Source organism: Hymenobacter piscis, from assembly GCF_018760735.1.
Classification (GTDB): domain Bacteria; phylum Bacteroidota; class Bacteroidia; order Cytophagales; family Hymenobacteraceae; genus Hymenobacter; species Hymenobacter piscis.
The window spans coordinates 1-88,614 of record NZ_JAHHZN010000018.1 but is presented as its reverse complement, the minus strand read 5'-3'; the positions used below and the strand labels follow the sequence as shown (position 1 = coordinate 88,614).

Below are 88,614 nucleotides of genomic sequence, written 5' to 3'. Positions count from 1 at the left end.
CTGGGCCCGCCTCAAGCACCTGGCCTACCAGGCCAACACCACCGTCTACCAACTCAAGCAAGGACTGCTCGACGACTACCTGCGCCGCGAGCTGGCTCAGCCCACACTCCGGTTTGCGTAAGTCCTAGTAATATGAATCTTTAACAACACCGCTGACACATATCCCATCATTCAATAAATCAGCTCTTTGCCTACTTGTATAGATAGACAGAACTAAGAATCCTACTACCATCAAGATTCCCAATGCAGCTTGAATTATGGTGCGCATACCGCTTCACATACTGAAATCACCTGCTGTCAACTTGTAAGAAAGCACAACTTCCCACCTACCGCCACCCCCGCGCCGCCAGCTGCCGGGCGGCGGCGGGGCCATCCAGCCATTTCGATTCCAGGCCAGGGCCGCTGAGATAAAGGCAGCCACCCTCCCCCACTGTGCGGATAATGGCGCGGTACTGATCCGGGGGCAAAGCGGGGCAGCCGCGGCTGTTGCCGGCCTGGCCGTGGCGCTGCAGGTGCTGCCGGCTTACGTAGTCGGCGGCGTGCAGGACCACGTAGCGGCGCAGGGCGTTGTCGTTCTGGCCCGCGTCGAGGCCGCGCAGGCGGCGCGAGAGGCCGTGCTTGCCGCCGTAGGTGTCCTGAGTGCGGTAGAAGCCCAAGGCGGTGCAGGCCGATTTCATGACGTTGGAGAAGCGCCGGGCGCGCAGGTGACCCGAACCGCGGCCGTGCGCTACGTGGCTGCGGTGCAGCACCTCAGCCTTGCGTAAATCCAGCACCCATAGCCGCTGCTCGGAGGAAGGCAAGTCCATATCGGCCACGGCCAGAATGCCCGGCTGGCTGATTTTGCCGGCCTGGCGCAGCGTCAGGTAGCCCACGCAGGCCCGCTCCAGCACTTCCGGGCGCAGCATTTCCGCCTCGGGGCCCAGGCTGGCGCGCAGCTGCCGCACGGCCTGGCGCAATGAATCGGGCACGGCGGCCAGGGGCTCCAGGGGCGTCAGGCGCAGGGAATCGGGCAGAGCGGGCACGACGGGCGCGGCCACAGAATCGGGAGCCGGAACGGCGGCGACGGCAGCCCGGACGGCCGCCGGTTCGCCGGCCGAGGATTGGCAGCCGGCCAGCGCTACCGCCGCCAGCAGCAGGGCGGCTGACTGCCAACGGCCAAAACGGGAGCAGAACGTAGCGGTAGAAAGCATGGCATCGGGGTAAATACTGCCCGAAAATCCGCATTCGGTAAGCTGCATCCAAGCCAGCAGGCCTGGCACGACGGTCGGCGCACTACTTAACTAAGCGAAAAGCCTCTTTCCTGCTACGGAAAGAGGCTTTTGCGTTACCAACGCTTGCCGGAATAATACGGCGCGGAACGGGCGTGACTCCGGCAGCGCGCCGCGGCCTGCTGCTCCGCCAGCCGCCGCCGGGTGGGCAGCGGCACTGGCGGCGGCCCAACAGGTACCGATGAAGTTGGCAGGTTCAGCGACGCGGAAATCAGACCAGCGGGCAGAGCAGAATTTGAGAAAACTGACATGGGGAAGAAGCGTAGGGATGGAGAAAAAATGAGCGACTAGGTCCGGCCCGGCGGCTGCAAGCCGTCGGGCCGGTTGTTGCCAGGATTACCCGAACGACGCCGTACCAACGTCAGGGTACGACGACCGGCCCGACGGCTTGCAGCCGCCGGAAAGGGGCCGCTAAAACAGCACGCTGGCGTTGAGCTTGGCGAAAAACGGCGTGCCGGGCGTGAAGTGCAGCTCCTGCACCGGCGCGGCCTCGTTGCGCAGGCGGGTAGTAGTATCAAACTGAGCCTGGTTCCAGTCCACGTTCAGCAGGTTTTCCACGCTGGCTCCTACCTGGAAATGACGCCGGGTGTAGGTGGCCACGGCATCCAGCAGGAAGTAGCCCCGGGCCCGCACCGAGTTGTCCTCGTTGGCGGGGCGGGAGTTGATGTGGCGGTAGCGCAGGCTGGCGCTCAGGCCGCCGGGGCGGCGCAGCGTGAGGCCGCCCACGCTGGTAAACGTGGGGGCCAGCGGAATCCGGTTGGCCGCGCGGGGCTCACCCACCAGGCGGCCCTGGTTGAAATTCAGGTCCACATCAGCAAACAGGCTGCGGGTGAATTGGTAGCGGGCGGCCACATCGAGGCCATAGCGGCGGGTGCGGCCGGCGCTTTCCACCACGCCTTCGTCGCCCACGTACACCAGCTCATCCTGCAGGTGCAGGGCCCACAACGCCGTATTCACCACCAGCGTGGGCACGGGCTTGAACGTGCTGCCGGCCTCGTAGCCAATGGCGCGGGGCAGCACGTTGCCGGCCGGATTGGTTACCACGGCCCGGGCATCGTTGGAGTGAAACCCGAACCCCGAGCGCACAAACAGCTGCACGGCCGGCGTCACGTCGTAATACAGGTTCAGCTTGGGGCTTACCCGCGCCTTCCCGGCCCGGCCCGACAGCGAATCGACCCGGTCCTCGCGGAACCGGAAGCGGAAATAATCGGCCCGCAGGGCGGCGTTGAGCGTGAGCCGGTCGGTGAGGCTGAGCGTGGCGTCGAGGTAGCCGTTCAGGTTCTGTTCGTACACCCGGCCGGTTACGATGGTGTCAGTTACCACGCGCCGGACCGAGTTGCGCAGGGCCAGATCAATGTCGTCGAGGCGGGTACCCAGGCCGGCGGTGGTGCGCAGGCTGCGGCTGCCGAGCTGGAAATCCCGCTCGTAGGTGCCGGTGTAGCCCCAAATGTTGCGGCCGTCGGTCTGCCGGATCTGGTCCCCGTCTACCGGGTTGTTCAGGAAGAAGGTGAAGTTGGAGTACAGGTTGAAATCGTAGCGGGAATAGTACACCTGCTGGCGCAGCACGGCCGCGTGGGGCAGCTCGGTGGTAAGTACCGCCGAGGCGTTGGTGCGGCCGGTGGAGCCGCCCTCGGTGGGGTCGATGCTGCCGAAGCGCGAAATCAGCCCCTCCCGGATGGCTCGTTCCGGCACCTGGCCCGAGGCATCCCAGCGGGAGCTGAACCGGGAAGCCAGCAGCATCAGCGAGGTGCGGTCGGAGAGCTGACCGGTGTACTTGGCCAGCCCGTTGAACCGGTTGAAATGCTGCTTGGCGTCGAAGTAGGAGTTGGTGAAGTTGTACTCGGCGGCCACGTAGGCATTTTCGGGACCCTTGCCCAGCAGGTGGCCGTTCAGGGGCAGCAGGTTCACCAGAGCCACGGCCCGGCGGGTATCAAACTGGCCCAGCTCCACTTTCACCTGGCTTTGGTCGAGGCGGGTTTTGGTGGTGAACTCGCCGGCTCCGGCCGTGGCAAAATCCCCGAACCGGGCCGTATAGGGCCCTTTGTACACCCGCAACTGGTCCACGGTTTCGGGAATCACGAAGTGAAAATCAGCGTAGCCCTGGCCGTGGGCGTGGCTGACCATGTTCACCGGCAGCCCATCAATGCTCACGCTGAAGTCGGTGCCGTGGTCCACATCGAAGCCCCGGATGAAAATCTGCTCGGCCTTGCCCCCGCCCGCGTGCTGGGCAATAACGAGGCCCGGCACCAGCGGCAGCAGGTCCTGGGCCGAATTGACGGGCCGCAGCAGCTTATCGATGTTGGAAATGGCGGCCAGACTCTGGTTTGGGTCGCGGGGCTGGGCCACCGTTACTTCGGCCAGCGTGAGGGAAGTGGTCGGCAGCCGCAGCGTCATGGTGCCGGTTGCGCCGGCCGCCAGCGTCAGGGTGTGGGTGCGGGGCGCGAAGCCCAGGCCACTGGCCTGCACGGTGTAGGTGCCCGCCGGTAGCCCGCCCAGCCGAAACGTCCCAAATTCATCGGCCGTGGTGCCCCCGGGGCGGCCCAGCACCTGCACACTCACCCCGTGCAGCGGCCGGCCGGAAGCCGAATCGGCCACGGTGCCGCGCAGGGTAGCGGTATTCTGCGCCTGGACATTCTGCGCGCACAACGAAGCCGCCAGCCCCAGGCCGACGGATAAAATTCCATAAAAGTAGAGGCGCATACAGCCAGCATACGGCGCGCCCCCCGTCGGCCTATGGCCGGCCGGGGCGAAACGCCAAGTCAAAAGGATAAGAGGAAGCCGGGGCGCAGGGCACCAGGCTGGCGGGCCGCCCGTTTTCCGGGTGGCCCGGTCACTTATCCCTGCCGGGGTGGCTGGTCGATTCCGGCCGCAATGCCAGTCAGCAGCCCAGGCTCAGCCGGGCGCTGGTAGGCGCAAATAGTGGTAATCCGCACGCGGCCAATGCACGGCGTTTCCAGCAGGCAATGCAGGTCGATGCCCTTGCCGGCCGCCAGCAACTGAGCCGATTTTTCGGCCTTATGCTGCGCCTGCACCGCCTGCTGGTCGCCGTTGCAGGTATCAAAGCAGTCGAGGCGCAGGTAGTTCTGGTGCTGACACTCGGCGCTGTGCATGTAGGGGTGCGCAGCCGTTGGCCCCACCGGCTCCGGCCGCCCCACCAGGCCCGCGCCCAACCCCAGCAGGTAGGGCAGCAACAGCAGCAGGATGAGGCAGTGGCGGAGCATGGGGTTATTGGTTGTTAGTTGTCAGTTGTTAGTTGTCGGTTGCTGGTTGTCAGTTTTCGGTTGCCGGGTATGAGTTTCTGGAAAGAGTTGATAGAGCCTACAACAGAACACATAGAAGCTGAATACTGAAGGTCTGGCAACTGACAACCGATAACTGACAACTAAAAACTAACTCAGTCGCTCAATCGTCCAGTAGGCGGCCATGAGGCCGATGGCGACGGAGGCGGGCACCAGCACCCGGCGCTTGTACCAGGGTTTGTTGGCGGTCCAGCGGCCAATCAGCAGCCAGGCCAGCAGAATAACCGATATCTGCCCCAGCTCCACGCCCACGTTGAAAGCCACCAACGACTCCACAAACATAGCCTGCGGCAGCCCCAGGCCGGTTAGCGCCCCCGCAAACCCTAAGCCGTGCAGCAGCCCGAACCCGAACACCACCACAATGCGCCACGGATTCAGTTGCTCCACCACAATATTCTCGATGGCCACGAACAGAATAGACAGCGCAATGAGCGGCTCTACCAGACTGGCCGGCGGCGACACCATTCCGTACATGGCCAGCCCCAGCGTGATGGAATGCGCCACCGTGAAAGCCGTAGCCTGCCACAATACCGGTTTCAGGCGCGGCTCCAGCAGGTACAAACTCAGCACGAACAACACGTGGTCGATGCCCAGGGGCAGGATGTGGGTGTAGCCGAGCCGGAGGTAGGTGAAGAAGACGTCGGTGCGGGAAAGCTTGCTCAGGTCGGCATCCAGCACGTGCGCCGCGGCCAGCCCCGGCAGTAGCAGCAGGGCGGCGGGCAGTAGGTACCGAATGAGGCGCACGGAAGGCATCAGAAAGGGGGGTTGAACTCAACCTGCTATTATCCTAAGCGTGCGAAGGACCTCATCACACTGGAATAATAATCGTTCTGCGGTGACTCAGGTGTGATAAGGTCCTTCGCAAGCTCAGGATGACAGATAACAACTATTACCGCGCGGCCAGCAGCTGGCGGCCCTCGTCGGCGAGGTCGAGGGTGAGGTAGGGGTTGGTAGTCAGGGCCTGCTTGATCAGGGCCTGGCCTTCGGTGGTGCGGCCGTTTTTGGAGGCAATCAGGCCGGCCCGGCACAGCAGCGTGGGGGTACGGGAGTTGGTGCGGCGGGCGGCCTGCATATAAGTAGCGGCGGCGGCATATTCACCGCGTTTGTAATGAACCCAGGCCATGGTTTCATTCACGTCGATGTTGTCCGGGCGCCGGTCGTATTCAATTTTAGCGTGGCGCAGGGCTTTGTCCGGCTCCCCGGTTTTCAGGTAAGCGTAGGCCAGCTCCCGGTCGGCGTAGTGGCCCATGGCCTCGTTTTCGTCAGCTTCATTCGCGGCATCAGCCAGCATGGCAATGGCTTCGCGGGCCATGGCGCGGGCTTCGGCAGGCTGCCGGTTCCGGGCATAGAGGTCGGTCAGCTCGTCGGCGAAGGCGTAGTCCTTCACCGTGCTGCGCGCCTGTTTCAGGTACTCGATGGCCGCCGGATAATTCTGGCGGGCCTGTTCCACGCGGCCCAGCCCGGCCAGGGCATAAGCGTAGTGCGGACGGGCAGCCAGGGCCATGCGGTAGGCTTTCTCCGCTTGGGGCAGGTCGCCGGTGGTTTCGTAGAGGTGGCCCAGTGTCACGCGGGCCCACTCGGTTTGTTCCAGTCCGGCGTAGCCGGCCTGCACGGCCATCTGCATGGCCTCAATGGCCCCGGGCAAATCCCCGTGGATTTCGCGCAGGTAGGATACGCGCGAGTAGGAGCGCAGATCGGGGCGCACCTGATTCATCTTGTCGGCCATGCGTACGGCTTCGGGGTAGCGGCCCAGTTCCACGTTGGCGTCGCAGAGCAACCCGTACACGAAGGCATTATGCGGGTTCAGAACCACGGCTTTTTCGGCCACGGCCAGTCCTTCCGAGAAATGGTGCTGGGTCAGGCTCAGGGAAGCCTTGCAGCACAGGGCCTCGAAGTTTTCGGGCTCCTGGCGCAGGGCCTCATCCAGTAGCTGCATGGCGGCCGTATCGTAGTACGGATGGTCGCCCGTAACGCGGGCCTCCTGCATATAGGCTTCAGCCAGCAGCACTTTGGCTTTCACATCGTCGGGCCGGGCGCGCAGCCTGGCCAGCAGCCCCTGAATGGCGGCTTTGGTGTTGAGCCATTCCCCGCCCGCCGCCAGGTCGCCGTGGCGGTCCTTGAGGGTAGGTACGGGCTCGGGCTTCTGGGTCAGGAAAATAACAGCGCCGGCGGCTACAAACAGCGCAATCAGCAGCGGGTAGAGGTATTTTCTCACGTAGTCAGCTTAGGAAAGGGCAGGGAGCAGGGAAGGGAACCGGCACGCGGCCGGCTCCCTTCGTCGCCATTGACAAGATAGCCGAACTCACCCAGGGTCCGGCTATCCACCCGTCGTCAGCCGGCCAACTCATCATGGGTGAATGAGGCGGCCGGTTTCTGACGGAGTTTTAGCGGGTGTGCACCAGTTTCATGGATTGCAGCACGGTGCGGCCCGTGGCAATAGTGAGCACGTAGGTTCCGGCGGCTACTTCTGCCCCGGGCTTCCAGGCCAGATCGTACTTGCCGGGCTTGTGCAGCTTGCCGCTCACGAGCGTGGCTACGCGGCGGCCCGTCAGGTCGCTCACAAAAATGGTCAGCGCCGTGCGTTCCGCCACTTCGTAGTGCAGATTGGTTAGCTCCGCGAAGGGGTTGGGGTAGTTCTGGGCCGCGGCCACTACCGAGGGCTTCAGCCCCAGACCGGCGGCGCCCCGCTGAGACGTAATGGTGGTCTGGGCTTTGGTCCCGCTCCAGGGCGTCTGCTCGTAGGGGAAGGCGGCCCGGAAGGTGGTATCGTTGCTTTCGACGCCCGTGGTGAAGGCCAGGGCGCCGGCCAGGCCGGGCGAGCCGGCTTCGTAGGGCAGGCCAATGGCGGCCAGCACGATACCGCCCACGGCTTGCAGCTCAATGCGCGTCACGTCGTCCTCCAGGCGGCGGCCGTTGGGGAAGCCGTCCATGTTCGGGATGAACTCCAGGTTGGTGTTCATGTTATAGCGCGCGTCAGTGAGGCCCAGCACGGCGGCCTGCAGCAGCCCTTCGGAACTGAAATCGGGCGAGTTGCGGGGCGTAGTGGGCACGGCCATGTTCAGGCGGAGCATGTCGCCGCCCACGCCGGCGGGGGCGCCTACGTTGTCGATGAGGGGCAGAAAGTTGTTGATAAAGGGCTTACCTGGTGCCAGCGGCTGGCCGACCGGCTTGCCCGTAGCCAGCTGGTAGGGCCGCACGTTGGGCACGCCGGTATGGAAAATGGGCAGAATATCCACCGACCGGGGCTTGCCGGCCCGCAGCAGGTATTCACCGTATCCGTCGTTGGCTACTTTGGCGAAGGCGGTACCAGCTACATCGGCCGCCGGGACGTTCAGCAGACCGGATACGCCATCTTTACCGTTGGCGAAGTCGAAGTTGCCCAGGGAATTGCGCTGGATGCGCAGCTGCGAAAGACCGGGTACGGCCGTGCCAAAATACCCGGCCCCTTCGGCCATGTACAGGCCCAGCTCGGGGTTGGAGAGGTAATCTTCGGTTTCGGCGGCTTCCGTGTAGGGCGTAGCGGCGTTCCAGGCGTCTTTGGAGCCGATGGGCTGAATCACCTCGTTGGTCAGCGGCATGCCCAGGCGCGAAACCTGAATCCAGTTGCCGGAATGGGCCTGGGTGCCATCGGTGTTGAGGGTACGTACTGCCTGACGGCTGGCCGAGGCCCACACGCCGATGATGTAGTCCCCGTCGAGGATGTTAGCGGCCTGGGCCCCGGTTTTGCCGGTTTTCTGGAGCTTGGCAATCGGGATTTGCAGGGCGATGGTGTGGGTGTTCTTGCGGGCCACGCCGTCGCGGGCCGCCGCCGCGCGGATGCCACCCAAATCAAAAATACCGCCCAGATCCACGAAGAACGGATCATCTACCGGGCCGCAGAATACCTTGATGTCGGAGTCGACGGTGGTGATGGCGCCGGTCATCAGGCTTTCGTAGCTCGAAGCTCCCAGGCCGGCGGCCCCGGTAATGGAGCGCGGCCCCACGTTGGGCGGCGGCACCACCCCATCGGTTTTGAGGGAAGTAAACGCGCCGCCGTTCACGCTGCGCTCCAGCGTGTAGGTAGCCTTCAGGTTCTGCTTACCCAGCCGGATGTTGAAAAACGTGTCCGGGTCCTCGTTCACGCGCGTAAACGTGAAGCGGTAGGTGATGTCGTCGGCATTGGGTTTGCTGCCGTCGTTTTTAATGTGAATCTCGTAGCGTACGTTTTCGCCGAATGTGTTGTAGTTGGGCCCGCCCTGGGGCAGCTCCAGCGGAATGTAGTTGGCGATGATGTTGATCATTTCCGCGTTGTTGGGGTCGCGGAAGGCATACAGATCGGTGTTGTCGGCCAACGGGTCGTCGGCAATCAGGGGAGCTTCGCGGTGGCTGGAAGCTTCCAGGGGGGCGTGTTGCCCACTCCAGGCCAGCAGGGCGGCTACCGTAGTAGCGGCCAGCGCGATAGGCAGAATGGGACGCGTAAGTGTTTTCTTCATGATAAGGATAAGTGGGAAAGGGTGAAACAAACCGGCCCATCAGGGACAGCAAAACCACGAAGCAGCCCGTAGGCGCTGGAATTGCAAGAAGAAAACGGTGCGTAACGGCCGGGCCCGCAAGAGGCGCAGCTGCCTAGTAGAATAAGTCGCGCTATAACGGAGTCGCGAAGAGCAGCTATGATGTAATCTACAACACCCTACGCCACAGGAGTTAGGGCCGGATTCAAATAGCCCTAATCCTGTACGCCTTTTTTTCAGCTGCGGGAACTATTCGGTTTCAGCCCGCCTATAGCCCTATCCCTGCCGGCTCCCCGGGTCGGGTTGCCGCGCTTTTGTTGCGTAATTTTGGGTCTTTCGGGCGGGTAGCCGGTTATAGCCACTACGTCCCTCACTTCGCACGTTCCCTGAGGCGGGTTTCGGCCCGCTTTCCCCGCATATGGCCAAAGTTGCAATCAACCTTTCTACCGGCAGCATTCAGCAGGAAGAAATCATCGTCGGCATCGACCTGGGCACCACCAACTCCCTGGTGGCCTACATCCACCCCGAAAACCGCCAGCCTCTGGCCATCAACGACCAGGGCCGGGGTACCATCGTGCCCTCGGTGGTGCACTTCCCGGGCGGGGGCGACTCGCCGCTGGTGGGCACTGAAGCCAAGGAATACCTGCTCACCGACCCCCAAAACACGATTTACTCCGTCAAGCGCCTGCTGGGCAAGAGCTACCACGACGTGAACCAGCACGCCGGCGGCCTGGGCTACAAGGTGATTGACGACAACTCGGAGGGCATGGTCAAGATCCGGGTGGGCGAGCAGTTCTACTCCCCCATCGAGCTGTCGGCCGAAATCCTGAAGGAGCTGCGCGAGCGGGCCGAGCACGCCCTGAAAACGCCCGTCAACAAGGCCGTGATTACGGTGCCGGCCTATTTCAACGACTCCCAGCGCCAGGCCACCCGCGACGCCGGCCGCCTGGCGGGCCTGGAGGTGCTGCGCATTGTGAACGAGCCCACCGCCGCGGCCCTGGCCTACGGTATCGGCCTGAACCCCGACGAAGAGAAAACCGTGGCCGTGTACGACCTGGGCGGCGGCACCTTCGACGTGAGCATTCTGCGCCTGCACCAGGGCATTTTCGAGGTTCTGAGCACCAACGGCGACACCTACCTGGGCGGCGACGACCTCGACCGAATGGTGGCCGAGCACTGGACCGGCCAGCACAACCTCGCGGGCCAGCTCGCCGACAACGGCCCGCTGCGCCAGGAGCTGCGCCTGCTGGCCGAATCGGCCAAGCGCTACCTGAGCCAGCACGACGACTTCGCCGGCAACCTCGGCGACGACGTGGTGGTGCGCCTGACCCGAGCCGAGTTCGAGGACCTGATTCGCCCGCTGGTGGCGCGCACCATCGATTCCTGCCGCCGGGCCCTCACCGATGCCAACCTCACGGCCGGGCAGCTCGACGCGGTGCTGCTGGTGGGCGGCTCGACGCGGGTGCCGCTGGTGTACAACTCGGTATCCGAATTTTTTGGGCAGCCAGCCAACAACTCCCTCAATCCCGACGAAGTAGTGGCCCTGGGCGCGGCCATTCAGGCCGATATTCTGGCCGGCAACCGCCGCGACGTGCTCCTGCTCGACGTGACCCCGCTTACGCTGGGCATCGAAACGCTGGGCGGCCTGATGGACCCCATCATCCCGCGCAACTCCAAAATCCCGACTAAGGCCGGCCGCCAGTACACCACCAGCGTGGACGGGCAGGTGAACCTGAAGATTTCGGTGTACCAGGGCGAGCGGGACGTGGTGAAGGAAAACCGCAAGCTGGCTGAATTCGACCTGCGGGGCATTCCGGCCATGCCCGCCGGCCTGCCCAAGGTCGATGTCAACTTCCTGCTCAACGCCGACGGTATTCTCAAAGTAGAGGCCATTGAGCTGCGCTCGAATACCCGCCAGGAAGTCGAAATCAAGCCCCAGTACGGCCTCACCGATGAGCAGGTGGAGCAGATGCTGATGGACTCGCTCACCCACGCCCGCGAAGACGTGGCCGCCCGCATGGTGATTGAGGCCCGCACCGTGGCCGAGCAGATGCTCTACCAGGTGGAGCGCTTCGTAGCCAAGAACGGCCAGCACCTCACCCCCGAGGAAACCGCCCAGACCCAGGCCGGCGTGGTGAAGCTGCGCGCCGCCCTCGAAACCCAGGAAAAGGACGTCATCCTCAAAGCCGTCGACGAGCTGGAAGAACTCACCCGCCCCTTTGCCGAGCGCGTGATGAACATCAGCATCAGCCAGGCCATGGCCGGGAAGAAGATTGAGTAGGTTTTTTTAATGCGGGGAAAAGGGAATGTGAATAATGTGAGAAAATGTGCCAAATGTGAGCCCCGCACATTCTCCACATTTCCCCACATTATTCACATTCCTTTTCCCACATTATTCACATTCACTTCCCCATTCTCCACATTAAAAACATGCGTCGCCTCGCCCAGCTTGCCCAACAGCCCAGCCGCCGGATTATCGGATTGATGTCGGGGACTTCGCTCGATGGGCTGGATGTGGCTTTGTGCCGCCTGCACGGGTACGGGCCGGCTACGCGGCTGGAGCTGGAGCACTTTGCCACGGTGCCCTACTCCGACGACGTGCGGCACCGCATCCGGCAGGTGTTTGCCCGGGAGCAGGTGAGTCTGGAATACCTGACCCTGCTCAATCCCTGGCTGGGCCGCCTGCACGCCGGGATGGTGCTGGACTGCCTGCGTGAGTGGCAGGTGCCCCCCGCCGCAGTGGACCTGCTAGCCAGCCACGGCCAGACCGTTTTCCACGCCCCCGCTCACCAGCACCAGCACCCCGATTTCGAGGGCCTGAACGCCACCCTCCAACTCGGCGACGCCGACCATTTGGCCGTGGCCACCGGTATCATCACGCTCAGCGACTTTCGGCAGAAGCACGTGGCGGCCGGCGGCGAAGGCGCGCCCCTGGCCGTGTACGGCGACTATCTGCTGCTGAGCAGTGCTGCCGAGGAACGCCTGCTGCTCAACCTGGGCGGTATTGCCAACTTCACCTACCTGCCCCGGGCCGGCGCAGCCGCCTCCACGGCCTTCAGCACCGATACCGGCCCCGGCAACACCATGCTCGACGCCACCGTGCGCGCCCACTGGCCCCACCTGAACTACGACGAAGACGGCCGCCTCGCCGCCGCCGGCCAGGCCCACCCCGCCCTACTGGTCGCTTTGCTGGACCACCCGTTCTTCGGGGCGGAACTGCCCAAAACCACCGGCCCGGAGCTGTTCGGCCCCGCCTACCTGCACGCGGCCCAGACCCAGACCAACACCCTCGCCCTGCCCCTGCCCGACCTGCTGGCCACCCTGGTGGAGCTGAGCGCCGCGGGCGTGGCCCGGGCGGCTCATCAGGCGTTCGGGCCGCAGCCGGCCCTGGCCGTGTACGTGAGTGGCGGCGGGGCTCACAATCCCACCCTGCTCACGGCCCTGCAACGCCACCTGCCCGCCTGCTGCTTCGCCTCTACCGCCACCCTGGGCGTGCTGCCCGATGCCAAAGAAGCCATTCTGTTCGCCCTGCTGGCCAACGAAACCGTGGCCGGCCAGCCCCTGAGCCTCGGTGCCGGCCGCCAGCGCATCCCCGCCGTGCGGCTGGGCAAAATCTCCCTGCCGGATTGAAATGCGTGAGGTGAGGAAGCAGAGAGGTAATGAATGGGGAAAGCTCATTCACTACTTCTCTACTTCACCAACTCGATGATGCGGAATTCCTGAATCTGACGGGCGGTGGAATCGGGGAAGGATATGTCGAGCTGGAGGTGGGGACCCGGGCGGAGCGTATCGGCGCGGTAGGTGAAGGCCACGAAGGGCTGTACTACTTCGTCGTCGCGCAGGCGGAAACCCAGCTTGTAGAGGTCGATGGCGGGGCCGTACTGACGGGTGTGCGCCAGCAAGGGCAGGGTGGCGGTCCGGAAGGCCGCGGCCGGCAAGGCGGCCTGGGCGGCCGGACTCAGCCAGGCGTAGGCGGAATCCCAGTTGCCGGCCAGCACCGCCAGCAGAAACTGCCGGGCCACCTGCACCTGGGAGGGCGGCTCCGCCGACGGAGCCGCCAGCGTCTGCGCCGCGGCCGGACTACCCAACAGCCCCAGGGTTACCAGGCTGCCGGTCAGGAAATGCTTGAGACGGAAACGGAATGCCTTCATGGCAGGAAGATACGCAACCGGCAGCTCCGGCAGCCGGGGCAGCCGAAGGCCGGCCCCGGCCGCGCGGTTACAGCCCCGGCTCTATTCCACCTGCACGCGGCGGGTGGCGTTGAGGCCCTTACCCGTCAGGCGCAGCAGGTAAATACCCCGGGCCAGGTTTCGGGTATCGAACACTTCTTCCCGGCGCGGACCGGTCAGGTGCAGGGCGCGGCGGTCCACTTCCCGGCCCAGTGCGTCCAGCAGGTGCAGCTCGGCCTTCTGGCCCTTGGCGGGCCCTTCCAGCAGCACCCGGAACGACTGCCCGGCCACCGTTGGGTTGGGCGCAACGTTGAGCGTGAGGCCGGCCAGCTGCTCGTCGCGCGCGTTCTGGATAACGGTTACCGTCAGGGGCAGGGCGGCTACGTTGTTGCTCTCGTTGTTTTCCCCGATGTCCTGCACGTAATCTGACACGAACAACACGTGGTAGAAGCCGGCCGTGAGCGTGTTGGCGAGTACAAACCGGGCCGTCACCGGCAGCTGGGTACCCGGGTCGAGCTCCGAGGCCTGAAAATTACCCAGCAGCACGTCGTTGCTGCTGAACACGGTATCAGCAGAGAGGTAGAAGCCCACCACGCTCGGCGGAGCAGACTCGGTGCCCCCGTTGCTCAGCTCACAGGTGGCCGTGAGCACCGTGCCCGCCGTGCGGCTGCTGTGCGAGAGCACCGGCCGCTGGATGCGCAAATCGGGCAGCGGTGGCACCGTGATTTCCAGCGTAGTGGCCAGCACGTTGTTGTTTTCGTTGCTCTCGGCTACCGTATTGCGGGGGTCGGCCACGTGCAGCAGGTAGTACACGCCGCCCGCCGTGGTACCGGGAATCATCACCTGCCCGCCGCGGATATCGTTCTGGTTGGCCGGCAGCGTCCAGCCCGGCAGTTCGCCCAGCAGCACATCGGCCGCATCCAGGATGTTGTCGGTGGAGAGGTAGTAGCCCAGGTTGCTGCTGCCGGCCTCCGAAGCGCCCTGGTTGCGGATGCCCGTCTGCACATACAGCTGACTGCCCGCCAGAGCAGTGCCCGAGGTAGTATAGGGCAGGAAGGGCGCCAGGTCCGGCTGCGTGCTCGAGCCCGATACGCAGGATACGACCACCTCGAAGCCCGCGTAGGTGCTGTAATTACTGGAAGTAAAAACCAGCGTGAGGCTGCCGCTGCTGTTGGTAGCCGTGATAACTCCCGGCGAGGAATAGTACACCCCAATCAGCGGGGCGCTGGTAGTGGCCCCGTCGTACACCGTGAGCTGGTCGCAACACCCGTCGAGCTGGAGGAAGTTGAAGCCCAGCTGCACTTTGCTGCCCGCCGTGCCGGGGTTGATGACGAGGGTGCCGTTGGCGTTGTTGCCGTAGTTGTTCGGGCCGCCGTGGTCGTACACGATGGTGTTGCAGGTGGTGATGGTGGCCGTGCCGGAATACGGCACCACCGTGCCCGTAAAGGGCGGGGCCACCAACAGGGCGGCGCTGGCCACGTTGTTGGCTTCGTCGGTTTCCACTACCTGGTTCTGGTAGTCGGCCACGAACAGTACGTAGTAATTACCGGGCGTAGTGGTGGCAGGAATGGTGAGCGTGGTATTGAAGCTGTTGTAGCCGCCGGCGTATAGCGTACCACCGGGGGCAGTGCCCAGCAGCACGTCGGTGGCGCTGAGCGTGGCGTCGGTGGAAAGATAGTAGCCCATGCTGCTGCTGCCGGCACTGGAGTTCCCCCTGTTCAGCAGATAGCTGTCGGCCGTGATGGCCAGGCCCGCCGGGGTTGAGTTCTGTCCCAGCCGGACCTGCTCCACGGTCAGGTCGATGGTGGGTGGCAGCACGGCCAATGCCGCGCTGCTCACGTTGTTGGTTTCGTTGGTTTCCGCCTCCTTGTTCTGGCCGTCGGCCACGAACAGCACGTAGTACGCGCCGGGTACCGTGCCCGCGGGCACCGTGAACGATCCGCCGCGGTAATCCCGGTAGCCGCCGTACAGGGAGCCCCCGGCAGCAGTGCCCAGCAGCACGTCGGCGGCGCTGAGCGTGGCATCGGTGGAGAGGTAGAAGCTCACGTCGGAAGTGGCGGCCGTGGTTAGGCCCTGGTTCTGAACGGAGCAGTTCGTATACACGTAGCCGCCCGCCAGGGTGGCGTTCGGGCTCAGGTAAGGCTGCGCCACAATCAGATCTACCGAGGGCAGGGCCACGGTCAGGGCCACGCTGGTCACGTTGTTGGTTTCGTTGGTTTCGCTTACCTGGTTCTGGTCATCGGCCACGAACAGCACGTAGTAGCTGCCCGGCGTAGCCCCCGCAGGGACTCTGAACTGCAGGTAGAGGTAATAATAGCTGCCCCCGTCTATCGGTCCCACGCTTTCCGTCGTCAGCTGCACATCATTGGCGCTGAGCGTGGCATCGGTGGAAAAGTACACGCCCAGGCGGCTGGTGGCGGCCGTGGTGTTGCCCTGGTTGGCCACGTAGGGCGAACTCGTTACCGCGCTGCCCGCCGTAACGGTCGTCTGGTTGAGTTGCACTTGGTTCACGGTCAGGTCGACGCTGGGCGTGACGACCATCAGGGCCTGGGCGCTGACGTTGTTGGCCTTATTGGTTTCCGGCACCTGGTTCTGGTAGTCGGCCACGAACAGCACGTAGTAGCTGCCCGGCGTGGTGGTGGCCGGCACGGTGGCGTAGGTGCTGGTGTAGTTGCCGTAGTAGCCGCCCGTCAGCGGGCCACCGTAGGAGGAGCCCAGCAGCACGTCGTTGGCGCTGAGCGTGGCGTCGGCCGACAGGTAGTAGCCCACGTTGCTGCTGCTGGCCGTGGCGTTGCCATCGTTAGTTACGTAGCACGAAAGCCCTACCGAGCTGCCCGGCGTGGTGGAAGACGTGCTCAGGTAAGCCTGCTGAATCGCCAGATCGACGTAGGGCGCAAGCACGGTCAGGCTTACGCTGCTGGTGTTGTTGGCCTCGTTGCTTTCCGCTACCTGATTCTGATAATCGGCTACGAACAGCACGTAGTAGCTGCCCGCCGTCACCGCGGCCGGCACCGGCAGGTAGGCCGACTGATAGCTGATCTGGTTGCCGCCGACACTGTATCCGTAGGAAGTACCCAGGAGCAGGTCGTTGGCGCTAAGCGTGGCATCGGTGGAGAGGTAGTAGCCTAGGTTGCTGCTGGCAGCGGTGGCACCCGAAAGGTTCTGCAGCGAACAACTGAGCGACAACGAGTTGCCGGCCGTGATGGCCTGGGGCTGGGCCGTCGGCGCCTGAATCGTCAGATCGGGCAGGGGCACGGACGTGACGCAGGAAACAGTGGCCGCAAATCCGCTGTACTGGGCCGAGTAGTCGCTGGAGAAGCGCACCGTGAGCTTGCCCGTGCTGTTGGTAGCGTACACCGTGAACGGACTGAGGTAGCCCGTATACGTCCCGATGAGGGGGGCATTCGCGTTGCTGCCATCGTACACGCTGATGTAGTCGTAGCCGCTCTCCAGGGCCACGGCGGTGAAATCAAGCCGGATTTTCCGGCCCGCAGTGGCCGGGGTCAGCGTCACGGTGCCGTTGGCTCCGGCCGAGTAGGAGCCGTTGGGGCCGCCGTCGTCGTAGAGCGTGCCGCTGCAGGTAGTGTAGGCAACCGTGCCCGAGGCAGGCACGCGGTAGGTCTGGGCCGCCGCCGGGGCCGCCAGGCCGGCCAGCAACAGCAAGGCCAGCAACCGGGGCCAGCGGCAAATCAGAAGGTAGAGGTGGGTCATATGCCCGCAGCTAAAGGATGAGAACTAAACGACAAAACCAGCCACCCCGGCTCCGGTCGGGAGCGGGCAGGCTGGTTATACAAGGCAGGCAGCGAGGAGCCGCGGGCGGGGGAGCTTACTCCTCCCCTTCGGACTGGGGTACCAGAATAAATACGTCTTCACCGGGGCGTTTCATAATGTATTTCTCACGGGCGAATTTCTCCAGCAGCTCCGGGCTGCTCAGCAGCTCGGCCCGCTCTTTCTTCACCGTTTCAATATTGCTCAGATAATAATCCCGCTCATCTTCCAGCTCGCGGAGCTTGGCGTACATATCGTACTGGCGGACAAAGTCGTTGGAGTCGAACACGAACATCCAGACCAGAAAGCCCAGCCCTACATAAAAGTAGAAACTCCGCAGAAAGCCCGGAATGCGCAGGAAGAACTCTTTGGCCGACATACCCAAAGATACAGGCTATTTCCCCGGATAAAAAAGCCGCCCCGGCGGCCCGGCCCGCCACCCCCAAACCAAACGGTACCGCCGCCCCAGGGCAACGGTACCGCGTGCTTGGCCGACCAAAGAAATCGGCGAAACGAGGGGGAAGCAGCGCCGATCCGCGCTTTACATTTTGCGACCGGGGAAGTAGGCCACTTCGCCCAGCTCCTCCTCAATGCGCAGCAGCTGGTTGTACTTGGCCATGCGGTCGGAGCGCGAGGCCGAGCCGGTCTTGATCTGGCCGGTGTTCAGGGCCACGGCCAGGTCCGAGATGGTGTTGTCCTCCGTTTCGCCCGAGCGGTGGCTCATGATGCTCTTGTAGCCGTGGCGGCGGCCCAGGTTGATGGCGTCAATCGTTTCCGAGAGCGTACCAATCTGGTTCACTTTGATGAGGATGGCGTTGGCAATCTGCTCATCGATGCCGCGCTGCAGGCGGTTCACGTTGGTCACGAACAGGTCGTCGCCCACCAGCTGGGTGGTGCTGCCGATGCTCTCGGTCAAGGCCTTCCAGCCGCTCCAGTCGTCCTCGTCCATGCCATCCTCGATGCTGATGATGGGGTATTTCTTGGTCCAGTCGGTCCAGTAGCTCACCATTTCCGAGGAGGTCAGCTTGTCGCCGGTGCTCTTCTTGAAGTGGTAATGGCCGTCCTGGTAGAACTCCGAGGCCGCGGCGTCCATGGCAATCATCACGTCGTCGCCGGGCTTGTAGCCGGCCTTCTCGATGGCCTGGAGCACAATCTTGATGGCGTCCTCGTTGCTCTTGATGTTCGGCGCAAAGCCACCCTCGTCGCCCACGTTGGTGCTGAAGCCCTGCTTTTTGAGCACTTCCTTCAGGTGGTGGAAGATTTCGGTACCCCAACGCAACGCCTCCGAGAAGCTCGGCGCGCCCACGGGCATGATCATGAACTCCTGGAAGTCGATGCTGTTGTCGGCGTGCGAGCCCCCGTTGAGGATGTTCATCATCGGCACGGGCAGCGTGGTGGCATTCACCCCGCCTACGTATCGGTAGAGCGGCATGCCGGCCTCGGCGGCAGCGGCGCGGGCAATGGCCAGCGAAGCCCCCAGAATGGCGTTGGCGCCCAGGTTGGCCTTGTTGGGCGTCCCATCGAGCTCCAGCATGATTTTATCGAGCAGGCCCTGCTCGAACACCGAGAAGCCCACCAGCTCCTCGGCAATTTTGGTGTTCACGTTCTCCACCGCCTGCAGCACGCCCTTGCCCATGTACTTGGCCTTGTCGTTGTCGCGCAGTTCCACGGCTTCGTGCTTGCCGGTGCTGGCCCCGCTCGGTACGGCGGCGCGGCCCACAGTGCCGCTGTCGGTGGTCACGTCCACTTCAACCGTCGGATTGCCGCGCGAGTCAAAAATCTGGCGAGCGTGGATTTCGGTGATGATGCTCATACGAAAATGGGTTTAGGAAACGGATTGCAATGTTGCGTAATGGCTCCCACGCCATCAGGCCGCAAGGTAAATAGTATCCCCGACCTTTCAGCCTCAGAATTTGGGGCACCTCCCCCACCCGGCTTCCTTCTCCCAGGCCGGTGCGCGGCCCGCGCTGGTTCCGGCGAGGCCTCCGTTACAGCCATCGTGGCTCCAGCACGGGCCAATTAGGGTATAAGGTCGGCCCTATCACTCCGACCAGGCGCCAACCCGGCCCGATCAAGTTCCTCCGAGCAGCAACACCGGGCCTCCGAACACCGGCATCGACCCTCCGAACACCGACCTTGGGCCTCTGAACACTGGCGTTGGGCCTCCGAGCATCAACACCGGACCGCTGAACACCGGCATTGAGCTTCTGAACACCGACGTTGGGCCTTTGTACACCAGTAGTAGTCCTCGGAGCAGCCACGTCGGGCTTCTGCGGATCAACATCGTCCTCATCTTCCCTTCCAGACCAGCATGACAGCAGCATGGGGCGGCCCATTGGTCTGCCTGGCCTCCCCTGCTGCCGCTGGCGGGGCGGCCTGCTACCGGACCGATGCGGCGTCGCCCGGCCCCAGAGCTATAAAAAAAAGACCCGCCGGGTGGCGGGCCTTTTTTACGGACTGGCAGGAAGCAAGAGCTTCCGAAACCGGACTACTCGGCGGCTTTCTCCTCGCGGGTTTCGCCTTCCTTCAGGGTTTCGGTAGCCGTATCCTCGGGAGCCGAAACTTCCGTGGCAGCTGCCTTGGCCTTCTTGGCGGGCTTGGCTTCGGCCACTACCTCAGCCGACGAATCGCCTTCGCCAGCGGTAGCTTCCGTGGTAGCTTTCTTGCCACCGCTGCGGCGCGAGCGACGCGTCGTAGCCTTGGCTTCGCCGGCGTTCTTGGCCTCCAGCATGGTTTCGTTGAAGTCCACCAGCTCAATGATGCACATGTCGGCGTTGTCGCCCAGACGGGACTGGCTCAGCTTGATGATGCGGGTGTAACCACCGGGACGGCCGGCAATTTTAGCCGAAACGTTGTCGAACAGCTCCTTCAGCACTTCCTTGTTGCCCAGGGTCGAGAAAACGAGGCGACGCGAGTGCGTCGTGTCGTTCTTCGACTTGGTGAGCAGGGGCTCCACGTACTGGCGCAGGGCCTTGGCCTTGGCTACCGTGGTAGTGATGCGCTTGTGCAGGATGAGGGAGGAGGCCATGTTCGAGAGCATGGCGTTGCGGTGCGAGGACGTACGACCGAGGTGGTTGAAGGATTTACCGTGACGCATAAAAAAGAAAGAAACGTACGCTTGCGGGCAACGACCACGGCGGAAAGAGCCCGAAGGCTACTCTCTCATTAGAACCGCTGCCCCTGGGGCGCACTAATTGGAAATGTGAAAAAGTCTGCAAATGTACGGAATAGTAGGTCACAAAAAATGTGCTGCCGTGGAATATGCCGAAGCATCGGGTCCACTAGCAGCACATTTTCCGGGAGTGCCTATTCTTCGTCGAGCTTGTACTTGCCCAGGTCCATTCCGAAGGTCAGCCCTTTTTCCTCCACGAGGTTCTCCAGCTCCGTCAGCGACTTCTTGCCGAAGTTGCGGAACTTCATCATGTCGGCCATGTCGAGCTGCACCAGGTCGCCGAGGGTTTTGATGTCGGCAGCCTTGAGGCAGTTGTAGGCGCGCACGCTCAGGTCCATATCCGCCAGCGGCGTCTTCAGCACCTTGCGCATGTGCAGCGTCTCCTCGTCCACGGTCTCCTCTTCCTCGGCTTTCACCGTCTCGAAGGTCATGGTGCTGTCGGAGAACAGCATGAAGTGCTGAATCAGGATGTTGGCCGCGCCCTTCAGCGCGTCCTCCGGGTGAATGGAACCGTCGGTGTGAATCTCAATCACGAGCTTCTCGTAGTCGGTCTTCTGCTCCACGCGGGTATTCTCGATGCTGTACTTCACGTTCTTGATCGGCGTGAAGATGGCATCGATGGCAATCTGCCCGAAAACCTGGTCGGCGGGCTTGTTTTCTTCAGCCGGAACGTAGCCGCGGCCTTTCTGAATCGTGAACTCAAACTCCAGCTCGGTGCTGGGGTCCACGTTGCAGATCACCAGCTCCGGGTTGAGCACCTGGAAGCCGTTGGTGAATTTGTTGATTTCGCCGGCCGAGAACGTGTTCTGCCCTTTGATGCGCACCGTGATTTTGTCCTCGATGGCATCGCTCACTTTCTTGAAACGAACCTGCTTCAGGTTCAGGATGATTTCGGACATATCCTCAATCACGCCTTCAATAGTCATGAACTCGTGCAGTACGCTGCTGGTGCGCACCGACGTAATGGCATAGCCCTCCAGCGACGACAGCAGGATGCGGCGCAGAGCGTTGCCGATCGTGACGCCGTAGCCTTTCTCCAGCGGTTTGAATTCAAACGTTCCGTAGAAGTCGTCGGATTTCTCCATCACTACCTTCTCCGGCATTTGAAAAGCTAAGATTGACATAAGTGGGGCGGTTTGTTAGATATGAGTAAAAGGTATCAGGTAAGAAGACGTCTGTTGAGGTCCTGATACCTAATACCCAATACCTGAATTCATTAAAAAGCGACGAAGCAAGGAAACGGCCCGGGCGTCCGGGCCGTTCCACAATTACTTCGAGTACAGCTCGACGATGAGCTGCTCCGTGATTTTCTCCGGAATCAGTTCACGCGAGGGGGCGCTGATGAATTTGCCCACCATGTCTTTGCCTTCCCACTCCAGCCACGAGAAAGCACGCGCGTTGCGGGCACTCAGGCTGGTGGTAATGGCTTCCAGCGACTTCGACTTCTCGCGAACGGCCACAATGTCGCCAGCGCGGAGTTTGTACGAAGCGATGTTCACAATCTCACCGTTCACCGTGATGTGCTTGTGCAACACCAGCTGACGGGCAGCACGGCGCGTCGGGGCGATGCCCAGACGGTACACCGTGTTGTCGAGACGCGACTCGAGCAGGGCCAGCAGGTTGTCGCCGGTGATGCCGGGCATCGTGGCCGCCTTGTGGAACAGGTTCTCGAATTGCTTTTCCAGGACGCCGTACATGTACTTCACTTTCTGCTTCTCCATCAGCTGGACAGCGTACTCGCTCTGCTTCTTCCGACGACCACGGCCGTGCTGGCCGGGGGGGTATGCTTTTTTGGTGAGTGCCTTGCTCGGGCCGAAAATCGGCTCATTGAAGCGACGGGCAATCTTGGTTTTAGGACCAGTATAACGTGCCATTTCGGGGATGTTGAGTGTTGAAGGGGTTGAACCAGGAGGCCGTGGTGCCGCGCTTCGCAGGGGTGAGAAGCAGCTGGCAACGCAGCCCGGATAGGCTCAATAAATCAAACGCGACGACGTTTGGGAGGACGGCAGCCATTGTGGGGCAGCGGCGTCACGTCCTTAATGGTCGTTACCTCAATACCCACGTTACCCAGCGTCCGGATAGCCGACTCGCGGCCAGCGCCCGGACCCTTCACGAATACTTCGGCTTTGCGCATGCCCAGGTCATGGGCTACTTTGCCGGCATCCGTCATAGCCATTTGAGCGGCGTAGGGGGTGTTCTTTTTGGAACCCCGGAAGCCCATCTTACCAGCCGAAGCCCAGGAAATAACCTGGCCATTGTTGTTGGTGATGGAGATGATGATGTTGTTGAAGGAGGCTTTGATGTGGACCTGACCTACTGGTTCAACAACGACAATGCGCTTCTTGGCTTTGTCTTTTCTTTTTTGTGCCATTTGGTTATCGCAAAAAACTGCGGAAGGTGTTGAAGCCCGCTCCAGCCGGAAGGCAGAGTCGGGCTTCGATTCCCGCTACAGATTATTTAGTAGCTTTTTTCTTACCGGCAACGGTCTTACGCTTGCCCTTACGGGTACGCGAGTTGTTCTTGGTGCGCTGACCACGAACCGGCAGACCTTTGCGGTGACGCAGACCCCGGTAGCAGCCGATGTCCATGAGACGCTTGATGTTGAGCTGAACCTCGGAGCGCAGGGCGCCTTCGGTTTTGTACTCATTGGTGATGACGCTACGGATTTCGCCGGCTTCTTCTTCCGTCCAGTCCTTCACCTTCTTGTTCAGGTCTACGCCTGCTTTCGTCAGGATCTGCTGGGCCGAAGTACGACCGATGCCAAAGATGTAGGTCAGCGCGATTTCACCGCGTTTGTTGTCTGGGATGTCTACCCCTGCAATACGAGCCATGTGTTGAGTTTGGGTTTTTAGGGAGTTAGGGTCTTGGGGACCAGGTTTCGGTTAGGACAGTTTTCCTTCAAAAACCTAGCCCTCAGGACCCGATAGTCCCCAACTTCCAATGGATTAGCCCTGACGCTGCTTATAGCGGGGGTTCTTCTTGTTGATAACGTAGAGCTTGCCTTTGCGGCGGATGATTTTGCAATCAACGCTACGCTTCTTTACGGACGCTTTGACTTTCATGTCGTCGGGTTATTTGTAACGGTACACAATTCGACCCTTCGACAAGTCGTAGGGCGACATTTCGAGTTTTACCTTATCTCCCGGCAGGATCTTGATGTAGTGCATCCGCATCTTACCCGAAATATGGGCAATCAGCTGGTGACCGTTTTCCAGCTCCACGCGGAACATGGCGTTGGATAAGGCTTCCAGGATAACACCGTCCTGCTCAATGGAAGTTTGTTTGGCCATAAGGCTACTGTAAGGCTTTTTCTATGTATTCGAAGGAGGTAAGAATTTCCGCCTTCTCTTTGCGAACAACAACAGTGTGCTCAAAGTGCGCCGAAGGTTTCAGATCCTTGGTCCGGATAGTCCAGCCATCCTTTTCCTGAATCACGTTCTTCGTACCCAGATTCACCATGGGCTCGATAGCCAGGGTGAGTCCGGTCTGGAGCTTGAGCCCGGCTCCCCGCTTGCCGTAGTTAGGAACCTCTGGCCGCTCGTGCAGCTTCCTGCCGATGCCGTGGCCCACCAACTCCCGAACTACGCCATACCCCAGTTTCTCAACGTGGTTCTGAATCGCGTAGCTGACGTCGCCCATCCGGTTACCCGCCACCGCCTGCTCGATTCCGAGATACAGCGACTTCTTGGTTTCCTCCAGCAGCTTGGTCACCTCGGGGGCCACCTCCCCTACCGGGTAAGTGTAGGCACTATCGGCGTGGTAACCATTGAGTAAAACCCCGCAGTCAATCGAAACGACATCCCCGCTTTTCAGCGTATAGTCGCCCGGGAAACCGTGCACCACGACCGAGTTGGGCGAAATGCAGAGGCTATACTCAAAACCGTTATATCCCTTGAACGAAGGCTCGCCGCCATGGTCCCGGATGAATTCCTCCGCGCGCTGATCCAGCGCCCGAGTAGTAACTCCCTCCCGAATCATTTTGGCTACTTCGCCGTGGGCCTGAGCCAGCACTTTCGCACTGGCTTTAATCAGGTCAATTTCTTCCTCGGTTTTGTAAAAAATCATTTTCTACGAAGCGAGGGCGATGTTCTGCGAACGACCCCGGGTTTTGCCGGTCTTCATCATACCGTCGTAATGACGCATGAGTAAGTAGCTTTTCACCTGGTTCATGGTATCCAGTACCACGCCCACCATGATGATGAGGGAAGTACCGCCGTAGAACTGAGCGAAAGGTCCGGTTACTCCGGCTACGGTAGCCAGAGCAGGCATTATGGCGATTACGGCCAAGGCCACGGCGCCGGGCAGAGTTATCCGCGTCAGTACCTCATCGATAAACTCCGACGTATCCCGACCTGGCTTTACACCGGGAATGAATCCACCGCTGCGCTTCAGGTCATCCGCAATCTGGTTAGGATTGACGCTGATCGCCGTGTAGAAATACGTGAAAATGATGATGAGCAGGCCGAATACCACGTTGTAGACCCAGTGATTAGGCTGGAACCATGTCCCGATCATCATGGCTGCGTCGCTGTTTTTGTTCCAGGCCGAGGCCGCAATAGCGGGCACAAACATCAGCGACTGAGCGAAGATAATCGGCATTACACCGGCTGCATTCACTTTCATCGGGATGTACTGGCGCTGGGAGCTGAGCGAAGCGGCTCCTCCGATCTGCTTGGCGTACTGTACCGGAATCTGCCGCACGGCTTGCGTGAGGATGATAACGGCCATCACAACAAGAAACAGCACGGCCATTTCAATCAGGAAAATCAGCGAGCCACGCATAGTGCGGGCCGTAGCTTCCCCAATCAGGGCACCGGGCAGACGAGATACAATACCGATCATGATCAGCATCGAAATACCATTGCCAATGCCCTTATCCGTAATCTTCTCACCCAACCACATGCAGAACAGCGTACCCGCCGTTACAATAATAGCCGTGGAGATTGTGAAGAATACGCCTGGATTTATGATAGCCTCCGCGTTGATAGTCGCAATAAAGCCGACTGATTGCAGGGCCACAATAGGAATCGTCAGGATGCGGGTGTACTGGTTGATCTTCTTCCGGCCGGACTCCCCTTCTTTCTGCAGCTTCTGGAAGTACGGCACTGCGATGGTCAGCAGCTGCAATACGATAGAGGCCGAGATATAGGGCATAATGCCCAACGCGAAGATGGAAGCATGGCTGAAAGCACCACCCAGCAGTGTATCCAAGATACCCAGAACGCCGGAAGCGCCCTGCTTGAGCCGCGTAGGATCAACGCCCGGCAGCACTACATAGGAGCCCAGCCGGTAAATGGCAATGAAAAAAAGCGTATTGAAGATCCGCGTACGCAGATCTTCAATCGCAAAAATATTCTTTATCTGTTCGATAAGTTTTTTCATTGCTTCGTAGGTGCTACAGCGTCACGGCTTTGCCACCGGCCTTCTCAATGGCTTCTACAGCCGACTTGGAGAAAGCGTGAGCGTGTACTTCCAGTGCCTTGGTGATTTCGCCACGGCCCAGAACCTTGATCTTGGCGCTTTTGGAAGCCAGACCAGCCGTTACAAAGAAAGCAGCATCCAGCGTAGTGGTGCCGTTATCAGTCAGAGCAGCCAGCACATCAATGTTGATGGCTTTGTACTCTACACGGTTGATGTTCTTGAAGCCAAACTTAGGCACCCGGCGCTGCAGAGGCATCTGACCGCCTTCGAAGCCCGACTTCTTGGAGTAACCCGAACGGGACTTGGCACCTTTGTGACCGCGCGTCGACGTGCCGCCGCGGCCGGAACCCGTACCCCGACCGATACGCTTGATGTTGCGAGTCGAGCCGGCGGCGGGTTGGAGATTGCTGAGATTCATTTTCGGGAGATTCCTAGAGTTCGGTTACTTCCAACAGGTGCTGAACGGCTTTGATCATGCCGACAACTGCGGGCGTACCCTCAACAGTTTTCGAGCTGTTCATCTTGCCGAGGCCCAGGGCCTGCACAGTGCGCTTCTGACGCTCGGGGCGGTCGATAACGCTTTTTACGAGTTTGATTTGGATCTGCGCCATCGTCTCTTAACCGTTAAAAACTTGAGCGAGGGTAATGCCGCGGGCCTGAGCAATCTGCATCGGGTCGCGCATTTTCAGCAGGGCATCGAAGGTCGCCTTTACCACGTTGTGGGGGTTCGACGAGCCTTTCGACTTGGCCAGTACGTCCTTGATACCGGCGCTTTCGAATACGGCGCGCATAGCACCGCCCGCAATTACACCCGTACCAGCGGCAGCCGGCTGAACCAGCACGAAACCACCCGAGTACTTACCTTCCATTACGTGGGGAACAGTGTGCTTATACAGCGGCACCTTCACCAGGTTCTTCTTCGCATCGTCAATGCCTTTGGCAATGGCGTCGGTTACCTCGTTGGCTTTGCCGAGGCCGTAGCCTACGGTGCCGTTACCGTCACCTACCACCACGATAGCCGAGAAGCTGAAGCGACGACCACCCTTCACCACTTTGGCAACGCGGTTGATAGCTACTACTTTCTCTTTCAGATCGGAGTCGCCGGTGCGCGAGTCGTTTTCTTTATTACGGTCGTTGCCGCCGCGACGGTCATTGCCACCACCACGACGGTCGTTGCCGCCGCGGTCGTTACCGCCACCACGAGGGCCGTTGTTGAATTCTGCCATGATGATGAATTAGAAATTGAGGCCGCCTTCGCGGGCTCCTTCTGCCAATGATTTTACGCGGCCGTGGTAGAGGTAACCGGAACGGTCAAATACCACTTTCGAAATTCCTTTTCCAGTAGCACGGGCGGCAAGCTCTTTGCCGACTGCGGCAGCGAGGGCGACTCCGTTGCCCCCTTCCACCGAAACGTGCTTCGAGGAAGCAGACGCCAGCGTGTGGCCGGTAGTGTCGTCAATAATCTGAGCATAAATGCCCGTATTGCTGCGGAACACCGACAAACGCGGACGCTCGGACGTGCCAGCCACCTTAGTGCGGATGATGCGCTGGATCCGTTTTCTTCTAGTTGCTTTATCGAAAGCCATGATGCGTTATTATTTCGAAGCCGTTTTACCAGCCTTACGACGAATCTGCTCACCCACGAAGCGCACACCTTTGCCTTTGTAAGGCTCCACTTTGCGCAACGAGCGAATCTTTGCAGCTACCTGGCCCAGCAACTGCTTATCGATGCTGGTGAGGGTAACGATGGGGTTTTTACCTTTCTCCGTCAGGGCGGTAGCCGTAACCTCAGCTGGCAGAGCCAAGAAGATGTTGTGCGAGTAGCCCAGGGAAAGCTCCAGCGTAGTACCAGCTATGGAGGCTTTGTAACCTACACCAACCAGCTCCAGCTTCTCCTCCAGTCCGTTGCTCACGCCGCTAACGGCGTTGTTGAGCAGGGAACGGTACAGGCCGTGCATGGCTTTGTGGCGCTTTTGCTCCGTGGGGCGGGTTACCACCAACTGGCCGTCTTCGGTGGCCACGGTGATGTCGCGGTCAACGGGAACCACCAGCGTGCCTTTCGGACCCTTTACGGTTACCTTGTTTTCGTTGCTCACTTCAATCTGCACGTTGTCGGGCAGGCTGATGGGCAGTTTACCAATGCGTGACATAGTTTCGTTTTCCTTTCAGATTAGTAAACGTAGCACAGCACTTCGCCGCCCACATTCTCGGCTTTCGCCTCCTTCTCCGTCATCACGCCCTTCGACGTGGAGAGAATGGCAATACCCAGGCCGCTGAGTACGCGGGGCATGTTGCCCACGTGTGCGTACTGACGCAGACCAGGCGTGCTCACGCGCTGCAGTTTCGTGATGGCCGGCACCTTCGTGGTGGGGTTGTACTTGAGGGCGATTTTAATCGTGCCCTGTACGGCGGCATCATCAAACCGGTAGCTCTGAATGTAGCCCTTCTTATAGAGCACCTTCGTAATCTCCTTTTTGATGTTGCTGGCCGGAATTTCCACCACCCGGTGGTTTGCCTTGATGGCATTGCGTACCCGGGTCAGGTAGTCGGCAATTGGATCTGTGTTCATTCGATTGTGAAAAGGCAGCGCCCATTTTTAGGGAGCCGCAAAGATATGAAAATTTCGCCGGCCCGGAAAGGGTCAGCGAAATTTTCGGTTAAGACTACTCGGCTCGACTTGTTAAGGCTCGGCCAATGGTTTCTTTCGGCAACCTGCCAAATTTTGCTCTAGTAGCGAGTAGTTTGTATTGAGTAGGAAGGCTAAGTGCAAGAAATCCTAAACGGACTACCGAACTTCAGCTAATTACTCAATACTAACTACTCTGTACTAGATCAACTTACCAGCTCGACTTGGTTACGCCGGGGATTTTGCCGGCGAGAGCCATTTCGCGGAAACGCACCCGGCTGATGCCGAACTTGCGCATATAACCACGAGGACGGCCATCGATTTTGTCGCGGTTGTGCAGACGTACGGGCGACGCATTGCGGGGCAGCTTGTCCAGACCTTCGTAGTCGCCGGCCTCTTTCAGGGCCTTGCGCTTCTCGGCGTAACGGGCAACGGTAGCGATACGCTTCCGTTCCCGTGCTTTCATGCTTTCCTTAGCCATTGTTTTGTTTCTTGGCGTTAGCGAACGGCATACCGAAGGCCTTGAGCAGCTCGTAGCTTTGCTCATCGTTTTCGGCGGTCGTCACGAAAGTGATGTCCATACCGGCAATAGCCTTGATCTTGTCGATCGAGATTTCCGGGAAAATGATTTGCTCTTTTACGCCCAGGGTATAGTTACCGCGGCCGTCGAAGCCCTTATCGTTGATGCCTTTGAAGTCACGTACGCGGGGCAGTGCTACCGTCAGCAGACGATCCAGGAATTCGTACATCTGAGCGCCACGCAGGGTTACGCGGGCTCCGATGGGCATACCTTCACGCAGTTTGAAGTTCGACACCGAACGCTTGGCGATGGTCGGAACGGCCTTCTGACCGGTAATGGTCGTCAGTTCGTCCACGCCATTGTCCACCAGCTTCTTATCGGCTACTGCCGATCCGATGCCGCGGTTGATGCAGATCTTGGTGATGCGCGGTACCTGCATGATGCTCTTGAACTGGAATTTCTCCTGGAGCGCGGGTACTACTTCTTTCTGATATTTTTCTTTGAGTCGAGCCATGGTCGGGAGCGGTTAGGCGTTGGCCGAGTCCACACGCTTCACGTTGCTCACGTGAATCGGGGCCTCGATCTTGGTGATGCCGCCCTGGGGGTTCTTCGCACTGGGTTTGTTGTGCTTGGTTGCCAGGTTCAGGCCTTCCACGATAACACGCTGCGTCGAACGGTTCACCGACTTAATGGTGCCGGTTTTACCCTTCTCGTCGCCGGCAATCACCAGAACGGTGTCACCGGTTTTCACGTGCAGTTTCGCGGGCGTTGCTTTGGTTTTCGTTGCCATTGCTTAGAGAACTTCAGGAGCCAGCGAAACGATCTTCATGAACTGGCGCTCGCGCAGCTCGCGGGCTACGGGGCCGAAGATGCGGGTACCGCGGGGCTCGTCGTTATTGTTGAGCAGTACGGCCGCGTTGTCATCGAACCGGATGTAAGAGCCGTCCTTACGACGAACTTCTTTCTTGGTGCGAACGACAACTGCTTTCGATACAGTGCCTTTTTTAGCGTTGCCGGAAGGAATAGCCGATTTGATGGCTACTACAATCTTGTCGCCTACGCTGGCGTATTTCTTGCCCGTGCCACCGAGGACACGAATGCAGAGAACTTCTTTGGCGCCGCTGTTATCAGCGACGGTCAGACGGGATTCTTGCTGTATCATCTTACTTGGCGCGTTCTACGATTTCTACCAATCTCCAGCGTTTGTTCTTGCTCAGCGGACGGGTGCTCATGATGCGAACCGTATCGCCTTCGCCGCACTCGTTGTTCTCGTCGTGGGCCATGAACTTGGTCGACTTGGAAACGAACTTGCCGTAGATAGGGTGCTTCATCTTGCTTTCCACAACTACCGTGATGGACTTGTCCATTTTGGAGGAGGAAACGCGGCCGATGATTTCTTTGCGCAGGTTCCGCTCAGTGGCGGCAGCAGCCTGCTGTTCTTCGTTGCTTGCCATCGTTAGTTAGCAGTGTTAGTAGCCTGCTCGTTCTCGCGACGCTTCAACTCGGTCAGCAGACGGGCGACATTTTTGCGGGCTTGCTTGAGACGGAGCGGGTTTTCCAGCGGCGAGATGGCGTGCGCGAAGCGCATGGTCTGGCCCGAGGTCTGCTCGGTCTTCAATTGATTTTTGAGGTCCTCCAGGGAGAGGTTACGGATTTCGGCGTTCTTCATCTTACTTGTTATCTACGTAGTCACGACGAACAACAAACGACGTCCGTACCGGCAGTTTCTGAGCGGCCAGACGCAGTGACTCCTGAGCCACTTCCAGCGTTACCCCATCCGATTCAAACATGATCGTGCCGGGCTTCACGCAGGCTACCCAGTACTCGGGCGAACCTTTACCCTTACCCATCCGCACTTCAGCAGGCTTCTTGGTAATGGGCTTGTCGGGGAAGATGCGGATCCAAACTTGACCTTCGCGTTTCATGGCGCGGGTCATGGCAATACGAGCTGCCTCAATCTGGCGAGCCGTAATCCAAGCCTGTTCCAGCGACTTGATAGCGAACGAACCGAAGTCGATGGAGCTGCCGCGATGGGCTAAGCCATGTATGCGACCCTTTTGCATCTTGCGATACTTGGTCCTTTTCGGTTGTAACATGAGTTATACTGTCTTAAAATTCGAGAGAAAGGGAGAGAACTAGCGGCGCGGTGCGCCACCGCCTCGGTTCTGACCACCTTGGCCACCGGCTCCACCGGGACCCCGGCGCTGACCACCACGGCTGTCGCCGCCCCGGTCACCACCACGGCTGTCACCGCCCCGGTCGTTCCGGTCGCGGCGCGGGCCACGCTCACTGCGTGGGCCACGGTCGTTGCGGCTGTCGCCACCCTGCGTGCCAGCGGGCTGCTGGTTAGGCGAGAGGTCCGGCTTGCCGAACACTTCGCCACGCATTACCCACACCTTGATGCCGATTTTGCCATACACCGTCTGGGCTTCCGAGAGGGCATAGTCAATGTCAGCCCGCAGCGTGTGCAGGGGAGTGCGGCCTTCTTTGTACTGCTCGGAACGAGCAATCTCAGCCCCACCCAAACGACCACCGCACTGGATCTTGATGCCTTCGGCACCAACACGCATAGCGGCCTGAATCGACATCTTCATGGCCCGACGGAAGGAGATACGAGCCTGGAGCTGCTGCGCAATGCTTTCGCCAACCAGTTTCGCGTCCAGCTCGGGGCGCTTAATCTCGAAGATATTGATCTGAACGTCCTTGCCGGTAATCTGCTTCAGTTCGTCCTTGATCTTGTCCACTTCGGCGCCGCCTTTGCCAATCACTACGCCCGGACGGGCCGTGTTGATGGTGATGGTCACGCGCTTGAGCGTGCGCTCAATCACGATGCGGCTGATGCCACCCTTCGGGATACGAGCGTTGATGTATTTGCGGATTTTCTCGTCCTCCACCAGTTTGTCGGCAAAGTCCTTGCCGCCGTACCAGTTCGAGTCCCATCCTTTAATGACGCCCAGACGGAAGCCAACCGGATTTACTTTCTGTCCCATAGTGCTTATGCGGTGGCTTCTGCCTTGGTTTCAGTTGATTTCTTCGAGCTCCGACGCGCGGCCTTGGGCTTGGCTTCGGCCGTAGCCTCGGTGCCTTTGGTCTCAGCAGCCTGCTTGGCGGCAGCTTTGCTGCCCAGCGGTTCTACTTTCGAGTCGATGATCAGCGTCACGTGGTTGCTCCGCTTGCGGATGCGGTGGCCACGACCCTGGGGGGCGGGGCGCAGACGCTTCAGCATGCGGCCTTCATCGACGAAAATCTCTTTGATGTAGAGGTTAGCATCCTCGATGCGCTCGTCCTCGTTCTTCTGCTGCCAGTTGGCCAGAGCCGACAGGAGCAGTTTCTCGATTTTAGGAGCACCCGAATTGGCCTCAAATTTCAGCAGGCCCAATGCCCGGGTCACTTTCTGACCGCGGACCAGGTTGGCCACCAAGCGCATTTTGCGCGGCGAGGTGGGCACGTTCCGGAGTTTAGCTACTGCTTCCATATTAGCGCTTGCCTTTATCTTTCTTGGCGATATGGCCGCGGAAGTTCCGGGTGGGGGCAAACTCACCGAGTTTGTGTCCTACCATGTTCTCCGTTACATACACCGGGATGAACTTATTGCCGTTGTGCACGGCGAAGGTGTGGCCAACGAAATCGGGCGAAATCATCGAGCGGCGAGACCAGGTCTTCACCACCGACTTTTTGCCGGACTCATCCATTGCCGTTACTTTCTTCTCGAGCCGGAAGTCAATGTACGGCCCTTTTTTTAGTGAACGTGCCATTGCTTACTTCTTGCCTTTACGGTTAACGATGAGCTGCTCGGAATACTTGTTCTTGTTCCGGGTCTTCTGACCTTTCGAGAAGATACCGTTACGGCTGCGTGGGTGACCACCCGACGACTTGCCTTCGCCACCACCCATTGGGTGATCCACTGGGTTCATAGCAACACCACGAACGCGCGGACGACGACCCAACCAACGGTTGCGGCCAGCCTTACCCAGGCGAACATTCATGTGGTCGCCATTGGAAACGGTGCCTACCGTGGCCATGCAGGTAACGAGTACCATGCGCATTTCACCGGAGGGCAGTTTCAGGGTGGCGTACTTGTCTTCGCGGGCTACCAGCTGCGCGTAGGTTCCGGCCGAGCGGGCCATTGCGGCACCATTACCGGGCATCAGCTCGATATTGTGCACAATGGTACCCAGGGGAATCTCGCGCAGGGGCAGGGCATTGCCAACTTCCGGCGCAACGCCCGAACCCGACACCACTTCGTTGCCTACCACCAGACCGGCGGGAGCAATGATGTAGCGCTTCTCACCATCGGCGTACTGCAGCAAAGCAATGCGCGCGGTGCGGTTCGGATCGTACTCAATCGTCTTCACCGTGGCAGGCACCGAAGCCTTGTCACGCTTGAAGTCGATGATCCGGTACTTGGCTTTATGTCCGCCGCCGATGTAGCGGTTAGACATTTTACCCGAATTGTTACGGCCACCGGAGTTTTTCATGGGTGCCAACAGCGACTTCTCCGGCGTCGACGACGTGATTTCGTCGAAGGCCGGGGCGATGCGGAAGCGCTGACCCGGTGATGTTGGTCTTAGTTTTTTGAGTGCCATTACTCTTGCTTAGGAAAAAATTCTTGGCGGGAAAGCAGGCTTACAAGCCGTTGTAGAAGTCGATGATATCGCCTTCCTTGACGGTCACGATGGCTTTTTTGCCATGCGGACGACGACCCGAAATGGAGCCGCCCTTCGTGAATTTGGATTTCACTTTGCCGATGGTGCGGATGGTGCTGATGCCCAGAACCGTCACGCCGTACAGCTGCTCAATCTCTTTCTTGATCTGAACCTTGTTGGCGTCGATAGCCACTTCAAAGGCGTACTGGCCTTTGTCGTTGAGGCCCGTAGCCTTTTCAGTTACGATGGGTTTCTTGAGAATGCTCATTACTCAGCAGTGGTATAGAGTTGTTCCAATGCACTCAACCCATCCTCCGACAGCAGCAGCGTGTCAGTGTTCAGCAGATCGTGCGTATTGAGGGCTACGGGGGTAGCCACGCTCACGCGCTGAATGTTGCGGGCCGAGAGAACCACGTTCTTGTCAACCGCGCCAGTTACGAGCAGGGTTTTCTTGCCGTTGTTCAGCTTCAGGCCAGCCAGAATGGCGGCGAATTCCTTGGTCTTTACGGCGGTCATGGCAATGTTTTCCACTACCGATACCTTGCCGTCTTTAGCCAGCGACGACAGAGCCGACAGGCGGGCCAGACGCTTGGTTTTCTTGTTGAGCTTGAAGCCGTAGTCGCGGGGCTGAGGACCGAAAATCCGGCCGCCACCTACGAACACACCCGACTTCATGGAGCCGGCGCGGGCGCCGCCCGTACCCTTCTGCTTCTTGAGCTTCTTGGTGGTGCCGTGCACTTCGTTGCGCTGCTTCGACTTGTGCGTGCCCTGGCGCTGGTTGGCCAGGTACTGCTTTACGTCGAGGTACATCACGTGCTCGTTCGGCTCGAGGCCGAAGATGGCGTCGGACAGGGTAACCTTACGGCCGGTGTCTTCGCCTTTGATGTTGATTACTGACAGTTCCATCTTACTAGGTTATTTTTCCAGGACCACGAAAGAGTTCTTGGCACCGGGAATTGAGCCGCTCACCACAATGAGGTTTTTGTCGGCTACAATGCGCATAACCTTCAGGTTCTGCACTTTCACCCGGTCGTTGCCCATGCGGCCACCCATGCGCATTCCTTTGAATACGCGCGAAGGCCACGAGCAGGCACCGATAGAACCGGGGTGACGACCACGGTTGTGCTGGCCGTGGGTCTGGCCACCAACACCGGCGAAGTTGTAACGCTTTACAACGCCCTGGAAACCTTTGCCTTTGGAAGTGCCCACTACGTCAACGAACTCACCTTCCTCGAAGAGGGACGTGTTGATTTCGCTGCCGGCGGTGAACTCACTTACTTCGTCCAGACGGAACTCAACGAGTTTGCGCTTGGGGGTGGTGCCGGCCTTTGCGAAGTGACCAGCCAGTGCTTTGGTGGTGTTCTTCGCTTTTTTCTCGCCGTAACCGAGTTGGATGGCCGAGTAGCCGTCCGTTTCGATGGTCTTAACCTGCGTCACTACGCACGGACCCGCTTCGATGAGCGTGCAGGGAATGTTCTTCCCGTCCGGAGTGAAGAGGCTTGTCATACCGATTTTTTTACCGATGATGCCAGGCATTCGATTGGGGTTTTAGAAAAAGACACACTTGAAAACGCCCGAGTGGCATTTTCGGAAATGGAGTGCAAAGCTAGGAAAATGTTCCGGTAATATCTAAGCCCCCTCTGAAATATTTTCAGAACCACGTAGTTAGCTATCAGAATTATAGGTCCATCTTCCCCCCTTTCCTGTCCTTCCACACCCGGCAAACCGCCGCCCGACATCAGAGCCTGCGGGACTTACGGCAATGCAAAACGCCCCACCAACTCCGGAGAGTTGGTGGGGCGTCAGGCTAATCAGCTAACGGAAACCGGTCCTCAGACTTTGATTTCTACGTCAACACCGCTCGGCAGCTCCAGCTTCATGAGGGCATCTACCGTCTTCGACGAAGTCGAATAGATATCCACCAAACGCTTGTAGGTGCACAGCTGGAATTGCTCCCGGCTCTTCTTGTTCACGTGGGGGGAACGGAGCACGGTGAATTTTTCCTTCTCAGTGGGCAGGGGAATAGGGCCGCTTACGATAGCGCCGGTAGCCTTCACCGCCTTCACAATCTTCTCCGACGATTTGTCCACCAAGTTGTGGTCGTAGGATTTGAGTTTGATGCGAATTTTCTGGTTCATGTCTAGTAATGAGAAAGCGGATTAGCGAATGGCGTTACCCTTTTGCTTGGCAATGATGGCTTCAGCCAGGTTGTTCGGCACCTGATCGTAGTGCGAGAACGTGAGGGAAGCCGAAGCCCGGCCCGACGAGATAGTACGCAGCGACGTAACGTAGCCGAAGAGCTCCGACAGCGGAACGTCAGCCTTGATTACGTTGGCACCACCTTTCGTGTCCATCCCTTTCATGATACCCCGACGACGGTTCAGGTCACCCGTTACCGAGCCGGTATACTCGTCCGGAGAAACTACCTCAACCGCCATGATAGGCTCGAGCAGTTTCGGACCAGCTTGCTTACCAGCTTCGCGGAAACCACCACGGGCGGCGAGTTCGAACGACAGGGCGTCCGAGTCAACGTCGTGGAAGGAACCGTAGAACAGGCGTACGCGCATCCCCTCGATGGGGAAGCCCGCCAGCGGACCATTCTTCATGGCTTCTTCGAAACCTTTCTGAACCGGCGCAATGAATTCGCGAGGAATAACACCACCCGTGATGTCATTCACGAACTCCAGACCGGGTTTCTCCGGATCGGTCAGTTTCGGACCGAGTTCGAATACGATGTCACCGAATTTACCACGGCCACCCGTCTGCTTCTTGTACGTCTCGCGGTGCTCAACAGTCTTGGTGAGAATCTCCTTGTAGGCCACCATCGGGGCACCCTGGTTGATTTCCACTTTGAACTCCCGGCGCATCCGGTCGATGATGATTTCGAGGTGAAGCTCACCCATACCTTTCAGTACAGTCTGGCCCGTCTCGGGGTCCGTCTGCACCACCAGGGTGGGGTCTTCTTCCACGAGTTTGGCAATAGCCATACCCATCTTGTCCACGTCAGCCTGGGTCTTCGGCTCGATAGCGTAACCGATTACGGGCTCAGGGAACGACATAGATTCCAGAACGAGGCGGGACTTCTCATCGGTGAGGGTATCACCGGTTTTGATGTCCTTGAAACCTACACCAGCAGCAATGTCGCCGGCCTGGATACGCTCGATGGGGTTTTGCTTGTTGGAGTGCATCTGCATGAGGCGCGAGATACGCTCCTTCTTGTTCGTGCGGTTGTTGTGCACGTACGAACCAGCGTCGAGCTGACCGCTGTAGCAGCGGAAGAAGCATAGACGGCCCACGAAGGGGTCAGTAGCAATTTTAAACGCCAGAGCGGTGAAGGGCTCGTCGTTATCGGGATGACGCTCTACTTCCTCCTCCGTGTCGGGGTTGGTACCGATGATGGCGGGCATGTCCAGGGGCGAAGGCAGGTAGGCCATTACGCCGTCCAGCATCGACTGTACACCTTTGTTCTTGAAGGCCGAGCCGCACATTACGGGCGAGAACTTCATGTCGATAACCGCCTGGCGGATCACAACCATCATTTCCTCGCGGGTAATGGAGTCTGGGTCATCGAAGAATTTCTCCAGCAGGGCATCGTCATACTCGGCAACGCTTTCCACCAGCTTCTGGCGCCACTCGGCTACAGTCTCCACCAGATCCTCGGGAACCGGGATTTCGTGGTAGGCTTTGCCTTGGGTAGCGTCGTCCCACACGATGGCTTTGCCAGTCAGCAGGTCAACTACGCCTTTGAAGGTATCTTCAGCGCCAATCGGAATCTGGAGCGGCACGGGGTTAGCACCCAGCTTGTCCTTGATTTCGTTAACGGCTTTGAAGAAGTCAGCACCGGCGCGGTCCATCTTGTTGACGAAGCAGATGCGGGGCACTTTGTACTTGTCAGCCTGACGCCATACGGTTTCCGACTGGGGCTCCACGCCGGATACGGCGCAGAACAGGGCCACGGCACCGTCGAGCACGCGCAACGAGCGCTCCACCTCTACGGTGAAGTCTACGTGGCCGGGCGTGTCAATCAGGTTGATTTTGTACTGCTTGGTTTCGTCCGTCGGGTCGCCGTTGGCGTCCGTGGGGTAGTTCCAGAAGGTCGTAGTAGCGGCCGAGGTAATGGTGATACCGCGCTCCTGCTCCTGCTCCATCCAGTCCATCGTGGCGGCACCTTCGTGCACTTCCCCGATTTTGTGGGTCTTACCGGTATAGTAGAGAATGCGCTCCGACGTGGTGGTTTTACCAGCGTCGATGTGCGCCATAATCCCAATGTTCCGGAGGTATTGCAGATTCTTATTTACAGCCATTGGTTCAATGAGTGAATGAGTGAATTGGTGAATGAGTGAGACGGACGAATAATTCCCGAAGAGGAACTTTCGCTCATTCACTCATCCGCTCATTCACTGCTTAGAAACGGAAGTGCGAGAAGGCCTTGTTGGCTTCGGCCATCCGGTGCGTGTCGTCCTTTTTCTTCACGGCGGCACCTTCCCCTTTAGCGGCGGCAATGATTTCGCCGGCCAGCTTGTCCTTCATGGTTTTCTCACCACGACGACGAGCGTACTGAATCAGCCACTTCGAGCCAACGGCGATACGACGGTCGGGACGAACTTCGATCGGCACCTGGAAGGTAGCACCACCTACGCGGCGGCTCTTTACTTCTACGGTCGGCATCACGTTGTTCAGGGCTTTGCGCCACATCTCCACGCCGCTCTCCTTGGTGCGCTGCTCAACTAGTTCGCAGGCATCGTAGAAAATGGTGTAGGCCAGGTTTTTCTTCCCGTCATACATCATGTAGTTGACGAACCGGGTTACCAGCGTCTCCTTGTACTTGGGGTCGGGCAGGAGGATGCGCTTCTTTGGTTTTGACTTTCTCATGGAGGTAGAATTGAGTTGAGGTAGCGGGCCAGTGGGATAAGAACCATGTGCTATCCAGCACTTCGCACTACCTCACTCGGCTTCAATTACTTTTTCTTCTTAGCGGGAGCACCTTTGCCGGCAGCGGCTGCCTGGCCGGGCTTCGGACGCTTGGCACCGTACTTCGAACGACGCTGGGTACGGCCGTTTACACCGGCAGTATCGAGGGCACCGCGGATGATGTGGTAACGCACGCCGGGCAAGTCTTTCACCCGACCACCACGAATCAGCACGATGCTGTGCTCCTGCAGGTTGTGGCCTTCACCGGGAATGTAGGCGTTTACTTCTTTGCCGTTGGTGAGGCGCACGCGGGCTACCTTACGCATAGCCGAGTTCGGCTTCTTAGGCGTGGTGGTGTACACACGGGTGCAAACGCCACGGCGCTGCGGGCACGAATCCAGGGCCGGCGACTTCGACTTGGTCGTCAGCTTCTCGCGGCCTTTTCGTACTAACTGGTTGATAGTAGGCATTTACGGAATGTTTTGTCAAGGAGGGTTCTCTCCCAAAAATTAGGCTTGCAAAGGTAGAAAAGATGTGGGCAAATAGCAAACCGGTTGAGATAGTTTGTTTTAGACCTCGCCCGAGGTAACTCCCAGCCCTTTCAGACAGCAACAGCGGCACTCTCCCACCGGGAAAATGCCGCTGCCATTACATCATGATGCTGGGGTAAGCCTACGCCTCTCCCATCGTACCGCCGAAGCCCATCGGATAAGCCGGGGTATCCTGCTGGGGCTTGATGTTGCCGTGGGCCTGCTCGAACCGCTCGATGTTCTCGGCCAGCGCCGCCTGCAGACGCTTGGCGTGTTCGGGCGTGAGGATGATACGGGACTTCACCTTGGCTTTGGGCAGACCTGGCATCAGCCGGATAAAGTCAATCACGAACTCGCTGCTGCTATGGGCAATCATGGCCAGGTTGGCGTACTCGCCCTCGGCAATTTCTTCCGACAGCTCAATGTTGATGGCGTTCGGGTCTTGCGGCTGGGCCGCGTCGGTGTTCTGGGGTTCGGTGGGTTGGTTCATAGGAGAGAAGACGTAAAAGGGGGACTCACCGTTGTTTGCGGCAGGAATCAAAGCTACCAAAAAAGAAAAAGCCGACTGGATTGCTCCGGTCGGCTTTTCCATTTAATCACTTTCGCAGATTACTCTGCCGAAACTTCACGCTTGGCACGCGAAGCGCGCTTGACGGGAGTAGCGGCTTCCTCGGCCTTAGCCGCCTGAGCGGCTTCCATCTCCTCTTTCGAACCTACCACCTGACGCGTGTATTCGCGCAGGCCGGTACCGGCCGGAATGAGGTGACCAACGATTACGTTCTCCTTGAGGCCCAGCAGTTCGTCGGCCTTGCCACGGATGGCGGCTTCCGACAGCACCTTGGTCGTCTCCTGGAAGGAAGCGGCCGAGATGAACGACTGGGTGCCCAACGAAGCTTGGGTGATACCCTGGAGGGTCGGACGCGAAACCGAAGGCTGGGCGTCGCGCACTTCCACCAGCTGCAGGTCGCGGCGGCGCAGGCTGCTGTTCTCGTCGCGCAGGCGACGAGCCGTTACAATCTGGCCGGGCTTCAGGTTGCTGGAATCCCCGGCGTTGGTGACCACCTTCATGTCGATGATGGTATCGTTCTCTTCCATGAAGATAATCTTGTCGATTACCTGATGTTCGAGGAACGACGTGTCACCAGCGTCGAGAATCACCACCTTCTGCATCATCTGGCGAACAACCACCTCGATGTGCTTATCGTTGATTTTCACACCCTGCAAGCGGTACACTTCCTGAATCTCGTTCACGAGGTACTCCTGCACGGCACCGGGGCCCTGAATGCTCAGGATATCGGAAGGCGTGATGGCCCCATCCGACAGCGGCGAGCCGGCGCGGATGAAGTCGTTGTCCTGCACCAGAATGTGCTTGGACAGCGGCACCATGTACTTCTTCTTGACGCCGTCTTTCGACTCCACGAAGATTTCCCGGTTACCACGCTTCACGGTACCGTAGGTTACCACGCCGTCGATTTCGGCCACTACGGCCGGGTTCGAGGGGTTCCGGGCTTCAAAGAGCTCCGTCACGCGGGGCAGACCACCGGTAATGTCGCGGGTTTTGCCCACGGCACGCGGAATCTTGGCCAGAATCTGACCAGCCTTGATTTTTTCGCCGTTCTCCACGTTCAGGTGGGAGCCCACGGGGATGCTGTAGTTCTTCGCACCTTCCATGTCGCCCTTCTTGCCGGGACGCACGATGATGGCCGGGTTCTGGTCCTTGGCCTTCGATTCGATAATCACTTTCTCGCGGTGACCGGTCTGTTCGTCCGACTCCTCGCGGTAGGTGATGCCTTCGGTGATGGCGTCGTACTGAATGGTACCATCAAACTCGGCCAGAATAACGGCGTTGTAGGGGTCCCAGTTGTTCAGTTCGTCGCCCTTCTCTACTTCCTGACCCTCTTTCACGAGCAGGAAGGAGCCGTACGGCACGTGGTTCGAAATGTATACCTTGCCGGTGCCTTTCTCCACGATACGTACCTCGCCCGAGCGACCCATTACCACGTTCACCGGCTCGCCATCGGCGTTGGCGGTTTCCACGGTCCGGATGTCTTCGAACTCGATAACGCCCGCGAATTTGGCGCGGATGCTGGCTTCTACGGCAATGTTGGAGGCCGTACCACCTACGTGGAAGGTACGCAGCGTGAGCTGGGTACCCGGCTCGCCGATGGACTGAGCAGCAATTACGCCAACAGCTTCCCCTTTCTGGACCATGCGGCCCGACGACAGGTTCCGGCCGTAGCACTTGGCGCAGATACCACGCTTGCTTTCGCAGGTCAGTACCGAGCGGATTTCCACCGACTCGATGCTCGTGTTATCAATGCGGCGGGTTACTTCCTCCGTGATTTCGTCACCGGCCGTCAGGATAACTTCCTCCGTAAGCGGATCGATGATATCGTGAACGGCTACGCGACCCAGGATCCGCTCGGCCAGGGGCTCCACGATGTCCTCGTTGTCTTTCAGAGCGAAGGTTTCGATACCGCGCAGCGTGCCGCAGTCGGGCTCGTTCACGATAACGTCCTGCGATACGTCTACCAGACGACGGGTCAGGTAGCCGGCGTCAGCCGTTTTCAGGGCGGTATCGGCCAGACCTTTCCGGGCACCGTGGGTCGAGATGAAGTACTCGATAACGTCCAGGCCTTCTTTGAAGTTGGACAGAATCGGGTTTTCGATAATCTCGCCAACCGAACCCTGGAGCGACTTCTGCGGTTTGGCCATCAGACCCCGCATACCACCGAGCTGACGGATCTGCTCGCGCGAACCGCGGGCTCCGGAGTGCATCATCATGTAAATCGAGTTGAAGCCCTGGTTCTCCTTTTCGAGGCGACCCATGAGGGTTTCAGTGATTTGGTTGTTGATGCGGGTCCAGATGTCGATAACCTGGTTGTAACGCTCGTTGTCGGTAATCAGACCCATCTGGTAGTTCTGGGTTACCGCCTTCACGTCGTTCTGCGCCTGCAGTACCAGCTCATCCTTCTCCTTCGGAATCTGGATGTCGCCCAGACCCATCGACAGACCACCTTTGTAAGCCGACTGGAAGCCCAGCGTCTTGATGTCGTCGAGGAACTGCGCGGTGCGGGCCATGCCGGTGCGCTTGAAGACCATCGAAATGATCTGCTGGAGCTTCTTCTTGGTGAGCAGCTCATCCACGAAGCCTACCTCGGCGGGTACGAGCTGGTTGAACAGCACGCGGCCAGCCACAGTCTCCACAATCTTCGTCACGAGGTTATCGTCCTCGTCGCGAATCTGGGTGCGCACCTTGATGTAGGCGTGCTTGGAGAGGCGGTTTTCGTTGATGGCAATCACTACTTCCTCATCGGAGTAGAACACCATGCCTTCGCCCTGAATCGTTTCCTCGGGCGTGGTACGCTTGCCCTTGGTTACGTAGTACAGGCCCAGAACCATGTCCTGCGACGGTACCGCGATGGGCGCGCCGTTGGCCGGGTTCAGGATGTTATGCGAGGCCAGCATGAGCATGGAGGCTTCCAGGATAGCGGCCGGCCCGAGGGGCACGTGCACAGCCATCTGGTCACCGTCAAAGTCAGCGTTGAAGGCCGTACAAACGAGGGGGTGCAGCTGGATAGCCTTGCCCTCGATGAGGCGGGGCTGGAACGCCTGGATACCCAGACGGTGCAGCGTAGGAGCCCGGTTCAGGAGCACGGGGTGGCCTTTCAGCACGTTTTCCAGGATGTCCCAGACAACGGCGTCCTTGCGGTCCACGATTTTCTTGGCCGACTTCACCGTTTTCACGATGCCGCGCTCGATGAGCTTGCGGATGATGAACGGCTTGAACAGCTCGGCGGCCATGTTCTTGGGCAGACCGCACTCGTGCAGCTTCAGCTCGGGGCCTACAACGATAACCGAACGACCGGAGTAGTCGACCCGCTTACCGAGCAGGTTCTGACGGAAGCGCCCCTGCTTGCCTTTCAGCATGTCGGACAGCGACTTCAGGGCGCGGTTGCCTTCGGCGCGCACGGCATTCACCTTGCGCGAGTTGTCGAAGAGCGAGTCTACAGCTTCCTGCAGCATGCGCTTCTCGTTGCGCAGAATCACTTCGGGCGCCTTGATTTCGATCAGGCGCTTGAGGCGGTTGTTACGGATGATCACGCGACGGTACAGGTCGTTCAGGTCGGACGTGGCGAAACGGCCACCGTCGAGCGGAACGAGGGGGCGCAGCTCCGGCGGAATCACGGGCACCATGCGGATAACCATCCACTCGGGCTTGTTCTCCACGCGGGTAGCAGCGTCACGGAAAGCTTCCACTACGCGCAGCCGCTTCAGGGCCTCGGCCTTGCGCTGCTGCGACGTTTCGTGGGCGGCGGAATCCCGCAGCGAGTAGCTCAGCTCATCGAGGTTGATGCGCTCGAGCAGCATTTGCAGCGCCTCGGCACCCATCCGGGCAATGAACTTGTTCGGGTCGTCGTTCGGCAGCATCTGGTTCTCCCGGGGGAGCTTGTCGATGATGTCGAGGTATTCGTCCTCGGTCAGGAAGTCGAGTTGCTGCACGCCTTCCTCAGCCAGAACGCCCGGCTGCACTACGGCGTAGCGCTCGTAGTAAATGATTTGGTCAAGCTTCTTGGTGGGCAGGCCCAGCAGGTAGCCGATTTTATTGGGCAGGGACTTGAAGTACCAGATGTGCGCTACGGGCACCACCAGTTCGATGTGGCCCATGCGCTCCCGGCGAACTTTCTTCTCGGTCACCTCCACGCCGCACCGGTCGCAGATGATGCCCTTGTAGCGGATGCGCTTGTATTTGCCGCAGTGGCATTCCCAGTCCTTCACGGGACCGAAAATCCGCTCACAGAACAGACCGCCCATCTCGGGCTTGTAGGTGCGGTAGTTGATCGTCTCGGGTTTTACTACTTCCCCGTTCGACCGCTCCAGAATGGATTCGGGCGAGGCCAGCGAAATGGTAACTTTCGAGAAGTCCTGTACCAGTTTCTTGTTTTTTGCAAACGCCATGTAGGGTAGCTGTTGTTAGCTGGTGGCTTTTTTCTGTCCGTTGGTTCTGCCTGCCTTAAGACGGGTCAGAAAGAACGTAACAGTTCGACTCTGCGAAAAGTGCTCTGCGGGTCGGATAGGTACGCCGCGCAGTAGGTCTTCGCCAGGTCTGGTAATCGGGCAGCTCAGCATGCTGAGCGGGGTAGCAGCTTCCACTAGCGGGTTTTTGCCGTTCGGACCATATCTCGGAACGACGCCGATAGTGTTAACTACTGAATCTATTTGCAAAGACCTGAAAAGTGGCTGCCGGTCCCGAAGCACCAGCAGCCACCACTTTCAAACCTTAGTCAAGCGTGATTTCCAGGGCCAGACCGCGCAACTCGTGGATGAGTACGTTGAACGACTCGGGGATATTCGGCTTGGGCAGCACGTCACCTTTTACAATGGCTTCGTACGCCTTGGCGCGACCTACCACATCATCCGACTTCACGGTCAGGATTTCCTGCAGCACGTTGGAAGCACCGAAGGCCTCCAGCGCCCACACTTCCATTTCGCCGAAGCGCTGACCACCGAACTGGGCCTTACCACCCAGCGGCTGCTGGGTAATGAGGGAGTACGGTCCGATAGAACGGGCGTGCATCTTGTCATCCACCAGGTGACCCAGCTTCAGCATGTAAATAACACCCACCGTTACCGGCTGGTCGAAGCGCTGACCCGTCAGGCCGTCGTGCAGGTAAGCACGGCCCCAGTCGGGCAGACCGGCTTCGGTCAGCTCCTTGGCGACTTCGTCCTCGGTTGCTCCGTCGAAAATCGGGGTGGCGTAGGTACGGCCCATTTTCAGACCGGCCCAGCCGAGTACGGTTTCGTAGATCTGACCGATGTTCATCCGGCTTGGTACCCCCAGCGGGTTGAGCACGATGTCCATCGGGGTGCCGTCGGGCAGGAAGGGCATGTCCTCATCGCGCACGATGCGGGCCACAACGCCTTTGTTACCGTGACGACCAGCCATCTTGTCACCCACCTTCAGCTTGCGCTTCTTGGCGATGTACACTTTGGCCAGCTGCACGATGCCGGCGGGCAGCTCGTCGCCAACCTCCAGCGTGAACCGGTCGCGCTTGAAGCGGGCCGTAATGGTATTGCGCTTCTTGGCGTAGTTCTTCACCAGGTCCAGCACCATGCCGTTCACGCGGGCGTCAGCAGTCCAGCCTTCCAGCACGAGGTCTTTGAACATATTCACCTCCTCGGGCACGGCGTAGTTGCTCTCGTCCTTGTAGGGGTTCTTCTCGGGGAAGAGGTTCTCGGCCACGTTCTTCTTGCCGAACTTCACCCCTTTCGTGATGATTTCGTCACCGAACTTGTGCTTCACGCCCTGGGAGGTTTTGCCTTCCAGCAGCTGGGTCAGCTTCTCCACCATTACGGCTTTGATACCGCGCAGCTCGCGGGCGTACGACTCCTTCAGCTCTTCTACTTCCTTCTTCGACTTGGCCCGCAGGTTTTTGTCTTTCTTTGGACGTGAGAACAGCTTGGTGCCGATAACGACCCCTTGCAGGGACGGTGGCGCCTTGAGGGAGGCGTCTTTCACGTCGCCGGCCTTGTCACCAAAGATGGCGCGGAGCAGCTTCTCTTCCGGAGTCGGGTCGGTTTCGCCCTTGGGCGTAATCTTGCCGATCAGGATGTCGCCTTCCTTCACCTCGGCGCCCAGACGGATAATTCCGTTGTCGTCGAGGTTGCGCACGGCTTCTTCGCTCACGTTCGGAATTTCCGAGGTCAGCTCTTCTTCGCCGCGCTTGGTTTCGCGCACTTCCAGCTCGAACTCCTCAATGTGAATCGAGGTGAAGATGTCGTCGCGCACTACTTTTTCGGAGATGACAATAGCATCCTCGAAGTTGTAACCCTGCCACGGCATGAACGCCACCTGCATGTTCCGGCCCAGGGCCAGCTCGCCTTTGTTGGTGCCGTAGCCTTCGCACAGTACCTGGCCCTTGCTCACCCGCTCACCCGTTTTCACGAGTGGCGTCAGGTTGATGCAGGTATCCTGGTTGGTGCGGCGGAACTTGATCAGGTCGTAGGAAATCTTTTCAGCGTCGAAGCTTACCAGGATTTCGTCCGGGGTCAGGTCGTACTTCACCACGATACGGTTGGCATCTACGTAGTCAATTACGCCGTCGCCTTCAGCTACCACGAGGGTGCGCGAGTCGGTAGCTACGCGGCCTTCGAGGCCGGTGCCCACGATGGGAGCCTCAGCCTTGAGCAGCGGAACTGCCTGGCGCTGCATGTTCGAACCCATCAGGGCCCGGTTGGCGTCGTCGTGCTCCAGGAACGGAATCAGCGAAGCAGCCACCGATACAATCTGGTTCGGGGCCACGTCCATGTAGCTATACTCCTCAGGGCCTACCACGGGGAAGTCACCTTCGAAGCGGCCTTTCACCAGCTCCTTGATGAAGTTACCATCCTCATCAATCAGGGCGTTGGCCTGGGCAATGTGGTGGGTATCCTCTTCCTCAGCAGTCAGGTATTTCACGTTCTCCGTCATGTCCACTTTGCCGTTCACGGCAGTGCGGTAGGGCGTTTCGATGAAGCCCATCGAGTTCACGCGGGCGTGCACGCACAGCGACGAAATTAGACCGATGTTCGGTCCTTCCGGCGTTTCGATGGTGCAAAGGCGGCCGTAGTGGGTGTAGTGAACGTCCCGTACTTCGAAACCAGCGCGCTCACGCGACAGACCTCCCGGCCCCAGTGCCGATACGCGACGCTTGTGCGTCACCTCGGCCAGCGGGTTGGTCTGATCCATAAACTGCGACAACTGGTTGGTGCCGAAGAACGAGTTAATCACGCTCGACAGGGTGCGGGCGTTAATCAGGTCCACCGGTTTGAAGTCCTCGTTGTCGCGCACGTTCATGCGCTCCTTAATGGTCCGGGCCATGCGGGCCAGACCTACGCCGAACTGCGAGTACAGCTGCTCACCCACGGTGCGCACGCGGCGGTTGCTCAAGTGGTCAATGTCATCGACAATGGCCTTCGAGTTGATCAGACCGATCAGGTATTTCACGATGAGAACGATGTCCTCGTTGGTCAGGACGCGGGCGTCCCAACCGGTGTCGATACCCAGTTTCTTATTGATACGGTAGCGGCCTACGTCCCCGAGGTCGTAGCGCTTATCCGAGAAAAACAGCTTTTGGATGATGTCGCGGGCCGTCTCTTCATCGGGAGCCTCCGTGTTGCGGAGCTGACGATAGATTTGCTCCACGGCTTCCTTCTCCGAGTTGGAGTTGTCCTTCTGCAGCGTGTTGTAAATGATTGCGTAGTCGGCAATATTCACGTTCTCGCGGTGCAGAATCACCGACTTGGCGCCGGCGTTAAGGATGATGTCGATATCCTCTTCCGCAATTTCCGAGTCGCGCTCCATGAGCACCTCGTTGCGGTCAATCGACACCACTTCGCCGGTGTCCTCATCCACGAAGTCCTCGGTCCAGGTGCGCAGCACCCGGGCAGCCAGCTTGCGGCCAACGGCTTTCTTGAGGTTCTTCTTGTCAGCCTTTACCTCTTCCGACAGCCCGAACAGGTCGAGGATGTCTTTGTCGGTGCCGTAGCCGATGGCGCGCAGCAGCGTCGTAACCGGGAATTTCTTCTTCCGGTCGATGTAGGCGTACATCACGTTGTTCACGTCCGTGGCGAATTCAATCCACGAGCCTTTGAACGGGATAATGCGGGCCGAGTACAGCTTGGTGCCGTTGGTGTGCTTGCTCTGGGCAAAGAACACGCCCGGCGAGCGGTGCAGCTGCGATACAATAACGCGCTCGGCGCCGTTGATAACGAACGAGCCTTTCTCGGTCATGTAGGGAATATTTCCCAGGAACACTTCCTGCTCAATCGTTTCGAAGTCCTCGTTATCCGAATCGTTGCAGACCAGCCGGAGCTTGGCCTTCAGCGGCACGGAATAGGTCAGGCCCCGGTCAATGCACTCGTCAACGGAGTACTTCGGCGGGTCAACATGGTAGTCCATGAAGGTTAGCACGAAGTTTTCGCGCGAGTCCGAAATCGGAAAATTCTCGGCAAATACTTTAAAAAGGCCTTCATCGGTCCGGTTCTCGGCAGCGGTTTCCAGCTGGAAGAAGTCCATGAACGAGCGAACCTGCACGTCCAGGAAGTCCGGGTACTCAATAACCTTTTTAATCTTGGCGAAGTTGATCCGCTCGTCAGCTGCCTGCAATTTTTGCAGGCCGGTCTGTGCTTTCGGTGTAGCCAATGTATGTGGGGTTAGGAAATGGATACTTGGAGAATCCAGGCCAGGCACGGTGCAAAGCGCGGTGCTTGGCAAATGATATCGGATTTTCTCGGACACGCCGAAGCGCAAAGCAATACTAGTAGCACTTTGCGCTGGCCCGTCCGTAGCCGCGAAAAGCCGCAAAGCGGCGCGTAAACGGACTTCCGAGTGAGTTGTTGCCTACAAACAGGAAAAGACCTGGCTTAGTTGCCAGGCCTCTCCTAATTTGCTGGTTGTTAGAGCAGGCAGCAGAAATTACTTAATCTCTACTTCAGCGCCGGCTTCTTCCAGTTGCTTCTTCAGGCCTTCAGCCTCGTCTTTGGCAACACCTTCTTTCAGGGCCTTAGGGGCACCGTCAACCAGTTCTTTGGCTTCTTTCAGGCCCAGACCGGTCAGGTCTTTCACCAGCTTCACAACAGCCAGTTTCTGGCCACCGGCAGCTTTCAGGATCACGTCGAACGAAGTCTTCTCTTCGGGAGCGTCAGCGGCGGCAGCGCCACCACCAGCCATCATTACGGGAGCAGCAGCAGCGGGCTCGATGCCGTACTCATCCTTCAGGATGGTAGCCAGTTCGTTTACTTCTTTTACCGTCAGGCTAACGAGCTGCTCGGCGAATGCTTTCAAATCTGCCATTTCTGTAGATTGTTAAAAAGGGGGGTTGTTGAAGGAAATTGAAGTTGAAAAAGATGAGCAGCGGTTAGCCTGCAACCTCTTCTTTTTCGGAAAGCGTTTTGAGGATGCCAGCCAGCTTGTTGCCGCCGCTCGACAGAGCAGAGATAACGTTCTTGGCGGGCGACTGGAGCAGACCGATGATTTCACCGATGAGTTCCGTCTTGCCTTTCAGCGTGCTGAGGGTGCTCAGTTGCTCGTGGCCCAGGTAGATGCTGGCATCTACGTAAGCACCTTTAAGAGCCGGACGTACTACGGCAGTTTTGCTGTAGTTCTGGGCTTTGTGGAACTCCTGGAGCAGTTTGGCCGGCGCGTTACCCGACTCTTTCGAGAACAGGATACCCGACTGGCCTTTCAGCGCTGCGTCCATCTCCGTGGTGTCCACTTCGAGGGTATCGAGGGCCTTACGGATGAACGTGTTCTTGTACACTTTGAACTCCAGGCCGCGGGTGAAGCACAGACGGCGGAATTCGTTGATTTTCGCCACCGACATTCCCGATGCATCGGCAATGTAGAACGCGTTGTGCGATTGGAACTTCTCGCTCAACTCGTCGACGAGGGCTTGTTTGTCTTCCCGGATCATATCGTCGTGTTGATTAAAATTAGGCGGAAGTTACCGTGGTGTCAACCGGAACGGCGGGCGACATCGTGCTCGAGAGCGTGATGCTCTTGATGTACGTGCCTTTGGCCGACGAAGGCTTCAGACGAATCAGGGTCTGAATTACTTCGATGGCGTTTTCAGCCAGTTTCTGGTCATCGAACGACACTTTGCCAACCGAGCAGTGAATGATACCGGTTTTGTCAACTTTGAAGTCGATTTTACCAGCCTTCACTTCCTGCACCGCTTTGGCAACGTCGGTCGTTACCGTACCCGACTTCGGGTTCGGCATCAGACCGCGGGGACCGAGCACACGGCCCAGACGACCCACTTTGGCCATTACCGCCGGCATGGTGATGATAACGTCGATGTCAGTCCAGCCTTTCTCGATCTTGGCGATGTAGTCGTCCAGCCCAACGTAATCGGCACCTGCTGCAGTAGCTTCGGCTTCTTTGTCGGGCGTCACGAGGGCCAGAACGCGAACGGTTTTGCCGGTGCCGTGGGGCAGCGTGGCTACGCCACGTACCATCTGGTCGGCTTTGCGGGGGTCAACGCCCAGACGAACGTCGATGTCGACCGAGGCGTCAAATTTCGTGTAGGTGATGTCCTTCACAACTTTGGCAGCCTCCACCAGATTCCGAACTTCGGTCAGGTCGTGCTTGGCAAGGGCTTCCTTGCGTTTTTTGCTAATTGCCATGTCTTCTCCGTTGTTAAATTATTCAGCAAAAGGAGAAGCGCCCGACACGGTGATGCCCATGCTGCGCGCCGTACCAGCCACCTGCTTCATGGCCGACTCCACCTTGAAGGCGTTGAGATCGGGCATTTTGGTTTCGGCAATGGTGCGAACCTGGTCCCATGATACCGACCCAACCTTGTTACGGTTTGGCTCTTTCGAGCCGCTCTGGAGCTTGGCAGCTTCCATGAGCAGAACCGGCACGGGGGGGGTCTTCACCACGAAGTCGAACGACTTGTCGGTGTACATGGTGATGAGTACAGGACAAACTTGGCCGGCCTTATCCTGGGTGCGAGCATTGAACTGCTTGCAGAATTCCATGATGTTAAGGCCTTTGCTACCAAGTGCAGGTCCAACCGGCGGCGCAGGGTTTGCGGCGCCTCCCTTTATCTGAAGCTTCAGATAACCTCTAATTTCCTTGGCCATTTGGTTTGTAAGGCTTCGGATTCAGCATCGTAACACGCTGCCTCCTCAGTTTTTTGATTGCTCCTGAAAGTGGAAGCACCACCGGTCCGGAGCGGATAACCGATGACGTTTTATGGCTGGTTTTTGGTTGGTCGTTGTTAGTTTTTGGTCCGGTTAGAACAGCCCAAAAACCAACAACGATCAACTATAAACCATTATACTTCTTTCTCAACCTGGGTGTAGCTGAGCTCCATGGGAGTGCTACGGCCGAAGATTTTCACAATCACGTTCAGCTTCTTGCGCTCCTCGAATACTTCGGACACCGTGCCCGACATCCCCGCGAAACCGCCATCCACGATTTTCACCAATTCCCCAACCACAAACGGGGTTTCCAGCGTGGCCGTCTGCTCTTCGGCTTCGTCCACAATCCCGAGGATGCGGTTGACTTCCGAAATGTGCAGGGGCACCGGTTTAGTGTTCTGGTTGGCCGCCTTGCCTTCTTTATCGGAGAGGAAGCCAATGATACCAGGCGTGCTGGTGATGATGTGGTCTACCTCGCCGTGGGTCAGGTCGGCGTGAATGATGATGTAGCCGGGGTACAGGTTCCGCTCACGCACGCGCTTCTTGCCGTTGCGCATCTCGAACACCTTCTCCACCGGAATCAGTACCTGCGGAACCAGATCCGACAGCCCGTGGCGGCCGATTTCGGTTTCCAGGTAGGTTTTGGCTTTTTTCTCCTGTCCGCTAACCGAGCGGACTACGTACCATTTCAATTCGCCCATTGTCGTCGTGTCTGCTGCCGATTAAAGGAACGAATTATAGAAGGCTTCCAGGCCCTCCTTAAAAATCACATCCATCACCCCTACCACTACCGCAAACAGTAACGAACCCAGCAGCACCAGACCAGCGCTCTTCTGTAGTTCTTCCAGCGAAGGCCACGTCACTTTGTAGCGCATCTCTTCGGAAGTCTCCTGGATGTACTTGCTCAGCTTGCTCATGATAGTGGCACCGATTAGGTGTTTAAAGAGACGGCTGCCGAAGCAGCCGTCAGTCTAGGTGGCACGGGCGGAGAGATTCGAACTCCCATCAAAGGTTTTGGAGACCTCTATTCTACCCTTGAACTACGCCCGTGGATGCGTCCCCGTCAGCCAAGGTGCTGGATTGGGACTGCAAATGTATGGAACTCTTTAAACAAAACAAATCCGCTCCCGAAATTTTCGGGAGCGGATTCGCTTATTTAGTCAATTTTCCAAGGAAAACTACTCGGTGATTTCGGTTACCTGACCGGCACCTACCGTCCGACCACCCTCACGGATAGCAAAACGCAGGCCTTTCTCCATAGCTACCGAGTTGATCAGCTCAACCGTGATAGTTACGTTGTCGCCGGGCATTACCATTTCTACACCCTCGGCCAGCGTGATGATGCCGGTTACGTCGGTGGTGCGGAAATAGAACTGAGGACGGTAGTTGTTGAAGAACGGCGTGTGACGGCCACCTTCCTCTTTCGACAGCACGTACACCTCAGCCTTGAACTTGGTGTGAGGCTTCACCGAACCGGGCTTGCAGATAACCATACCACGACGGATGGCTTCTTTTTCAATACCACGGAGCAGCAGACCTACGTTGTCACCAGCTTCGCCACGGTCGAGGATCTTGCGGAACATCTCTACCCCGGTTACGGTCGACTTCAGACCTTCGGCACCCATGCCGAGGATGTCAACCTGCTCACCCGAGTTGATGATACCACGCTCGATACGGCCGGTAGCTACAGTTCCACGGCCGGTGATAGAGAACACGTCCTCTACGGGCATCAGGAAGGGCAGGTCGGTCAGACGAGCAGGAATTGGAATGAAGGAGTCAACAGCGTCCATCAGCTCCTCGATCTTGGGAACCCAGTTGGCATCGCCATTCAGGCCACCCAGAGCCGAGCCCTGAATTACGGGGATGTTGTCGCCGTCGAAGTCGTAGAACGAGAGCAGCTCACGGATTTCCATTTCCACCAGCTCGAGGAGCTCGGGGTCATCCACCATGTCTACTTTGTTCATGAACACCACCAGCTGGGGAACACCTACCTGGCGAGCGAGCAGGATGTGCTCACGCGTCTGGGGCATTGGGCCGTCGGTAGCAGCTACCACGAGGATAGCACCGTCCATCTGGGCAGCACCCGTTACCATGTTCTTCACGTAGTCAGCGTGACCGGGGCAGTCAACGTGAGCATAGTGACGGTTGGCGGTAGCGTACTCTACGTGCGACGTGTTGATCGTGATACCACGCTCTTTTTCTTCGGGAGCATTGTCGATCGAAGAGAAGTCGCGCTTGGCAGCCAGACCCTTGTTCGCCAGAACCATGGTGATGGCGGCAGTGAGGGTAGTCTTGCCGTGGTCCACGTGACCAATCGTGCCGATGTTTACGTGCGGCTTGGACCGGTCAAAATTTTCTTTAGCCATTGTAAAGAGATTAAGAGGAATTTTGAGGTGAAGAGGGGGAAACGCGACTTGACTATACAGTAAGAAAGCGAAACGCAGCTCCGTTTAGTAGGGGACTGCACGTCGCTTTTCCTGGCTGACAGTTCCGAACGGTGCAGTCGCGCTGCCCCGTTGGTACTCGTAATTCTGAGCCATTTATGGGATTTGAACCCATGACCTCTTCCTTACCAAGGAAGTGCTCTACCACTGAGCTAAAACGGCTTATAGTTAATTTCAGCAAAGATACGACAGGTGAAGAACAATTACCAGCCCCGTAACGGAGCAGTTGCTACCTGCCCATTACTGAGCATCGAGCGGGAGACGAGGTTCGAACCCGCGACCTGCAGCTTGGAAGGCTGCCGCTCTACCAGCTGAGCTACTCCCGCGTGTGAGGTAAAGTAAGAGATTCTGAAAGTTGAGAAGTTATTTCCCTGACCCAACGATCAAGTAGTCTGGCTTCTCAACTTTCAAAATCTTCCAACTTAAAAAACCGTGGGGGGAGAAGGATTCGAACCTTCGAAAGCTTACGCTAACAGAGTTACAGTCTGTCCCATTTGGCCGCTCTGGAACCCCCCCGGCTTGTATTTGCGAGGCCGCTTGCCTCGCCGTTCCGCCCCTTACACGCTTGGCCGAGGCCGTTGTTGTGTGGATTGGAGCTGCAAAATTAGAGGGTTTCTGATGTAAGTCAAGCCCTGCGGCAAAAAGCTTTTTTCTGACCGACTGTTTTTTTCGCTGGTTGCGGCAGGGGTCTCCAGGTAATTGACTGACTACCTAGCACAAGCACTCAGCAGGCAGAAGCCGGGCGCCCGAAAAAAAAATTTATTTTTTTTTCACTGGAGCAGGGCGTACATCGCTTTCAGGTCGTTATCCTTCTCCTTGTTGCGGATGTCCTGCAGGGTAGTTTTCAGGGACGGCATACTCGTCACCAACTCCCGCATGCCTTTGTAAGCCCCTAGGCGCACGTGAATCTGGGGGTGGGTCCGGGCCAGGGTTTCGAGGCGCTGAATGCCCTTTTCCCGCTCGATAGGCGGAATGCGGTTCATGAGCAACCCAAAGTTTTCCAGCAGTACATACAGCACCTCCGGCGGGGCGTCCTGGCTACGCTGCAGAAACCACGGGTAATCGTCGAGCGTCCCATTGATGCCGTAGTAATTCGACAGAGCCGTGAGCAGGCCGGGATTACGCGTTTTCTGAAGTGCGGCAATCTGGCTGCGGGTCGAGGTGGTGGGAGCCTTGGCCAATGCTTCCACGGCTGCTCCTACCACAACGTAAGAGCTATCCTGGAGTGCCAGATTGTAGACTTCACTAAAATCCTCGTTGGGGAAGGAAGAAAGCACGCTGATGGCCGTAGCGCGCACGGCGCCTCGTTTCTCGTTGAGGGCCACCCGCTGCAAATCCTTTCGTACGGCGCTGCCCTCGGCTCCCCGATACCGCCGCAAACCTTCCAAGGCAGCTTTACGCGTACCCCAGAACGGGTCATTGAGGGCCGTGCGGAAAGACGCACTCACCAGCAAGTCGCCCGATTTAGAGCGCAGCCCCTGAATGGCCTGGTACTTTTGCAGGTAACCCGAAGCATGATTCAACTGGTAGAGTAATTCTTCCTGCGACTGCACCTCGTCAATATCCGCCAGCAGCACCCCAGGATTGTCGAATTTAACCAACGCTGGCTTGGCGCTGGCGGGTAGACGAAAGGTCTGGTCGGCTTTGGTGACGAGGATGCGGTGCTCGGTAGATTGGTTGTTGCTACTCCAGGTGGCCACGCTCACCGGCAGCCGGTATACCGGCTGGTACAAGGTGTCCTGCACCTGCTGTACCCGTACCAACACCTGGTTGTTCTCATAACTGTGGGTAACGCGCAGTTGCGGGTGGCCGCGCTGCAAAAACCACTGGTCGAAAAACCACATCAGGTCCTCGCCCGTGGTTTCTTCAAAGGCGATGCGCAGCTTGGCAATTTCAACTGCCGAAAACTTGTGCTGGGTCAGGTAGCGGTTGAGGGAAGCGAAGAAGGCCTCGTCGCCGACGTAATTACGCAGCATGTGCAGCACCCGCCCCCCCTTGTCGTAGGAGTGGCGGTCAAACATGTCTTCCCGGTCGGCATAACGGTACCGAATGAGGGGCTCACGCTTGGTCTGGGCCTCGTCGAGGTAGTTGCGCAGCTTCGTTTGCTGCACGAGGGCGGCGGCATCGGGGCCATACTTGTGCTCAGCCCAGAGCAGCTCCGAATAATCGGCGAACGACTCGTTCAGGGGCAGATTGGCCCAGGATTCCGTCGTCACGTAGTCGCCGAACCACTGGTGGAACACCTCATGGGCGATAACCGATTCGGACGCGTCGTAGGCTACATCGGCCAGCTCGCGGGGAGTAAACTGCACCAGTTGCTGCTGAAACGTGGAGGCAGAGGTATTTTCCATCGCTCCCGACACGAAATCGTGAACGGCCACCTGGGCGTATTTCTCCCAAGGATATTCCACCCCGAGCTTGCGGGAAAAGAATTCCAGCATTTCGGGCGTGTTACCGAATACCTGCTTGGCTGTATACTGGTAGGCAGGGTCGACGTAGTAGTCAACTGGCTTGCCCCGCCATGTATCCGTCACTACGGCAAATTCCCCTACGGCCAACATGGCCAAGTACGGCGCGTGGGCCTGGCTCTGCTTCCAGGTATCGGTGCGGGTACCATCGGGGTTGCGGCGCGAGGACACCAGCAGCCCGTTCGACAGCGTTTTCTGCCCCGCTTCCACCGTCAGGCTGATTTCCTGGGTCATGCGCTGGTTGGGCCGGTCAATGGTCGGAAACCAGCAGGAGCTACCCTCGGTCTCGCCCTGGGTCCAGACTTGGCGGGGCTTGCCCTTCTCATTGCCCAGCGGATTGATAAAGTACAGCCCTTTGGCCTCGGTGATGGCGTCGCTCCCCCCTTTGGGCAGTTCGTTGGGCTTGGCCACGTACTGAATCCGCAGCTGATATTGCTCGGTGCGCTGGTAGCTGCGGTCGAGGGTAATAGTCAGCTTCTTCTTATCGTAGCTGAATTTCAGGTCCCGGCCCTTTTTGCCGCCACTGAGCATTTCCACGCTCCTGACGTCAAAGCCTTTGGCATCGAGCACAAGCTGGTTCTGCGGGTAGAAATGCGGCCGCAGGGTGAGGGTGGCCACCCCCAGCAGCCATTGCCGGGGCCAGTCGAAGCGCACGTCCAGCTTGGTATCCACCAGGTCGTGGAGGAGAGTAGCGGAGGGCTGGAGCGGATTGGTGGCGGGGAGCCAGTTGGGCACGGGCGCCGCCGACGCCGGTGCCAAGTCGGCCGGGACCGACTCGGGGGCCTTTTTGCGCGCCGGGTGGTTGGCCGCGGGTACCCCACGGGTGGATTTAACTACCTGAGCGGATGCCGGAAACTGACTGAGCAGCACCAGCGTAAGGGCACCGAGAACCGGGTATTTCATGCCGAGTAGTACAAGGATATTGGAGGGTCAAGTTCCGAATTTATTTCAGAATTGGCCTATCTTTAAGCCCTTTTCCGCCCCACCCCTGCCCTTCTGCCCATGCTCCAGGTCCGTACTGCCGCCGCTCCCGAACACGTCTGGGAGGTTGACTATCACCCCAACGGCGTGACTACCCTTAACGGCCAGCCCTTCGAGTGGGATCTGGCGGCCCTGGGCAACAACCGCTACCACCTGCTCTACCAGGGCCGCTCTTACTCGGCGCAGTTGCTGGAGGCCGATTACACCGCCAAAACCATGGTGCTTCAGCTCAACGGACAGCGCCTGGAACTCCAGGCCAAGGACCGTTTCGACCTGCTACTCGACAAGCTGGGCATGAGCGCAGCGGTCAGCACCAAGGTTAACGAACTCAAAGCCCCTATGCCGGGCCTGATTGTGGATATCCGGGTGGCGGTGGGCCAGACGGTGCAGAAGGGCGACCCGCTGCTGGTGCTCGAAGCCATGAAAATGGAGAACATCCTCAAAGCGCCCGGCGAAGGCACGGTAGCCGCCATCAAGGTGGCCCTGCGCGACAACGTCACCAAAGGACAGGTGCTGATTCAGTTCAGCTAGTCCTTTTTTGTTTGCCCGGGCCGTAACGGGCACCCGGCGGTTTGGCCCCCGGGACCCGCTTACGGCCTTCCTACGTACCAACGCGTTCCACGCTTAACCCTCTCGTTTTGAAATACAACCGAATTCTGCTGAAACTGAGCGGCGAGGCCCTGATGGGCCAGCAACAGTATGGCATTGATGCCTCGCGCCTCATGCAGTACGCCGAAGAAATCAAAGTAGCGGCCGCCACCGGAACGCAGGTGGCCGTGGTAATCGGGGGAGGTAACATCTACCGCGGCGTACAGGCCGAAGCCTTCGGCCTCGACCGCGTGCAGGGCGACTACATGGGCATGCTGGCCACCGTTATCAACTCCATGGCCCTGCAGAGCGCCCTGGAGAAGCTGGGCGTAAAAACCCGCCTGCTCTCGGGCCTCACCATTCAGCAGGTCTGCGAGCCTTATATCCGTCGCCGGGCCATGCGCCACCTCGAAAAAGGCCGCGTGGTTATCTTCGGGGCCGGAATTGGCTCGCCTTACTTCACCACCGACTCCGCCGCCTCCCTGCGCGCCATAGAGATTGAAGCCGACGTGGTGCTGAAGGGCACCCGCGTAGACGGCATTTACACCGCCGACCCCGAGAAAGACCCGGAAGCCGTGCGCTTCTCCAACATTACCTTCGACGAGGTGATGGCCAAAAACCTCAACGTGATGGACATGACGGCCTTCACCCTGTGCAAGGAGAATAACCTGCCCATCATCGTGTTCGATATGAACACGGATGGCAACCTCCAGCGCCTGCTCAGCGGGGAAAGCATCGGTACGCTGGTGAGCATGCACCCCACCGATGATGCCGCTACGGCTTCCCCCAGCCTGCAGCCCGCCACGGGCAGTGCCCGCTAGCCGGGGCCGGTTCCTACAACACCAAAACCTTTAGTTTTCAACACGTAACCTTTCAGAAGTGGACGAAGAAATCAAGTTTTACCTGGACGAGGCCGAGGAGTCGATGGGCAAAGCCCTCGACCACACGCAAGTGGAATTTGCGCGCATCCGCGCCGGCAAAGCCTCCCCGGCCATGCTCGACTCCCTGCGGGTGGACTACTACGGCACCCCCACGCCCATCGGAAACGTGGCCAACGTTGCTGCTCCCGATGCCCGTACGCTGTTCATTAAGCCCTGGGAAAAGAACATGATCAGCGAGATTGCCAAGGCCATTAAAAACAGTGACCTAGGCCTCAACCCCCAGTCGGATGCGGAAGGGGTACGCCTGAACATTCCGCCCATGACGGAGGAGCGTCGGCGTGATCTGGTGAAACAGGCCAAGGCAGAATCCGAGAACGGCAAAGTGCGCATCCGAGGCATCCGCAAGGATGTGAACGAGTCGTTGCGCAAGCTCCAGAAGGAAGGGGCCTCCGAGGATGCCGTGAAGGACGCAGAGGCCAAGGTGCAGAAGTTCACCGACACCTACATCAGCAAGGTAGACGAGCTGCTCGGCAAGAAGGAATCCGAAATCATGACTATCTGATTTTTCAGCCCCGAATACCACGCGAAAAGAGGTGCGATGCTCCCGCTGGCGACCCGGTCTTACCGGTCACCAGCGGGAGCATCGCACCTCTTCTCATTTGCTGTTCTGCTGCTAAAAAATCAGCGGTAATAGCCTTGATCCCGGATTCGGTCCTCCACGGCTTCGGGCACCAAGTAGCGGATGGAGCGGCCCTGGTGCAGACACTGCCGCAGAAAAGTAGCCGAAATATCCAGCAGTGGCGCCTCCACTACCCGCACGGCCGGCGGCAATGGCGCGGGCAGCTCATAGCCCGGGCGAGGGTATACGTACACTTCAAATTCAGCCAGAATGCGGTTCGCCGCTTTCCAACCCGACAGTCCCGGCAGGTTATCGCCGCCCATCAGGAGTACGAACTGGTACGCCGGATACCGGGCCCGCAGCAGTTCCAGGGTATCGATGGTGTAGCTGGGCTGGGGCAGGGAAAACTCCACGTCGAGGGCCCGCAGCCGGTCATTGCCGGCAATGGCACGCTGCACCAGATCCAGGCGCAGTTGTTCGGCCAGCAGCTTCTGCCCCACTTTAAACGGACTTTGGGGCGAAACCACTAGCCAGACTTCCGCCAGATCAGTATGGGTGGCCATGAAATTGGCCAGAATCAGGTGGCCGGTATGCACCGGATTGAAGGAACCAAAAAGCAGCCCCACTTTCCGGCCGGAACGGACGGAAGCAGGGCTGCTCATAGAATACCGGATTCTGGTCTGATGAACGCTCGAACCAGCTTTTCAGCTTCGTCCAGAGCCCGTTCAAGGTCATCGTTCACGATAACCACATCGAAGCGGTCTTCGAAGGTAAGCTCGAAATTGGCCTTGTAAATCCGGGCTGAGATGCTGGCCTCCGAGTCGGTGGCGCGCTTACGCAGACGCTGTTCCAGCACTTCCAGCGACGGAGGCTTCACGAACACGGCCAGAGCCCGGTCCTTGTAAAACTCCTTGATGCTGAGGCCACCCTTCACATCCACATCCAGCACGGCATGGTGCTCACTGTCCCAGATGCGTTCTACCTCCGACTTGAGCGTACCGTAGAATGCCCCCTCATACACTTCCTCCCATTCCACGAATTCGTCGTGGCGGATTTTCTCCTGAAACTCCTGTACGGAGATGAAGTAGTAGTCCTTGCCGTTGGCCTCGGTACGGCCGCGTTTGTCACGCGTACAGGCTGAAATAGAGAAGCTTAGCTCCGGAATCCGTTCCAGCAACCGATGAACAATGGTGGTTTTACCTGCTCCAGAAGGAGCGGAAAAGGCGATGATTTTACCCTGCATGGGGCAAAATTAGGCCATTTCTGCCTGAAGTTTCGCAAGAATCGTGTGGGAAAGCTTCGCCGGGGCTCCTTTGCGGCCTACATGCTGGGCCAGAAAGTCGATGAAGATGTTCTGCTTTTCAATGCTGTCGAAGCAGGGAGAACAATCTTCGGCATGATTCATGAAGTAATCTTCATCCTCTGCCGTGGGGTCCTGCCCCACAATAATTTGGTCAAGAATCGTATTCACGCGTTCACAGTCGGGCCCGTTGAGAGGGGCTTCGCTCTGGTTAGTTGGTGTAGTAGAAGTACGTTCCATAGCGGGTGCTTGGCGTTGAGAGGAGTAATTGCAGGCTGCAGTTAGGTGAGGTCTTCGTCTTCGTCGGGCCCGGCACCGTTGGCACCGTACCCCATTGACTTGGCGTACTTTTCCAGTTTCTCTTTTAGGAAATTACGTGCCCGGTGCAAGCGGGAGCGCACCGTTCCGATGGGGATGTCCAGCACCTTGGCCATCTCCTCGTAGGTGAACCCTTCCAGGTCACAGAGGATAATAACCGTGCGGAAATCCACGGGCAGCGAATTCAGGGCTCGCGCTACTTCATCACCGATGAGGTCACGTACGGCCTGTTGCCGCATGTCGGAAGAGGTAGTACCCGCATCGCTGTCAGCTTCTACTTCCTCCGAGTTGTAGTATCCTTCGATTTCGCTGTAGTCAACCTTGGCGGGCTGCTTACTTTTCTTGCGGAAATCGTTGATGAACGAATTTTTCAGGATGCGAAACAGCCACGCTTTGGCGTTTGTTCCTTGTTCGAAGTACTCAAAGAAGCGATATGCTTTCAGATAAGTTTCCTGCACCAAGTCATTTGCATCATCTTCATCGAGAGTGAGGCGGAAGGCAAAGTTGTACAGGGGGTCGAGCACGGGCATTAACTCGGCCTGAAAGCGCCGGTCTTTTTCCTCTTTGCTCAGTTTGGGCACCCGCTCGGGAGAATCGCTCATGAACGCTGTAAATTGCGGCTGAATATTAAAAAAATACCGCTGTTAGACAAATGTACTGCTTATACCGCACCGGGAAAAGAAGGTTTTCCGGGCTCGTGGCGGCCGCTCCGTCGCAGCCGCGGGGAAGCTATCCGGGAACATGAACAGGATGTAGTCCATTTGAGGCTCCGGCAGCGAATCCACGAACACAGGGAGAGCGTGTATTAGCAGGAATTGATATACGTACGGGTTCTGTTGCTGGCTGGGTTGTACCAATAAGCCAGTGATGCTGACCGCCACGCATCCAACCGTTTCATCCCCCTCTCCTGCCAGCGGATGGCGGCATTGAACCATGCCTCAGTTGGCCGGCACCAGCACCCGGTCTTACAGCAATGGGTGCAAACGCCCCGTAACCCTCCTGCTTCTGCCGCCCAGTCCGGCAGGGGCCTGAAGAACAGCCGGAATAAGAACCAAGATCGGAAGGAAGGGGCGCAGCAGGCAACGTTGTTTATCGGGCCAGCAGCGGCAAGGGGCGCCACTGCTGCACCCGACTCAGCACCTGGAGCGGCGCCAAAGCCTTGATGCAGGTGCAGGCCGCTGGCTGTTGGCGGCAGTCCTGGCAGTCGGGCCGGTCGAACACCACGTACTCGGCGCGCGGCCCCAGCGGTGCCCAGCGGCCGGGGTGCATGGGACGGATGGGGGGATAAAGCCCCAGCGCGTGCCGGCCCAGCGCCGCCGCCAGGTGGAGCGGGCCAGTGCTACCCGCTACCAGCCCATCGGCGGCCGCAATAAAGGCCAGGAACTCCGGCAGGGTTAACTGCCCGGTAAGGTCGGCAGCCAGATAAGGCCGGTGCTCCTGCAGCCATTCGCGTAGCTCTTCGCCTTCGGCAGCAGTACCGGTGATGAAAACGCGGTGCCCGGCCTGGTGCAGCAGCCGGGCCAGCTCCCCGAAATGCGGTAATCCCCACTCGCGGGCACTGCCGCGGCTGCGTGGGTGCAGAATGATGTTGAGCTGACCGGGTTGACGGGCCACCAGCAGCTCCTGCAGAGCCGGCCGCAACGCTACAACGGGCCGCAGCCGCACTAATTGTGCTACTTCGGGCAGCCTGAGTGCATCGGCGGGCCCCAATCCCTGCAGCAGCTGCAGGTTCAGTTGGGCTTCGTGCAGCGGCGAGTGACGGCGGCTGAGAGCCACCAGCTGGTTGCAGGTAAGCCAGTGAAACCAGCGGCTGCGGGTGCCTACGCGGTGCCGGATGCCGGCTTGGCGGGCCAGCCGGGCCACCGTTTTGTGGGGGAAGACGTGCAGGATGGTGTCGGCGGCGGTGGCGCGCAGGGCAGCTAGCTGGCCGGCGGCGGGCAGCGGCAGCAACTCATCAAGGTTGAGGAAGCCGTCGAGCCAGGGGCAGGCGTCGGCAACGGCCTGAGTGTAGGTGCGGCCCAGCAACAGCACCCGGCAGCCCGGATACAGCTGTTTCAGGCGGCCCGCCACCGGCAGCGTAAGTACCACGTCGCCGATGGCATCGGTCCGGCTGATCAGAAAGGTGCGACTCATGCGGCGGCTTTGGTTTTCAGCTTGGCAAACTTCAGAAATACGCCCCAGGCCGAAATGACGGCAATGCTCAGGCCGGCAAACCCGTCGAGGAAGCCCAGCCGGAAAAAATAGCCGTGCACAAACTTCCACCAGGGCTTGAGCAGCAAATGAAACAGCGTAACGCGGCGGCGGCCGCGCAGCCACAGCTCGTCGGCGGCAATGCTGGTGAAGCGGTTGAGCTGCTGCACATGCTGCTCCACCGACGTGTAGGAGTAGTGCAGGGCGTCGCCCTGCAGAGTGGAAACCAGCTGTCCGGGTTGCATTTCGTACCGCTCGTGCAGCAACAACCCTTCCCAGCGGCCCAGGCGCCGGTCGTAGAGGCGCAATTTGCGGTCGGGATACCAGCCGCCGTGACGCACCCAGCTGCCGCAGTAGTTGGTGAGGCGGGCCAGGGTGTAGCCCCCACCCTGCCAGCTGGCGGTGGCCTGCCGGATGCTCTGGCGCAGTTCTTCGGTCAGCACTTCGTCGGCGTCGAGCTGCAGCACGTAGTCGTGGCGGGCCTGGGCGGTGGCGTAGTTTTTCTGCTGCACGTAGCCCTCGAAGGCATGCTGCACCACACGGGCGCCCAGCTGCCGGCAGATGGCCACGGTGCGGTCGGTGGAGAAGCTGTCCACCACCACTACATCGTCGGAGAGGCCTCGCACGGCCTCCAGGCAGCGGCCGATGTTAACTTCTTCGTTGAAGGTGATGATGACGATGGAGAGTGGAACGGCTGGCATAGGCCGGCAAATATCGGGGTTTTGCCGGGGAGGCCGCGGCCGTGGGTTACCTGGCGGTGGGCAGCCGCATGAAGAATATCGTTTCACCTATTTCTCTAACCCGTTATGCGTCCAGTTTTGCTATTGTTTCTGCTGGTGGCTCTGCTGACCGGCTGCGAGGCTCCTACCACGGAGTTTGATGCTTTCCCATTGCCGCGCGCCGTGAACATGGCCCGCGTGCTGGGCCCGGCGCCGGTGTTGCTGGGCGAGCAGGACACCCTGGCGCTGCGCCTGCGGTTTGATCCTGCCACCGGCTTCACCACCTTTTCCTTGGCCGGCGACTCAGTCCAAGAAGAGTGGTTCACAGCCCGGGCGTTTCGGTTTCGGGGGCTGTATTATCTGGTAGAGGAACGGCCGGACTCCGGCTGCTGGGTGCATGCCGTGCGCATCCGGCGCGGCCGGGTGCAGGGGCTGGGCAGCGGCTATGCGCAGATGCTGGCCGTGAGTAACGGCACCCGACAGGGGCGCTGGCCTGCATTGGTGCGGTTCCGCGCCCTGAGCGGCGACAGTCTGCGCCTGCGCTTCGACCGGCAGCAGCTCCGGGCCTTTTATGCCGCCGAAGTCGACAGCTTCAGCGTGTACCGATTGGCTTCCGTACCGCAGGTCAGGACAGCAGCCAGGCCAGCCGCGGCGGCCGCGGCTCCTATGCCATGGCCGAAACTCTATCCCAACCCCGCCCAGACCACGGCCACCGTAGATTTTGGGGCGGCAGGCGCCCGGCAGGTGGCGCTCTGCAACGAGCTGGGCCAGCGGCTGCAGTCGTACCCGGTGGCCGCTGCGCAGCTTATCGTCCCGGTAGCCGACCTGCCCGATGGCGCCTACCTGCTGCGCGTGCAGGCTCCCAGCGCAGCCAGGCCCACCACGCTGCGCCTACAGGTAGCGCACTAGCTGGTGCGCTATCAACCTCGCCCCCAAGGCTGCGTATAGCCGCCCAGCCATTCAGTCCTTTTTCTTATGAGCGAAGTACCACAGCAGATTGCCCTTGTTACGGGTGCCACATCGGGCATCGGTGAAGTTACCGCCCGCGAGCTGGTCCTGCAAGGCTACCACGTAGTGCTGCTGGCCCGCAACGCTGAGAAGGCCTCCCGCACCCGCCAGCAGCTACAACAGACTGCCCAGCCCGGCACCCGCGTCGATGTACTGCTCTGCGACCTGTCGGACCTGAGCCAGGTGCGCCGGGCGGCCGAGGAGTTTAACCAGCGCTACGCCCGGCTGGACGTGCTGGTGAACAACGCCGGACTGGTATTCGGGGCCGAGCGAGAAACCTCCGTCAACGGCCACGAAATGACGCTGGCCACCAACCACCTCGGGCCGTTTCTGCTTACCAGCCTGCTCCTGCCGAAGCTGCGCCAAAGCGCGGCTGCCCGCATCGTCAACGTGGCCTCCATGGCCCACAAGTTCGCCAAGCCCGACCTGGCCGACCTCAACGCTATCCGCAGCTACTCGCCCATGCGGGCCTACGCCAATTCCAAGCTGTTCAACATCCTGTTCACGCAGGAGCTAGCCCGGCAGCTGCGCCAGCGCGGCATCTCTAACATCACTACCAACAGCCTGCACCCGGGCGTGGTGGCCAGCAACTTCGGCAGCAACTCCACGTGGCTCACGCGGGCTTTCTACAAAGCGGCCGCGCCCTTCATGACTTCTTCCGAAGACGGCGCCCAAACCAGCATCTACCTCGCCACCTCGCCCGAAGTAGCCAGCATCAGCGGCGGCTACTTCGCCAAGAAGAAGCCCGAGCCAGTGAAGTCAGACTTCAATACAGTTGCTAATGTGCAGCAGCTCTGGCAACAGTCGGAGCAGCTGGTAGGGCAGCCGTTTTTCGCGGAATAGCACCCGTTCTCGTAAACACGCAAACGGCCAGCTCCTGAGGAGTTGGCCGTTTTTGTTGAGCGTGGTGGCAGGCGCTAGCCGGCAACTAACGCCGAGCGTGGGCGGACAGCATTTTCTTGCTAATTTGACGCCATCTTATATCCTGCTTTACGCTATGCCTGCGCTACTCTGGACTGGTCTGAACATTTTACTGCTACTGCTGATTGCGTATGCCTGGTTTCGGGTGTTCAAGGTGCTGCGCCGGCAAATCGGCCTAGGATTGACGGTGCTGTTTATGCTCAGTCTGACGCTCAGAGGCAGCAGCTCCACGTCGAACACCAAAGCCAGGAATCTGCTGGAAAACGGACGTTTGGAGCATCCGATAGGCAACTGGGGCAGTAGCGCCAGTGTTGCGCTCAGCCCCAACAACAAGCTGCACCTGCGGTTTGAGGGTGTCCGCACAGATTCCACCTTACGGATTCAGGGAATGTACAGCGGCGTTTCGGGCTTGGTGCTGGGCCACGAATGGAAGCCGCTGGCCGGTATGGCGCATGCCAAGAAGCAGGGCGTTTCCTACGAGGTATTCTTAAGCCACGAATGGAAGCTACTAGGCATTGGCTTGTATATAAGCAGCGAAGAATACACGGGTATGGCGCCCGTTGTCAAATAACCCACTACTCTTGAAAACAACAAAAACCCCGCCCGGCGCAATGCCGAGCGGGGTTTTTCTATTCGGGAGGCCGGAGCCGCTTAGTAGCGGTACAGGTCCGACTTGAACGGGCCTTCTACGGGCACCTTGATGTAGTCGGCCTGCTTGGGCGTCAGCTCGTCCAGCTCCACGCCGATTTTGGCGAGGTGCAGACGGGCCACCTTCTCATCGAGGTGCTTGGGCAGGGTGTACACCTGGTTTTCGTACTGGTCGGCGTTCTGCCACAGCTCCAGCTGGGCCAGCGTCTGGTTGGTGAACGAGTTCGACATGACGAACGAAGGGTGGCCGGTGGCGCAGCCCAGGTTCACGAGGCGGCCTTCGGCGAGAATGATTACCTCTTTGCCTTCGATATTGTAGATGTCAACCTGCGGCTTCACCGTGTCTTTGGTGTGGCCGTAGTTTTTGTTCAGCCAGGCCATGTCGATTTCGTCGTCGAAGTGGCCGATGTTGCAGACAATGGCTTTGTCGCGCAGGGCGCGGAAATGCTCCTCACGGATAATGTCGCAGTTGCCGGTGGTGGTGATGACGATGTCGGCGCGCGGAATGGCGTTTTCCATCTTTTTCACCTCGAAACCGTCCATGGCCGCCTGCAGGGCGCAGATCGGGTCGATTTCGGTGACGATAACGCGGGCACCGGCACCAGCCAGCGAGGCAGCCGTGCCTTTTCCTACGTCGCCGTAACCGGCTACTACGGCTACTTTACCAGCCATCATCGTGTCAGTGGCGCGGCGGATAGCATCCACAGCCGACTCTTTGCAGCCGTATTTGTTGTCGAATTTCGACTTCGTTACCGAGTCGTTTACGTTGAAGGCGGGCAGCGGCAGGGTGCCGGCTTTCACCCGCTCCAGCAGGCGCAGCACACCCGTGGTGGTTTCTTCGGAAATACCTTTGATGCCAGCGGCCAGCTCAGGATACTGGTCCAGCACCATGTTGGTCAGGTCGCCACCGTCGTCGAGGATCATGTTCAGGGGCTGACGGTCTTCGCCGAAGAACAGCGTCTGCTCGATGCACCAGTTGAACTCCTCCTCGTTGAGGCCTTTCCAGGCGTAAACCGGCGTGCCAGCCGCCGCAATGGCAGCCGCCGCGTGGTCCTGCGTGGAGAAGATGTTGCACGACGACCACGTTACCTCGGCACCCAGGGCCTGCAGCGTCTCGATGAGCACAGCCGTCTGGATGGTCATGTGCAGGCAGCCAGCAATACGCGCACCTTTCAGCGGCTGGCTGGTGCCATATTCCTCGCGCAGGGCCATCAGACCCGGCATTTCAGCCTCGGCCAGACGGATTTCCTTGCGGCCCCACTCGGCGAGGCTCATGTCTTTCACTTTGTACGGAACGTAGGCCGTGGTCTTGGTATCCACCATGGTAAATCAGATTTTTCTTTACTAAACCGCAAAGATATTCAATTTGTTACGCTAAATCCAGCCTTGGCCATCAGGCACTTACACCAGGAAGCCCGCTCCGGATCTGCGGGGCGGGCTTCTCAGGGGCTTCCGGCCGGCGGGCGGCCCGCTTACTTGTTCTGAATGATAACGGCCTTGGGCTGCTGGTCGGCCGGCACGGTGGCGCCGGCAATGCCGCGTACTACAATAGTGTAGATTTTGCCGGCCTCAAAGGTTTTGGTGCCCGTACCGGAACCCGACCCGTCGCCTACCGCCAGCACCTGCGTCCGGACGGGGCTACCAGCCGTGATGACCAAATTAGCAGCTCCGGCGTTGACCGCAAAGAACTCGGAGGCATTGCCAAAAGCTACGTCCGGCGTGATGTCGCTACCGGCAGTGCCGGGTATAACGGACGGCACCGTCAGGCGCACCGGGCTCGGTACGCCAACGGCCAGGTGCACAATCCGCACCTTGGCCTGGTTAGCAGCCGGGGCCGTCAGATCATCGGTAAACTGTTTGAGGGCCACGCTGCCGAACGACGCGCTGGGCGAGTAGGCAAATACGGAGTAGTTTTTATCCTTTTCGATGCGGAAACTGGTTTTGGCGGCTCCCTGCCCGCTGCTCGCTACGTTCACCCGGACGGTGGCCGTATCGGCGTTGGTAGTGAGGTAGCCCGTGCTGTTGCCGTAGTTCAGCGAGCCTACTTCACCGCCCTTGATCAGGGCTTTCACGGGTACCGCCGAAGCGGCAGCGGCGTGGGAGAACAACACCTGTCCTCTATCAGGAGCCGGCGTATCGTCGTCGTTGGAGCAAGCCGAAAAAGCCAGCACGGCGGGCAAGGTAAGCAGCAGCGCAGTCGGGCGGAAGATGGAAGTCAGCGTTTTCATAGGGCAGGGTTAGGGTGAATTGACTGCCACAACGAATACCCTGCCGGTTTTGTTGAGCGCTCACTTAAACTTTCCTTCGATGAATTGCACTTTTTTCTCGTCCGGTGGCTTAGTAAGCTGATTCAACTACCCGTAGCTTTGCCGGTATGTCCCAACTGTCTTCTTCTGCCTTCGCCCGTGTCCTACGCCGCTCTGTTTTGGCCCTTACCTGCTGCGCAGGTTTAAGTATGGGGGCCCAGGCCCAACAGTCCACCATCATCCGGCTGGCTCCCGAGGATCAGGAACGGGGCCTGAACGGCATGCAGAAAAACTTCTTTTTCACCACCGAAACAGGTACCAGCAATCCGGAGTATCGCAATGCCGGCTTCTTCGGCCAACGGTTGCGGCCCTACCTGGCGGGTAATCAGGAGGCCCTGGCTAACCTCAACGACTACCGCCGGCAGAAGTGGCTGTTCCTGGCCGAGCGTCTGACCTTCGTGGGCGCTGTGGGTCTGTATGGTCAGCAGGTTTTGGCGCTGGATGAAAAGCAGCAATACTTTAACAATACTCAGAAAGCAGCCATTGGGGTAGCCGCCTTCAGTTTGCTGAGCAACATCTTTATCTCGCGTAACACCAACTCCCACTTCCAGCGGGCCGTGGAAGCGCATAATGCCGGCCTGCCCGCCGCTCGTACGGGCGTACTGTATCAATTGCGCCCCAGCACGGTGGGACTGGCGGCTAGTGCCACGGGGCGCCCTTTGCTGGCGCTGAGTTGGAACCTGCGCTAGGCCACTCGTAGTTTATACGTCGTTGCGGCGGCGCTTTCAGCGAACTTTCCTCCGGGAAGGTAGCTGAAAGCGCCGCCGCCGCCGTTTTTTTGTTCTGTGGCGGTTTCGCTCCGAAGTCTGATTTTCGGCATTTTGCCGGATTCCTGCTTAGGTTTGATCACGCCTTCCGTCCCGGCCGGGACTGGGCCTGCGTCCGGACCCGGCCCGTTTTTCGTAGTTTTCCGCATGGAATACCCGCTGCCCACGGCGGCCCGGCAATACGTTGCCGAGCACCTGCACGACGACCCCGCCCAACTCGCCCTGCAAGCCCGCCGCTACCCCGGCCTGCCCGTGCCCGACCTGGTCCGGCAGATTCAGGCCCGCCAGAAAGCCCGCACCAAAATCCCGACCTGGGCCGCTAACCCCGACCTGGTTTTTCCGCCCACGCTCTCGGTAGAGCAAGCTTCCTCCGACCGTACGGCGGCTTTCAAGGCCTCCCTGGTGCAGGGCCAGCGCTTGGCCGACCTCACGGGCGGCTTCGGCGTGGATGCCGCCCACTTTGCCGCTACCGTAACAGAAGTGCAGTACGTGGAGCGCAACGCGGCCCTGGCCGATGTAGTGCGGTTCAACCTGGCCCAGCTGGGCATCGAAAACGTGCAGTGCCACACCGGCGACGCCGTGCAGTTTCTGCGCAGCACCCCCGATACGTTCGACTGGATTTACCTCGACCCCGCCCGGCGCGACACGGCGGCCAAGAAAATTTTCCGCCTTCAGGATTGTGAGCCCGACGTGCTGCGCCTGCTGCCCCTGCTGCTGCACAAGGGCCGGAGTGTACTGCTCAAAACCTCCCCTATGCTCGATATTGAACAGGCCATTCAGGAGCTGCGCCAGGTGCGGCGACTGTGGGTGGTGGCTGTGGACAACGAATGCAAGGAAGTGCTCTACGAGCTGGGCCCCGAGCCGGCCATCGACCCGGAGCGCTACACCGTGAACCTGCGCCGCGACGGCACCCAGCAGGAGTTCCGGCTGAACCGGGCCCGTGAAGGCCGGGCCGTGGCCCGTTACGCCGAGCCCCAGCAGTTCCTCTATGAACCCAACGTGGCCGTGCTCAAGGCGGGCGGCTTCAAGAGCGTAGGCACGGCGTTCGAGCTGCTCAAGCTGCACCAGCACAGTCACCTCTATACCTCCGACACCCTGCGCCCCGATTTTCCGGGCCGCACCTTCCGCATCCGGGCGGTGGAGAAGTACGATGGTCCGGCCCTGCGTGCCCACCTCGGCCCCGAAGTCCGGGCGCACGTGACCACCCGCAACTTCCCCGATACGGTAGCCGAATTCCGCCACCGCACCGGCATCCGCGAAGGCGGCGAGCTGTACATCTTCGCCACCACCAACCTCGAAGGCAAGCTCATGGCGCTGGTATGCGAGAAGCTGGATCACAGATGATGCAGGTAAAAGGGATGTCGCAGATGCAGTCAAGCCGGTTACAATCTGCGACCTCCCATCATCTGCCTCATCTGTGATTAACCAGGAAGCGCCAGGGCAGATTGGCGGCTTCGGGGCCGGCGTAGTCGAGGCCGATGCGGGGTCCGGCCAGAATGTGCTCATCAGGGATGATGACACCAGGGTCTTCGAGCCAGAGCAGGTCGCCTTGCAGGTCGGTGCCGGAGAGGGCGCGCGTGAGGCCCAGGGCCTGGGTGAGCATGGCCGGGCCGGCCGTGAGCTTGTGCGGGTCTTTCACCGTCCGGCCGCGCCGTTGCTCCATAACCTCCAGGCCCACCAGCGGCTCAATGGCGCGCAGCAGCACGGTGTCGGTTTTGTCGGCGGCGTTGGTGACGATGTTGAACAGGGTGTGCTGGCGGTACACGGTGTAGAGGTAGGCCCGGCCGCCGGGCTCACGCAGGGCCTGGCCGTGGCGGCCGCGCCGCTTCAGGTGGAGCTGCATGGAGTCGTCGCCGCGGTGGGAATAGGCTTCGGTTTCGATGATGCGCCCACCCGTCAGCTGGCCATCGACCCGCGAGAATACGTGCTTGCCCAGCAGTTCCCGGGCAATCTGTACAGGGTCGGGGCGGCGGTAAAACTCGGCGGGAAGCTTCATTGGTGGTGAGGTGGTGAAGTGGAAGTACGGGAACCGCGGGCAAAAGGAACGTCATTCCGAGCGGAGCCGAGGAATCTCGCGTGCTGACGTTGAGTTACCATTCCAACATCAGCACGCGAGATTCCTCGGCTCCGCTCGGAATGACGTTCTCTTGTGCTACTGTCTTGCCTTCTTGGTCCGTCACTTCCTCACCCCATAACCCCATCGCCTCCTCACTACCTCACCCCTCGCCTACTTCCCAACTTCTTGCCCTATCTTTGCGGCTGTAAAGGTGGCCGGACCCCGATTGGGGGGCGAGGCTGAAAAGGGAATCCGGTTGAAATCCGGAGCTGTCCCCGCAACTGTACGCTTCAGGAGTTGGCGCGTCATCACCAGCCACTGTTTCCGTTTGGTTCTTTCTTTCCCCAGAAAGGGCTGCCGAAATGGGAAGGCGACGCACCCGGAGCAAGCCAGGAGACCTGCCTTTGCGTTTCCCCATGTTCAGCGCCTTCGGAGGAAAGGCGGAGAATGAATGCAGGTACGGCTCTGCGGAGCCGTGAAGTACCCTTCTGTTTTCAAGCTCGGCTTTGGTGGATCATCGTGCTTCGGCGCGGGCATCCGGCAGGGTTTTGAACTGAATTTTTCGATTGCGAAAATTTGGTTCGGAAGATGCGTTTCTCTTGCTTCCGGCGGCCCGGCCGTCGGGGAATACTGGTTGGCACCGGGCTGCTGGCTGGCCTGGCCGGCCCGGCTCTGGCCCAGCAGCAGATGCCCGCCGATACGCTGGCTGGCCAGCACCTGCCCGCCGTGCGCGTGGCCGGGGTGCGGGCCGAGCGGTTCAGCGTGGGCAGCCGCCGCCTCACCCTTGATTCGCTGGCCCTCAGCAACTACCGCTCCGGCACGCTCACCGACCTGCTCAGCGCCCGCACGGCCCTCTACCTCAAGAATTACGGCCCCGGCCAGCTGGCTTCCATCGCGCTGCGGGGCACGTCGGCCCGGCACACGGCCGTGCTCTGGAACGGCGTCAACATCAACCTGCCTTCCCTGGGCGAGGCCGATTTCTCTCTGCTGCCGGTAAGCGGCACGACGGCCGTAACCGTGCAGCCGGGCCCGGCGGCGGCCACCTACGGCAACGGCGCGGTGGGCGGCACGGTCCTGCTCTCGTCGGGGGCGGCGGCAGCTACCTGGGGCCGGGGCTGGCAGGGCACCGCCCAGACCGATTACGGCAGCTTCGGACTGCGGGCGGGTTTGCTGACGGTTGGCTTCAGCAACCAGAACGTAGCGGTGCGCACCAGCGCCGGCTACCGCCAGGCCGACAACGACTTCCCCTACTACCGGCGCGAGGCCGGGGGACGGGTGCAGCACCGCCAGGAAAACGCCGCCCTCCGCCAGGCCAGCTTCACCCAGGACGTGACCCTGCGCCTGGGCCAGCGCAGCGAGGTGGCCGCCGCCATCTGGCTCACCGATGCCGACCGCCAGATTCAGCCCGGTCTTGGCACCAACAACACCCACGCCCGGGAGCGTGACCAAAGCCGCCGTCTGCTGGCCAGCTACCGCCGCGTGAGTCTGCGCCACGAGTGGACGGCCCGGGCGGCCTGGTTCGAGGACGTTATCAACTACCGCGACGACCTCAACGGCCTGAGCGAATCCACGGTCCGGACTACCCAGGCCCAGGCGGAGCACACGTGGCAGCTGGCGCCCAACGCCTCGGCCCGGCTGGGGGCCGAAGCCCAGCACTTCGCGGCGCAAGTAGACGGCTACGGCGCCGCCCCGCGCACCGAAAACCGCTACTCCGGCTTCCTGCTGCTACGCTACGACCCGCGCCCGCGCCTGCAACTCTCCCTCAACCTGCGCCAGGCGGTGCTGCCGGGCCGGCGCCCCCCGCTCACGCCCACCCTGGGGGCCGAGTGGCTGGCCCTGCAACGCGGCCCCCAGGCCCTGAGCCTGAAGGCCAGCGCCTCGCGGAGCTACCGCGCCCCCACCCTCAACGAGCGGTACTGGCGGCCCGGCGGCAACCCCGACCTGCTGCCCGAAGAAAGCATCGGCTACGAAGGCGGCCTGGTGCACACATTCACCAGTCAGCCCAATCACGTGCTGCTGCAAACCGAGCTGACGGCTTACCGCCAGCTGGTGGACAACTGGGTGCAGTGGACGCCGGGGGCTTCGTACTGGTCGCCGCGCAATTTGCGGCAGGTGCGGGCCCAGGGCCTGGAAGCCAGCAGCACCCTCACCTGGCAGGCGGGCGCGTACCACCTCACGGCCCGGGGTGCCTACGCCTACACCCAGTCGCGCAAAACGCGGGGCACGGCCGCCGATACCGACCCGGTAGGCCGGCAGCTGCCCTTCGTGCCCCTGCATTCGGCGGCCTTCAGCACCGACCACGCCTGGCGCGGCTGGCAGCTGGGCACCACCCTCACCTTCACCGGCCACCGCTACACCGATGCTTCGGCCACCGATTTTCTGCCCCAGTACCTGCTGCTGAACGCTTCGGTGGGCCACACGCTGGCCGTGGGGCCGGGCTGGCGGCTGCTGGTACTGGCCCAGGGCTACAATCTCACCAACAAAGAGTACCAGAGCTACCAGAACCGCGCCCTGCCCCTGCGCCATGGCAGCCTGAGCCTGCGCGTGCTCTGGCATTAATTCGTCACCTTCTTTTCCTAAACCCTTTACGCACGATGAAACCATTTTCCGCTTTCACCAGCGCCTACGGCCGCCTGCTGCTGGGCAGCGCCGCCGCTTTCGCCCTGCTGGCCTGCGACCCCGACAACGACCCCGAACCGGTTACCCTTACCACCAACAGCGTATTTGTGGTGAACGAAGGAAACTTCCTGCGCTCCAACGCCGACATCAGTCAATTCAGCAAGTCCTCCGGCACGGTTACCAGCAAAGCCCTGTTCAACTCGGCTAACGGCCGCAGTCTCGGCGACGTAGCCCAGAGCATGGCCATCCGCGACTCGCTGGGCTATATCGTGGTCAACAACAGCAACAAGCTGGAGGTGGTATCCCTGGCGAAGTTCCGCTCGAAGGCGACCATCAGCGGCCTGAAACTGCCCCGCTATTTTGTGGCAGCTTCGTCGGATAAGGGCTACGTAACCGAGACCGTAACGTATGACGGCAGCAACGGCCAGGTTTCCGTGATCAACCTGAAGACCAACACCCTCATCAAAACCATTGCCGTGGGCGTGCAGCCCGAACGCCTGGCCGTATCGGGCTCCCGGCTCTACGTGACTAACAGCGGCGGCAACACCGTCACGGTTATCAACACCGCCACGGATGCCGTGGAAGGCACCATTCCGGTGGGCGACTCGCCCAACAGCGTGCAGGTAGACCAAGCCGGCAACGTGTGGGTGCTGAGCGGGGGAAATGTAGCGTATAACGCCGATTACTCGGTGGATTACAGTCGTACCACCAAAGGCAGCCTGTCGATGATTGTGCCCGGCCAGCTTACGGCCGCCACCCGGGAACTGGATTCCAACCGCAGCGCCCCCGACCGCCTGACCATCAACGGCAGCCGCAATCAGCTTTACTACACGTACCAGGGCGGCGTGTACACGCTGGCCATTACCGATGCAGCCCTGCCCGCCACGCCCCTCATCCGCCGCCGGTTTTACGGCCTGGGCGTCGATCCGCAGGACGGAACCATTTACGGCGGTATCGGCTCGTTCACGGCCGCCGACAAGGTGATTCGCTACCGGAGCACCGGCGCCCCCCTCGACTCGTTTACGGTCGGCATCGGGCCCAACGGCTTCGTATTCTACTAACCCGCTGCTGCCTACGCCTGAGTCTTCCTGAAGCTATGAAACTAGACCGGCCCGCTTCCCTACGATAGGGAGACGGGCCGGTTTAGTTGGAGGCAAGCCGGTTAGTCAGCAATGCCGTCGTGGTTACGGTCTTTGGCACTGCCGGATTTTTCGTACTGCTGGCGGCCGGTGGTGCGGTTGCTGTCGGCCTGCAAGCCGGCCGTAGCCGAATCGGCTCCGGGGTTACTGGGGCGGAGCGCGGCAGGGTCGAGGCTTTTGTCGGCCCCGCGCTCTACGTTGGTGGCTCCGGTGTCAGTACCAGTGTTGCAGGCTGCGAGCAGGCCGGTGAGCAGCAGGGCCGCGAGAGAAAAGCGGAGTGGGGAGAGAATTCTTTTCATGACAGATACCTAAACGAACAGGGAAGACAGCGAAACGTACTTATTGGCTCTACGGCTGGCCGCGCGGCTGGTTTTTGCGTATACCCTTCGCAATGCCTCCGAACAGGCCATTGCCGCGCCTTATTGCGGTTGTGTTTGCTTGTTTACATCACAATTCTGTACTTAGCTTTTCCCGCTGCCCGCTGCCCGGCACCGAGTCAGACCCCCGGCTTATCTTTGCTGACCCCGTACGCGCTGCTATGAACCAACCGTCCACCCAGCCTGTTCGTTACCAACCGCTGCTGCGGCGCGTGGCGCTACTGGCGGGAATCAGCTTTCTGCTGGCCCTGCTGCTTACTGCTTATCTGTTCGACACCCAGGATCAGTTCTTTAGCCGGTTGTTCGGTGCTTTTTTCGTATTTTTCTGGCTACTGGCCGTTACGTTCCTCGGAGCGGTGCCCTTCGTTACCTGGGCAGCGACCCATTGGTTCGGAGCATCCTGGTCTGATGCGGCAGCGGCTCCCACCCGGCGCAAGCGTCCGCTTCCGGTTCCCCCTGTACCCCGTAAACCCGCGCGTGCTACTGCGCGGCTGAACCCAACTCAACACCCGTGAAAACTACGCTCCTCCACATCAAAAACATGGTTTGCCCACGCTGCATTGATGCCGTGCGCAACCTCCTCGAACAGGCCGGCTACACCCCCACCAACGTGCAGTTGGGGCAGGCCCAGCTCGACGACGAGACGCCCGTTGACCCCGCCGCCGTGGCGCCCCTGCTGCGTGAAGCCGGCTTCGACGTGGTAATGGGCCGGGCCGATCAGCTCACGGAGCAAATCAAAACGGCGCTGGTCGAATATCTGGAGCACCTGCGCACGGCGCGCATGCCCCTGACCACTTCGGCCTTCCTCACCGACCGGTTCGCGGCCACTTACTCGCACCTGAGCAAGGTGTTTTCGCGCACGGCCAACCTCACCATCGAGAAATACCTGATTCGCCTCAAGATTGAGCGCGTAAAGGAAATGCTCAGCTACAATGAAATGACGCTGAGCGAAATTGCCGAGAAGATGCGCTACAGCTCCGGCCAGCACCTGAGCAACCAATTCCGCCAGGTAACCGGCCGCTCGGTAAGCGAATTCCGCCGCGACCTGATGCCCCGCCGCCTGTCCCTCGACCACTTGGCCTAACCGGTCTGGAAAGATTCAGAAGCGTACAAGCCGAAGCCGCTCCATCACCCACAAGGGCTGGTTGAGCGGCTTCGGCTTGTATGCTTTCCGGCCGGCCCGGGCAACTCGTGTTCTGCTACGCACCACCTGATATTGCACGTAGCCGGCCCGTTTTGCGTATAACTCCGCGGCCTCCATCGGAGTCTTACTACTGACCATTTCCCCTTACCCCTGATGCACGCATTTACTCCGCTGGCCGTGCTGGCCGCCACGCTGCTCACTTTGCCGGTACTGGCCCAGCAGCCCGCCACCCCGCACGCCGGCCATACCATGCCTGCTCAGAGTCCGGCCCCGGCTGATACTACCCGCCAGCCACTGCCGGGCATGCACCACGCCGGTCACCAGATGGGCAGCATGGCCGGCATGGAGCACGGCTCGACGGATGCAGGAATGGACGACATAAGCCACGCCTACTCGCGGAATCTGCCCATGAGCCGTAACGGCTCGGGCACGGCCTGGAATCCCGATAACATGCCCATGTACATGTGGATGCACCACAAAGGGCAGTGGATGATTATGAACCACGGCGCCATCACGCCCCGCTACACCCGCCAGAATCTGGGTCGCAATGATGGGCAGCGCGGGGGCAGCACCTTCGACGCGCCCAACTGGTTTATGACCATGGCCCAGCGCCCGGTGGGCGAGAAAGGCCTGCTCAACCTCACGGCCATGATTTCGCTCGACCCGCTCACGGAGGGCGGCAACGGCTACCCGCTGCTGTTCCAGAGCGGGGAGGCGTATAAGGGAGAGCCGCTGGTGGACCGCCAGCATCCCCACGACCTGTTTTCTTCGCTCAGCATCGGCTACACGCACGCGTTTTCCCAGGATGTAGACCTGAGTGTGTACAGTGGGCTACCCCGGCGAGCCGGCCATCGGGCTGGTGACCTTTATGCACCGGATTTCGGCCCTGCCCAACCCTGATGCCGCCCTGGGCCACCACTGGCAGGATGCCACCCACATCACCTTCGGGGTGGCCACCGTGGGACTGCGCTACAAGCAGTTCAAGCTGGAAGGCTCCAACTTTACCGGCCGGGAGCCCGACGAGCACCGCTACGGCTTCGACCGGCCCCGGGCCGACTCCTGGGCGGGCCGCCTGAACTGGAACCCCACCCCCGCCCTGGCCTTGCAGGTCAGCCGGGCCTTCATCAAGAGCCCCGAGCAGCTGCACGCCGATGAGGATGTGAAACGCACCACGGCCTCCGTTATCCAGAGCAACCAGTGGGGCGAGGGGCGCTATATCACCTCGGCCCTGGTCTGGGGCATGAACCAGCACGTGGAAGACGGCCACACCGACGCCGCCTCTCACTCCGTGCTGGCCGAAACCAACGTGCAGCTGGGCAAGCCCGCCGTGTACGGGCGCTACGAATTCGTGCAGAAATCCGACGAGGAGCTACAGTTGCCGTCCCGCGACTTCCCACCCTACCACCAGGACTTCAACGTCCACGCCCTCACGCTGGGGGCGAATTACCGCGTGGCTCAGGTAGCCAATACTGATTTCACCCTCGGTGCCCAGGCCACCGTGTACCGCCCCGAAGCAGGACTGAAGTACCTGTATGGCTCCACGCCCGTTTCGGCCCAGGTGTATCTGCGCCTGAACCCTTCGATGATGAAGATGGGCAAGATGAGGATGTAGGGCTAGCCCGTCACTTCCGCCATATCCAGCGTTTCGCTGGCCTGCAGGGCGTGAATCTGTAATCCGGCCACATCCTGCGTCAGCGTGGCCAGTTGCGCGGGGGTGCCGGTGAGGGAGGGATACGTACCGTAATGAAAAGGCACCACATGGCGCACGCCCAGCAAACGGATGGCGTGGGCGGCTTCCAGCGGGCCCATGGTGTACCGGTCGCCGATGGGCAGCACGGCCAGCGTGGGGCAGTACAGGGTCCCGATGAGCTGCATGTCGCCGAACACGGACGTGTCACCGGCGAAGTAGATGGTGGCCCCGTCGGAGCAGCGCAGCACAAACCCCACGGCCTGGTGGGGCAGGTCGATGCGCCCGTCGGGCCACTGCACGTGCGAGACGTGGAAGGCGTTGACCATCGTGACGCTGACGGCACCGTTCAGCACCGCCGTAGTGCCACCCAGGTTCATAGGCTCAAATAGTGCCTCGGGCACCTGCTGGGCCAGCAGAAACCAGCGCACTATATTATTGACCACCAGCACCGGCCGGGTTTCGGCCACGATGGCCGGCAGCTGCGGGTCGCAGTGGTCTTCGTGACCGTGGGTGATGAGCATCAGGTCGATGCGGGGCTGGCTCCGGTGTTCGGCCGGAATGAAGGGATTATCGCGCAGCCAGGGGTCAATGAGAATAACGTGCCCCTCGGGCGTGGTCACCTTGAAGGTGGCGTGGCCCAGCAGCTGCAGGCGGGTACGGGCGGGGGTGGTCATGGGGCGAAAGATACGCGGCGGAACGCAACCGGGGCGGCGCATCGTTGGGGCTTGCCGTATCTTTGCGGCTCGCCCGTTGTTGTAGTACCGTGTCCGTTTCGCCCCGCATCCTGCTCATCACCCCGCCGCTCACGCAGCTCAACACCCCCTACCCGGCCACGGCCTACCTGAAGGGGTTCCTGGGCGCGCGCGGCTACCACATCCGGCAGGCCGACCTGGGCCTGGAACTGGTGCTGAAGCTGTTCTCGAAGGCTGGCCTGACGCGGGTCTTCGCCGAAATTGAGGCCGGCGCGTTCGAGCTCAGCGACAATGCCCGCCGGATGCTGCGCCTGCGCACCAGCTACCTGAGCACGGTGGAGCCGGTCGTCCGGTTTCTGCAGAACAAGGACAGCACCCTCGCGCCCCGCATCTGCCACAGCCGGTTTTTGCCCGAAGCCAGCCGCTTCGACAACGTGGCCGACCTGGAAACCGCCTTCGGCACCATGGGCCTCACCGACCAGGCCCGCCACCTGGCCACGCTCTACCTCGAAGACCTGGGCGACCTGATCAAGGAAACCGTGGGCCCCCAGTTCGGCTTTTCGCGCTACGCCGAGAAGCTGGCCATGTCGGCCACCACCTTCGACCCGCTGCACGAGGCCCTGCAGGCCCCGCCCAACCTGCTGGACCGGATGCTGCTGGAGCTGTTCGACGAGCTGCTCGACCGCACCCAGCCCGACATTGTGGGCTTCACGGTGCCCTTCCCCGGTAACCTCTACGGCGCCCTGCGCCTGGCCGCCCGCGTCAAGCAGACCCGCCCCGGTACCCTTACCAGCATGGGCGGCGGCTACCCCAACACGGAGCTGCGCCAGATCCGGGAGCCCCGCTTCTTCGATTACATCGACTTCCTGACCCTCGACGACGGCGAAGGCCCCTGGCTGCGGCTGTTGGAGGCGCTGAGTTGCCAGTTGCCAGTTGTTAGCTGTCAGGCTGTTGCCAATGGTCAAACCCATCAGCCAGGCCAACTCGAGAACGAACTGACAACTGACAACTGGCAACTGACAACTGACACACTCCAACGCACTTTCCTGCGCAACGCGGCGGGCGAGGTGGAGTACGTTAACCACCCGGGGCCGGATATTCCGCACCCGGAGGTGGGCACGCCGGATTATTCCGATTTGCCGCTGACGGAGTACCTGTCGGTGATTGAGGTGCTCAACCCCATGCACCGGCTCTGGAGCGACGGGCGCTGGAACAAGCTCACCATTGCCCACGGCTGCTACTGGAAGCGCTGCTCCTTCTGCGACGTGACGCTGGACTATATCGGCCGCTACGAAACGGCCCCGGCTACGCTGCTGGTGGACCGCATCGAGCAAATTGTGGCCCAGACCGGGCAGACCGGCTTCCACTTCGTGGACGAGGCTGCCCCGCCCCTGGCCCTGCGCGACCTGGCCGTGGAGCTGCTGAAACGGCGCGTGAACATCACGTGGTGGGGCAACATCCGCTTCGAGAAAACCTTCTCGCCCGATTTGTGTCGCCTGCTGGCCGCCGCGGGCTGCATTGCCGTGAGCGGGGGCCTGGAGGTGGCTTCCGACCGCCTGCTGGCCCTCATGGAAAAGGGCGTGACCATTGCCCAGGTGGCCCGCGTGACGGACGGCTTCACCCGGGCCGGCATCATGGTGCACGCCTACCTGATGTATGGCTTCCCCACCGAAACGGCCCAGGAAACCGTGGATTCGCTGGAAGTGGTGCGCCAGCTGTTCCAGGCGGGCATCGTGCAGAGCGGCTACTGGCACCGCTTCTCGATGACGGCCCACTCCCCGGTGGGCAAGAATCCGGCGAAGTATAAAGTGGCCGCCATTGGTCCCGAGCCCGGCCCCTTCGCCTGGAACGACCTCTGGCACGAGGACCCCACCGGCACCGACCACGAGGCCTTCGGCCCGGGTCTGGCCAAGGCCCTCTACAACTATCTGCACGGCGTAGCCCTGCAGGAGCCGCTGAGCTTCTGGTTTGATTTCCGGGTGCCCAAAACCACCGTACCCCGCCAGCTCATCCAGAAAGCCCTCCAGGAGCCCGGCAAGCCCGATTTCGCAAAACAGAACCTGCGCCTGTTCTGGCTGGGCAACGCCCCCGAGCTGCTTCCCCTCGATACGCGGCCCGGGGCCCGGGCCACGCTGGTATTCTACGAGCAGGCCGAGGACTTCGAGCTCAAAACCACGCCCGCCATCGGCCAGTGGCTCCTGGAGCTGCTCACCTGCCTCAGCACCGACTACGACACCAAACTGCTGCTCAAGGAAGCTGCCGCCACCTTCCCCGCCGGCGGCCTGAGCTTCGAGCAGTTCCTCCAGTCGCCGGCCTGGGAGCTGCTGCGGGAAAAGGGGCTGCTGGTGCTGTAAGAATTAATACTGTCATCCTGCGCTTGCGACGGACCTTGTACCATCAGCAGTGAATGCGGTACAAGGTCCTTCGCAAGCGCAGGATGACAAGAGTCTACATTCCCTACCGTTCCTTGAGCCAGTCTACCAGCCCGGTCCAGTACTCGGGAGCGGGCTGGGGCCACTGCCACTGGCCATCGGGGCCGGTGCGGGCGGGCTTGAGGAAACCGGCCGTTACCTGCGGAATCACGCGGATCTGGGTGCCGCGGCGGTAGCCCAGGGCCGGGCGCAGGCGGCGGGCACTGGCGGTGGCCGGCGCGGTAGTATCGAGGCCGGCGTAGTAGGCCAGGGCCGGAATGCGGAGCTGGTTCAGCACCTGATAGGGCTGCGCCTGCTCGCGGGTAGCGGCGGGCACGGCCTCCAGCACCACAAAATCGGGGCGGGGCAACCGGCCCGCAGCGGCCGCCACCTGCCGGGCGGTGGCCCCACTTCCCCAGTAGCCCACCCGCCCCGAATCAACGGCCGCCTGCCGCCGCAAACCCGCCAGCGCGGCCACCGGCACTTGCAGAGCAACCGAATCAGGCCCCTCGGCAGCTAACGGCGCGGGAGCCGCAACCGGCACCAGCAACGTCACGATGCCGTGGCGGGCCAGGTAGGTGGCGCGGCTGGCGGCGGCGGCCGTGGCGGCCGGTGGCATCAGCAGGGCCAGGGCCGGGTGGCGGGCCAGCGTGTCGTCGGGCAGCAGCAGACGCAGGCGTTGGGTGCCCACGGCCAGCGTGGTTTCGCGGTAGCCCGACGCGGCCGCCTCGCCCCGGCGCACCCACACGAAATCAGCCTGCACGCTGTCCCAGTGCATCACGCCCCGCAGGAAGTCGCCCTCCCGCACGGCCTGAATGGTGAGGCTGGCCGCCTGGCCGGGCTGCTGCTCCAGCAGTAGCTGAGGGGCGCGGTAGCGGGCGGTCAGGGCGTCGAACTCCAGGCCCGGCACCTGAGGAAAGCTGACGGATGCCGAGAGCTGACCGGGCCGGGTTTCGCGCAGTTCCAGCGCCACCCGCAGCTCCGTGCCCTGGTAGCTGACGGGCCCCTCGTAGTGGCCCGTGGGCGGCGGCACGGCCCGGTTGGCCTCCGAGCTGGCGTTGTCGGAACAGGCGCTCAGCAGCAGCCCCGCGGCCAGGAGCGTACTCCGGCAGGCAAAACCAACGAACTGGAAGCAAATCAGGCGCACTATCGGAAGGGGAAGTGAAGGGGCCGCAAAGGTAACGGACTGAAACAGAACGGGGGTTGGCGGGTGAAAGAACGGCTGGCTGCCGCAACGCGACCTTTCGCGGCGCGTCGATGCTGACGTTGTGCAGACGACGGTGTCCCGGTCGTTCAACAACGAGACGCGCAGGGTCGCGTCTCTACTGCCTCACTCGTCACCCTGGTTTTTACCCGCTGCTTACAGCCCCTTGCGTAGGATAAGGTCAGTTTGCACGTCGGTGCCGATGGTGAACGTATGCTCCCCGATGGGCCGGAAGCCGAAACGCTGGTAGAACACCCGGGCCCGCTCGTTCTTTTCCCAGACCCCCAGCACCACGGCCCGGCACTTCTGCTGGCGGGCTTCCTCCACGGCCCGGCGCATGAGGGCCGCGCCCAGGCCGGTGCCAATCCAGTCTTCGGCCACGTAGAGCCGCTCGATCTCCAGCCGGTCTTCGGGGGTTTTATCCGGGTCGAGGCCCAGGGTGGAGCGGATTTTCAGCTTGGCATAGCCGACTACCTCCTGCACCATCTGGGCCAGCAGAAACACGGTGTTCGGGTCCTGAAGCTCGGCCAGCTGCAGCTTGGGGCCGAAGGTAGCGGCTTCGTAGGCGGCCATGTCCTCGGGCCGGTTCTGGGCCGCGTAGGTATCGTGGAACATGCGCTGGCCCATTTCCGCCAATTGGGCGGCCGTGGCGGGTGTGCGTTTGGCAACGGTGATGCGGAGGGGAGACGTCATAGCAACAGAGCGGTCCTGAGTATGCGAACCGCTGCAAAGGTAGGCAGGGAATCCGGGGGCGGCCGCTCTGTCGGCCAGGGCCGCCGGCGCGACCCTGGCCGACAGAGCGGCCGCCCAGGGCTAATCCACCGTGTCGTTGCCGCGCCGCTCGCGCCAGCCGTAGCGCAGCATCATCACGGCGGCGACCAGCATTATCAGGCGCACCACCAGGGCCGTGGAGCTCAGGGCGGCGTTACCCAGGCGCTGGTATTCGGCGTACATCACCCAAAGCTGCAAGCCCACGCCCAGCAGCAGCAGAAATCCGGCCGTCAGAAACAGCCAGGCCACGAGGCGACGGGTAGCGGGAGGAAGGGGCCAGGGCATAGCGGGGCAGAGAAAAAAAGGGAAAAGACTGGAACACCGGGGAACGTAGCCGCCTAAAATACGCCGCCCGCCGCCAAAGCGCCAAAACGGGCCGGTGGGCCAGCCAATCCGGGGCCGGAGCGCCACCGCCGCTGCCTCCGATACGCAGCTTGGTTGGATTTTGATTTTAGCGGTGTACTTTTGCCTGCACCAACCCCCGCGAGAGTAGCTCAGTTGGTAGAGCATCAGCTTCCCAAGCTGAGGGTCGCGAGTTCGAACCTCGTTTCTCGCTCAGCAGAAATCAGCCACTTGCCTTCCGGGGCGAGTGGCTTTTTTATTGACGGTTTACTTGTCGGATTACGCGGGATTTACTTATCTATACCAGCCTTCTACCGCATAATCAGTCGCCATATTACAAAGCAATGTCAATTCGCCTGATGCTAGCTGCCTTGCTCTTGCTATCTGGTGCCTGTCAGTCGCCCTCGTTTCGCCAGTGCCCCAACCTGCACACCGACCCGACCAAGCAGCTCTATAACGATATCGTAACCGAGCTGATTGAACGGCGCTTCTACAACGCGTATCTACCCGATAAGGAGCAGGAGGAACTCAATAAGCATTTTGCGCAGATAGACCATGCGGGTAGTTCTGGTCCCAAGGATTCCGCGTGGCACCACGCCCAGAACGCCCGTCTCCAGAACCAGTTATTCCGGGATTCTGCCCGTTTCCAGACCTTCTATCTGGATACAATGCCCAAGCGGAACACGATGCGGCTGGCCGAGTTACCGGACTCCTTTTCCACACTGGAGGCCAGTTACGATGTTGCGTCTCTGCTGACAAGTTTCGCGCCTCACCAGCCCCAGGCGACGCTCGATAGGCTGAATCGCGTTCAGACGGACATGCGGGCGGAAGAATTCCAACTCTGCACCGCCCGTTTGCAGCCGCTGCAAGATGGGCAGAAGTGGTGGACTACGGGAGCGGGAATAATTAGCCTATCAGAGGTCGTTTTCAATGCCGATCAAGACCAAGCCCTCCTGAGTTACGGCTGGCAATGCGGGGGCCGTTGCGGTTTTGGGGAGGTATTGCTGGTAGAGAAAACCAACGGCCGGTGGCACATCCGGCAGGCCCAGCGAACCTGGATTTCCTGATTTCCCCACCGGCACTACACCCTCACCCATCCAGCCGCCGCTGCAGCTCCGCCAGAAACAGGCCCGCGTGGTAACCGTCGGCCAGGCCATGGTGGACGTTGAGGGACACCGACATGAGCTGGCGGTTACCCTCGGAGCGCAGGCGGCCGACCGATATTTTGGGGATGCTGTCGGGGTGGGAGAAGCTGCGGGCGTGGGTGAGGCCGGTGAAGGCCACCCAGGGCATGGCCGAGAAGTGGATAACGTCGGGCCGGGCTGTTTTGGGACCCAGGCACAGGCCGGTGCTCTGCTGCACGCACTCGATTTCGGCAGCCAGGCCGGTGCCGAATTCGGCCAGATCCGGGGCGTAGGGCACAAAGCCGAAGCCGAACGTATGGTCGGGCCGGGCCAGGGTGGGCGAGGCGTGAATCCGGTCGTAGCAGTCTATCTGACCGTCGTCGGCGATGCGGTAGCGCAGGTTTTCCACTTCCTGCACGGCGGCCAGCGTGGCGTGCAGGTAGAGCTGGAAGAACGAGACGCCCAGCTCCCGGTGGCGGGCGTGGGCCCGGGTGGCGTCCACGTCGGCCACCACGCCGAAAAAGGGTTCTTCAAACTGCGAAAAGAAAGCAAAATGCTCCCGCCGGTTCCAGGCGGCCAGGTCAAGGCGGTGTTTCATGGGGCGCAAGTTCGGTAACTTCGCGCCATTGTTTGCCTGCTTTGCTCTGCCGCCATGCCCGCGCCCCGCCTCCTTGCCTTCGATGCCGACGATACGCTCTGGCCCAACCAACCCCACTTCGACGTGGCCGAAGCCCGCCTCTACGAGCTGCTGGCCCACTACGGCACGCCGGCCGAGTTCAGCGAGGAGTTTCTGCGGGTGCAGCGCCAGAACATGTCCTTGTTCGGCTACGGGGCCAAGTCGTTTATGCTCTCGATGATCGAAACCGTGCTGGAGCTCACCAACGGCGGCGCGCGGGGCGAGGAAATCCAGCACGTGCTCGACCACGGCAAGCGCCTGCTCGACTACCCCATCGACCTGCTGCCCCACGTGCCCGAGGCCCTGGCCGCCGTGAAAGCCCGCGGCCTGCCCCTGATGCTGCTCACCAAGGGCGACCTGTTCGATCAGGAAAGCAAGCTGGCCCGCTCCGGCCTCGGCGACCTGTTCGACCACGTGGAAATCGTGAGTGAGAAGAACGAAGCCACCTACCAGCGCATCCTCCGTCGGCACGGCGTGCGCCCCGCGGAGTTCGTGATGGTGGGCAACTCGCTCAAGTCGGACGTGCTGCCGGTGGCCCGCCTGGGCGGCCGGGCCGCCTACGTGCCCTACCACACCACCTGGGTGATGGAGCGCGTTTCGGAAGCCGACCTGGCCGGCGCCACCTTCCACGAGCTGGCCTCCCTGGCCGAACTGCCGGCCTGGCTGCAGGCGCTGAGATAGGCTAGCGGGCTTTGCGCAGTAGGTACACCACGCCCCCTTCAGCCCCGAAGCTGCTCATCTGCACCACTTCCCACCCATCCGCGGCCGCCGCGTTCAGGCTCTGCGTCACTTTATCGGTGAGGGCTTTGGTGTGGTCAGTGGTCAGACGGGCGAATTCCTCCAGATTCTGCCGCCGCTCCAGCTGCTCTTGCTCTTCACGTTTGCGTTCCTGCTCCGCATATTGCTTCCGCTGGGCCGGGGTCATTTTGGTCAGGTCAATCACCGTAAGGGCAACCCTCTCACCAGAGGCAGTATCGGTATCGGCCTGTAGCTGCGTGGTTGCGGATGGCCCTTCCATCCGGGCTGTTATCAGCTTCATATAGGCCGTAGGGCTGGCCAGCGCAATGTCCGTTTGCCCGCGCAGGGCCGGGCTGAAATGGCCCACGGGACCGGCCATGGTTTTGCTTCCGTAGTAGAAGAGCTGCATGTACTGATACGCGACTTTACTCTGGGCTACGGCCGCGTGCGTGCCTACAACCAACAGGCAGAGCAGCAGGATACGGGTTACTTTTTGATACATGATACACGTGATGTGGTGAAGTAGCGGGACAAACCTAGCCGATTTACTGAAAGGCGCATAAAAAACAGCTGCCCGCAACCAGATAGCCCAGTGTGGGCACTCCGGTTACGGGCAGCCGATAGGATGACTGCGAGATGCTAAGGGCGCTAATCCCGCTTCGTTTTGAGCACCTGTTTGAGGGCTGCCAGCTCGTCGCGGAGCTTGGCGGCGGTCAGGAAGTCGAGGTCTTTGGCGGCGGCTTCCATCTTCTTCTCGGTCTGCTTGATGAGCTTTTCGAGGTCCACTTTGTTCATCGTGGACACTACCGGCTCGGCGGCAATGGCCAGGGCCACGTCGGCGTCGGCGTAGGCAATGCCTTCCTGGATGCGGTAATCCGAGAGGGACGTTTGCTCCATGATGGCCTCGCGGGACTTGCGCACGGTGCGGGGCGTGATGCCGTGCTCCTGGTTGTAGGCCAGCTGGGTGGCGCGGCGGCGGTTGGTTTCGTCGATGGCCCGCTGCATCGAGCCCGTCATGCGGTCGGCGTACATAATCACCTTGCCCCGGTCGTTGCGGGCGGCCCGGCCCATGGTCTGAATCAGGCTGCGCTGGTCGCGCAGGAAGCCTTCCTTGTCGGCGTCGAGAATGGCTACCAGGCTTACTTCCGGCAAATCGAGGCCTTCGCGGAGCAGATTTACGCCGATGAGCACGTCGATTTCGCCCAGGCGCAACTGGCGCAGAATTTCCACCCGGTCGAGGGTTTTCACGTCGGAGTGCACATAGCTGCTCTTAATGCCCAGGCGCTCCATGTACTTCTGCAGCTCCTCAGCCATGCGCTTGGTAAGGGTGGTTACCAGTACCCGGTCGCCCATTTTCACGCGGTTGTCCACTTCGTCGAGCAGGTCGTCGATCTGGTTGGTGCTGGGGCGCAGGTCGATTTCGGGGTCGAGCAGGCCGGTGGGGCGGATGATCTGCTCCACGATGATACCGTTGGATTGGGTCAGCTCGTAGTCGGCGGGCGTGGCGCTCACGAACACGGCCTGCTGGTACATGCTCTCGAACTCGTTGAAGGTGAGCGGGCGGTTATCGAAGGCCGAGGGCAGACGGAAGCCGTACTCGATGAGGGCCGTTTTGCGGCTCCGGTCGCCGCCCCACATGGCCCGGATCTGGGGCATGGTGGCGTGACTTTCGTCTACCACCAGCAGGTAGTCGCTGGGAAAGTAATCGAGCAGGCAGAACGGGCGGCTGCCGGGCTCGCGGCCGTCGAAGTAGCGCGAATAGTTCTCGATGCCCGAGCAATAGCCCAGCTCCCGGATCATCTCCAGGTCGAACTCGGTGCGCTCCATGATGCGCTTGGCCTCCGAGTCGCGGCCTTCCTTTTCGAAGTAGGCGTGCTGCTGCACCAGGTCGAACTGGATTTCCTTGATGGCCTGGTTGAGCGTGTCCTTGCCGGTCACGAACAGGTTGGCCGGGTACAGGGTCACCGATTTTTCGTCGGCCAGCTTCTTGCCGCTCTGGGGGTCGATGCGGTGGATGGCTTCGATTTCGTCGCCGAAGAAGAACAGGCGGTAGGCGTAGTCGGCGTAGGCCGGGAAGATGTCCACCGTGTCGCCCTTCACCCGGAACGTGCCGCGGGTAAACTCCATCTCGGTGCGCGAATACAGGATCTGCACGAACTGGTAGAGCAGGTTGTTGCGCGAGTACCGCAGGCCGGGGGCCATGTAAATCACGTTTTTGCTGAACTCCTCGGGGTTGCCGATACCGTAGATGCACGACACCGAGGCCACCACAATCACGTCGCGGCGGCCACTCAGCAGCGTGGACGTGCAGTGCAGGCGCAGCTTCTCAATTTCCTGGTTGATGGCCAGGTCCTTCTCGATAAACACATCGGAGGAGGCAATGTAGGCCTCGGGCTGGTAGTAGTCGTAGTAGCTGATGTAGTACTCGACGGCGTTGTTGGGGAAGAACTGCTTGAACTCGCCGTAGAGCTGGGCGGCCAGGGTTTTGTTGTGGCAGAGCACCAGGGCCGGCCGGCCGGTTTCGGCAATAACGTTGGCCATGGTGAAGGTCTTGCCCGTGCCGGTGGCCCCGAGCAGCACCTGGGCCGGCTCGCCGTTGTTGACGCCCTCCACGAGCTGCTTGATGGCCTGGGGCTGGTCGCCGGTGGGCTGGAATTCCGAGGTAAGCTGGTAGTTCATGCGGGGAAGATAGGTAGCCTCTGGTAACCGGTTTCGGGGGCTGTTGGTTCGGGCGCTTCGGGATATTGTTTTACCGGCGCAAACAGGTTTTCCGCAGCAGTAGACCGTGATTTACGGCGGGCTGTTCAGAAAAGCGAAAAGCCCGCCCCCAGTGAAAGAAGCTTGTCCTTACCCAAAACTCAGAAAGCGCTGACCAGTGGGTCAGCGCTTTTTTTGTGGCCGGTGGGTAGCTTGCGGGCATGAGCATTTCTACCGGTTTTGGCGAGGCGCAGGTGTGGGCGCAGAC

At 60.3% G+C, this 88,614-nt stretch carries 90 protein-coding genes, 5 tRNA genes, 2 pseudogenes and 1 riboswitch; of the genes and pseudogenes, 21 read left to right on the top strand and 76 right to left on the bottom strand.

Annotated features, from left to right (window positions below; genetic code table 11):
• A pseudogene (locus tag KLP40_RS21715) lies at nt 1-121 on the top strand (IS701 family transposase); the annotation flags it as partial.
• A 205-nt stretch (nt 122-326) separates the two neighbouring features.
• On the opposite strand, the gene KLP40_RS16655 reads toward KLP40_RS21715, so the two are convergent.
• The 6 genes from KLP40_RS16655 to KLP40_RS16630 form a co-directional block, all read right to left on the bottom strand.
• Nucleotides 327-1,190: a murein L,D-transpeptidase catalytic domain family protein gene (locus tag KLP40_RS16655; RefSeq protein ID WP_215594957.1), complete on the bottom strand. Its 864-nt coding sequence runs from the start codon at nt 1,188-1,190 to the stop codon at nt 327-329.
• 489 nt (nt 1,191-1,679) lie between these two features.
• Nucleotides 1,680-3,968 carry a TonB-dependent receptor gene (locus KLP40_RS16650; RefSeq protein WP_215594956.1) on the bottom strand — a complete coding sequence of 763 codons (2,289 nt, stop codon included), beginning with the start codon at nt 3,966-3,968 and terminating at the stop codon, nt 1,680-1,682.
• Between the two features lie 134 nt (nt 3,969-4,102).
• Nucleotides 4,103-4,489, bottom strand: coding sequence for a hypothetical protein (locus KLP40_RS16645; protein ID WP_215594955.1), 387 nt, complete (start codon nt 4,487-4,489; stop codon nt 4,103-4,105).
• 168 nt (nt 4,490-4,657) lie between these two features.
• Nucleotides 4,658-5,320: a HupE/UreJ family protein gene (locus KLP40_RS16640; RefSeq protein WP_246558944.1), complete on the bottom strand. Its 663-nt coding sequence runs from the start codon at nt 5,318-5,320 to the stop codon at nt 4,658-4,660.
• Between the two features lie 136 nt (nt 5,321-5,456).
• Nucleotides 5,457-6,782: a tetratricopeptide repeat protein gene (locus KLP40_RS21565; protein ID WP_215594954.1), complete on the bottom strand. Its 1,326-nt coding sequence runs from the start codon at nt 6,780-6,782 to the stop codon at nt 5,457-5,459.
• Between the two features lie 169 nt (nt 6,783-6,951).
• Entirely contained in the window at nt 6,952-9,039 is a 2,088-nt protein-coding gene (locus KLP40_RS16630) for a DUF4331 family protein (protein ID WP_215594953.1), read from the bottom strand.
• Between the two features lie 436 nt (nt 9,040-9,475).
• On the opposite strand from KLP40_RS16630, the gene hscA reads away from it, so the two are divergent.
• Nucleotides 9,476-11,338, top strand: a complete 1,863-nt coding sequence (hscA, locus tag KLP40_RS16625; protein WP_215594952.1) for a Fe-S protein assembly chaperone HscA — start codon at nt 9,476-9,478, stop codon at nt 11,336-11,338.
• 149 nt (nt 11,339-11,487) lie between these two features.
• Nucleotides 11,488-12,687 (top strand): anhydro-N-acetylmuramic acid kinase, encoded by a 1,200-nt coding sequence (locus KLP40_RS16620; protein ID WP_215594951.1) that lies wholly within the window; start codon nt 11,488-11,490, stop codon nt 12,685-12,687.
• 59 nt (nt 12,688-12,746) lie between these two features.
• Here KLP40_RS16620 and KLP40_RS16615 read toward each other — a convergent pair whose 3' ends face one another.
• The 52 genes and pseudogenes from KLP40_RS16615 to KLP40_RS16360 form a co-directional block, all read right to left on the bottom strand.
• The gene (locus KLP40_RS16615; protein ID WP_215594950.1) at nt 12,747-13,208 is read right to left on the bottom strand and encodes a hypothetical protein; all 462 of its coding nucleotides are present in this window, start codon (nt 13,206-13,208) and stop codon (nt 12,747-12,749) included.
• Nucleotides 13,209-13,289: 81 nt separating this feature from the next.
• The gene (locus KLP40_RS16610; protein ID WP_215594949.1) at nt 13,290-16,937 is read right to left on the bottom strand and encodes a CARDB domain-containing protein; all 3,648 of its coding nucleotides are present in this window, start codon (nt 16,935-16,937) and stop codon (nt 13,290-13,292) included.
• Between the two features lie 115 nt (nt 16,938-17,052).
• The gene (locus KLP40_RS16605; RefSeq protein WP_215594948.1) at nt 17,053-17,373 is read right to left on the bottom strand and encodes an FtsB family cell division protein; all 321 of its coding nucleotides are present in this window, start codon (nt 17,371-17,373) and stop codon (nt 17,053-17,055) included.
• Nucleotides 17,374-17,535: 162 nt separating this feature from the next.
• Nucleotides 17,536-18,807: a phosphopyruvate hydratase gene (eno, locus tag KLP40_RS16600; RefSeq protein ID WP_215594947.1), complete on the bottom strand. Its 1,272-nt coding sequence runs from the start codon at nt 18,805-18,807 to the stop codon at nt 17,536-17,538.
• 675 nt (nt 18,808-19,482) lie between these two features.
• A complete protein-coding gene (gene rplQ, locus KLP40_RS16595) occupies nt 19,483-20,091 on the bottom strand; it encodes a 50S ribosomal protein L17 (RefSeq protein WP_215594946.1) in 609 nt (202 codons plus the stop codon).
• 209 nt (nt 20,092-20,300) lie between these two features.
• Nucleotides 20,301-21,290, bottom strand: a complete 990-nt coding sequence (locus KLP40_RS16590; protein WP_215594945.1) for a DNA-directed RNA polymerase subunit alpha — start codon at nt 21,288-21,290, stop codon at nt 20,301-20,303.
• A gap of 144 nt (nt 21,291-21,434) precedes the next feature.
• Nucleotides 21,435-22,040, bottom strand: coding sequence for a 30S ribosomal protein S4 (gene rpsD / locus KLP40_RS16585; protein WP_215594944.1), 606 nt, complete (start codon nt 22,038-22,040; stop codon nt 21,435-21,437).
• Between the two features lie 104 nt (nt 22,041-22,144).
• On the bottom strand, nt 22,145-22,537 hold the full coding sequence (gene rpsK, locus KLP40_RS16580; RefSeq protein ID WP_215594943.1) for a 30S ribosomal protein S11: 393 nt from the start codon (nt 22,535-22,537) through the stop codon (nt 22,145-22,147).
• A gap of 82 nt (nt 22,538-22,619) precedes the next feature.
• On the bottom strand, nt 22,620-22,997 hold the full coding sequence (gene rpsM, locus KLP40_RS16575; RefSeq protein WP_215594942.1) for a 30S ribosomal protein S13: 378 nt from the start codon (nt 22,995-22,997) through the stop codon (nt 22,620-22,622).
• A gap of 114 nt (nt 22,998-23,111) precedes the next feature.
• Nucleotides 23,112-23,228 (bottom strand): 50S ribosomal protein L36, encoded by a 117-nt coding sequence (rpmJ, locus tag KLP40_RS16570; protein WP_045688470.1) that lies wholly within the window; start codon nt 23,226-23,228, stop codon nt 23,112-23,114.
• Between the two features lie 9 nt (nt 23,229-23,237).
• A complete protein-coding gene (infA, locus tag KLP40_RS16565) occupies nt 23,238-23,456 on the bottom strand; it encodes a translation initiation factor IF-1 (protein ID WP_022822146.1) in 219 nt (72 codons plus the stop codon).
• A 4-nt stretch (nt 23,457-23,460) separates the two neighbouring features.
• A complete protein-coding gene (map, locus tag KLP40_RS16560) occupies nt 23,461-24,231 on the bottom strand; it encodes a type I methionyl aminopeptidase (RefSeq protein WP_215594941.1) in 771 nt (256 codons plus the stop codon).
• A gap of 3 nt (nt 24,232-24,234) precedes the next feature.
• A complete protein-coding gene (gene secY / locus KLP40_RS16555; protein WP_215594940.1) occupies nt 24,235-25,548 on the bottom strand; it encodes a preprotein translocase subunit SecY in 1,314 nt (437 codons plus the stop codon).
• A gap of 13 nt (nt 25,549-25,561) precedes the next feature.
• Nucleotides 25,562-26,005: a 50S ribosomal protein L15 gene (rplO, locus tag KLP40_RS16550; RefSeq protein WP_215594939.1), complete on the bottom strand. Its 444-nt coding sequence runs from the start codon at nt 26,003-26,005 to the stop codon at nt 25,562-25,564.
• Between the two features lie 13 nt (nt 26,006-26,018).
• Nucleotides 26,019-26,198, bottom strand: a complete 180-nt coding sequence (gene rpmD / locus KLP40_RS16545; protein WP_215594938.1) for a 50S ribosomal protein L30 — start codon at nt 26,196-26,198, stop codon at nt 26,019-26,021.
• A gap of 6 nt (nt 26,199-26,204) precedes the next feature.
• Nucleotides 26,205-26,813, bottom strand: coding sequence for a 30S ribosomal protein S5 (gene rpsE, locus KLP40_RS16540; RefSeq protein WP_246558942.1), 609 nt, complete (start codon nt 26,811-26,813; stop codon nt 26,205-26,207).
• 9 nt (nt 26,814-26,822) lie between these two features.
• Nucleotides 26,823-27,173 carry a 50S ribosomal protein L18 gene (rplR, locus tag KLP40_RS16535; RefSeq protein WP_044003239.1) on the bottom strand — a complete coding sequence of 117 codons (351 nt, stop codon included), beginning with the start codon at nt 27,171-27,173 and terminating at the stop codon, nt 26,823-26,825.
• Nucleotides 27,174-27,182: 9 nt separating this feature from the next.
• Complete coding sequence (gene rplF, locus KLP40_RS16530) at nt 27,183-27,737, bottom strand: 50S ribosomal protein L6 (RefSeq protein ID WP_215594937.1); 555 nt, start codon at nt 27,735-27,737, stop codon at nt 27,183-27,185.
• 20 nt (nt 27,738-27,757) lie between these two features.
• Nucleotides 27,758-28,156, bottom strand: coding sequence for a 30S ribosomal protein S8 (rpsH, locus tag KLP40_RS16525; RefSeq protein ID WP_119653822.1), 399 nt, complete (start codon nt 28,154-28,156; stop codon nt 27,758-27,760).
• Nucleotides 28,157-28,424: 268 nt separating this feature from the next.
• The gene (rpsN, locus tag KLP40_RS16520; RefSeq protein WP_088462455.1) at nt 28,425-28,694 is read right to left on the bottom strand and encodes a 30S ribosomal protein S14; all 270 of its coding nucleotides are present in this window, start codon (nt 28,692-28,694) and stop codon (nt 28,425-28,427) included.
• On the bottom strand, nt 28,687-29,247 hold the full coding sequence (gene rplE, locus KLP40_RS16515) for a 50S ribosomal protein L5 (protein ID WP_215594936.1): 561 nt from the start codon (nt 29,245-29,247) through the stop codon (nt 28,687-28,689). Before rplE ends, rpsN begins: the two co-directional genes overlap by 8 nt.
• Nucleotides 29,248-29,274: 27 nt before the next feature.
• A pseudogene (gene rplX, locus KLP40_RS16510) lies at nt 29,275-29,523 on the bottom strand (50S ribosomal protein L24); the annotation flags it as partial.
• A 3-nt stretch (nt 29,524-29,526) separates the two neighbouring features.
• Nucleotides 29,527-29,895, bottom strand: a complete 369-nt coding sequence (gene rplN, locus KLP40_RS16505) for a 50S ribosomal protein L14 (protein WP_046246583.1) — start codon at nt 29,893-29,895, stop codon at nt 29,527-29,529.
• A gap of 1 nt (nt 29,896) precedes the next feature.
• Complete coding sequence (rpsQ, locus tag KLP40_RS16500) at nt 29,897-30,187, bottom strand: 30S ribosomal protein S17 (RefSeq protein ID WP_215594934.1); 291 nt, start codon at nt 30,185-30,187, stop codon at nt 29,897-29,899.
• A gap of 2 nt (nt 30,188-30,189) precedes the next feature.
• Complete coding sequence (gene rpmC / locus KLP40_RS16495) at nt 30,190-30,402, bottom strand: 50S ribosomal protein L29 (RefSeq protein ID WP_215594933.1); 213 nt, start codon at nt 30,400-30,402, stop codon at nt 30,190-30,192.
• Nucleotide 30,403: 1 nt separating this feature from the next.
• Nucleotides 30,404-30,829 (bottom strand): 50S ribosomal protein L16, encoded by a 426-nt coding sequence (gene rplP, locus KLP40_RS16490; protein WP_088462461.1) that lies wholly within the window; start codon nt 30,827-30,829, stop codon nt 30,404-30,406.
• Nucleotides 30,830-30,868: 39 nt separating this feature from the next.
• The gene (gene rpsC, locus KLP40_RS16485) at nt 30,869-31,723 is read right to left on the bottom strand and encodes a 30S ribosomal protein S3 (protein WP_215594932.1); all 855 of its coding nucleotides are present in this window, start codon (nt 31,721-31,723) and stop codon (nt 30,869-30,871) included.
• 5 nt (nt 31,724-31,728) lie between these two features.
• Nucleotides 31,729-32,208, bottom strand: a complete 480-nt coding sequence (gene rplV, locus KLP40_RS16480) for a 50S ribosomal protein L22 (RefSeq protein ID WP_088462463.1) — start codon at nt 32,206-32,208, stop codon at nt 31,729-31,731.
• Between the two features lies 1 nt (nt 32,209).
• Complete coding sequence (gene rpsS, locus KLP40_RS16475; RefSeq protein ID WP_044003251.1) at nt 32,210-32,488, bottom strand: 30S ribosomal protein S19; 279 nt, start codon at nt 32,486-32,488, stop codon at nt 32,210-32,212.
• Nucleotides 32,489-32,491: 3 nt separating this feature from the next.
• Nucleotides 32,492-33,319 (bottom strand): 50S ribosomal protein L2, encoded by an 828-nt coding sequence (gene rplB / locus KLP40_RS16470; RefSeq protein WP_215594931.1) that lies wholly within the window; start codon nt 33,317-33,319, stop codon nt 32,492-32,494.
• 40 nt (nt 33,320-33,359) lie between these two features.
• The gene (gene rplW / locus KLP40_RS16465) at nt 33,360-33,647 is read right to left on the bottom strand and encodes a 50S ribosomal protein L23 (RefSeq protein WP_215594930.1); all 288 of its coding nucleotides are present in this window, start codon (nt 33,645-33,647) and stop codon (nt 33,360-33,362) included.
• A complete protein-coding gene (gene rplD / locus KLP40_RS16460; protein WP_215594929.1) occupies nt 33,647-34,285 on the bottom strand; it encodes a 50S ribosomal protein L4 in 639 nt (212 codons plus the stop codon). Before rplD ends, rplW begins: the two co-directional genes overlap by 1 nt.
• A gap of 9 nt (nt 34,286-34,294) precedes the next feature.
• On the bottom strand, nt 34,295-34,915 hold the full coding sequence (gene rplC / locus KLP40_RS16455) for a 50S ribosomal protein L3 (protein WP_215594928.1): 621 nt from the start codon (nt 34,913-34,915) through the stop codon (nt 34,295-34,297).
• A 296-nt stretch (nt 34,916-35,211) separates the two neighbouring features.
• Nucleotides 35,212-35,517, bottom strand: a complete 306-nt coding sequence (gene rpsJ, locus KLP40_RS16450; protein WP_059072165.1) for a 30S ribosomal protein S10 — start codon at nt 35,515-35,517, stop codon at nt 35,212-35,214.
• Nucleotides 35,518-35,538: 21 nt separating this feature from the next.
• The gene (gene fusA, locus KLP40_RS16445; protein ID WP_215594927.1) at nt 35,539-37,683 is read right to left on the bottom strand and encodes an elongation factor G; all 2,145 of its coding nucleotides are present in this window, start codon (nt 37,681-37,683) and stop codon (nt 35,539-35,541) included.
• Between the two features lie 100 nt (nt 37,684-37,783).
• Nucleotides 37,784-38,251 carry a 30S ribosomal protein S7 gene (gene rpsG, locus KLP40_RS16440; protein WP_073281277.1) on the bottom strand — a complete coding sequence of 156 codons (468 nt, stop codon included), beginning with the start codon at nt 38,249-38,251 and terminating at the stop codon, nt 37,784-37,786.
• Nucleotides 38,252-38,337: 86 nt separating this feature from the next.
• Entirely contained in the window at nt 38,338-38,760 is a 423-nt protein-coding gene (gene rpsL / locus KLP40_RS16435; RefSeq protein ID WP_019946178.1) for a 30S ribosomal protein S12, read from the bottom strand.
• A 202-nt stretch (nt 38,761-38,962) separates the two neighbouring features.
• Nucleotides 38,963-39,310, bottom strand: a complete 348-nt coding sequence (locus KLP40_RS16430) for a DUF3467 domain-containing protein (RefSeq protein WP_215594926.1) — start codon at nt 39,308-39,310, stop codon at nt 38,963-38,965.
• A gap of 119 nt (nt 39,311-39,429) precedes the next feature.
• Entirely contained in the window at nt 39,430-43,779 is a 4,350-nt protein-coding gene (gene rpoC, locus KLP40_RS16425) for a DNA-directed RNA polymerase subunit beta' (RefSeq protein ID WP_215594925.1), read from the bottom strand.
• 322 nt (nt 43,780-44,101) lie between these two features.
• Complete coding sequence (gene rpoB, locus KLP40_RS16420) at nt 44,102-47,977, bottom strand: DNA-directed RNA polymerase subunit beta (RefSeq protein ID WP_215594958.1); 3,876 nt, start codon at nt 47,975-47,977, stop codon at nt 44,102-44,104.
• A 300-nt stretch (nt 47,978-48,277) separates the two neighbouring features.
• On the bottom strand, nt 48,278-48,655 hold the full coding sequence (gene rplL / locus KLP40_RS16415) for a 50S ribosomal protein L7/L12 (protein WP_215594924.1): 378 nt from the start codon (nt 48,653-48,655) through the stop codon (nt 48,278-48,280).
• Nucleotides 48,656-48,719: 64 nt separating this feature from the next.
• Nucleotides 48,720-49,274 carry a 50S ribosomal protein L10 gene (gene rplJ, locus KLP40_RS16410; protein ID WP_215594923.1) on the bottom strand — a complete coding sequence of 185 codons (555 nt, stop codon included), beginning with the start codon at nt 49,272-49,274 and terminating at the stop codon, nt 48,720-48,722.
• A gap of 19 nt (nt 49,275-49,293) precedes the next feature.
• The gene (gene rplA, locus KLP40_RS16405; protein ID WP_215594922.1) at nt 49,294-49,986 is read right to left on the bottom strand and encodes a 50S ribosomal protein L1; all 693 of its coding nucleotides are present in this window, start codon (nt 49,984-49,986) and stop codon (nt 49,294-49,296) included.
• Nucleotides 49,987-50,004: 18 nt separating this feature from the next.
• Nucleotides 50,005-50,448 (bottom strand): 50S ribosomal protein L11, encoded by a 444-nt coding sequence (rplK, locus tag KLP40_RS16400; protein ID WP_119653842.1) that lies wholly within the window; start codon nt 50,446-50,448, stop codon nt 50,005-50,007.
• 194 nt (nt 50,449-50,642) lie between these two features.
• A complete protein-coding gene (gene nusG, locus KLP40_RS16395) occupies nt 50,643-51,209 on the bottom strand; it encodes a transcription termination/antitermination protein NusG (RefSeq protein WP_215594921.1) in 567 nt (188 codons plus the stop codon).
• Nucleotides 51,210-51,230: 21 nt separating this feature from the next.
• The gene (gene secE, locus KLP40_RS16390) at nt 51,231-51,425 is read right to left on the bottom strand and encodes a preprotein translocase subunit SecE (protein WP_215594920.1); all 195 of its coding nucleotides are present in this window, start codon (nt 51,423-51,425) and stop codon (nt 51,231-51,233) included.
• Nucleotides 51,426-51,484: 59 nt separating this feature from the next.
• Nucleotides 51,485-51,558: transfer RNA gene (locus tag KLP40_RS16385), tRNA-Trp, on the bottom strand.
• A 128-nt stretch (nt 51,559-51,686) separates the two neighbouring features.
• Nucleotides 51,687-52,874, bottom strand: a complete 1,188-nt coding sequence (tuf, locus tag KLP40_RS16380) for an elongation factor Tu (protein ID WP_215594919.1) — start codon at nt 52,872-52,874, stop codon at nt 51,687-51,689.
• Nucleotides 52,875-53,042: 168 nt separating this feature from the next.
• Nucleotides 53,043-53,114, bottom strand: a tRNA-Thr gene (locus KLP40_RS16375).
• Nucleotides 53,115-53,205: 91 nt separating this feature from the next.
• Nucleotides 53,206-53,278 (bottom strand) — tRNA-Gly (locus KLP40_RS16370).
• Nucleotides 53,279-53,385: 107 nt separating this feature from the next.
• A tRNA-Tyr gene (locus KLP40_RS16365) sits at nt 53,386-53,468 on the bottom strand.
• 254 nt (nt 53,469-53,722) lie between these two features.
• Complete coding sequence (locus KLP40_RS16360; protein ID WP_215594918.1) at nt 53,723-56,323, bottom strand: M1 family metallopeptidase; 2,601 nt, start codon at nt 56,321-56,323, stop codon at nt 53,723-53,725.
• Nucleotides 56,324-56,422: 99 nt separating this feature from the next.
• On the opposite strand from KLP40_RS16360, the gene KLP40_RS16355 reads away from it, so the two are divergent.
• From KLP40_RS16355 to frr, 3 genes are all read left to right on the top strand, one after another.
• The gene (locus tag KLP40_RS16355) at nt 56,423-56,932 is read left to right on the top strand and encodes a biotin/lipoyl-containing protein (RefSeq protein ID WP_215594917.1); all 510 of its coding nucleotides are present in this window, start codon (nt 56,423-56,425) and stop codon (nt 56,930-56,932) included.
• Between the two features lie 107 nt (nt 56,933-57,039).
• Entirely contained in the window at nt 57,040-57,810 is a 771-nt protein-coding gene (gene pyrH, locus KLP40_RS16350; protein ID WP_215594916.1) for a UMP kinase, read from the top strand.
• A gap of 58 nt (nt 57,811-57,868) precedes the next feature.
• The gene (gene frr, locus KLP40_RS16345) at nt 57,869-58,432 is read left to right on the top strand and encodes a ribosome recycling factor (protein WP_215594915.1); all 564 of its coding nucleotides are present in this window, start codon (nt 57,869-57,871) and stop codon (nt 58,430-58,432) included.
• Nucleotides 58,433-58,551: 119 nt separating this feature from the next.
• Here frr and nadD read toward each other — a convergent pair whose 3' ends face one another.
• From nadD to KLP40_RS16315, 6 genes are all read right to left on the bottom strand, one after another.
• Entirely contained in the window at nt 58,552-59,151 is a 600-nt protein-coding gene (gene nadD, locus KLP40_RS16340) for a nicotinate (nicotinamide) nucleotide adenylyltransferase (protein WP_215594914.1), read from the bottom strand.
• The gene (gene gmk, locus KLP40_RS16335) at nt 59,148-59,732 is read right to left on the bottom strand and encodes a guanylate kinase (protein WP_215594913.1); all 585 of its coding nucleotides are present in this window, start codon (nt 59,730-59,732) and stop codon (nt 59,148-59,150) included. Before gmk ends, nadD begins: the two co-directional genes overlap by 4 nt.
• A 9-nt stretch (nt 59,733-59,741) precedes the next feature.
• Nucleotides 59,742-60,029, bottom strand: coding sequence for a hypothetical protein (locus KLP40_RS16330; RefSeq protein WP_215594912.1), 288 nt, complete (start codon nt 60,027-60,029; stop codon nt 59,742-59,744).
• Nucleotides 60,030-60,070: 41 nt separating this feature from the next.
• Complete coding sequence (locus KLP40_RS16325; RefSeq protein WP_215594911.1) at nt 60,071-60,709, bottom strand: sigma-70 family RNA polymerase sigma factor; 639 nt, start codon at nt 60,707-60,709, stop codon at nt 60,071-60,073.
• Nucleotides 60,710-61,196: 487 nt separating this feature from the next.
• Entirely contained in the window at nt 61,197-62,240 is a 1,044-nt protein-coding gene (locus KLP40_RS16320) for a glycosyltransferase family 9 protein (protein ID WP_215594910.1), read from the bottom strand.
• Nucleotides 62,237-62,998, bottom strand: coding sequence for a glycosyltransferase family 2 protein (locus tag KLP40_RS16315; protein WP_215594909.1), 762 nt, complete (start codon nt 62,996-62,998; stop codon nt 62,237-62,239). Before KLP40_RS16315 ends, KLP40_RS16320 begins: the two co-directional genes overlap by 4 nt.
• A 105-nt stretch (nt 62,999-63,103) precedes the next feature.
• Between KLP40_RS16315 and KLP40_RS16310 the strand changes: the two genes are divergently transcribed.
• The 3 genes from KLP40_RS16310 (at nt 63,104) to KLP40_RS16300 (ending at nt 65,516) form a co-directional block, all read left to right on the top strand.
• A complete protein-coding gene (locus KLP40_RS16310) occupies nt 63,104-63,925 on the top strand; it encodes a T9SS type A sorting domain-containing protein (RefSeq protein WP_215594908.1) in 822 nt (273 codons plus the stop codon).
• A 66-nt stretch (nt 63,926-63,991) separates the two neighbouring features.
• Entirely contained in the window at nt 63,992-64,867 is an 876-nt protein-coding gene (locus tag KLP40_RS16305) for an SDR family oxidoreductase (RefSeq protein WP_215594907.1), read from the top strand.
• 154 nt (nt 64,868-65,021) lie between these two features.
• Nucleotides 65,022-65,516: a hypothetical protein gene (locus tag KLP40_RS16300; RefSeq protein WP_215594906.1), complete on the top strand. Its 495-nt coding sequence runs from the start codon at nt 65,022-65,024 to the stop codon at nt 65,514-65,516.
• Between the two features lie 80 nt (nt 65,517-65,596).
• Here KLP40_RS16300 and ahcY read toward each other — a convergent pair whose 3' ends face one another.
• Together ahcY and KLP40_RS16290 are read right to left on the bottom strand one after the other, a co-directional pair.
• A complete protein-coding gene (gene ahcY / locus KLP40_RS16295; protein WP_215594905.1) occupies nt 65,597-66,916 on the bottom strand; it encodes an adenosylhomocysteinase in 1,320 nt (439 codons plus the stop codon).
• A gap of 149 nt (nt 66,917-67,065) precedes the next feature.
• On the bottom strand, nt 67,066-67,821 hold the full coding sequence (locus KLP40_RS16290) for a DUF4397 domain-containing protein (protein ID WP_215594904.1): 756 nt from the start codon (nt 67,819-67,821) through the stop codon (nt 67,066-67,068).
• Between the two features lie 197 nt (nt 67,822-68,018).
• On the opposite strand from KLP40_RS16290, the gene KLP40_RS16285 reads away from it, so the two are divergent.
• Nucleotides 68,019-68,588: a hypothetical protein gene (locus tag KLP40_RS16285; protein WP_215594903.1), complete on the top strand. Its 570-nt coding sequence runs from the start codon at nt 68,019-68,021 to the stop codon at nt 68,586-68,588.
• A 225-nt stretch (nt 68,589-68,813) separates the two neighbouring features.
• On the top strand, nt 68,814-70,010 hold the full coding sequence (locus KLP40_RS16280; RefSeq protein ID WP_215594902.1) for a THUMP-like domain-containing protein: 1,197 nt from the start codon (nt 68,814-68,816) through the stop codon (nt 70,008-70,010).
• Nucleotides 70,011-70,077: 67 nt separating this feature from the next.
• Here KLP40_RS16280 and KLP40_RS16275 read toward each other — a convergent pair whose 3' ends face one another.
• Nucleotides 70,078-70,662, bottom strand: a complete 585-nt coding sequence (locus KLP40_RS16275) for a DNA-3-methyladenine glycosylase (protein WP_215594901.1) — start codon at nt 70,660-70,662, stop codon at nt 70,078-70,080.
• Between the two features lie 252 nt (nt 70,663-70,914).
• A riboswitch (cobalamin riboswitch) is annotated at nt 70,915-71,142 on the top strand.
• 168 nt (nt 71,143-71,310) lie between these two features.
• On the opposite strand from KLP40_RS16275, the gene KLP40_RS16270 reads away from it, so the two are divergent.
• A complete protein-coding gene (locus tag KLP40_RS16270) occupies nt 71,311-73,281 on the top strand; it encodes a TonB-dependent receptor plug domain-containing protein (protein WP_215594900.1) in 1,971 nt (656 codons plus the stop codon).
• Between the two features lie 35 nt (nt 73,282-73,316).
• A complete protein-coding gene (locus KLP40_RS16265; RefSeq protein ID WP_215594899.1) occupies nt 73,317-74,402 on the top strand; it encodes a YncE family protein in 1,086 nt (361 codons plus the stop codon).
• Between the two features lie 101 nt (nt 74,403-74,503).
• On the opposite strand, the gene KLP40_RS16260 is transcribed toward KLP40_RS16265, so the two are convergent.
• Complete coding sequence (locus KLP40_RS16260) at nt 74,504-74,779, bottom strand: hypothetical protein (RefSeq protein WP_215594898.1); 276 nt, start codon at nt 74,777-74,779, stop codon at nt 74,504-74,506.
• 239 nt (nt 74,780-75,018) lie between these two features.
• On the opposite strand from KLP40_RS16260, the gene KLP40_RS16255 reads away from it, so the two are divergent.
• The 4 genes from KLP40_RS16255 to KLP40_RS21265 all read left to right on the top strand — a co-directional run bounded on the left by KLP40_RS16255 (nt 75,019) and on the right by KLP40_RS21265 (nt 77,613).
• Nucleotides 75,019-75,372 carry a hypothetical protein gene (locus tag KLP40_RS16255; RefSeq protein WP_215594897.1) on the top strand — a complete coding sequence of 118 codons (354 nt, stop codon included), beginning with the start codon at nt 75,019-75,021 and terminating at the stop codon, nt 75,370-75,372.
• On the top strand, nt 75,369-75,941 hold the full coding sequence (locus KLP40_RS21560; protein WP_215594896.1) for an AraC family transcriptional regulator: 573 nt from the start codon (nt 75,369-75,371) through the stop codon (nt 75,939-75,941). Before KLP40_RS16255 ends, KLP40_RS21560 begins: the two co-directional genes overlap by 4 nt.
• A 213-nt stretch (nt 75,942-76,154) precedes the next feature.
• The gene (locus tag KLP40_RS21270; RefSeq protein ID WP_246558935.1) at nt 76,155-76,901 is read left to right on the top strand and encodes a hypothetical protein; all 747 of its coding nucleotides are present in this window, start codon (nt 76,155-76,157) and stop codon (nt 76,899-76,901) included.
• Entirely contained in the window at nt 76,828-77,613 is a 786-nt protein-coding gene (locus KLP40_RS21265) for a hypothetical protein (protein WP_246558934.1), read from the top strand. The genes KLP40_RS21270 and KLP40_RS21265 overlap by 74 nt, the downstream gene beginning before the upstream one ends.
• Nucleotides 77,614-77,615: 2 nt before the next feature.
• Here the strand turns inward: KLP40_RS21265 and KLP40_RS16240 are convergent, their stop codons facing one another.
• Nucleotides 77,616-78,365, bottom strand: a complete 750-nt coding sequence (locus tag KLP40_RS16240; RefSeq protein WP_215594895.1) for a metal-dependent hydrolase — start codon at nt 78,363-78,365, stop codon at nt 77,616-77,618.
• Nucleotides 78,366-78,454: 89 nt separating this feature from the next.
• Between KLP40_RS16240 and KLP40_RS16235 the strand changes: the two genes are divergently transcribed.
• The gene (locus KLP40_RS16235; RefSeq protein WP_317196784.1) at nt 78,455-80,737 is read left to right on the top strand and encodes a B12-binding domain-containing radical SAM protein; all 2,283 of its coding nucleotides are present in this window, start codon (nt 78,455-78,457) and stop codon (nt 80,735-80,737) included.
• Between the two features lie 103 nt (nt 80,738-80,840).
• Here KLP40_RS16235 and KLP40_RS16230 read toward each other — a convergent pair whose 3' ends face one another.
• From KLP40_RS16230 to KLP40_RS16220, 3 genes are all read right to left on the bottom strand, one after another.
• Complete coding sequence (locus KLP40_RS16230; RefSeq protein ID WP_215594893.1) at nt 80,841-81,941, bottom strand: hypothetical protein; 1,101 nt, start codon at nt 81,939-81,941, stop codon at nt 80,841-80,843.
• A gap of 213 nt (nt 81,942-82,154) precedes the next feature.
• Complete coding sequence (locus KLP40_RS16225; protein ID WP_215594892.1) at nt 82,155-82,691, bottom strand: GNAT family N-acetyltransferase; 537 nt, start codon at nt 82,689-82,691, stop codon at nt 82,155-82,157.
• A 120-nt stretch (nt 82,692-82,811) separates the two neighbouring features.
• The gene (locus KLP40_RS16220; protein ID WP_215594891.1) at nt 82,812-83,054 is read right to left on the bottom strand and encodes a hypothetical protein; all 243 of its coding nucleotides are present in this window, start codon (nt 83,052-83,054) and stop codon (nt 82,812-82,814) included.
• A 198-nt stretch (nt 83,055-83,252) separates the two neighbouring features.
• Here KLP40_RS16220 and KLP40_RS16215 point away from each other — a divergent pair.
• A tRNA-Gly gene (locus KLP40_RS16215) sits at nt 83,253-83,325 on the top strand.
• A 130-nt stretch (nt 83,326-83,455) separates the two neighbouring features.
• Nucleotides 83,456-84,178: a hypothetical protein gene (locus KLP40_RS16210; RefSeq protein ID WP_215594890.1), complete on the top strand. Its 723-nt coding sequence runs from the start codon at nt 83,456-83,458 to the stop codon at nt 84,176-84,178.
• Between the two features lie 22 nt (nt 84,179-84,200).
• Here the strand turns inward: KLP40_RS16210 and KLP40_RS16205 are convergent, their stop codons facing one another.
• Entirely contained in the window at nt 84,201-84,833 is a 633-nt protein-coding gene (locus tag KLP40_RS16205) for a chloramphenicol acetyltransferase (protein WP_215594889.1), read from the bottom strand.
• A 54-nt stretch (nt 84,834-84,887) separates the two neighbouring features.
• On the opposite strand from KLP40_RS16205, the gene KLP40_RS16200 reads away from it, so the two are divergent.
• On the top strand, nt 84,888-85,592 hold the full coding sequence (locus KLP40_RS16200) for an HAD family hydrolase (protein WP_215594888.1): 705 nt from the start codon (nt 84,888-84,890) through the stop codon (nt 85,590-85,592).
• A 1-nt stretch (nt 85,593) separates the two neighbouring features.
• Here KLP40_RS16200 and KLP40_RS16195 read toward each other — a convergent pair whose 3' ends face one another.
• The 3 genes from KLP40_RS16195 to KLP40_RS16185 all read right to left on the bottom strand — a co-directional run.
• On the bottom strand, nt 85,594-86,151 hold the full coding sequence (locus tag KLP40_RS16195; protein ID WP_215594887.1) for a hypothetical protein: 558 nt from the start codon (nt 86,149-86,151) through the stop codon (nt 85,594-85,596).
• 146 nt (nt 86,152-86,297) lie between these two features.
• Nucleotides 86,298-88,328, bottom strand: coding sequence for an excinuclease ABC subunit UvrB (uvrB, locus tag KLP40_RS16190; protein ID WP_215594886.1), 2,031 nt, complete (start codon nt 88,326-88,328; stop codon nt 86,298-86,300).
• 70 nt (nt 88,329-88,398) lie between these two features.
• Nucleotides 88,399-88,614 (bottom strand): hypothetical protein (locus tag KLP40_RS16185; protein WP_215594885.1); only part of this gene is annotated, 216 nt, incomplete at its 5' end.

Coding starts and splice junctions, on each gene's coding strand:
- KLP40_RS16655 (WP_215594957.1), bottom strand. CDS start 1,190: ATGCTTTCTACCGCTACGTTCTGCTCCCGTTTTGGCCGTTGGCAGTCA.
- KLP40_RS16650 (WP_215594956.1), bottom strand. CDS start 3,968: ATGCGCCTCTACTTTTATGGAATTTTATCCGTCGGCCTGGGGCTGGCG.
- KLP40_RS16645 (WP_215594955.1), bottom strand. CDS start 4,489: ATGCTCCGCCACTGCCTCATCCTGCTGCTGTTGCTGCCCTACCTGCTG.
- KLP40_RS16640 (WP_246558944.1), bottom strand. CDS start 5,320: ATGCCTTCCGTGCGCCTCATTCGGTACCTACTGCCCGCCGCCCTGCTG.
- KLP40_RS16630 (WP_215594953.1), bottom strand. CDS start 9,039: ATGAAGAAAACACTTACGCGTCCCATTCTGCCTATCGCGCTGGCCGCT.
- hscA (WP_215594952.1), top strand. CDS start 9,476: ATGGCCAAAGTTGCAATCAACCTTTCTACCGGCAGCATTCAGCAGGAA.
- KLP40_RS16620 (WP_215594951.1), top strand. CDS start 11,488: ATGCGTCGCCTCGCCCAGCTTGCCCAACAGCCCAGCCGCCGGATTATC.
- KLP40_RS16615 (WP_215594950.1), bottom strand. CDS start 13,208: ATGAAGGCATTCCGTTTCCGTCTCAAGCATTTCCTGACCGGCAGCCTG.
- KLP40_RS16610 (WP_215594949.1), bottom strand. CDS start 16,937: ATGACCCACCTCTACCTTCTGATTTGCCGCTGGCCCCGGTTGCTGGCC.
- KLP40_RS16605 (WP_215594948.1), bottom strand. CDS start 17,373: ATGTCGGCCAAAGAGTTCTTCCTGCGCATTCCGGGCTTTCTGCGGAGT.
- eno (WP_215594947.1), bottom strand. CDS start 18,807: ATGAGCATCATCACCGAAATCCACGCTCGCCAGATTTTTGACTCGCGC.
- rplQ (WP_215594946.1), bottom strand. CDS start 20,091: ATGCGTCACGGTAAATCCTTCAACCACCTCGGTCGTACGTCCTCGCAC.
- KLP40_RS16590 (WP_215594945.1), bottom strand. CDS start 21,290: ATGTCAATCTTAGCTTTTCAAATGCCGGAGAAGGTAGTGATGGAGAAA.
- rpsD (WP_215594944.1), bottom strand. CDS start 22,040: ATGGCACGTTATACTGGTCCTAAAACCAAGATTGCCCGTCGCTTCAAT.
- rpsK (WP_215594943.1), bottom strand. CDS start 22,537: ATGGCACAAAAAAGAAAAGACAAAGCCAAGAAGCGCATTGTCGTTGTT.
- rpsM (WP_215594942.1), bottom strand. CDS start 22,997: ATGGCTCGTATTGCAGGGGTAGACATCCCAGACAACAAACGCGGTGAA.
- rpmJ (WP_045688470.1), bottom strand. CDS start 23,228: ATGAAAGTCAAAGCGTCCGTAAAGAAGCGTAGCGTTGATTGCAAAATC.
- infA (WP_022822146.1), bottom strand. CDS start 23,456: ATGGCCAAACAAACTTCCATTGAGCAGGACGGTGTTATCCTGGAAGCC.
- map (WP_215594941.1), bottom strand. CDS start 24,231: ATGATTTTTTACAAAACCGAGGAAGAAATTGACCTGATTAAAGCCAGT.
- secY (WP_215594940.1), bottom strand. CDS start 25,548: ATGAAAAAACTTATCGAACAGATAAAGAATATTTTTGCGATTGAAGAT.
- rplO (WP_215594939.1), bottom strand. CDS start 26,005: ATGAATCTCAGCAATCTCCAACCCGCCGCCGGCTCGACTCGCAACATC.
- rpmD (WP_215594938.1), bottom strand. CDS start 26,198: ATGGCGCAGATCCAAATCAAACTCGTAAAAAGCGTTATCGACCGCCCC.
- rpsE (WP_246558942.1), bottom strand. CDS start 26,813: ATGGCAGAATTCAACAACGGCCCTCGTGGTGGCGGTAACGACCGCGGC.
- rplR (WP_044003239.1), bottom strand. CDS start 27,173: ATGGCTTTCGATAAAGCAACTAGAAGAAAACGGATCCAGCGCATCATC.
- rplF (WP_215594937.1), bottom strand. CDS start 27,737: ATGTCACGCATTGGTAAACTGCCCATCAGCCTGCCCGACAACGTGCAG.
- rpsH (WP_119653822.1), bottom strand. CDS start 28,156: ATGAACACAGATCCAATTGCCGACTACCTGACCCGGGTACGCAATGCC.
- rpsN (WP_088462455.1), bottom strand. CDS start 28,694: ATGGCTAAGGAAAGCATGAAAGCACGGGAACGGAAGCGTATCGCTACC.
- rplE (WP_215594936.1), bottom strand. CDS start 29,247: ATGGCTCGACTCAAAGAAAAATATCAGAAAGAAGTAGTACCCGCGCTC.
- rplN (WP_046246583.1), bottom strand. CDS start 29,895: ATGATACAGCAAGAATCCCGTCTGACCGTCGCTGATAACAGCGGCGCC.
- rpsQ (WP_215594934.1), bottom strand. CDS start 30,187: ATGGCAAGCAACGAAGAACAGCAGGCTGCTGCCGCCACTGAGCGGAAC.
- rpmC (WP_215594933.1), bottom strand. CDS start 30,402: ATGAAGAACGCCGAAATCCGTAACCTCTCCCTGGAGGACCTCAAAAAT.
- rplP (WP_088462461.1), bottom strand. CDS start 30,829: ATGTTACAACCGAAAAGGACCAAGTATCGCAAGATGCAAAAGGGTCGC.
- rpsC (WP_215594932.1), bottom strand. CDS start 31,723: ATGGGACAGAAAGTAAATCCGGTTGGCTTCCGTCTGGGCGTCATTAAA.
- rplV (WP_088462463.1), bottom strand. CDS start 32,208: ATGGAAGCAGTAGCTAAACTCCGGAACGTGCCCACCTCGCCGCGCAAA.
- rpsS (WP_044003251.1), bottom strand. CDS start 32,488: ATGGCACGTTCACTAAAAAAAGGGCCGTACATTGACTTCCGGCTCGAG.
- rplB (WP_215594931.1), bottom strand. CDS start 33,319: ATGGCACTCAAAAAACTAAGACCAACATCACCGGGTCAGCGCTTCCGC.
- rplW (WP_215594930.1), bottom strand. CDS start 33,647: ATGAGCATTCTCAAGAAACCCATCGTAACTGAAAAGGCTACGGGCCTC.
- rplD (WP_215594929.1), bottom strand. CDS start 34,285: ATGGAACTGTCAGTAATCAACATCAAAGGCGAAGACACCGGCCGTAAG.
- rplC (WP_215594928.1), bottom strand. CDS start 34,915: ATGCCTGGCATCATCGGTAAAAAAATCGGTATGACAAGCCTCTTCACT.
- rpsJ (WP_059072165.1), bottom strand. CDS start 35,517: ATGAACCAGAAAATTCGCATCAAACTCAAATCCTACGACCACAACTTG.
- fusA (WP_215594927.1), bottom strand. CDS start 37,683: ATGGCTGTAAATAAGAATCTGCAATACCTCCGGAACATTGGGATTATG.
- rpsG (WP_073281277.1), bottom strand. CDS start 38,251: ATGAGAAAGTCAAAACCAAAGAAGCGCATCCTCCTGCCCGACCCCAAG.
- rpsL (WP_019946178.1), bottom strand. CDS start 38,760: ATGCCTACTATCAACCAGTTAGTACGAAAAGGCCGCGAGAAGCTGACG.
- KLP40_RS16430 (WP_215594926.1), bottom strand. CDS start 39,310: ATGAACCAACCCACCGAACCCCAGAACACCGACGCGGCCCAGCCGCAA.
- rpoC (WP_215594925.1), bottom strand. CDS start 43,779: ATGGCGTTTGCAAAAAACAAGAAACTGGTACAGGACTTCTCGAAAGTT.
- rplL (WP_215594924.1), bottom strand. CDS start 48,655: ATGGCAGATTTGAAAGCATTCGCCGAGCAGCTCGTTAGCCTGACGGTA.
- rplJ (WP_215594923.1), bottom strand. CDS start 49,274: ATGATCCGGGAAGACAAACAAGCCCTCGTCGACGAGTTGAGCGAGAAG.
- rplA (WP_215594922.1), bottom strand. CDS start 49,986: ATGGCAATTAGCAAAAAACGCAAGGAAGCCCTTGCCAAGCACGACCTG.
- rplK (WP_119653842.1), bottom strand. CDS start 50,448: ATGGCCAAGGAAATTAGAGGTTATCTGAAGCTTCAGATAAAGGGAGGC.
- nusG (WP_215594921.1), bottom strand. CDS start 51,209: ATGGGCGAATTGAAATGGTACGTAGTCCGCTCGGTTAGCGGACAGGAG.
- secE (WP_215594920.1), bottom strand. CDS start 51,425: ATGAGCAAGCTGAGCAAGTACATCCAGGAGACTTCCGAAGAGATGCGC.
- tuf (WP_215594919.1), bottom strand. CDS start 52,874: ATGGCTAAAGAAAATTTTGACCGGTCCAAGCCGCACGTAAACATCGGC.
- KLP40_RS16360 (WP_215594918.1), bottom strand. CDS start 56,323: ATGAAATACCCGGTTCTCGGTGCCCTTACGCTGGTGCTGCTCAGTCAG.
- KLP40_RS16355 (WP_215594917.1), top strand. CDS start 56,423: ATGCTCCAGGTCCGTACTGCCGCCGCTCCCGAACACGTCTGGGAGGTT.
- nadD (WP_215594914.1), bottom strand. CDS start 59,151: ATGAGCAGCCCTGCTTCCGTCCGTTCCGGCCGGAAAGTGGGGCTGCTT.
- gmk (WP_215594913.1), bottom strand. CDS start 59,732: ATGCAGGGTAAAATCATCGCCTTTTCCGCTCCTTCTGGAGCAGGTAAA.
- KLP40_RS16330 (WP_215594912.1), bottom strand. CDS start 60,029: ATGGAACGTACTTCTACTACACCAACTAACCAGAGCGAAGCCCCTCTC.
- KLP40_RS16325 (WP_215594911.1), bottom strand. CDS start 60,709: ATGAGCGATTCTCCCGAGCGGGTGCCCAAACTGAGCAAAGAGGAAAAA.
- KLP40_RS16320 (WP_215594910.1), bottom strand. CDS start 62,240: ATGAGTCGCACCTTTCTGATCAGCCGGACCGATGCCATCGGCGACGTG.
- KLP40_RS16315 (WP_215594909.1), bottom strand. CDS start 62,998: ATGCCAGCCGTTCCACTCTCCATCGTCATCATCACCTTCAACGAAGAA.
- KLP40_RS16310 (WP_215594908.1), top strand. CDS start 63,104: ATGCGTCCAGTTTTGCTATTGTTTCTGCTGGTGGCTCTGCTGACCGGC.
- KLP40_RS16305 (WP_215594907.1), top strand. CDS start 63,992: ATGAGCGAAGTACCACAGCAGATTGCCCTTGTTACGGGTGCCACATCG.
- KLP40_RS16300 (WP_215594906.1), top strand. CDS start 65,022: ATGCCTGCGCTACTCTGGACTGGTCTGAACATTTTACTGCTACTGCTG.
- ahcY (WP_215594905.1), bottom strand. CDS start 66,916: ATGGTGGATACCAAGACCACGGCCTACGTTCCGTACAAAGTGAAAGAC.
- KLP40_RS16290 (WP_215594904.1), bottom strand. CDS start 67,821: ATGAAAACGCTGACTTCCATCTTCCGCCCGACTGCGCTGCTGCTTACC.
- KLP40_RS16280 (WP_215594902.1), top strand. CDS start 68,814: ATGGAATACCCGCTGCCCACGGCGGCCCGGCAATACGTTGCCGAGCAC.
- KLP40_RS16275 (WP_215594901.1), bottom strand. CDS start 70,662: ATGAAGCTTCCCGCCGAGTTTTACCGCCGCCCCGACCCTGTACAGATT.
- KLP40_RS16270 (WP_215594900.1), top strand. CDS start 71,311: ATGCGTTTCTCTTGCTTCCGGCGGCCCGGCCGTCGGGGAATACTGGTT.
- KLP40_RS16265 (WP_215594899.1), top strand. CDS start 73,317: ATGAAACCATTTTCCGCTTTCACCAGCGCCTACGGCCGCCTGCTGCTG.
- KLP40_RS16260 (WP_215594898.1), bottom strand. CDS start 74,779: ATGAAAAGAATTCTCTCCCCACTCCGCTTTTCTCTCGCGGCCCTGCTG.
- KLP40_RS16255 (WP_215594897.1), top strand. CDS start 75,019: ATGAACCAACCGTCCACCCAGCCTGTTCGTTACCAACCGCTGCTGCGG.
- KLP40_RS21270 (WP_246558935.1), top strand. CDS start 76,155: ATGCACGCATTTACTCCGCTGGCCGTGCTGGCCGCCACGCTGCTCACT.
- KLP40_RS16240 (WP_215594895.1), bottom strand. CDS start 78,365: ATGACCACCCCCGCCCGTACCCGCCTGCAGCTGCTGGGCCACGCCACC.
- KLP40_RS16225 (WP_215594892.1), bottom strand. CDS start 82,691: ATGACGTCTCCCCTCCGCATCACCGTTGCCAAACGCACACCCGCCACG.
- KLP40_RS16220 (WP_215594891.1), bottom strand. CDS start 83,054: ATGCCCTGGCCCCTTCCTCCCGCTACCCGTCGCCTCGTGGCCTGGCTG.
- KLP40_RS16210 (WP_215594890.1), top strand. CDS start 83,456: ATGTCAATTCGCCTGATGCTAGCTGCCTTGCTCTTGCTATCTGGTGCC.
- KLP40_RS16205 (WP_215594889.1), bottom strand. CDS start 84,833: ATGAAACACCGCCTTGACCTGGCCGCCTGGAACCGGCGGGAGCATTTT.
- KLP40_RS16200 (WP_215594888.1), top strand. CDS start 84,888: ATGCCCGCGCCCCGCCTCCTTGCCTTCGATGCCGACGATACGCTCTGG.
- KLP40_RS16195 (WP_215594887.1), bottom strand. CDS start 86,151: ATGTATCAAAAAGTAACCCGTATCCTGCTGCTCTGCCTGTTGGTTGTA.
- uvrB (WP_215594886.1), bottom strand. CDS start 88,328: ATGAACTACCAGCTTACCTCGGAATTCCAGCCCACCGGCGACCAGCCC.